At 35.1% G+C, this 115,343-nt stretch carries 104 protein-coding genes, 2 pseudogenes and 4 riboswitches (1 of these 110 running past the window's edge); of the genes and pseudogenes, 32 read left to right on the top strand and 74 right to left on the bottom strand.

All coding sequences use genetic code 11. The features are described from left to right. Positions 1-194, bottom strand: partial view of a methylated-DNA--[protein]-cysteine S-methyltransferase gene (locus JVV30_RS03610; RefSeq protein ID WP_053028846.1) — the 5' portion only. 328 nt of this gene lie to the left of the window's left edge; 194 of the gene's 522 nt are visible here — the first part of the coding sequence; the start codon lies at positions 192-194; its stop codon lies off the left edge, out of view. A gap of 91 nt (positions 195-285) precedes the next feature. Between JVV30_RS03610 and JVV30_RS03605 the strand changes: the two genes are divergently transcribed. Further along, positions 286-606, top strand: a complete 321-nt coding sequence (locus JVV30_RS03605) for a YrhK family protein (protein WP_070854751.1) — start codon at positions 286-288, stop codon at positions 604-606. 227 nt (positions 607-833) lie between these two features. Here the strand turns inward: JVV30_RS03605 and JVV30_RS03600 are convergent, their stop codons facing one another. Together JVV30_RS03600 and JVV30_RS03595 are read right to left on the bottom strand one after the other, a co-directional pair. Continuing rightward, the gene (locus JVV30_RS03600; protein ID WP_070854752.1) at positions 834-1,784 is read right to left on the bottom strand and encodes a CorA family divalent cation transporter; all 951 of its coding nucleotides are present in this window, start codon (positions 1,782-1,784) and stop codon (positions 834-836) included. Between the two features lie 161 nt (positions 1,785-1,945). After that, positions 1,946-2,416, bottom strand: coding sequence for a hypothetical protein (locus JVV30_RS03595; protein ID WP_204193412.1), 471 nt, complete (start codon positions 2,414-2,416; stop codon positions 1,946-1,948). A gap of 274 nt (positions 2,417-2,690) precedes the next feature. Between JVV30_RS03595 and JVV30_RS03590 the strand changes: the two genes are divergently transcribed. Beyond that, the gene (locus JVV30_RS03590; protein WP_053028850.1) at positions 2,691-3,239 is read left to right on the top strand and encodes a TetR/AcrR family transcriptional regulator; all 549 of its coding nucleotides are present in this window, start codon (positions 2,691-2,693) and stop codon (positions 3,237-3,239) included. A 133-nt stretch (positions 3,240-3,372) separates the two neighbouring features. Next, positions 3,373-3,822: a VOC family protein gene (locus tag JVV30_RS03585; RefSeq protein WP_053028851.1), complete on the top strand. Its 450-nt coding sequence runs from the start codon at positions 3,373-3,375 to the stop codon at positions 3,820-3,822. A 133-nt stretch (positions 3,823-3,955) separates the two neighbouring features. Here JVV30_RS03585 and pruA read toward each other — a convergent pair whose 3' ends face one another. Further along, on the bottom strand, positions 3,956-5,500 hold the full coding sequence (pruA, locus tag JVV30_RS03580) for an L-glutamate gamma-semialdehyde dehydrogenase (RefSeq protein WP_053028852.1): 1,545 nt from the start codon (positions 5,498-5,500) through the stop codon (positions 3,956-3,958). A 280-nt stretch (positions 5,501-5,780) separates the two neighbouring features. Between pruA and JVV30_RS03575 the strand changes: the two genes are divergently transcribed. Then, positions 5,781-6,731, top strand: a complete 951-nt coding sequence (locus JVV30_RS03575; RefSeq protein ID WP_204193411.1) for an NAD-dependent epimerase/dehydratase family protein — start codon at positions 5,781-5,783, stop codon at positions 6,729-6,731. A gap of 243 nt (positions 6,732-6,974) precedes the next feature. Here JVV30_RS03575 and JVV30_RS03570 read toward each other — a convergent pair. From JVV30_RS03570 to JVV30_RS03560, 3 genes and pseudogenes are all read right to left on the bottom strand, one after another. After that, positions 6,975-9,478: pseudogene (locus JVV30_RS03570) on the bottom strand (CDP-glycerol glycerophosphotransferase family protein). A 248-nt stretch (positions 9,479-9,726) separates the two neighbouring features. Beyond that, positions 9,727-10,302, bottom strand: coding sequence for a sugar O-acetyltransferase (locus tag JVV30_RS03565; protein WP_070854756.1), 576 nt, complete (start codon positions 10,300-10,302; stop codon positions 9,727-9,729). 471 nt (positions 10,303-10,773) lie between these two features. Next, on the bottom strand, positions 10,774-11,643 hold the full coding sequence (locus tag JVV30_RS03560) for an SDR family oxidoreductase (RefSeq protein ID WP_070854757.1): 870 nt from the start codon (positions 11,641-11,643) through the stop codon (positions 10,774-10,776). A 231-nt stretch (positions 11,644-11,874) separates the two neighbouring features. Here JVV30_RS03560 and JVV30_RS03555 point away from each other — a divergent pair, with 231 nt between their 5' ends. The 3 genes from JVV30_RS03555 to copZ all read left to right on the top strand — a co-directional run bounded on the left by JVV30_RS03555 (position 11,875) and on the right by copZ (position 15,016). Further along, positions 11,875-12,081, top strand: coding sequence for a hypothetical protein (locus JVV30_RS03555; RefSeq protein WP_053028857.1), 207 nt, complete (start codon positions 11,875-11,877; stop codon positions 12,079-12,081). Between the two features lie 252 nt (positions 12,082-12,333). After that, positions 12,334-14,721, top strand: a complete 2,388-nt coding sequence (locus JVV30_RS03550; RefSeq protein ID WP_070854773.1) for a heavy metal translocating P-type ATPase — start codon at positions 12,334-12,336, stop codon at positions 14,719-14,721. Between the two features lie 88 nt (positions 14,722-14,809). Then, positions 14,810-15,016, top strand: coding sequence for a copper chaperone CopZ (gene copZ, locus JVV30_RS03545; protein ID WP_053028858.1), 207 nt, complete (start codon positions 14,810-14,812; stop codon positions 15,014-15,016). 279 nt (positions 15,017-15,295) lie between these two features. Here copZ and JVV30_RS03540 read toward each other — a convergent pair whose 3' ends face one another. From JVV30_RS03540 to JVV30_RS03485, 12 genes are all read right to left on the bottom strand, one after another. Next, entirely contained in the window at positions 15,296-16,294 is a 999-nt protein-coding gene (locus JVV30_RS03540) for a D-lactate dehydrogenase (protein ID WP_070854758.1), read from the bottom strand. Between the two features lie 33 nt (positions 16,295-16,327). After that, positions 16,328-17,488, bottom strand: a complete 1,161-nt coding sequence (locus JVV30_RS03535; protein ID WP_070854759.1) for an aminotransferase class I/II-fold pyridoxal phosphate-dependent enzyme — start codon at positions 17,486-17,488, stop codon at positions 16,328-16,330. Positions 17,489-17,566: 78 nt separating this feature from the next. Then, a riboswitch (SAM riboswitch) is annotated at positions 17,567-17,674 on the bottom strand. A gap of 80 nt (positions 17,675-17,754) precedes the next feature. Then, positions 17,755-19,260, bottom strand: coding sequence for a phytoene desaturase family protein (locus JVV30_RS03530; RefSeq protein ID WP_204193409.1), 1,506 nt, complete (start codon positions 19,258-19,260; stop codon positions 17,755-17,757). A 9-nt stretch (positions 19,261-19,269) separates the two neighbouring features. Further along, positions 19,270-20,127, bottom strand: a complete 858-nt coding sequence (locus JVV30_RS03525) for a phytoene/squalene synthase family protein (RefSeq protein WP_053028862.1) — start codon at positions 20,125-20,127, stop codon at positions 19,270-19,272. Positions 20,128-20,147: 20 nt separating this feature from the next. Continuing rightward, positions 20,148-21,275 (bottom strand): glycosyltransferase family 2 protein, encoded by a 1,128-nt coding sequence (locus JVV30_RS03520; protein WP_204193406.1) that lies wholly within the window; start codon positions 21,273-21,275, stop codon positions 20,148-20,150. A 13-nt stretch (positions 21,276-21,288) separates the two neighbouring features. Further along, the gene (locus tag JVV30_RS03515) at positions 21,289-22,797 is read right to left on the bottom strand and encodes a phytoene desaturase family protein (protein WP_070854762.1); all 1,509 of its coding nucleotides are present in this window, start codon (positions 22,795-22,797) and stop codon (positions 21,289-21,291) included. Between the two features lie 2 nt (positions 22,798-22,799). Then, positions 22,800-23,306 carry a glycosyl-4,4'-diaponeurosporenoate acyltransferase CrtO family protein gene (locus tag JVV30_RS03510; RefSeq protein ID WP_239469305.1) on the bottom strand — a complete coding sequence of 169 codons (507 nt, stop codon included), beginning with the start codon at positions 23,304-23,306 and terminating at the stop codon, positions 22,800-22,802. Positions 23,307-23,451: 145 nt separating this feature from the next. Then, entirely contained in the window at positions 23,452-24,153 is a 702-nt protein-coding gene (locus JVV30_RS03505) for an aggregation-promoting factor C-terminal-like domain-containing protein (protein ID WP_053028866.1), read from the bottom strand. A gap of 435 nt (positions 24,154-24,588) precedes the next feature. Then, positions 24,589-26,016 (bottom strand): phosphate--AMP phosphotransferase, encoded by a 1,428-nt coding sequence (locus JVV30_RS03500; RefSeq protein WP_204193402.1) that lies wholly within the window; start codon positions 26,014-26,016, stop codon positions 24,589-24,591. 141 nt (positions 26,017-26,157) lie between these two features. Next, positions 26,158-27,216: a PTS sugar transporter subunit IIC gene (locus JVV30_RS03495; RefSeq protein ID WP_070854765.1), complete on the bottom strand. Its 1,059-nt coding sequence runs from the start codon at positions 27,214-27,216 to the stop codon at positions 26,158-26,160. Positions 27,217-27,525: 309 nt separating this feature from the next. Continuing rightward, positions 27,526-28,089, bottom strand: a complete 564-nt coding sequence (locus tag JVV30_RS03490) for a M23 family metallopeptidase (RefSeq protein ID WP_070854766.1) — start codon at positions 28,087-28,089, stop codon at positions 27,526-27,528. A 197-nt stretch (positions 28,090-28,286) separates the two neighbouring features. Next, positions 28,287-28,880, bottom strand: coding sequence for a TetR/AcrR family transcriptional regulator (locus JVV30_RS03485; RefSeq protein WP_053028869.1), 594 nt, complete (start codon positions 28,878-28,880; stop codon positions 28,287-28,289). Between the two features lie 136 nt (positions 28,881-29,016). Here JVV30_RS03485 and JVV30_RS03480 point away from each other — a divergent pair, with 136 nt between their 5' ends. The 8 genes from JVV30_RS03480 to JVV30_RS03450 all read left to right on the top strand — a co-directional run bounded on the left by JVV30_RS03480 (position 29,017) and on the right by JVV30_RS03450 (position 35,410). Further along, complete coding sequence (locus JVV30_RS03480; RefSeq protein WP_204193400.1) at positions 29,017-30,534, top strand: MDR family MFS transporter; 1,518 nt, start codon at positions 29,017-29,019, stop codon at positions 30,532-30,534. Then, on the top strand, positions 30,535-31,272 hold the full coding sequence (locus JVV30_RS03475) for a DUF4811 domain-containing protein (RefSeq protein ID WP_204193398.1): 738 nt from the start codon (positions 30,535-30,537) through the stop codon (positions 31,270-31,272). 83 nt (positions 31,273-31,355) lie between these two features. Continuing rightward, complete coding sequence (locus JVV30_RS03470) at positions 31,356-31,922, top strand: TetR/AcrR family transcriptional regulator (protein WP_204193396.1); 567 nt, start codon at positions 31,356-31,358, stop codon at positions 31,920-31,922. A gap of 206 nt (positions 31,923-32,128) precedes the next feature. After that, a complete protein-coding gene (locus tag JVV30_RS03465) occupies positions 32,129-33,073 on the top strand; it encodes an LLM class oxidoreductase (RefSeq protein WP_204193393.1) in 945 nt (314 codons plus the stop codon). A 12-nt stretch (positions 33,074-33,085) separates the two neighbouring features. Beyond that, positions 33,086-33,322, top strand: a complete 237-nt coding sequence (locus JVV30_RS03460; RefSeq protein WP_070854771.1) for a DUF896 domain-containing protein — start codon at positions 33,086-33,088, stop codon at positions 33,320-33,322. Between the two features lie 801 nt (positions 33,323-34,123). Beyond that, positions 34,124-34,249, top strand: a complete 126-nt coding sequence (locus tag JVV30_RS13410; protein WP_256323736.1) for a hypothetical protein — start codon at positions 34,124-34,126, stop codon at positions 34,247-34,249. After that, positions 34,240-34,548 carry an NUDIX domain-containing protein gene (locus JVV30_RS03455; RefSeq protein WP_239469304.1) on the top strand — a complete coding sequence of 103 codons (309 nt, stop codon included), beginning with the start codon at positions 34,240-34,242 and terminating at the stop codon, positions 34,546-34,548. Before JVV30_RS13410 ends, JVV30_RS03455 begins: the two co-directional genes overlap by 10 nt. Then, positions 34,541-35,410 (top strand): DMT family transporter, encoded by an 870-nt coding sequence (locus JVV30_RS03450; RefSeq protein ID WP_204193391.1) that lies wholly within the window; start codon positions 34,541-34,543, stop codon positions 35,408-35,410. Before JVV30_RS03455 ends, JVV30_RS03450 begins: the two co-directional genes overlap by 8 nt. A gap of 91 nt (positions 35,411-35,501) precedes the next feature. Here the strand turns inward: JVV30_RS03450 and JVV30_RS03445 are convergent, their stop codons facing one another. From JVV30_RS03445 to JVV30_RS03435, 3 genes are read right to left on the bottom strand one after another with little or no spacing between them, the layout of a single operon-like run. Beyond that, positions 35,502-35,879, bottom strand: a complete 378-nt coding sequence (locus tag JVV30_RS03445) for a VOC family protein (RefSeq protein ID WP_053016375.1) — start codon at positions 35,877-35,879, stop codon at positions 35,502-35,504. A 25-nt stretch (positions 35,880-35,904) separates the two neighbouring features. Further along, on the bottom strand, positions 35,905-36,723 hold the full coding sequence (locus JVV30_RS03440; RefSeq protein ID WP_070854798.1) for an NmrA/HSCARG family protein: 819 nt from the start codon (positions 36,721-36,723) through the stop codon (positions 35,905-35,907). 12 nt (positions 36,724-36,735) lie between these two features. Beyond that, entirely contained in the window at positions 36,736-37,035 is a 300-nt protein-coding gene (locus tag JVV30_RS03435; protein ID WP_053016373.1) for a DUF2316 family protein, read from the bottom strand. 123 nt (positions 37,036-37,158) lie between these two features. Here JVV30_RS03435 and JVV30_RS03430 point away from each other — a divergent pair, with 123 nt between their 5' ends. The 6 genes from JVV30_RS03430 (at position 37,159) to JVV30_RS03405 (ending at position 42,123) form a co-directional block, all read left to right on the top strand. Further along, the gene (locus tag JVV30_RS03430) at positions 37,159-37,716 is read left to right on the top strand and encodes a TetR/AcrR family transcriptional regulator (protein WP_070854795.1); all 558 of its coding nucleotides are present in this window, start codon (positions 37,159-37,161) and stop codon (positions 37,714-37,716) included. After that, a complete protein-coding gene (locus JVV30_RS03425) occupies positions 37,716-38,420 on the top strand; it encodes an SDR family NAD(P)-dependent oxidoreductase (protein ID WP_070854793.1) in 705 nt (234 codons plus the stop codon). Before JVV30_RS03430 ends, JVV30_RS03425 begins: the two co-directional genes overlap by 1 nt. Positions 38,421-38,646: 226 nt before the next feature. Beyond that, positions 38,647-39,594 (top strand): amidohydrolase family protein, encoded by a 948-nt coding sequence (locus JVV30_RS03420; RefSeq protein WP_204193389.1) that lies wholly within the window; start codon positions 38,647-38,649, stop codon positions 39,592-39,594. Between the two features lie 80 nt (positions 39,595-39,674). After that, positions 39,675-40,511, top strand: a complete 837-nt coding sequence (locus tag JVV30_RS03415; RefSeq protein WP_204193388.1) for an alpha/beta fold hydrolase — start codon at positions 39,675-39,677, stop codon at positions 40,509-40,511. A 25-nt stretch (positions 40,512-40,536) separates the two neighbouring features. Beyond that, entirely contained in the window at positions 40,537-41,169 is a 633-nt protein-coding gene (locus tag JVV30_RS03410; RefSeq protein WP_070854788.1) for a nuclear transport factor 2 family protein, read from the top strand. A gap of 6 nt (positions 41,170-41,175) precedes the next feature. After that, complete coding sequence (locus JVV30_RS03405; RefSeq protein WP_070854787.1) at positions 41,176-42,123, top strand: amidohydrolase family protein; 948 nt, start codon at positions 41,176-41,178, stop codon at positions 42,121-42,123. A gap of 50 nt (positions 42,124-42,173) precedes the next feature. On the opposite strand, the gene JVV30_RS03400 is transcribed toward JVV30_RS03405, so the two are convergent. Next, a complete protein-coding gene (locus JVV30_RS03400; RefSeq protein ID WP_204193387.1) occupies positions 42,174-43,028 on the bottom strand; it encodes a fructosamine kinase family protein in 855 nt (284 codons plus the stop codon). A 225-nt stretch (positions 43,029-43,253) separates the two neighbouring features. Between JVV30_RS03400 and JVV30_RS03395 the strand changes: the two genes are divergently transcribed. Together JVV30_RS03395 and JVV30_RS03390 are read left to right on the top strand one after the other, a co-directional pair. Then, a complete protein-coding gene (locus JVV30_RS03395) occupies positions 43,254-44,321 on the top strand; it encodes a quinone-dependent dihydroorotate dehydrogenase (RefSeq protein WP_204193386.1) in 1,068 nt (355 codons plus the stop codon). Positions 44,322-44,402: 81 nt separating this feature from the next. Continuing rightward, positions 44,403-44,693, top strand: coding sequence for a hypothetical protein (locus tag JVV30_RS03390; RefSeq protein ID WP_070854784.1), 291 nt, complete (start codon positions 44,403-44,405; stop codon positions 44,691-44,693). A 52-nt stretch (positions 44,694-44,745) separates the two neighbouring features. On the opposite strand, the gene JVV30_RS03385 is transcribed toward JVV30_RS03390, so the two are convergent. The 4 genes from JVV30_RS03385 to JVV30_RS03370 form a co-directional block, all read right to left on the bottom strand. Beyond that, positions 44,746-45,462 (bottom strand): epoxyqueuosine reductase QueH, encoded by a 717-nt coding sequence (locus JVV30_RS03385; protein ID WP_070854783.1) that lies wholly within the window; start codon positions 45,460-45,462, stop codon positions 44,746-44,748. Between the two features lie 61 nt (positions 45,463-45,523). Continuing rightward, a complete protein-coding gene (locus tag JVV30_RS03380) occupies positions 45,524-46,027 on the bottom strand; it encodes a hypothetical protein (RefSeq protein ID WP_204193385.1) in 504 nt (167 codons plus the stop codon). Next, positions 46,024-46,545 carry a hypothetical protein gene (locus JVV30_RS13195; RefSeq protein ID WP_239469303.1) on the bottom strand — a complete coding sequence of 174 codons (522 nt, stop codon included), beginning with the start codon at positions 46,543-46,545 and terminating at the stop codon, positions 46,024-46,026. The genes JVV30_RS03380 and JVV30_RS13195 overlap by 4 nt, the downstream gene beginning before the upstream one ends. Positions 46,546-47,123: 578 nt before the next feature. Next, positions 47,124-47,717 carry a TetR/AcrR family transcriptional regulator gene (locus JVV30_RS03370; protein WP_070854781.1) on the bottom strand — a complete coding sequence of 198 codons (594 nt, stop codon included), beginning with the start codon at positions 47,715-47,717 and terminating at the stop codon, positions 47,124-47,126. Between the two features lie 62 nt (positions 47,718-47,779). Between JVV30_RS03370 and JVV30_RS03365 the strand changes: the two are divergent. Then, a pseudogene (locus tag JVV30_RS03365) lies at positions 47,780-48,061 on the top strand (CocE/NonD family hydrolase C-terminal non-catalytic domain-containing protein); the annotation flags it as partial. Here the strand turns inward: JVV30_RS03365 and JVV30_RS03360 are convergent. The 3 genes from JVV30_RS03360 to alsS form a co-directional block, all read right to left on the bottom strand. Next, positions 48,025-48,960, bottom strand: a complete 936-nt coding sequence (locus JVV30_RS03360) for a zinc ribbon domain-containing protein (RefSeq protein WP_239469302.1) — start codon at positions 48,958-48,960, stop codon at positions 48,025-48,027. The pseudogene JVV30_RS03365 and the gene JVV30_RS03360 overlap by 37 nt on opposite strands. 240 nt (positions 48,961-49,200) lie before the next feature. Beyond that, the gene (gene budA / locus JVV30_RS03355; protein WP_053028893.1) at positions 49,201-49,905 is read right to left on the bottom strand and encodes an acetolactate decarboxylase; all 705 of its coding nucleotides are present in this window, start codon (positions 49,903-49,905) and stop codon (positions 49,201-49,203) included. 34 nt (positions 49,906-49,939) lie between these two features. After that, on the bottom strand, positions 49,940-51,604 hold the full coding sequence (gene alsS / locus JVV30_RS03350) for an acetolactate synthase AlsS (protein WP_204193381.1): 1,665 nt from the start codon (positions 51,602-51,604) through the stop codon (positions 49,940-49,942). Positions 51,605-52,343: 739 nt separating this feature from the next. On the opposite strand from alsS, the gene JVV30_RS03345 reads away from it, so the two are divergent. Continuing rightward, positions 52,344-53,795 carry an APC family permease gene (locus tag JVV30_RS03345; protein ID WP_204193379.1) on the top strand — a complete coding sequence of 484 codons (1,452 nt, stop codon included), beginning with the start codon at positions 52,344-52,346 and terminating at the stop codon, positions 53,793-53,795. A gap of 68 nt (positions 53,796-53,863) precedes the next feature. On the opposite strand, the gene JVV30_RS03340 is transcribed toward JVV30_RS03345, so the two are convergent. Both JVV30_RS03340 and JVV30_RS03335 read right to left on the bottom strand, forming a co-directional pair. Next, a complete protein-coding gene (locus JVV30_RS03340; RefSeq protein WP_070854777.1) occupies positions 53,864-55,201 on the bottom strand; it encodes an aspartate aminotransferase family protein in 1,338 nt (445 codons plus the stop codon). 268 nt (positions 55,202-55,469) lie between these two features. Continuing rightward, positions 55,470-56,285, bottom strand: a complete 816-nt coding sequence (locus tag JVV30_RS03335) for a MetQ/NlpA family ABC transporter substrate-binding protein (RefSeq protein WP_204193377.1) — start codon at positions 56,283-56,285, stop codon at positions 55,470-55,472. Between the two features lie 111 nt (positions 56,286-56,396). Beyond that, a riboswitch (SAM riboswitch) is annotated at positions 56,397-56,503 on the bottom strand. 141 nt (positions 56,504-56,644) lie between these two features. On the opposite strand from JVV30_RS03335, the gene JVV30_RS03330 reads away from it, so the two are divergent. Next, a complete protein-coding gene (locus JVV30_RS03330) occupies positions 56,645-57,076 on the top strand; it encodes a hypothetical protein (protein WP_204193554.1) in 432 nt (143 codons plus the stop codon). A 197-nt stretch (positions 57,077-57,273) separates the two neighbouring features. Then, a complete protein-coding gene (locus JVV30_RS03325) occupies positions 57,274-57,903 on the top strand; it encodes a cell surface protein (RefSeq protein WP_070854774.1) in 630 nt (209 codons plus the stop codon). A gap of 227 nt (positions 57,904-58,130) precedes the next feature. On the opposite strand, the gene JVV30_RS03320 is transcribed toward JVV30_RS03325, so the two are convergent. Next, a complete protein-coding gene (locus JVV30_RS03320) occupies positions 58,131-59,456 on the bottom strand; it encodes a putative glycoside hydrolase (protein ID WP_070855245.1) in 1,326 nt (441 codons plus the stop codon). A gap of 216 nt (positions 59,457-59,672) precedes the next feature. After that, on the bottom strand, positions 59,673-60,167 hold the full coding sequence (locus tag JVV30_RS03315; RefSeq protein WP_204193375.1) for a P-loop NTPase family protein: 495 nt from the start codon (positions 60,165-60,167) through the stop codon (positions 59,673-59,675). A 174-nt stretch (positions 60,168-60,341) separates the two neighbouring features. Between JVV30_RS03315 and JVV30_RS03310 the strand changes: the two genes are divergently transcribed. Further along, entirely contained in the window at positions 60,342-61,232 is an 891-nt protein-coding gene (locus tag JVV30_RS03310) for a fructose bisphosphate aldolase (RefSeq protein ID WP_011274776.1), read from the top strand. Positions 61,233-61,837: 605 nt separating this feature from the next. Here the strand turns inward: JVV30_RS03310 and JVV30_RS03305 are convergent. Together JVV30_RS03305 and JVV30_RS03300 are read right to left on the bottom strand one after the other, a co-directional pair. After that, complete coding sequence (locus JVV30_RS03305; protein WP_070855243.1) at positions 61,838-62,689, bottom strand: class I SAM-dependent methyltransferase; 852 nt, start codon at positions 62,687-62,689, stop codon at positions 61,838-61,840. A 173-nt stretch (positions 62,690-62,862) separates the two neighbouring features. Beyond that, positions 62,863-64,302: a 6-phospho-beta-glucosidase gene (locus tag JVV30_RS03300; RefSeq protein ID WP_204193373.1), complete on the bottom strand. Its 1,440-nt coding sequence runs from the start codon at positions 64,300-64,302 to the stop codon at positions 62,863-62,865. Between the two features lie 213 nt (positions 64,303-64,515). Between JVV30_RS03300 and JVV30_RS03295 the strand changes: the two genes are divergently transcribed. Further along, positions 64,516-65,220 carry a GntR family transcriptional regulator gene (locus JVV30_RS03295; RefSeq protein WP_070855241.1) on the top strand — a complete coding sequence of 235 codons (705 nt, stop codon included), beginning with the start codon at positions 64,516-64,518 and terminating at the stop codon, positions 65,218-65,220. Between the two features lie 55 nt (positions 65,221-65,275). Here the strand turns inward: JVV30_RS03295 and lqo are convergent, their stop codons facing one another. The 4 genes from lqo to JVV30_RS03275 all read right to left on the bottom strand — a co-directional run bounded on the left by lqo (position 65,276) and on the right by JVV30_RS03275 (position 71,697). Continuing rightward, a complete protein-coding gene (lqo, locus tag JVV30_RS03290) occupies positions 65,276-66,769 on the bottom strand; it encodes an L-lactate dehydrogenase (quinone) (protein ID WP_070855240.1) in 1,494 nt (497 codons plus the stop codon). A gap of 373 nt (positions 66,770-67,142) precedes the next feature. Beyond that, the gene (locus JVV30_RS03285) at positions 67,143-67,979 is read right to left on the bottom strand and encodes a pyruvate, phosphate dikinase/phosphoenolpyruvate synthase regulator (protein WP_204193371.1); all 837 of its coding nucleotides are present in this window, start codon (positions 67,977-67,979) and stop codon (positions 67,143-67,145) included. 1 nt (position 67,980) lies between these two features. Beyond that, complete coding sequence (gene ppdK / locus JVV30_RS03280) at positions 67,981-70,608, bottom strand: pyruvate, phosphate dikinase (protein WP_204193368.1); 2,628 nt, start codon at positions 70,606-70,608, stop codon at positions 67,981-67,983. A 207-nt stretch (positions 70,609-70,815) separates the two neighbouring features. Beyond that, a complete protein-coding gene (locus JVV30_RS03275; protein WP_070855238.1) occupies positions 70,816-71,697 on the bottom strand; it encodes a LysR family transcriptional regulator in 882 nt (293 codons plus the stop codon). Positions 71,698-71,825: 128 nt separating this feature from the next. Here JVV30_RS03275 and JVV30_RS03270 point away from each other — a divergent pair, with 128 nt between their 5' ends. Beyond that, complete coding sequence (locus JVV30_RS03270) at positions 71,826-72,596, top strand: SDR family NAD(P)-dependent oxidoreductase (protein ID WP_204193366.1); 771 nt, start codon at positions 71,826-71,828, stop codon at positions 72,594-72,596. Positions 72,597-72,693: 97 nt separating this feature from the next. Here JVV30_RS03270 and mbcS read toward each other — a convergent pair whose 3' ends face one another. The 9 genes from mbcS to betB form a co-directional block, all read right to left on the bottom strand. Then, positions 72,694-74,289 carry an acyl-CoA synthetase MbcS gene (mbcS, locus tag JVV30_RS03265; RefSeq protein WP_070855236.1) on the bottom strand — a complete coding sequence of 532 codons (1,596 nt, stop codon included), beginning with the start codon at positions 74,287-74,289 and terminating at the stop codon, positions 72,694-72,696. Positions 74,290-74,456: 167 nt separating this feature from the next. Then, positions 74,457-74,930 (bottom strand): antibiotic biosynthesis monooxygenase family protein, encoded by a 474-nt coding sequence (locus JVV30_RS03260; RefSeq protein ID WP_053028910.1) that lies wholly within the window; start codon positions 74,928-74,930, stop codon positions 74,457-74,459. Between the two features lie 71 nt (positions 74,931-75,001). Beyond that, positions 75,002-75,214 carry a sterile alpha motif-like domain-containing protein gene (locus JVV30_RS03255; protein ID WP_053028911.1) on the bottom strand — a complete coding sequence of 71 codons (213 nt, stop codon included), beginning with the start codon at positions 75,212-75,214 and terminating at the stop codon, positions 75,002-75,004. Between the two features lie 117 nt (positions 75,215-75,331). Continuing rightward, entirely contained in the window at positions 75,332-76,513 is a 1,182-nt protein-coding gene (locus tag JVV30_RS03250; protein ID WP_070855235.1) for an amidohydrolase, read from the bottom strand. A gap of 183 nt (positions 76,514-76,696) precedes the next feature. Continuing rightward, positions 76,697-78,082, bottom strand: coding sequence for an MFS transporter (locus JVV30_RS03245; RefSeq protein ID WP_070855234.1), 1,386 nt, complete (start codon positions 78,080-78,082; stop codon positions 76,697-76,699). A 12-nt stretch (positions 78,083-78,094) separates the two neighbouring features. After that, positions 78,095-79,270, bottom strand: coding sequence for a M20 family metallopeptidase (locus tag JVV30_RS03240; protein WP_204193364.1), 1,176 nt, complete (start codon positions 79,268-79,270; stop codon positions 78,095-78,097). 146 nt (positions 79,271-79,416) lie between these two features. After that, the gene (aryK, locus tag JVV30_RS03235; RefSeq protein ID WP_204193362.1) at positions 79,417-81,681 is read right to left on the bottom strand and encodes a transcriptional regulator AryK; all 2,265 of its coding nucleotides are present in this window, start codon (positions 81,679-81,681) and stop codon (positions 79,417-79,419) included. 217 nt (positions 81,682-81,898) lie between these two features. Beyond that, entirely contained in the window at positions 81,899-83,608 is a 1,710-nt protein-coding gene (gene betA, locus JVV30_RS03230) for a choline dehydrogenase (RefSeq protein ID WP_107629243.1), read from the bottom strand. 139 nt (positions 83,609-83,747) lie between these two features. Next, on the bottom strand, positions 83,748-85,238 hold the full coding sequence (betB, locus tag JVV30_RS03225) for a betaine-aldehyde dehydrogenase (RefSeq protein ID WP_053028916.1): 1,491 nt from the start codon (positions 85,236-85,238) through the stop codon (positions 83,748-83,750). 262 nt (positions 85,239-85,500) lie between these two features. Here betB and cudC point away from each other — a divergent pair, with 262 nt between their 5' ends. Beyond that, on the top strand, positions 85,501-86,055 hold the full coding sequence (gene cudC, locus JVV30_RS03220; protein WP_204193361.1) for a choline uptake/conversion transcriptional regulator CudC: 555 nt from the start codon (positions 85,501-85,503) through the stop codon (positions 86,053-86,055). 59 nt (positions 86,056-86,114) lie between these two features. On the opposite strand, the gene JVV30_RS03215 is transcribed toward cudC, so the two are convergent. The 22 genes from JVV30_RS03215 to JVV30_RS03110 all read right to left on the bottom strand — a co-directional run bounded on the left by JVV30_RS03215 (position 86,115) and on the right by JVV30_RS03110 (position 110,489). Continuing rightward, a complete protein-coding gene (locus tag JVV30_RS03215) occupies positions 86,115-87,737 on the bottom strand; it encodes a BCCT family transporter (protein ID WP_053028918.1) in 1,623 nt (540 codons plus the stop codon). 364 nt (positions 87,738-88,101) lie between these two features. Further along, on the bottom strand, positions 88,102-89,394 hold the full coding sequence (locus JVV30_RS03210; protein WP_053028919.1) for an anaerobic C4-dicarboxylate transporter family protein: 1,293 nt from the start codon (positions 89,392-89,394) through the stop codon (positions 88,102-88,104). A 225-nt stretch (positions 89,395-89,619) separates the two neighbouring features. Beyond that, on the bottom strand, positions 89,620-89,874 hold the full coding sequence (locus tag JVV30_RS03205; RefSeq protein ID WP_070855230.1) for a hypothetical protein: 255 nt from the start codon (positions 89,872-89,874) through the stop codon (positions 89,620-89,622). A gap of 178 nt (positions 89,875-90,052) precedes the next feature. After that, the gene (locus JVV30_RS03200) at positions 90,053-90,826 is read right to left on the bottom strand and encodes a CHAP domain-containing protein (RefSeq protein WP_053028921.1); all 774 of its coding nucleotides are present in this window, start codon (positions 90,824-90,826) and stop codon (positions 90,053-90,055) included. Positions 90,827-91,382: 556 nt separating this feature from the next. After that, positions 91,383-91,982, bottom strand: coding sequence for an adenylyl-sulfate kinase (cysC, locus tag JVV30_RS03195; protein ID WP_070855229.1), 600 nt, complete (start codon positions 91,980-91,982; stop codon positions 91,383-91,385). Between the two features lie 15 nt (positions 91,983-91,997). Further along, entirely contained in the window at positions 91,998-93,176 is a 1,179-nt protein-coding gene (sat, locus tag JVV30_RS03190; RefSeq protein ID WP_070855228.1) for a sulfate adenylyltransferase, read from the bottom strand. A 45-nt stretch (positions 93,177-93,221) separates the two neighbouring features. Next, the gene (locus JVV30_RS03185) at positions 93,222-94,097 is read right to left on the bottom strand and encodes a sulfite exporter TauE/SafE family protein (RefSeq protein WP_053028926.1); all 876 of its coding nucleotides are present in this window, start codon (positions 94,095-94,097) and stop codon (positions 93,222-93,224) included. 20 nt (positions 94,098-94,117) lie between these two features. After that, positions 94,118-94,729: an NAD(P)-binding protein gene (locus JVV30_RS03180; protein WP_070855227.1), complete on the bottom strand. Its 612-nt coding sequence runs from the start codon at positions 94,727-94,729 to the stop codon at positions 94,118-94,120. A 50-nt stretch (positions 94,730-94,779) separates the two neighbouring features. Further along, positions 94,780-95,544: a uroporphyrinogen-III C-methyltransferase gene (gene cobA, locus JVV30_RS03175; protein WP_070855226.1), complete on the bottom strand. Its 765-nt coding sequence runs from the start codon at positions 95,542-95,544 to the stop codon at positions 94,780-94,782. Positions 95,545-95,579: 35 nt separating this feature from the next. Continuing rightward, on the bottom strand, positions 95,580-97,301 hold the full coding sequence (cysI, locus tag JVV30_RS03170) for an assimilatory sulfite reductase (NADPH) hemoprotein subunit (RefSeq protein ID WP_204193360.1): 1,722 nt from the start codon (positions 97,299-97,301) through the stop codon (positions 95,580-95,582). 18 nt (positions 97,302-97,319) lie between these two features. Beyond that, complete coding sequence (locus tag JVV30_RS03165) at positions 97,320-99,188, bottom strand: assimilatory sulfite reductase (NADPH) flavoprotein subunit (RefSeq protein WP_204193359.1); 1,869 nt, start codon at positions 99,186-99,188, stop codon at positions 97,320-97,322. A 175-nt stretch (positions 99,189-99,363) separates the two neighbouring features. Then, entirely contained in the window at positions 99,364-100,095 is a 732-nt protein-coding gene (locus JVV30_RS03160) for a phosphoadenylyl-sulfate reductase (RefSeq protein ID WP_070855223.1), read from the bottom strand. 353 nt (positions 100,096-100,448) lie between these two features. Beyond that, on the bottom strand, positions 100,449-101,252 hold the full coding sequence (locus JVV30_RS03155) for a zinc-ribbon domain-containing protein (protein WP_070855222.1): 804 nt from the start codon (positions 101,250-101,252) through the stop codon (positions 100,449-100,451). A gap of 183 nt (positions 101,253-101,435) precedes the next feature. Next, positions 101,436-102,557: a 5,10-methylene-tetrahydrofolate dehydrogenase gene (locus tag JVV30_RS03150; protein ID WP_070855221.1), complete on the bottom strand. Its 1,122-nt coding sequence runs from the start codon at positions 102,555-102,557 to the stop codon at positions 101,436-101,438. Continuing rightward, complete coding sequence (locus tag JVV30_RS03145) at positions 102,554-103,753, bottom strand: 5,10-methylene-tetrahydrofolate dehydrogenase (RefSeq protein ID WP_204193358.1); 1,200 nt, start codon at positions 103,751-103,753, stop codon at positions 102,554-102,556. Before JVV30_RS03145 ends, JVV30_RS03150 begins: the two co-directional genes overlap by 4 nt. Positions 103,754-103,985: 232 nt before the next feature. Then, positions 103,986-104,086: riboswitch (TPP riboswitch) on the top strand. A 354-nt stretch (positions 104,087-104,440) separates the two neighbouring features. Further along, positions 104,441-105,364 carry a DUF4064 domain-containing protein gene (locus tag JVV30_RS03140; RefSeq protein WP_204193357.1) on the bottom strand — a complete coding sequence of 308 codons (924 nt, stop codon included), beginning with the start codon at positions 105,362-105,364 and terminating at the stop codon, positions 104,441-104,443. A 90-nt stretch (positions 105,365-105,454) separates the two neighbouring features. Continuing rightward, positions 105,455-107,446 (bottom strand): FtsX-like permease family protein, encoded by a 1,992-nt coding sequence (locus JVV30_RS03135; protein ID WP_204193354.1) that lies wholly within the window; start codon positions 107,444-107,446, stop codon positions 105,455-105,457. 1 nt (position 107,447) lies between these two features. Continuing rightward, the gene (locus tag JVV30_RS03130) at positions 107,448-108,197 is read right to left on the bottom strand and encodes an ABC transporter ATP-binding protein (protein WP_053028952.1); all 750 of its coding nucleotides are present in this window, start codon (positions 108,195-108,197) and stop codon (positions 107,448-107,450) included. A gap of 184 nt (positions 108,198-108,381) precedes the next feature. Next, positions 108,382-109,278 (bottom strand): sensor histidine kinase, encoded by an 897-nt coding sequence (locus tag JVV30_RS03125; protein ID WP_070855217.1) that lies wholly within the window; start codon positions 109,276-109,278, stop codon positions 108,382-108,384. Positions 109,279-109,280: 2 nt separating this feature from the next. Continuing rightward, on the bottom strand, positions 109,281-109,949 hold the full coding sequence (locus tag JVV30_RS03120; protein ID WP_070855216.1) for a response regulator transcription factor: 669 nt from the start codon (positions 109,947-109,949) through the stop codon (positions 109,281-109,283). Between the two features lie 28 nt (positions 109,950-109,977). Beyond that, on the bottom strand, positions 109,978-110,142 hold the full coding sequence (locus JVV30_RS03115; RefSeq protein ID WP_176747959.1) for a hypothetical protein: 165 nt from the start codon (positions 110,140-110,142) through the stop codon (positions 109,978-109,980). Between the two features lie 176 nt (positions 110,143-110,318). Next, entirely contained in the window at positions 110,319-110,489 is a 171-nt protein-coding gene (locus tag JVV30_RS03110; RefSeq protein ID WP_174841336.1) for a hypothetical protein, read from the bottom strand. A gap of 73 nt (positions 110,490-110,562) precedes the next feature. Further along, a riboswitch (SAM riboswitch) is annotated at positions 110,563-110,663 on the bottom strand. A 225-nt stretch (positions 110,664-110,888) separates the two neighbouring features. Here JVV30_RS03110 and JVV30_RS03105 point away from each other — a divergent pair. Further along, entirely contained in the window at positions 110,889-112,358 is a 1,470-nt protein-coding gene (locus tag JVV30_RS03105) for an alkaline phosphatase (protein WP_070855215.1), read from the top strand. 139 nt (positions 112,359-112,497) lie between these two features. On the opposite strand, the gene JVV30_RS03100 is transcribed toward JVV30_RS03105, so the two are convergent. Genes JVV30_RS03100 through JVV30_RS03090 form a run of 3 tightly spaced genes read right to left on the bottom strand, consistent with a single transcriptional unit; the run spans position 112,498 to position 115,118 of the window. Beyond that, positions 112,498-113,442, bottom strand: a complete 945-nt coding sequence (locus JVV30_RS03100; protein ID WP_239469300.1) for an LCP family glycopolymer transferase — start codon at positions 113,440-113,442, stop codon at positions 112,498-112,500. Then, on the bottom strand, positions 113,417-114,646 hold the full coding sequence (locus JVV30_RS13475) for an O-antigen ligase family protein (protein ID WP_070855213.1): 1,230 nt from the start codon (positions 114,644-114,646) through the stop codon (positions 113,417-113,419). The genes JVV30_RS03100 and JVV30_RS13475 overlap by 26 nt, the downstream gene beginning before the upstream one ends. Next, complete coding sequence (locus JVV30_RS03090; RefSeq protein ID WP_204193350.1) at positions 114,636-115,118, bottom strand: MATE family efflux transporter; 483 nt, start codon at positions 115,116-115,118, stop codon at positions 114,636-114,638. Before JVV30_RS03090 ends, JVV30_RS13475 begins: the two co-directional genes overlap by 11 nt. Positions 115,119-115,343 lie beyond the last annotated feature (225 nt).

Genomic DNA, 115,343 nt, shown 5'->3' with positions numbered 1-115,343 from the left:
TCAATAGTCGGACGCTGTCCATCAAAATATTGATTTAACCATTTAACTGCTTTTTTGAAGACATCTAGCTCCGGATTAGTAGGATGTGTCACTGTCGTGTCCTGATATTTATAAAGTAGATGTGTGAGTGACTTGCCATCACTAATGAGTTCTAAATTTTGCACGGGTGATTCGTAAAGCATTGAATACGCCATCAAACCCCTCCTTTCTGACCATTATGACGAAGTTTGATGCCAATGTACAACGGGAAGTATGTAACAATACTTAAATAATGGGGGTGTACCTGTGGCTGGTTTAAATAAAGATGATGTTGATTTGCATTTCAATACAAACCGATTTAATGAAGATAATCATGCTAAACAAATTTCATTCTTCTACAAAGCCCTATATCAAATCAATGATATTGTATTAGGCATTATATTCTTGATAGGAAGCTTTTTATTCTTTAGTGATCAAACTATGATTGCTGGCACAATATTATTTGTGATTGGTAGTCTTCAAATGACTGCAAGACCTGTAATTTCTTTTGTTCATGATATGAAACTATCAAGATATTACAAACGAAAGTATAGTCAACACGTTACCGAAGAGACACATAATCATTAATAAAGTGCAGTCTGGGACAAAAATAATATAATGAAGCTATTTTGCAAATTCGCAGTAGCTGACTGAACTGAGAAGGCGCTTTAATCAAGCTTTTCTCAGTTCTAGTCACCCTTTCGGGCGGGGCCCCAGCAAAGAGAATTTCATCAAGAAATTCTACAAGCAAAGCAAGCTGGGGTGGGACGACGAATTTAAAAGAATTCTGTCCCACTCCCCACGCTTTATTTGTGTTAGAACCAATCTTTCTTTTTAAAAAGTGTAATGAGTGATACAACAACTATGATCGAAATAGCGATAAAGACAAAGTAGCTATAATGCCAATTGAGTTCAGGCATATAGGAGAAATTCATGCCATACCATCCCGTTAAAAATGATAATGGAAAGAATATGGATGAAATAATCGTTAACACATTCATCACGCCATTAATTCTATTAGAACGATAAGACTCATTATTATCTTTGATATCATCTGTAATATGTTCACATGCCATTAACGTATCGTTCTGCCTTAATAACCTACTATGAATATGCTTAATCAATAACTGATACTCGTGTGATACGTTTAATGATGTTTCATCTATCATTTCATTTAGTAGTTGTTCCATTGGGATCAATATACGCTTTAATTTAATAATTTCAGAGCGAATGCGATAGACATCATCCATTAATTTACGGTTATTAACTTTATCTACATTCTGATTTTCAAAAGAAAAGACAATGTCTTCCACACGATTGACATAGTTAAAATATTCCTCTGTAAATCTATCAATCATGACGGCTACCAGTTCAGTTACAGTTATCTCTTTCGGCAACGTATTGAATGACGAAATGATGTCTGATAAAACCTTCATGGGATATTTATGTACGGTAATCATCCAATTATGCTTTACAGTTATACTTAGTGGTTCTGCTGAAAAATCATTGTGATTTATCGCATGGAGTATGAGATATAAATGTTGTTTATGCGGATGGGTACTTATTTTAGGTCTTGTTACTGTAAATTCAGACGCTTCTATGTGGTGTTTAGCAATACTGAACCGTTGCGTCAGTATTGCTTGATCATTTTGAGTTGGATTTTCGAAATCAACCCATACAAGTCTAGCATCTTCAGGTATAGCTGAAAATGTACATGCAGTATGAAAACGATGTGCTTGGTCTTGATAGTGGACACGGATTGCCATAGTATCTCCTACTTTTTATATCTTTTATTCTTCCATACCACTTTTCAGAAAATAAAAACAAAAGGCTAAGACACACAGAAAGTCGCATTAAATACATTGCTTAAATCCGTTAATGTCTTAACCTTAATTCCCAACCATATTACACGTGTAAAGTAATCACATTAGTTTTGATTAAAATTATATAATTCATAACCTTTGTCTTTAGCATATTCAATGGCTAAAATTTCTAAAACGTTAATAAATGCTGGTTCATTTTTAACATTGACATATTGGAATTTCAAATTGTAATCTTCAGCTGTAATTGATTTTATATCGTCTACATTAACCCCTTTTTGTTGAGCTAAGCCTTTTTTAAATTTAGTCGTCCCTACACCTGATTTTAAATTATATTGACCTAATTTATTAAATAAATCCTTAGTAATTAGTTGATAACCTGTAGAGTAACCACCAGTTTGTCCAACGAAAATAGGCGTTTTCTTATCAAAAATAACATAAACGCCAAATTTATCTTGAACCTTTTCACGGTCTTCTTTACTAAATGTTAGCGCGCTCTCTTTATCATATTTAAATAATTTCTTAAGTTGCTTCTTATTATCTTCTTTAATTTGATCTAATTGTTTACTGCCTTTCATAATTGAAAATCCTCCCATACAGAACTCGTTTAATATCATTCGTTAAGCAATGTTTCTATTTGCATAACATATACCCTTTCACAATGCTTTGAAACGCATCGTCTAAATCATCGTACACGATATTTCAGAATTTTCATATCAGTTTAATTTTTATACGTTATTTACATCTTTAATGTAAATACATGTTTATTTATGTATTTATATAATCTATAATTAGATATTATGTTTCTATAAAATGATTAGATTCTTCTATAGATGTTAGGGGAGAACAATTTTGAATGATAAAGACTTACGGGTAATTAAGACCAAAAAAGCATTAACAGATAGTCTATATTCGTTGCTAGAAGAAGAAGCATTTTCAACTATAACGGTAAATATGATTTGCAAAAATGCTGGTGTGCATCGCACGACGTTTTACAAACACTTTTATGATAAATTCGAATTATTAAATCAGCTATTGAAATTAACACATGATGATTATTTTGCGACTGACATTAAAGAACGTTTGAATAATCCTTTTCAAACACTAGCCAATACATTTAATAAAGAAGAAATATCTAGAATTGAACATAAACAATTCAATGATAAAGCATTTTATGAAGCGCGCAATAACTATTTGATTGAAATCATGCAGAACGACTTCAAAGCAAACATGCATCGCATTACTGTTGACGGTGTCGTTCCTAAGAGTTTAGTATTCTATGTCTTCGGTTCCGTGCTAAATGCATTTATGGATTGGAAAAAGGATGAAAATGTAGAAATCAAACCTAAGCAAATGGACCAAATTTTTCATAAACTTATCAATGTCAAAGCACACGATTAAATCAACATGAGGAAGTAGGCATCAAAGCTACTTCTTCATGTTTTTTTATAGTCGTCAATAGGTATTAATCGCTATTTATTATAAATCAATATATAATGGCATTGGTTATAAACTAATAAAAAGGGGTTAAATCATGACTGAATTATTTCCATATTTAGCATTCGAAAATGCAAAAGAGGCAATATCCTATTACGAGGACGTCTTTGGCGCTACAAACGTTAAAAGATTAGACATTAGCGAAGCACAAGCAGAACAATTTGGCATGACGAAAGAACAAGCTGCGGACGCTACTATGCACGCAGAATTCGAAGTATTAGGCGTCAAAATCTTATGTTCCGATTCATTTGGACGTGTAGAGAATATTAATAATGGTATTTCACTGCTTATCGATTTCGATGTCAATGATCATAACGATTCAGATAAAGTTCAACAATTTTACGATAAAATTAAAAATCACGACTCTGTAAACATCGAAATGCCGCTTAAAGAACAATTCTGGGGTGGAAAAATGGGTGCCTTCACTGATAAATATGGCGTACGATGGATGTTACACGGGCAAGATTACACACAACTTAATTCATAATCCACATCATTTTCTGTTTTATTTCATTAACAATGCGCTGTAATAGAATCTATAATATAAGGGAGTGGGACTGAATTCTTTTTAAATTCATCGTCCCACTCCCAGCTTTATATTTATAAAATGTTTTTTGATCTTAGAACATTTCTGAAACGACTTTTTGTTCTAAGAAGTTTAATAAGTAGTCTGGACTACCTGTTTTGGCATCTGTACCAGACATTTTGAAGCCACCAAATGGATGATAACCTACAACTGCTGCAGTACATCCACGGTTAAGGTATAAGTTACCTACATCGAATTCATTCACTGCTTTAATCCAGTTCTCACGATTATTCGTAATCACTGCACCTGTTAAACCATAGTCTGTATCATTCGCAATTTCAATTGCTTCTTCGAAATTATCAAATTTAGTAAAGCCAACCACCGGACCAAAGATTTCTTCTTGCATTACTTGGTCAGATGATTTTAATCCTGAAATAATGGTTGGTTTAATGAAGTAACCTGTTGAATCATCAGCTTCGCCGCCAATTTCAATTTTACCTTCTTTACCACCAATTTCGATATATTTTTTAATTTTGTCGAATTGTTTTTTATTAATTACAGGACCCATAAATGTATTATCTACAGTATTGCCAACTGTTAATTCTTTTGTTAATGCTACTGCTTTTTCTAAGACTTCATCATAAACTGAACTGTGTACGATAGCACGTGAACATGCTGAGCATTTTTGGCCAGAGAAGCCAAATGCTGACGTTACGATTGACTCTGCAGCTAAATCCGTATCAATATTTTCATCAACGACAATCGCATCTTTACCGCCCATTTCTGCAATAACACGTTTTAAGAATGTTTGGCCTTCTTGAACCACTGCACTACGTTCATAAATACGTGTACCAGTTGCACGAGAACCTGTGAACGTAACAAAGTGTGTATGCACAGAATCAACTAAATAGTCACCAATTTCTTTAGGATCACCAGGTACAAAGTTGACAACACCTTTAGGAAGACCTGCTTCTTCTAAAATTTCAATTAATTTATACGCAGTTAATACTGTATCTTCAGCAGGTTTCAATAGAACTGTATTACCAGCTACTACTGGTGCTAATGTTGTACCAGCCATGATCGCAAATGGGAAGTTCCAAGGTGGAATCGTTACACCTGTACCAATTGATTTATAGAAGTACTTGTTATGTTCCCCTTCACGGTCTAATACCGGTTTACCATCTGCTAATTCCATCATTGAACGTGCATAGTATTCGATAAAGTCGATACCTTCAGCCGCATCGCCTACTGCTTCATCCCAAGGTTTACCTGCTTCGTATACCATAACCGCAGAAATTTCTTCTTTACGACGACGAATAATTGCTGCTACACGTAATAATAATTCTGCACGATCTTTATGTGACCATTGACGCCACGCTTTATATGCTTTATTTGAAGATTCAAATGCTTTATCAACATCTTCCTTAGTTGCTTTAGATACTTTAGCAATTAATTCCGATGTATTAGCTGGATTAATTGAATCAAATGTATCATCTTTAGTAATGTGCTCACCGTCAATCACAATTGGAAGTGTTTGACCAAATTCACTTTTAACTTGTTCTAACGTTTTTTGAAATCTTTCTACATTTTCTTGTACTGAAAAATCAATCCCAGGTTCATTTTTGAAAGGTACTACCATTCTTAATTACCCCCTATGTATTTGTAAGAATTATAAAAATCAGTAAAACATTGACTTACTTAAAATGATAATTTGTATCATTAATTTCATTCTACTATGCTTCGGGTTATTTTTGCAATCGCTTACATACATATTATCTGAAAAGTTTTAATTATTAGTCAGATGTGGTGTTTCACTCAAAAACACATGCGAACGATATTATTATAATTTTATATTTTTATAAAAATAAAGTATAATAAATTTACACAAATTAACGACATCAAGAAAAGGAAGTACACAAATGAAAGCATTAATTACAGGCGGAGCAGGATTTATTGGCTCACATGTAGCCGAACATTTTGTTAAGCAAAATATCGAGGTACATGTTATCGATAATTTAAGTTCAGGATACTTACATAATATTCCCTTTGTTAATAAAGAACATATTTACGTTAAGGATATCACCGATTTTGAGTTTGTAACGCAATTAATACGTCAAGAGCAATTTGATTATGTTATTCATTTAGCAGCCATGGTGAGTGTTGTTGAAACAATTGAGAAGCCATCTTTATCTAATCAAATTAATATTGATGCCACAGTTCATCTTCTAGAAACCATTCGAACGTACGATAAGCAAATTAAAAAATTCATATTTGCCTCATCGGCAGCCATTTACGGTGATCTACCAAGTTTACCTAAATCCGTTTCTCACTCAAAACCATCGCCATTATCTCCATATGCAATACAGAAATACGCTGGAGAGCAGTATGCTAAGATTTATCATCATTTATATGATATGCCTTGCGCTTGTCTCAGATTCTTTAATGTTTATGGTCCAAGACAAAATCCTAACTCGGATTATTCAGGTGTCATCTCAATAATGAATCATAAATTTACGCATCAGACTGAATTTACTTACTATGGTGATGGTGAACAAACTCGTGATTTTGTTTACATTGATGATTTAATTGCCGCTATGTGGCTTGTGCTGAATACTCCAGCAACAAGTGGTTCAATATTCAATGTAGGTACGGGCATACAAACAAATCTGAAAGCAGTTTTTAAAGCGTTTGAAAAGGGCTTCAATTACAGTATCCCATACCAATTTAAAGCACCAAGACTTGGAGATATTAAACATTCTTGTGCTGACATTACACCACTTGAATCATTGGGTTATCATCCTCAATATGATATAGCTAAAGGCATTCAATCTTATTTGGCATATAACAAAGAACATAAAGTAAAATTATAAAAGCATCGACTCAGATAAATTAAAAGCATCTTGTTGCAAATGCCCTTTTAATTCAGTCAACTACTGTCAATATATTTGTAGGGAGTGGGACAGAATTCTTTTGAATTCGTCGTCCCACTCCCTTCTTATCGTTCTATTAACCCCATGAAATTATTACTTACTTTATCCCAATCATGATTGTTACACATTCAAATGCTTTTAGGATTAGGAATTTTTAAGTTCAATAGATATTGTATTTACTGATTATTTTAGAAGGTTATAGAACTCTTCTATCGCTAATTGATTGTATTCTTGAGCGTTAAACGTCTCATAATTGGGTGTTTGATGTTTGATAAAACGCTCTAAGCCGTGCTTAATATCATTGACATCATGACTCACTAACATCCCATACTTACCATTGTTTAATACATAACGATTCGCAATGATATCCGATGCCAATACATTCATACCAAGTGATAGTGCTTCAAGTAGAACCATTGATTGGCCTTCATAATAAGACGTTAACGATAAAACATCCGCTTGTTTCATAATATAGAATGGATTTTTTCGTTGTCCTAATAAAAAGACATGTTGTTCTAACTTCAACTTACGAATTTGTTGTTCTAATTTATGTCTTAATGGACCTTCTCCCATAATATATAATTTCGTATTAGGATAATGCACGATAACCTTGCCAACCGCTTCAATTAATAAATCAAACCCTTTTTCAGGTGATAAACGGCCAACCGACACAATTTTAAAATCATCCTCTTTAAAAGGTACCGACGTCACTTTCCCTTTATTCACACCGACGAGCACCGGTACATTATTTTTCTCAAATTGGTCAGCATTATCTAACATGGATTGCGATATTTTACTTAAATTAATCGTGTTTCTTGACGCTACAAATTTCTTATTTAATGCTTTTTTAGCAATATTGTGCATATTTTGTTCTTTTGATGCATCAGAAACACATACCAGTTTATCAAATTGATCATACAATGTGATCAAACCTTTTAAATTTTGATAATGCGGTTTCACACCGTTGACGATTTTCTCCATGTCCGCTTTGATATCACTATGAAGGTAGACCAATTTACGTTTAGCAGTCGTAGCTAAAATAAGATTCGCCCAAAACATAGAATACCCACTGAAATCTATCGCATAATCAAATTGACTTTCACCTAATATTTTACGCATCTCACGTTCATATACATGTTTTGGATATAAGAAACGTTCTAATGCACTTATTAGCCCTCGTTGTCTGACGAAGTCTACTTTATACGTCTCTTTTAACGACGCTGCTAATGGACCAACTCTTAAAATAATTCTTACATTTTGGTTAACATTATTCAGGTTATTCAAGATTTCTTCATTATTACTTCGATTCGTAAATAGCGTAACGTCATATTGATTGTAGTCAATATTCTCTAATAAATTGATAACAGAAGAGGTAATACCATTATTTTTCATCCCACCAGGATAAATTAATAGTCGTTTTTTAGCACATTTCTTTTTCTTTTTACGTTTATGTTTTGAGGTGAATACGCGCTCAATCACCTTGTCAGTAACATTTCCATCATCTAGATACGCATACGTATTTTTGAACGTTTGATAGTTATGTTGCACCTTACTTAATTGATATGTTTTTTGTTGTATCGCTTGCACAACATCATCAATGGTATGCACAACCGGTCCCGGTAAATCCTGAGCATTGATATACATTCCTCTTTCAAATTGATATGCTTCGTAGTCAGGTGTATAAAAGACAATGGGTTTATTTGTGACTAAATAATCAAAGAAGATACTTGAATAATCCGTTATCATTAAATCAACAAATGTTAATATTTCATTTGTATCAAAATAATCCGGAATAAGATAAGGTTTTAGTGCTTCATTTTTAATTGCTTTTTTATAAATAAATGGATGTACCTTACTAATACTTGATAATCGAGATGATGTTTTAATTTTTCAACTTCTTCGACAATATGATTTAAACTTTCCTCAGGCGTGTTGACATCATCCCCTCTCCAAGTAGGACAATATAACAATACTTTCTCATCAGTAATATCAATGTATGATCTTAATTCATTAATAAGCATTTTTGAATCACTATTCAATGTAAGATCGATTCTTGGATACCCAATTTCTAAAATTTGCCCACCATAAATATTGTCCAATCTAAATGCCCTTTCAAAAATGTCTGACGTATGGCGATTAGGACTTATGATATAATCACTCGATAAAAAGTTTTTAATAATATTTTGCGAACCACGTAAGCCATTTTCAAGATCTAGACCCATATATTTGAGTGGCGTACCATGCCATGTGTTCACATAAATTTGATCAGGCTTTTTAATGAAATAGGCTGGAAACGTTGAGTTGTTAATTAGATACTTACATTCGGTTAGTGCCCTTAAATACTCTGGAGATTCTTTAATCACGAATTCAATATTTTTATATTTCTCAAATTTCTTTTTATAAAATTCTAACGTTTCGGTAGTGTCGACGACCCATTTATGCGTATATTTACGATATTTGGGATGATGAATCAAACGTTTAAAGATAGCATATGGACTATCTGTAATACTCTTCCCATCTCTTACTTGATATAGAATATCGTGTTGTTTAACTTTATTCGCTTCATAATTGTGCGCATAACGCATTATTTTACGTGTATAAGCTGAGTTATTTCTTCTTTGTAAAGGCGTCGTTATAAATTTAAATTTACGACGACTTTGATTTTGTAAAAATGTCTTCAGTGCCATATTCATTTTCCTTTCTAAGTTGTATTTCATTCTCTTAAGTTGATGTCATAAAATGAATGTGTTGAATTACATTTTGATTCTTAAGTATGTATGGAGATGAACGCCAATATACAGTCTAAACATATTATATCATTTATTTATATTATATATTATTAAAATAATGCGTTTTGTATATTATTTTTTTAGATAGAAAAACCTTTGAGCCACTGGACGACTCAAAGGTTATCTATACCTGATTGATGCCATGACTATTTAGGGGCATCTCTTTCATCAATTTCTCTTATTACTTTAGCAGGCATGCCCGCAACTAGGCTATTCGGTGGTACATCTTTTGTCACTACACTTCCTGCTGCAATAACTGAGCCATCACCAATCGTTACACCAGGTGTAACTACAACATTGCCACCAAACCAAATGTTATTCCCAATTGTGATAGGCTGGGCCAACTCTAAACCTGCATTACGTTCTTTAGGCGTTAATGGATGATGGGCAGTATAGAAACCACAAGACGGACCTATAAATACATCATTACCAATCGTGATGCCACCTCCATCCATGAAGTAACAATTACTATTAACAAAGATGTTCTTACCTAATTTAACATTCCACCCATAATCTGTATCGAAGGGACTATTAATTGTAATATGCTCTAATTGGGCACCAAATAATTCAGTTAAGATTGCTTGTCGTTTGCTATCATCACTTGGGCGTGTGTGATTAAAGTCATAACATAAATCTTTAGCTCGTATACGTTCTGCTTCTAAATCATTATCAAAATTCGCATCATACCATTGATGTGCTAACATTTTATCTTTCTCTGTCATCGTACTCACTCACCTTCTTTCAATTATTATCATAAAGTTTAAACGAATCAAGATGCTTTTGCACTGAAATTCCCTTTCCATTAAAGAAATGCAGACTTTATGTCTAACAACCAAAAAGCCGGGAGTGAGACAACATTCTTTTTAAAAACGTCGCCAACCCCAGCTTGCTTTGCTTGTAGTATTTCTTAATGACATTCTCTTTGCTGGGGCCCCACTCCCAGCTTGCTTTGCTTGTAGTATTTCTTAAATGACATTCTCTTTGCTGGGGCCCCACTCCCAGCTTGCTTTGCTTGTAGTATTTCTTGGTGACATTCTCTTTGCTGGGGCCCAGCTAGAACTGTGAAATGCATGGCTTAAGTGTCTTTTCAGTTCAGTCAGCCATGGCGAATTTCCAAAATAGCATTATTAGATTATATATGTCCCAGACCATAACCATGACATCCTAGACATTAAATATGATAAAACTTCCATTTACGTTGTAATATAGTCGCCACCATTAACATGAATAATTTGGCCTGTGATATATGAGCTATCTGCATTTGTTGCAAGGAACACATAGGCTGGCGCAAGTTCTGCAGGTTGTCCACGTCTCCCCATTGGCGTATTGCCACCTTGATTTTCCACTTTGTCTTCATCAAAGGTAGCTGGAATTAATGGTGTATAAATCGGTCCTGGCGCTACACCATTGACGCGTATATTTTTCTCCATTAGTGTTGTAGCTAATGATCGTGTAAATGAAACAATCGCGCCTTTAGTTGAAGCGTAATCAATTAAATGACCTGAACCACGATATGCTGTTACACTTGTTGTGTTTATAATCGTATCGTCATCTCTTAAATATGGAACGGCCGCTTGTGATAAGAAGAACATACCAAATATATTAGTTTCGAATGTCTCTTTAAATTGTTCCGGCGTTATGTCCATAAAATGGTCTTGTGGATATTGAACAGCACCGTTATTTACTAGAATATTTAATCCGCCAAAGTCTTGAACCACTTGTTGCACTAAATCTTTAGATTGCTGTGCATCTTTTAAATCATGTGCATACGCTTTAGCTTTAACACCGATGTCTTTCAAACGTTGAACGGTTTCCTCAGCATCTTCATGCTCATCGTAATAACCAATTGCTACATCCGCGCCTTCTTTAGCAAATAATATCGCAACAGAACGACCAATACCTGAGTCACCACCAGTAATTAATGCAACTTTACCTTGCAGTTTACCTGCTGCTTTATAGTCATCTAGCTCTGAAATTGGTCTAGGATTCATATCTTTCTCAGTACCTGGTTGATGATCTTGAGTATAGCCTTTAATTTGCTTATGAAATTCTAATAAATTCATTCGTTACCACTCCTTATCCATTTACTTAACCGTTCCCACTAATGTCGCATTTGAAACAAAGTGATTATCTGTTTATCAACGTCCCATTTCATTACAACTTTAGAATGATGAGAAGTCAGTTCCTTGGTCTCATGCATTTTAGTACGAAACCTTATATAATTAAATTAAACTTCTATTAAAGATATAACTTAAGCCACTAACGAGAACATACAGATAAAGGAGTGCGACGCTATGCGAGGTTTATTTAAAGGTATTATTGCATTACTAATCATACTTGGTATTGTAAAGACCTTCCAAGATCATGATGTAATGAACGAAGCGAACTATTATTACAATCAAGCTAAAAATGGCGAATTAGTTCAAAATATATCCAATTTTGATTTTAATAACTATAAAGATTTAAATTTAGACCATTTTAAACCATCTGATTTTTTCTAAAATAACGATATCATCGACACAATAGAATGATATTTTGGCAATAAGAAGACATTCAAGTGCATGTTGAATTCAGTCCACGACTGCTCATATACACTTGTAGTCTAAGATATAGACTTGATATGTGTCCTTCAAAGTAGACATTGAAAAATGAACACTTTGGAGGGCACTTTTTTATTCAAAAGCAGAACAGAAGCATTGACTTGAATACCCTAAGGGGGTATATTATGTATGAATTGTAATGGAGGTGTCCTAATGAGCAATAAACAACATACTACATTGAATATTACCGGTATGACTTGTGCCGCCTGTTCTAACCGTATCGAAAAGCGATTAAACAAAATGGATAATGTTAACGCACAGGTTAATTTAACGACTGAAAAGGCGACAATCGAATATGATTCAAATGACTATGAAATCAATGACTTCGTTTCGACCGTTCAAAAGCTTGGCTATGATGTAGTCATAGATAAAGCTGAATTAGATATAAGTGGTATGACCTGTGCTGCTTGTTCAAATCGTATTGAAAAAGTATTAAATAAAACTACAGGTGTCAAACAAGCATCTGTCAATTTAACGACTGAGCAAGCCACGGTAGCTTACTATCCCGGTCAAACCGATTTAGATACTTTAATAGAACGTATTAGAAAGCTAGGTTATGATGCACAACCTAAACAAACTGAAGAAGATCAAGCTACACGCAAACAACGCGCATTGAAACATAAGCGAAACAAATTAATCATCTCAGCGATTCTGGCATTACCGTTACTCATGACAATGTTCGTTCATCTCTTTAATATGCATTTACCAGATATCTTAATGAATCCTTGGTTCCAATTTATACTTGCAACACCTATCCAATTCATCATTGGTTGGCAATTCTATGTTGGCGCTTATAAGAACTTGCGCAACGGTGGCGCTAACATGGATGTGCTTGTCGCATTAGGCACTAGCGCTGCTTACTTTTACAGTATTTATGAAATGATCAAATGGTTAGCCGGTTCGACACATATGCCTCACCTATATTTTGAGACAAGTGCTGTGCTGATCACGTTAATTCTTTTCGGAAAATACTTAGAGGCACGCGCTAAATCGCAAACAACACATGCATTAAGTGAATTACTGAATTTACAGGCAAAAGAGGCACGCCTCATTGATGACAATGGCATCGAACAAATGGTACCTCTGAATCAAGTTAATGTGAATGATATCTTGTTAATTAAACCAGGTGAAAAGATACCGGTTGATGGTCAAATCATCAAAGGTGAAACCGCTATAGATGAGTCAATGTTGACTGGTGAATCCATGCCCGTTGATAAGCAGGTTGATGATGCAGTAATCGGTTCAACGATAAATACAAATGGTGTAATTACAATTAAAGCCACTAAAGTTGGAAAGGATACTGCCCTTTCTAACATTATTAAAGTCGTTGAAGAAGCTCAAAGTTCTAAAGCACCTATTCAACGTTTAGCTGATATCATATCTGGCTATTTCGTGCCAATTGTAATTGCTATCGCATTATTAACTTTCCTCATTTGGATTACCATCGTTCATCCTGGTCAATTTGAGGATGCACTCGTTGCTGCGATATCAGTTTTAGTTATTGCTTGTCCATGCGCGCTTGGATTGGCGACACCAACGTCTATCATGGTTGGTACAGGTCGCGCTGCTGAAAATGGTATTTTATTCAAAGGTGGCGAGTATGTCGAACGCACACATCAAGTTGATACGGTTGTGTTCGATAAAACAGGCACATTGACTCATGGTAAACCAGAAGTTACTTATTTAGATGGGGATGAAGATACACTATCTTTAGTGGCCTCCGCTGAAAAGAACTCTGAACACCCTTTAGCTACTGCAATTGTTAACTATGCTGAACAACAACGTGTGCAATTGGTAGACGTCACTGACTATCAAACATTACCAGGCCACGGTATACAAGCGATGATCGATGGGACTCAGTTACTTGTCGGCAACAAAAAATTGATGCTCGCACATCACATCAACATAGATACGATGAAACAGAAGATGACACATATGGAAGCTGATGGTCAGACCGTAATGTTAATTGCATATGGTGGTAAACTTAAGGGCATGATTGCTGTTGCAGATACAGTTAAACCTTCCGCCAAAAACGCCATCCAACAACTATCAGCTATGCATATTAAAACGGTTATGCTAACTGGTGATAATGAACGAACTGCACGTGCAATTGCCAATGAAGTTGGTATTGACCAAGTCATTGCCGAAGTTCTACCACAAGATAAGGCACAACATATCACGCAGTTACAAGAGCAGCAGCATAACGTTGCTATGGTAGGTGACGGTATCAATGATGCCCCTGCACTGGTTAAAGCAGATATTGGTATTGCAATGGGAACGGGCACTGAAGTAGCGATAGAAGCTGCAGATATCACCATTCTAGGAGGCGATATTCAGTTAGTACCTAAAGCCATCCACGCGAGTCATAAGACCATTCGCAACATTAAACAAAATTTATTCTGGGCATTTGGATATAACATTGCAGGCATCCCTATTGCAGCAATGGGATTACTTGCACCATGGATAGCTGGCGCTGCAATGGCCTTAAGTTCAGTTAGTGTTGTAAGTAACGCTTTACGACTAAGACGAATGAAACTATAATTTTGAAGCATTTCTATTTTATTTCTTTGTTTATTAAAAAGGAGTAAAATATGGGTATATACTATTAAGAACGTCGGAGGTGATCATTATGATTAATAAAGTAATGAATGTTGAAGGTATGAGTTGCGACCACTGCAGAAACGCAGTGGAATCAGCACTAGCTAAATTAAATGGTGTTACTTCAGCTGAAGTAGACTTAGACAAACATCAAGTTCGCGTCGATTATGACGAAGACAGAGTATCAGTTGAACAAATGAAAGAAGCCATTGAAGATCAAGGCTACGATGTAAAATAAGGTCCGAACAAAAGCGCTTAGGATTTAGGCGAATTCGAAAAGTGAGCAAAACTGCTTCTCAAGTTTTGTCGAGCTTTGAGTTTTTCGACAAAAATCCTGCTTTTGGTAGGCCGTCAATAAGGTCCGGACAAAAGCGCTTAGGATTTAGGCGAATTCGAAAAGTGAAATAGAAGAAGTTAGGCGTGGCAAACCCCTGCAAAACGTATTTCTGAATGAAATGCTACAAGCTAATCAAGCTGGGGTTACAAAACATTCAGTGTGCCACGTCTAACTCCTTTTTTAATTCACTCTTAATTGCGTCGTCCCTGTATTCAACACGTCAAGGACTGCATCGAGTGCATCCACAATCAAGTTCTTAACTGCCGCATCAGTATAAAACGCGATATGCGGTGTTAACCAGATATCTTCTCTAGCAATTAATTCATCTAATAAATCGTCATTAATTACTTTATCACGATAATCTCCAGGGAATAATCCACGTTCATGCTCATATGTATCTAACGCAGCACCTTTAATGTGTCCGCAATCAATGGCATCTAGCAATGCTCGTGTATCTACAATTGATCCCCTAGCCGCGTTGACAAATACAGCGCCTTTTTTAAATTTAGAAAATAATGCTTCATTAAAAAGATGCGGATTATATTTTGTTGCTGGAATATGAACTGTGACAATATCAGCATCCTGCAATGCGTCTTCTAATGTTTCTTTATACGTAACATACTGTGCAACTTGCTCATTTGGAAATGGATCATAGGCAACAACACGACTACCATACCCTTTGGCAAAGATTCTTGCTGCAATGGAACCAATACGTCCAGTTCCGATAACTGCAACAGTTAAATCACTGATTGAACGTGACAAGATTGAAGGTTCCCATCTAAAATCATATGCTTGAAGTTTACGTTGAATGTCATTTTGATTTCTAACAATATTAATTGCTTGTGTCACGGCAAACTCTGCAATGGAACTTGGTGAATAAGATGGAACATTAGATATAATGATGCCGTATTGTGTAGCTAAATTTAAATCATACGTATCAAACCCAGCACTACGTTGCGCAATATGTTTAATCCCGAAACGTTGAAGTTTCGCAAATACGTCTTCAGATATTGGATGTTGTTGAGATAAAGATAACCCATCAAATCCTTGAACACTATCCACATTATCTTCCGTCAATATCTCTTTGTTTAATTCTATTTCAACCTTATGCTGTTCTGCCCATTCTTCAATATAAGGAATATCTTCATCACGTACACTCATCATTTTTATTCTAGTCATTATTTATCATCCTTTCTCATGTTCGTCTTAGTGTTATACGTTATACAAATTAGATAACGATGCGAGTCGATTCGCCGCTTCAGTCAATACATCATCCTCCAGTGCCAAAGAAATGCGCACATAATGACGCCCATTTTCTCCAAATGGAATACCTGGTGCTACTAGGATGGACTGCTCTTTTAATAAATATTGTTCGAACGATTCACTATCGTAACCCGGTGGCGTTTGAAGCCATGAATAGATACCACCCTTAGAATGCACAAATGGTAAATTTGCTTCCTTTAATCGTTTCTCAAAAGCATCACGACGTCGTTTAAATGTGTCATTTTGTTGATCCAAAAAGGCATCATAATGATTCAACGCATACGCTGCTGCATCTTGAAGGGCACCAAACATACCCGCATTCGTATGTGTCTGATATTTCTTTAGTGCTTGTATCATGTCTTTATTCCCTACCGCAAAGCCTACTCTGAAACCTGACATGTTATACCCTTTTGACAATGAAAAAATTTCAATGGCTACTTCCTTTGCATCTTTAGAAGCGAGTATACTCGGGTTCTTAGCATCGAAACCAAAAGCACTATATGCAAAGTCATGAACAATCTTTGTTTGCGTACCTTTAAATTTTTGAATTGCTTCATCAAATACCGCTTTAGTGGCCGTTGAACCTGTAGGATTATTTGGGTAAGTTAAATAAACTAATGACGTATTCGCTAATGTTTGTGCATCTACTTTGCGCCAATCTGGCAAGTAATCTGGTGGGTCCAAATTAAGTGGTACTGGATTGGCATCAGCAAGCAAGACACCAGCGAGATAATCTGTATAACCAGGATCTGGCAACAACACATTCTCTCCAGGATTAACAATACATGTCGGTAATGCCACTAAACCGTTCTTTGTACCATAAAGTATGCACACCTCGTCTTCTTTATCTAACGTGACACCGTATTGGCGTTGATAAAAATTAACAATCGCTTCTTTAAATGATGCTTTACCATGAAAGGCACCATACTTTTGATTCTCTGGAATTCGAACTGCTTCTGCAAAATGATCAACAATACCTTTAGGCGTTTCACCATCCGGTATACCCACTGCCATATTGATTAACGGCAATGGACCATGTTCAACTTTACGTCCCATTGTCTTACCAAAGTAACTATCTGGAATATGCGCTAGCTTATTTGAAATTGTCATGATTTACCCCCTTACAAAATTAAAAAGCTATATATCACGCTCAAAAGAGAGTGACATATAGCTTAGTTATAACTATGACACTTATCTTTGAGGTATACCTCTTTGGAATTAGCACAGTACTTTTATCTTTTAAGTCTGTTGCTGAAGTTTCATCGGGCCAAATCCCTTCACTTCTCTGGATAAGTCTATTGAATTAATATTCATTGTATCAGTTCAATAATGATTGTCAATATTTATAATTTTCTGATTCATTTAATTTATGGAGATTATACACCATGATTAATATCTTCAAGCATTGCTTCTGCCGTAATTTTAGCACTCGTTAGAACGATTGGTACACCAGCACCCGGATGTGTACTTGCACCTGCAAAGTATAAGTCTTTGTAGTCTCTTGAAACATTGGCTGGTCTGTAGTAATTACTTTGTGTCAGCGTTGGCATGAGTCCAAATGCTGAACCGAACTTAGCATTGTAGCGTTGCTCAAAATCAAGTGGTGTAAAAACCGTTTCAGATACGATATCTTGACGGACATCTTTAAGTGCTTCAATCGTTTCAAGTTTGTTATAGATGACGTCTTTCGCCTTCTCGACTATTGTAGGGTCATGCCAGTCAATTTGGCCTGTTTTTAATTCTGGGACTGGCATCAATACGTACATGCCTGTCTGACCCTCAGGTGCTAATGCTTCATCTTCCACAGATGGGAAGTAAAGGTATAATGATGGATCCTCTGGCATCTTTCCACTGAAGATATCATCAATATTACCTCTAAAATCTTTAGCAAATACCACGTTATGGACATGCAATTTATCACGTAATTGACGATTAATACCTGCATAAATTAAAAATGCTGAACATGAATAATCCATGTTCTCCACCTTTTCAGGAGAATAGCGCTTTAATGGCGCGTGCTGAGGCATGAGATGTTGTGCCACATATGGGAAGTCAGCTGTACATAGTACTTTATCGAAACGTCGAATATCACCATTAACGCGTAAGCCATCTGCACGCTTAAATTTAGGATCAATGATGATCTCTTGCACGTCTGCATTGAGTTCAACATTGACACCATAGTCATGACCAAGCTGTAATAAGCCTTGGGCTAAGCCATACATGCCACCTTTGATATAATGGACGCCATGAACCATCTCAATCATCGGAATAATAGAGTAAATTGATGGACCTTGTTTCGGATCAATACCGATATATAATGTCTGAAATGCAAGTAGCTTGCGTATTTTTTCATTAGATACATAATTATCTATTAATTGATTCGCATTGTTAAACGTCTTCAGTTTAAGTCCACGATATAACGTTAACGGATTATAAAATTCGCTTGGCTTACGGAACGTGCGCTCAAGGAAATATTTACGCGCTACTTCATAACGTTTATATATATCCGTTAAAAACTGCATAAACCCTTGCGTTGAGCCTGGCTCTATATCTTCTAGCGTCTGGCTTAGTTGTGCCAAATCCGTCGATACACTTACTTTATCTTTATCTGAGAAATAGATATCAAAAATATGTGTGAGTGGTTTCATATCGACATAATCTTCAAAACGTTTGCCACATTCTTCAAATACTGCTTTATAAACATCTGGAACCATCACTATGGTCGGTCCCATATCGAAGATAAAACCATCCTTCTTAAATTGACTCATACGGCCACCGACTTGTTCATTCTTTTCAAAAATGGTTACTTGATGACCTTGCGCGGCCAATCGTGCGGCAGCTGCTAAGCCGGTAACACCAGCACCTACTACTGCTATGTTCATACATCTCACCTAATCTTTATATTTTTTCTTTAAGTTGCGGTAGATTTTATGTTTTTTCCATTTAGAAACATATGCGCGTTCTTTCAATGAATATGATGATTTACGTACCTCAGTTAGTATACCGCGATAGACTTGAGCTGCTAACTCAATAATCATACGAGATTCTTCATTATAAACATCGAGATGATTCAATACCATATCGTAGTTATTATCCGCTAGTGTTGCATAGAATTCCCAAATTTTGATGTAATTGTCAGAGGGTTGATCGCGTTCCATTTCATCTGCAATTGAAACATTAAACTCATTTAAGCGTGCTTTACTAAAGTAAATACGCCCGTTTCGATAATCTTCACCAACATCACGTAGTATATTCGTTAGTTGAAGCGCCTCACCTAATTGCTTACCATACGCATAAGCTTCGTCTGACGGTGGTGTTGCCAAAATAGGAATCAGTAATACGCCAACTGTTCCTGCTACCCCATAACAATAATCGAGTAGACCACGATCTGTTTCAAACATCTCGAAGTGTTGATCGGCTTCTACGGTGTCAATTAAGTCATAGAGGGCTTGGTAATTCATTTGGAAATGTGTCGCTGCATCAGCAAAAGCCGTCATAATGCGTGCATCACTTTCAAATGTCGTTATTGTTTGATGTTCAATAGATTCAACATCACGATGAATCTTATGTAAATAATCCACGTCTTGATGTACATCGATACTATCATCAACGATTCTGCAAACAGCATAAATTGCCCATATTGCGCGTCGCTGTTGCTCAGGTAACATATCAAAAGCATATGAGAAACTCTTAGAGTAATCTTTCATAATTTGATGACAATATTGATAATTTTCTTCTAATGTGCTCATGGAGAACCCCCTGCTAAATATTATTTAATATTAAATCGTCGTCCTTTCCATTTTACCTGTTTTGTGTAATGGATGTGACGAAATGAATTGATAAAAATTAAAATAAACACTAAAAATAATATCGGATGACAAATCAAGACTAAAATCGAAAAATTACCTACTCTACGATGTAAACGGCTGAATTGTAGTGTATACAAGCCATAAGATAGTAGCGCTCGTCTAAATGACAATCCTTGTTTAAATAAACTGAGTATGAATGCACTGAATGAAGTGATACTACCTATCATCCATAACATGATTAACATCATAATATGCGGTTGTGTTGACGATGCACCTACCGCTAAGTGCTTCGTCCATCCTTCTACGAGCGTTTGAACGCCTGATTCGTACATTCTAAAATTAACGTAACCCTGACCTTCAAATTGAGTCACTGGCAACTGGCAACGTTGAAACGCTTTGCCTAAAGCAAATCCTTCAATGATTTGTGACGCAGCATTTTTATGACCTTGTGTCTTAATATAATCCGCTTTGTTCATGACGGTTACCGGGCCAAATGCCAATGCATCACCCTTTGCTTTAGCTAAAGTTGAAAATGTATTTGTACCTACAATTGTCATTAGATTAAACACTGCCGATAAGTGTTCATACGGTTTCCGCACACTGTGATACGGTTGAATACTTAGTAAACCACGATAATGTTGTTGTGCATAGGTCTGAATCATTGCTTCTAATGCATCATCATTTTGTAATGTTACATCTGCATCCATAAAAACAATGATGTCTGATGTTGTGTGGTCAACACCTTGATAACATGCATATGACTTACCAACCCATGTAGGCTCATGGCTATCATATGTCACATTATACACGTTTGCGCCCATTTTTCGCGCAATTTCAGCAGTGCTATCATTTGAATCATCATCCATGACGATACATTCAACTTGTAGTGACTGTTGTGACAAACTATGTAATAACTTTGGCAATCTTTTTGCTTCATTACGCGCTGGAATGACCACACTTATGCTTTGTCTAAAGTCTCCTATATGTGTCTTATCAAATGACAATAGATGCCGGCGATTATACATTAAATAACCACTGACTAACGATAAACCTATACTTCCATGAAGCAGTGACGCTAATTTTGTCATACTTGTATTACCTCTAATCCTTTGAATCATTCGTAAGCGCACGTTCAAGTGCATTAATTTTATCCGCGACTTGTTGACCACTTAACGTCACCATTGGCATTCCACCACCAGGATTAACGGATCCTCCGACAAAGAATAAATTATCAAAGTATTGACTTTGTTTAGGAAACTTAAATCCTTTATTTTTCTTCTTATCTGCCACTACCCCATAAATGGCACCTTTATTCGAGTGATAGGTTTGTTCAATATCATGCGGTGTCCAAATATCTTCATATACAATATGCTGGCGTAAATCTGTAAGCCCCATACGCTCTAATTTATCCAAGACACGTGCTCGAAATTCATTATATTGTTCTTCAGTGAATGGTTGCTCTTGAATGTACGGAATATGTGGTAACACTTTTAAATTTTCATACCCTTTTGGCGCTTGCGCCGGATCGGATTTATTCGAGTTTACTAAATAAATGGTTGGGTCTTGTGGTAAGACTTTGTCATGGAACACTTCTCGATAATTACGCTTTGAATCATTAGAGAAAAGGAAATTATGATGGGCCAATTGAGGATAGGTTTTGTCTACACCTAAATGCATAACATATCCGGACGCTGCGGGCTCATAAACCTTCTCTAATTGCGCTAATTGCTTATTTGAAAAGTGTAGTAAGTCACGATAAGTTGGTATGACTTCTCTATTAGAAACGATGTAATCAGCACTTACATGTGAACCATCATCTAATCTAACGCCTGTGACATGATTAAAATACGTATCTATACTACGTACATCTTTGCCAGTATGAATTGTCACACCTTCTTCAACAGCTAATCGCTCTAATGCACGTGCAAGGTGGTGAATGCCACCTTTGACATACCATAACCCTTGTTCATATTGCATATGGATTAACATTGTTAACACGGCTGGTGCGTCATAAGATGACGAACCAACATACTTAATGAAATAACCTAGCATATCTCTTAACTCTGGCTTTTCGACGTAACGATTGATGGCTTGTTGCATTGTTGAGAAGTAATCCACACCTTTGACTGAACGCAATGGACCTTGATATTTGATAATTTCCGAAACCGTATCAAGCCCAAGTGCGAAATAACCTTCTTCAGTGAAACGATGAATATGCGCTGCATAATCCATAAATTGGTACAATTGTTTGATATCCTCATTCGTGAGTTGACTGTTGTTAAGGCCCATTTGTTCTAAATCTTCATATAAATCTATAACTTTGCCATTTGTAAAGAAACTACGCCATTGTAAAGGTAAGCGTTCAATCGTAACGTAATCTTTCATTTGTTTCTTACTATAGCTGAATAATCTTTCAAATATCCATGGCATCGTTAAAATAGATGGACCCAAGTCAAAACCAAATCCGTCTGCTTCAAGTCGATTGACTTTACCACCGATGTGATCATTTTGCTCGTAAAGTGTGACATTAAAACCACTTTGTGCAAGACGAATCGCAGCTGATATACCGCCTAATCCACCGCCGATAACGATAATGTTTTTATGTGACAAGTCTATTCACTCCGTTTCACTCTGCGTTGATAGTACAATTCTAATCTTGGACGATTATAACGTTGCGTCAGTATAATCGGTAAATTAGCGCAAATAACATAACTCATATTGATAAATTGTATATATTTAGGCGCTTTTACAAAAATAATTACTGGTATCATTGATAACCAATGCACAAGTTCTGCCCGACGCATTTCTACAATCATTATATGTATGTCTTCTAATTTAAAAGAAGCTAGTCTCTTTTTATTATAAATATGATGATTGAATATAGCACCTTCAGGAATGAAGCGTTTCCACTTATTAATACGCAATAGTGTATTCCATAAAGCGCCATTCTTTTCCCACGACCATATTGTAAAAACCTTATCATATTTCACAAAGAAGGATGACGGGCATCGTAACATCAAATGAGATATTGATAATTGTGTAGTTGTCCAGAACACACTATGTATTAAGCCTAATTTCAATACTTTCCATAATGACATAACATTCAACACTTTCGACATAATAATTGTTCTAATATCTTCCCTATAAACCTCATCGGTAAACGTTATGCTACAGTGTCTATTAAAATACAAAAAAAGAGACCGACCATCATGTCGACCTCTTTCCTCGATAACTCGATGTGCTATCCAGTTATCTGAGTAAATCCTACCACCAACCGTTGTTATTACGGAATGCAATTGCTGCATCTAATGAACCGTAACGGCTGTTAGCGTAGTTAATCATACCTTTAGTTTGTTGTGCTACTGAACCAGTACCCCATGATTCCATAGTTTGACCTAAACCTCTGTAACCAGCTGGGTTAACTGCGTTAGGGTTACCACCTGATTCTGGCATTACGATAGCGTTCCAAGCAGCTTCAGTACCACCGTTAGCTAAGAATTGAGCTTTAACTGATCCACCAGTTGAAGCTGATGAAGCTGAGTATGAAGTAGTTGTTGGTGCAGAAACTGTTCTAACACTAGTGTTGCTTGATTGTTGGTTTGAGCTTACTGATTGAGATGATGCTTCGTTGCTGTAAGAAGCTGAGTAATCAGTTGATTGAGCAGCTGGAGCAGCTTGTGTAGTTGCTACTGTGTCAGCACCACCAACGTAAGTGTAATTCCAAGACCAAGATTGACCATCAGAAGTGAAGTTATATTTGAAACCATCTTTAACGAATGAGATGTTGTATGCGCCAGCTTGTACTGGGTGTGCATTTAATTCAGATGGGTTGTTTTGAGCTAAGTTAGCTAATTGTGCATAATTAGTAGTTGATTCAGATGCATGTGCACTGTTATCTGTAGTTAATGCATAACCTGTTACTCCTAAAGCTACTGCTAATGACGACGCGATTACTGTTTTTTTCATAATAAAAAATTCCTCCAAAAAAATTAGTTTATATTTTCGTTATGTTATATTCTTTAGTTATTGTGTTTTGCTCTGTGTTTAACTTTTGACAATAAGTACTATATCATAAAAAAACGCCAGTAGTATTACGCTTTTCTTACAAAAAATTACAATAGACACCTTGTTTTGTAACATTGAAATATAAATAATTCGCTTTGTAACAATTATTTTTGAACAAATGGTTTAAAATTTCATTATGAAATAAGGATTTACAATACTTTTTTAAGAAATTTACAACTGTTTTACATTATCTGTAATATTACAAATTACCGTTTTGTTACAATCCCGTAATATTTCTAACAACTCCGAACTATTCAATTTATCTATATAACTTTAAAAAAACCAAGAAACGCTATGATTTTCTAACGTTTCTTGGTTCCTATTATTTAATCATATTCATTCATAATCTTTAACGCCCCATAATACTTTTTCACATTTACGAATAATATATTTCATAATTTCTATTCTTGATGTTTTCTTATGGTCGGCGGGTACAACTAACCATGGTGCATAGGTTGTATGTGTTTTTTTAACCATGTCATGACTTGCCTCGACGTATAAATCCCATTTTTCACGATTACGCCAATCTTCATCCGTGATTTTCCATTGTTTATCGACGTTATTTTGACGATCTTTAAAACGCTTCAACTGTTCGTCTTTATCTAAAGTAAGGAAGAATTTTAAGATAATTGCACCTTTATCTGTCCACATCTTTTCAAATGCATTAATTTCCTCATAAGCACGTTGCCATTCATTGATTGTTGCAAATCCTTCAATACGCTCAACTAATACACGGCCATACCAACTTCTATCAAATAACTCGATGTGTCCGCTTCGTGGCATATCTTTTGCAAAGCGCCATAAATAATGATGTTTTAATTCAACGTCAGTAGGTGCGCTAATGCCATTGACTTCATAACCAGTTGGATCAAGCTTTTCTCTAATACGTTTGATATTACCACCTTTGCCGGCTGCATCCATGCCTTCAAACACAAGAATGAGTGGGATTTTTCGCTCATATAATGCGAATTGTATTTCTCGCATGCGTTTTTGTAATTCATTAATCAATGATTTGTATGCTTCTTTGGATACTTTATCTACTTCGATATCAAACATATTGGTACTAAAGTGCTCAGTAAAGTCACCATCACGTTCATTATCTTGCGCATGATGTTTGGCAATGGCTTGTTCTAAACGTTGTATAATGTGTTCATACATTTTTTCGATTGCTGATTGTCGTTCTGTATAATCAATAATCTGCCATTGTTGATCTTGTTTAATAAATTGATGCATATTCTCTAAATATGTTTCTGTTGATAAGACACTGCCATATTCTTGAACTTTCCAACGCATTAATGGATTTTCTTTCGTTTGCTTAATATGTTCTTGTCTTTTATCTTCATTAATTTCAATAAAGAATTTAATGATTTCATAATTATCTTTGATTAACATATCTTCAAAAGACGCAATTTGTTCTTTTAAGACATCATAGTTTTTGTATCTATCATGCTTAATTTCATTCTCTCGATAATCTAAATAATGAGAGTACCAGCTTCTAAAGTAAACATTGATATCACCCTTTTTAGGTAATGTATTCCAATATTTTTGTAAGAATTGATATCTTAAATCATCCTTTTGAGGTGACTGTGTTGCAATAAAATGTGTATATTTCGCATCAAAGTTAAGTAATAATTCATTTGATAAGCGTGTTTTTCCAGAGGCAGGGACCCCTTCAAATAAAATCATAATGGGAATACCCAAATCATGTGTTTGTCTTGTAAGTTCTGCTGTCTTTAGTGCTAGTTTTTCGATTTTATTAGCCATTAACCATTCACCCTTTTTATAACGTATCATTTCATTTTTATTGTAACACGATTTATTTCTATTTTTTCTCAATCTTTGTAAATAAAAAGAATTGATAAAATGCGATATTCAACACTTTATCAATTCCTATTTAATAGGACGTTAACCCATAAATTTATATATGTCGTTGGTATATAGACGTAATACTTTTCGGAAAATAATATCTAAAACAAATGCAGTTACTAATGGTACAACAAAGAATCCTAAAATAATGAGTAAGACACTCACTAAGGCAGAATCAATATGTAAAAATTTAAAAGCACTAATTGGACCAATCATACCAATGAAACCAAATCCTGCCGATTCCTTCGTTCCTGCAATACCAATCAAACTTCCTGCAATTCCTGATATACCAGCAGTTATAAGGATTGGTAACATGATGATTGGATATTTAACCATATTAGGCATCATCATTTTCACACCACCAAAGAATATAGAAATCGGTACTGCAACTCGATTCACTTTGCTAGTACCAATAAGCAATACTGCTTCAGTAGCTGAAATACCAATAGATGCTGAACCTGCCGCAAGACCTGTAATCCCTATTGCAATAGCTATCGCAACTGTTGATAACGGTGAAATAATAATAAAACTGAAGACCATAGAAATAAGCATACACATTAATACAGGTTGTAATTCTGTGAAGCTATTAACCATATTACCAATGCCAGTTGTAATCATGTGTACATATGGCAAAATGAATACGCCAATTGTAGCTGACAATCCACCTACAATCGTTGGATATACAATGAGCGCCATACTGCCGACACGTTTTTCAATTAATAAGATGAATAATACAGCAATCGTTGCTGTTATCATTGTATTAATCAAGTCTCCGATACCAGCAATCACCCAGGCACCATGTTTAAATTGTGCGGCTCCACTACCTACATAAGAGGCACAAGCAACCACTGCAATGGCTAATGGTGTCATGTCAAATTTCAACGCAATGAGTGCGCCGATTAAAGCTGGCACTGTAAATTGCATTGCTTGTACAACATGTAACAATGTCCCAAAAAATGGATGATGATGCATTAACGCTTTAAAGATTTCTCCCAAAATGGCATTGGGTACTAAGCCCACCACGATACCTATAGCTACGCCCGATAGCACTCTAAATGTAAAATCTTTAACGCCTATTTCTCTAAGTGTTGATGTCATGTAAAAAACCTCCTGTTGTCTGTTCTGCACACTTATTAAATTGATCAACCTACTTATGAGTTATTGCTATGATGTTTCAACATCTCCTCATGGCAATCACGTCTATAAGTAATGATAGATTTTACTATATCATAAATTCTGAATTTTCAGAATATTATTTTTGTTTTTTTCTCTAAAAAGTAACATTTAATGATAATCCTTATATCCAAACATTTACCCTTTGTGATATGACAGGCAATGTTGAAACTAAAAAAACCTGAAACACGACGTAGGCTTCAGATTTTTATACCATCCATTTCGTTTGACGTATTAAATATTAAATAAACTTTCTTCTTCTTCGGGCAGTTGCTCAATAAAAGGTTGTGGGTCTTCAGCATAATCATTGCCTATACCACCTTTCATTCTTTGAAAGTGTAAATGTGACCCTGTTGTCTGTTCACCTGTATTACCTGATAAAGCAATCACATCTCCGGCTTTAACTTGTTGACCTTGAGTTACCTCGAAATCATTTAAATGCATATACCATTGATGGTATTGCCCGTTTGATTCTGAGATTTGTAAGACCTTACCACCTAATTCATCTTCAAATAATTTGGTGACAACGCCATCTGTTGCTGCTAGCACTTCAGTATCTTCAGGTAAGTCATAATCATTACCATAATGTTTGTCATTGCCTTCAAACTCTAAACCATGATTATATGTGCCATAACCATGCGTCAAACGTCCATCACGCTTCCAATCACCAAATTGATTATCATCATTTAAAGACATTTGAGATGGTTGAATATCAATTTCACGAATTAAATAAGTTACGGATACACCGATACCTACACATATCAGTATAGTCATAACTACATTGATAAATTGTTTCAAACATCGCTCTCCTTTTTAATTCATTATTATTCTGTATATTATCAAACATCACGACAAGAAAGTGTATACTTTGCTTATAATCAGACTAATTGACTAGATAATGAACAAAATTGACTATTATAATAGTAGAAACTCGTTTCTTATAGTCGCTTTTATCCATTATTTTCAATCTTAGAGACCTGTTAAAATGTAATCATTTATTGTTTTAATCGCTCAATATCCTCTTTCTTCAAATCTAACGCATTAAAAATACCACCTTTATATACTTCGACAATAAATTGCGCTATTTCATCAACATTGATTTCATTTTTATGTTTTGACCAATATTCAAAGGTATTTACAATGATCGTTATTAAATATTCTTTACCTAATTCTCTTTTAAGATTCGAGCCCTGTGAAATATGATTTATAAATTCGAAACGCTTAGACACTACATTTCTAATTTTCATTTTGAAACTTAGAATACCTTCATTCGTCAACAATACCTTTAATACTTCTGAATACGGATCAATCGCTTTGAATAAGTTTGCGATGCTACCCACATCTAAAATATCTTCATTTTCTACATTAAATTCTCTTTGTGTTTTAATAAAGTTTAAAACATCATCTTCAATTTCCGATAACAATTCATATTTATCATCATAATATCTATAAAATGTACTTCTTGTTACATACGCTTCTTGAGTAATTTCATTAATTGTAATTGCTTCAAAATGCTTGTGATTTAATAAATTGATTAGTGCTTCTCTAAGTAGACGTTGCGTCAATTGTGTTTTGTTACTATAAGCCATCTCATCACCCTTTCGCATCGTATTATAATACATTTTGATACATAGTGTATTATTTTAAACATTATATTTTATTTTGTTCTCCTTTTTCGCTTCGAAAGTTGTTACATTAAGTTCGTACTTTTAAAGGAGGCTTATTATGTCAGAGAATATAAATACTACATTTGACTTAGATGAACATGGCAAACCTTATAATAAATTGATGATTATGGTTGTCATTTTACTTGCAACATTTGCAGGCGCCTTAATGCAAACATCATTAGGCACAGCACTACCTACATTAATGAAAGATTTTAATATTGATTTTAGTACTGCACAACAAGCAACTACGTGGTTTCTATTAGCTAACGGCATAATGGTTCCATTATCTGCCTACTTAGCTACTCGTTTTTCAACGAAATGGTTACACGTTATTGCATATGCCATTTTATTAATTGGTTTAATACTAACTGCAATGGCACCGTCGAATAGTGATAGTTGGATTATTTTCTTAATTGGTCGAATTGTTACCGCAATCGCTGTTGGTTTAATGATGCCTTTGATGCAAATCATCATCATTAACATGTTTCCACCAAACAAACGTGGTACTGCGATGGGGTTGAGTGGTTTAGCCGTTGGATTAGCGCCAGCACTTGGACCAACATTTGCTGGTTGGATATTAAATAAAGATCATATCATTCTTGGTCTAACAATCAGTGATTCTTGGCGCAATATTTTTGTGATTCCAATTATCATAGTTGTCATTGCTTTCTTATTAAGTTTTATTTTTATGAAAGATGTCATACCAAATAGAAAGATTAAACTAGATATTTGGTCACTTATTTTATCCAGTTTAGGATTTGGTTTATTTTTATGGAGCTTTTCAAATGTTTCTAGCGAGGGTTGGGGAAGTATTAGTTATGTCATACTACCGCTTATCATTAGCGTCCTTCTTATCGGATGGTTCTGTATGCGTCAGTTTAAATTAGATGACCCGTTCTTAGATTTATGTGTATTTAAATCCAAAGGCTTTGTCATTGCAACGATTGGCCTTATCGTTGTGACAATGGCTATGTATGGTGTGGAAATGATGCTACCTACTTATTTACAAAATATTCATGGTTTTTCACCATTTGAGTCTGGTTTAACCTTACTTGCAGGTGCTTTAATGTTAGGGTTTATTTCGCCTATTTCTGGTGCACTTTATAATAAAATTGGCATCAAACGACTCGCTTTTGTTGGATTCTTAATTTTATCATTAGCTTCATTACCGTTTGGCTTTTTAACGGATACGACATCACCGTCGCTTATCTTAGTTTTATATTCAATACGGATGTTTGGTGTGGCTTTAATTATGATGCCTTTAACAACAAATGCGATGGATGCCTTGCCAACTAAAATGGGTACACACGGTACAGCAGCAAACAACACTGCTAGACAAGTTGCATCTTCTATAGCCGTCGCATTGCTAACATCTATTACGCAAAATATGATTAACAACCATATGCCAGCTAAAAATTTAAAAGATGCAAATCCATTACTTTATGCCGAACATGCCCAACACGCATCTATTGATGGTTTTAATACTGCGTTTTTAATTGGCGTAGCATTTGCAGTCATTGGATTAATCATCGTTCCTTTCTTGAAAATGAATCATTCAGAAAGCGAGGAGAATTAAATGATTATACTTATTATTCTAACTATTGCCGTATTTGCATCATGGACACTGATTCCACATCGCCTAACACGTTATGTTACCGGTTCATTATTCACCGTTCTATTTACAGCATTAATCATTGGCATTGTTGCAAACATGACGCATCATTTTGGTATGGAGAAAGAAACAATCACTGAACCCGAAAAACAAATTTATTCTGCTGGCTCAACAAAATCTCCTACAAACATGTTAATTGCGAATGAAATAGGTAACAATTCTTATAATTATGTCATGGTTTATAAAGAAAATAAAAATGATGACAAACCATCAGCACATTTTAAACCTAGTACTAGTAAAGAAGATTTATCAGATTCAATAAAGAAACACGCTTTCTATAGAACAGCAGATGTAGACCAAGCGACAGTTAAAACAACTAAAACATATTGGACTTGGAAAAACGACTTCTACCGTTATTTGTTTGATTTTGGAAACAATAAAAAAGAACTTATCAAACAAACATCGATTGTTACAGTACCTAATGATACATGGGTCGTACTAGATGCAAAACAAGCAAAGCAACTTCAAAAAAATCAAATGGCATCATCAAAATCACAAAATAGAATTAAAAAAGAACTGCAAAATAAAATGATAGCGTATAAACAATCACATCCTAAAGCGTCTGAGAAACAACTTGAAAATTATATTAACGATCAAAAACAACGACTTGCTACAAAACAAATTAAAGAAATGCTTAAATAACCAACAAGCGTGAACTTTGACAACCCTCTCTTTTCGACAGATAATTTAATGTAAGTAATAAGTCAATAAGGGAGGTGCCTATAATGACTACGACTAAGGTAGACCCGCGTATTATTAGAACAAAGAAACTACTGGTAGACGCGTTTCAAGAGGTTTCCCGTGAGAAAAAGATGTCACAAATAACGGTTAAAGATATTACTGAACGTGCTACAGTCAACCGTGCTACTTTCTACGCACATTTTACAGATAAATATGATATTCTCGATTACACTTTATCTGAAACGATTCTGAAAGATCTAAATGACACGTTAGCTATTTCTGATATGATTAATGAAGCCGTCATTACTAATCTATTTATATCTATTGCCAATTATATGGTTGAAGTACAAGATTCATGCAAGATGAATAGTGAAACGTTCTGTAACCAAGCCCATCAACGTATCAATAATGAATTAGAGGATATTTTTACCATTATGCTTCGCAATAGCTATCCTGAACAGGATATTGACATACTCGTTAACAGTGCGAGCTTTCTAGCTTCAGGATTATGTGGTCTCGCCCGACATTGGCTCGATACAAGTTCACTTTCAGCTGAAGCTTTTATAGATAAAAATTTACCTTTCTTAATTCATCATATAACACACTTATAATTCAACTTCTGAGGCATAGCCTTGGAAGTTTTTTATGGAAAAAGCTAATCTAATCAACAAATACTGAGCATTGTTGTCTAAACAACATGTTTCATAAGCATGTATGTTGCATGTTAATCAAATAGGGCGTATATTACATTTATGCAACAAGTGTTAGTTAAGTAATACATGTTGTTTTAATATTAATTGCGTTAGGAGGGGAAGACATGTCAGATATCGATGAACATAAGGGATTTAAACGAACGTTCAAAAATAATAAATTGACGCTAGGTTTATCCATACCATTTGATAATAAACAACAAAATAATATAGATTTTGATGCGCAAGTGAGACTCGCTCAAAAAGCGGAGTCTTTGGGGTTTACAAGTTTATCTGTGAGAGATAATCCACTGTACAGTCCTCATTTAGGTAAGGTTACAACGAATTATGATCCGTTCGTCTTTTTAACCTATCTGAGTGCCTCTACCTCTAAGATTGCACTAGGTACGGGTAGTACCGTAGCAACCTTACGACATCCTATTCACCTTGCTAAATCAGCAGCCTCACTTGATCTCATTTCCAATCAACGTTTATTACTCGGTATGGCTACCGGCGATCGTTCTTTCGAATTCCCTGCATTTAAAGTAGATGAAAGTGAATTAACAGAACGTTATCAAACAACCATTCAATCATTAAGAGCACTTTGGCAATCACATTCTCCCAATATTTCAAATTCAATTTTTGAATTATATGAGGATTCAGGGTTACAAGCATTGCCAAAACATCATACAATTCCAATGTTTGGTACCGGATATTCAAAACACTCAATGGCTTGGCTTCAAGAAAATATGGATGGCTGGTTATTTTACGCCCAACCTTTTCAAGATCAAAAGAAATTAGTTGAAGCTTGGCACAGTGGTACTGACCGCTTCAAACCATTTATGAATATCTTAATGATTAATTTATCCCGAAATCCAAATGAAACCGTTAAACCGATCAAAGGTGGTTTCCGTACTGGACGTAAAAATTTATTACAAATATTAAAAGCTTATGAATCAATTAATACAAATCATATTATCTTAAGATTTACAAATGATGATCGTGATATCGAAGAACTCATAGAAGAAGTTGGGACGTATATTGTACCCCACTTCCCAGCACATACAAATTAGGAGGAATAAATAATGAGAGAATTACTAGATAGAATTAATCAATTAGCAAATAAAGAAAAAGTTGAAAGTTTGAGCGTTGAAGAAAAACAAGAACAACATCAATTAAGACAAGAATATTTAGGTATGATAAGAGGTCAAGTACTTCATACTTTCTCTACGATGAAAGTTTTAGACCCACTTGGACAAGACGTTACACCAGATAAAGTATATGACTTAAGGGAAGAATATGGCAATATTGAAGAAAAATAAAATATCATCAACAAGATTTAGGAGTTCGGGACATAAATAATATAATGCAGCTATTTTGCAAATTCGCAGTAGCTGACTGAACTGAGAGGGCGCTTTAACAAAGCTTTTCTCAGTTCTAGTCACCCTTGCGGGGGTGGGACGACGAATTTAAATGAATTCTGTCCCACTCCCCTTTTTTTCTGTACATAGTTCTTGTAGGAAAATTTTAAACTTGGAATATTATAGAGACGTTCTTAGATAAATATTCACTCACTTAAGTTGCTTCGCGTTCCTGGGGTGCTGTCTCTAAAGCGGCTCTTGGATGGATAATATTCTTTGGTTGCGACGCTTGCCTAGGGGGCTGGGACGAACCGCGGTCTTGTAAAGTAGTTCTTAGATAGATATTCACTCGTTTAAGTTGTTTCGCTTTCCTGTGGGAAAGGCTCGTGCCTGTAGTCACTCGACACTTTCTTTTCCACTAGGAGTCTACACAACTACACTTCGTCATCTATCTTAGAACTATTTACGTAAGTGTGTGAGCACTTACGTTCATCAATCGTTCTAACTCCCTCAGTCGCTAAACTACGTTTCATTATCTCTCGAATAACTACTTATTTAACTCGTTTACTTTCACATATTGCTAGTATATTTACATAAATATGTCTATATATAGATCGAATTGTCACAACTCTTTATTTTAGAAAAGTTTCATTCTCAATGAAAAAGGATTATAATTAATTTTATTATTATATAAATATAAAATAATATTTATCCATTGATTAGTGTGAGTTATAGATTACTTTATAAAGGAGGTTCAAGAAAATGAACATAGACCAAATCAATCTTCAATTTAATAAGACAGTTACAAAATATGATTCTGTTTTAATTGTTTTAACCTATCAAGGACATCTTGTTTTTGTTAAAAATAAAAAAAGAGCATGGGATTAACAGGAGGTAAGGTAAACCATAATGAAACGATGAATGAGACAGCTATCAGAGAAGCTTATGAAGAGTCTGGCGCTGTCATCACTGAAAATGATATAGACTATTTAGGTTACTATATACTACCAAATGGCCATACCACTACAATTACAAAAGCTGAAGTAAGCTATTTTAAAGATATACCGAAATATTCAGAAACTACTGAAAGAATACTTACGAAAGAACCATTAGACAAAAATTTATTATCATTTCAAGATGGATTATATGAAGAAATCTTTAAATACTTAGGAGCATACCATGAATAAGGTAAAAAAAGGGTATTTATTTAATATTATTTCCGTAGCAATCATGTCTTTAACCCCAATATTAAACAAATTTTCACTCACTGATTTATCACCTATTCAAGCAAGTTTTTTTAATGCTTTGTTTTCAACTTTAATATTATTAATCACTGTATTATTCGATAAAAGTAAAATAAAAATCTATCATAACAAATCTATATGGCTCTTAGGTATTACTAATACAACAGGTATTTTACTCCAATATGTAAGTTTAAGTTTGTTAGATCCAGTTAGTGTTGGATTATTAGGAAGATTTTATATTATATTTGCGTTGTTTCTTTCAGTTCTCTTTCTAAATGAAACGTTGTGCAAACACGATACCCTTCCTATAATTTTTGCTGTTATAGGTTCATTCTTGATTACTCATTTTTCAGGTGATTTTAACAGTATATTAGGTGTGATTGCCGCCCTATCTTATACATTCTTTTTTGCGCTAACGAATATGTTAGCTAAAAAGACCGTTAAAGACATTGATTCTAAAACCATCTTACTATACAATCAGGCGACTTCTACTTTGTTGCTAGGTATCATATTAATTGTGACTAATCATTTACATACCATACATATAGGCATAGGTTTGTTCTCTATTTTACTTTCTGCTTTGTGCAGTGGTGTAATAGGACTTTTATTATTTTATGAAGGCTTGAAATACATTTCGTTTCGTGAAGCGAATATTATAAGAACCCTCAATCCTATATTTGTGTTTATATTTTCTTTCCCGTTTTTCCCTTTACCATTAACACCTAAATTCATAACCGGTGCGATTTTAATCATTATTTCTATCATTTATATGAATCTATATAAAGATAAAAAAACGTCTTCATGATCACTTTTTCATTAAAAATGCGCCCCAACATTAGATCTCATTCTAACTTTGGGGCGTATATTAATTAGCGTATTTTATAAAATTAATTGAACTAACAAACTAAGAAATTATATTTATGTCCATCTGGGTCTGCAAAAGTTGCACCGTAATATCCTTGATAAGTCCCAGGCTCATCAATCACTTTACCGCCTAGCACTTCCACTTTATGCATTAACTCATCCACTTCATCAGTCGTTTTTACACCTAAAGATATGATGACTTCATTAGGTTGTTTTGAAACTGATTCATGCGTCACTTTTTCAAAATGGTTATTTTCAATTAAAATCATAATCGTTTGTCCGATTTTAATACCAACCATTTTGTCTAGCATATCTGGATTTTTATTAATCTCAAACCCTAAATTTTTGTAAAATTGCTCGCTACGTTCTAAATCTTCGACATGTAAATTAAACCACATTGACTGAGTCATAGTCTCCCCCCTCATTTTAAAAAAATTAAAAGTTCACTTCATTAATCCATTGTTCTAACGTTAAACGACCGGGATTGATCTCATCCATTTGATTAAAATCAATCACATACCCTTTTTCTTCTAGCCAACCACGTTCAGCCGTGCCACTTGAAAATGACCCTTTAATTTCTGTAGGTTTACCTGTCACCGTAGCAAATGTTTTTACAACTTCTTTTAATGTAAGTTCATCAGAAGCGATTTCAATCGCTTGGTGGTTATATTTGTCAGTATTCGTAAACACATTGGCAGCAATTTTAGCGATATCGATTGAAGAAATCATCGCAAATTTAACATCTCTATCGATAAATTCAGGAATTACAATTTCGCCATTCTCTACTTTAGTAATTCTTAAGAAGTTATCCATAAAGAACGAAGGCTTGATGATAGTGTAATTCAATGTACTGTCTTTAAGTTCATTTTCAATATCAGCCAAGGCTTCGAAATGTGGACCTGTACGATCACGATTGACACCACCCGCAGTACTATAAACAACATATTCGATATTTTGTTGTTCCGCCGTTTTAATTATCATCTTACCTTGTCGTAATTCTTCTTCTACATTGTCTACAATAATAGGTTGAACACTATAAACACCATATTGACCTTCCATAGCCTTTGTTAAGCTATCTTGATGACTTAAATCGCCTTCAAATATCTCTAAATGGTCATTACCGATTGAAGTCAACGTTTCATTATGTTGATTACGTGTAAAAGCACGAACATGCCAACCATCTTCTAATAATTGTTTTACCACAGCATTACCTTGTTTTCCTGTAGCACCAATAACTAATATACTTTTACTCATTATTTATCTCTCCTATTGTAAAAACCAATAATCTTCTTTTTCACCTTTTAAATACGTATAATCTTCAGGTTGAGCACCGTTTTGTCTAATGTTGTCATTGATTAAATCACGAACATCCCACACTAAGTGTATAAATGTTTGCAATTTATTGCCAAAGAAACCATTTGGGGCATCCATGTCTAATACCCTTTCCACTTCTTCAATAGAAATATTCATTTCTTGAGCAATATTTTCAATACTTAATGTTGATTCATGGAAATGTGCTTTCAACTCTTCACTCGTCACGTGTCTTTGATGTTTATTTAATGACATATTTACCCCTCTTTTCAAAAAATAAATTAATTAACCCTTTATATTTGTATTCATCATTAACAAGATTTATAATAAACGGACAGTTATCCGTTTGTCAACGAAATCTATTTAAGAGGTGATATGATGCGTAAGGATGCATTAAAGAATCGACAACGTATTGAAGACAAAGCACTAGAATTATTTAATTCCGAAGGCGTTGAATATGTAAGTATGAATAGAATTTCTAAGGAATTGAATATTGGTATGGGTACACTCTATCGTCACTTCAAAGATAAAAGTGACCTATGCTATCGCATTATCGAACATGACTTCGATGACATTATGACACAAATGCTAGAAATCAAATCACACTATGCATCTAAAACTGATATCATGGCCCATTCGCTGGATATATTTTTAAAATTTAAAACGGATAATAGTGGTTTATTACATTGTATTGAAGGTAAAGATAATGCCCAGTTGTTCCGTGAAAGTGACTTCTTCAAACATTTGAATCAATATTACTTTGATTTATTTAATGATTATACAGACGAATCTTGGGCAATATTTAAAACAGATATGCTATTAAAATCTTTAACAACTGAGACCTTTGAATTTCAAAAAAACGAACGACAACTTTCTAATGAAACATTTAGAAATAATTTAATCAAACTATATTTACCTACAGAGGTGACGAAATAATGGAAAGAATCACGTTAATCACTGGCGGCAACAAAGGGTTAGGCTTTGAAACTGCGAAAGCACTAAAGGAACAAGGACATAAAGTTTATATTGGTTCTCGTGATGAAGCACGCGGTCAAAAAGCTGCTGAAGCACTTGGCATAGATTATGTGCAACTAGATGTTACCGATGACGCTTCAGTTCAAAATGCTTATAAAACCATTGAAAATAAAGAAGGTCGTTTAGACGTATTAGTCAATAATGCAGGCATCTCTGGTGGTTTCGCTAAACCTGCTGATTTAACTGTTGAAGACGTGGAGAAAGTGTATAACACAAACGTCTTTAGTATCGTACGTATGATGAACACCTTCATACCACTTCTTGAACAATCTGAACAACCTGTTGTAGTCAATGTAAGTAGTGGTTTAGGTTCATTCGGCATGGTAACAAACCCTGATACACAAGAATCTAAAGTGAATTCATTAGCTTATTGTTCATCAAAATCTGCCGTAACGATGTTGACCGTACAATATGCGAAGGGATTACCGCATATGCAAATCAATGCTGCAGATCCAGGTTCAACCAACACGGATTTAGTTGGAGATTTTAGTAACAATTCTAAACCTGCATCTGAAGGCATCATCCCTATTGTTCAACTTGCAACTATTGATACAGATGGCCCTACAGGTACCTTTATTGATGGCAATGGCACTATGCCTTGGTAATTTTGAATAATTATTTAAATTTTAGGAGCAGTTTGGGACATAAATAATATAATAATGCTATTTAGCAAATTCGCAGTAGCTGACTGAACTGAGAAGGCGCTTAAATCAAGCTTTTCTCAGTTCTAGTCACCCTTGCGGGGGTCGGACAACGAATTCAAAAGAATTCTGTCCCACTCCCATTAACTTTGAAGAACATTATGTTGTAGAAGAAATTCAAAAGGAAACAATGAAACATATGTCCGCTGACCCTAAGGGCGTGCCAATGAAAACAATGCTTGAAGGTCTTGAACAAAAATCTGGTTTCACAGATGCAGATGAAATATCACACCACGACAAACGTATTGAATTTATGGATAAACATGATGTTGAAATGCAAGTATTATCCTATGGTAATGGTGCGCCATCAAACTTAGAAGGACAACGCGCAATTGATTTATGTAAAAAAACGAATGATACATTAGCAGAATATATTGAAAAATATCCAGATCGATTTGTTGGGTTTGCGACGTTACCAATTAATGAACCAGAGGCAACAGTTGAAGAATTTAAACGTTGTATCAATGACTTAGGGTTCAAAGGTGCCTTAATTATGGGACACCCTAAAAACGGTTTCCTTGATCAAGATGCATACGAACCATTATTCGCCGCCGCGGAAGCATTAAACGCGCCGATCTATTTACATCCATCTCCAGTACAAAGTGACGTGTATCAAGCGTACTACAAAGGGAACTATCCAGATGTAACAGCAGCTACATTCGCTTGTTTCGGTTATGGTTGGCATGTTGATGTAGGTATTCATGCAATTCATTTAGTACTTTCAGGTATATTTGATCGTCATCCAAACTTAAATATTATTATTGGACACTGGGGCGAATTTGTACCATTCTTCTTAGAACGAATGGATGCCATTTTATTTGCAGATCACCTACAACATCCAATTAGTCATTATTTCAAAAATAATTTCTACATTACACCAAGTGGTATGTTAACGAAACCACAATTTGATTTAGTCAAAGCAGAAGTCGGTATTGATAGAATCTTATATTCAGCGGATTATCCATATGTAGAGCCAGAGCAACTAGGAACATTCTTAAGCGAACTAGGTTTAACTGAAGAAGAACAAGAGAAAATAAGTTATACCAATGGTGCTAAATTATTAGGCTTAGATAAATAATTGGGTTAATACAATCTAAGCTTAAATCATATCGATTCAATATTTTATCTTAAAATTAATTTTTATCGGAGGTTTTATAAATGGAAACATTAGAATTACAAGGCGCTAAATTACGTTATCACAAAGTGGGCAATGGTCCTGTTATCATCTTCATCCCTGGTGCAAACGGAACTGGAGATATCTTCATGCCACTTGCACAACAATTAAAAGATAAATTCACAGTTGTCGCTGTAGATCGCCGCGGCTATGGTCAAAGTGAATTAACTGAACCACTTCCTGAAGAAGCAATTAATCCAGATAGTCGTTACCGTGTTAAACGTGACGCACAAGATATCGCTGAATTAGCGAAATCACTAAGTGATGAACCCGTTTACGTATTAGGTTCAAGTTCAGGTTCAATCGTAGCAATGCACGTTTTAAAAGAACATCCTGATGTCGAAAAAAAAATCGCATTCCACGAACCACCAATTAACACATTTTTACCAGATGCGACATATTGGCAAGATAAAAACGCTGAAATCATTGATATAGCGATTAATGAAGGTATGCCTCAAGCAATGAAATTATTTGGCGAAACATTACAAATAAGTAAATTAGATCAACAATACATGTCAAAACCAGCTCAAGCTGAAAATGATGCTGACAGTAAAAAACGTTTCGATGAAATGTTAGGTTGGTTCAAATATGAAATTCGTCAATATACAGAATCTGATATTTCAATTGATGATTTCAAAAAACATAAAGACATCATTACTTTATTAAATGGTACAGCTTCAAAAGGTTCATTCCCTCAAGAAGTTAACTTCTTCATTTCTGAAGAAACTGGTATCAACATCATCGACATTCCAGGGGGTCACTTAGGATACGTTCAAGAACCTGAAGGTTTCGCTAACGTATTACTTGAAATGTGGGATTAATTTGAATTAAAGGAGTGTCATTTTAGTGCTTTTCACGAGAAATAAACCTTATACGAATGAAACGTTACTAGCTAAAGAAGATATTCTTGAGCTCATTCAATTTGAACGTTTCTGTCGTGATAATGCCCTATGGGAAAGCATGGAAACATGTTTCGCAAATAATTCTTATATCAATATTTCATGGTTTAAAGGTAATGGTAGTGAGTTTGTCGCTTCATCTAAAGCAATGAATCGCTATGCCCCTCATCAAATCCATAATTCCCAAGTTTGGATTAATGACACACGTGCTGTAGCAATTATGCAAGCGACCATTCAAACACGCCTTTCTATTCAAAATGTTGAAATGGAATTACAATCAGATGCCAAATTAGTATATTGTCTCGAACAAGATAAACAAGGCGTTTGGTATATTACACGTCTTGAATGTATATACGAGAAAGATAGCTTAACACCGGTTAAACCAACGACGATTAATTTGCCAAAGGGTGACTTTGCAGATTATCGTCCAAGCTATGCTTGCTTATCTTATGCATTAAATGCCATTGGCTATGATGTGAATAGTGAGCTACAAGGTATTGATAGACCGAACGAAGTCAATGCCTATTATGCTGAAATTGATGATTGGCTAACTTTTAAAGAAAAAGAGAAAGAAGCGTAATAAAATATGAAGAAAATTGATTTACATGCACATTATATATCACCTGGATTCTCGAAATTTCTAGATGATTATTTCGACGGCAAAGGTGATGGCGTAGCAACACCGAAGTTCTCACCTGAAGGTTATTTAGCATTAATGACACGTATGGACATTGAATATGGTGTGCTATCTATTTCGAGCCCACATATCAGTGTGGCGCCAGATGAAGAAATGATTGACTTAGCTAAAGAAGTCAATGCGTATGCATCTGAATTTACACACAAATATCCAGAGCAATTAGGTTTCTTTGCGACGTTACCACTACCATTGGTTGAAGAAAGTATCGCCACGATTGATACCGCATTAGATCAACAAGGTGCTTTAGGTTTCACCTTGCCTACAAATGCACGAGGTATTTATATTGGTGATGACCGCCTAGATAAAGTCTTAGCTAAATTAGATGAGCGTCATGCCGTTGTTGCACTTCATCCGAATGAACCTAAGCCGAATATCGAAGCAATGAGCGACGTTGTTCCTGCACCATTAATGGAATTCATCTTTGATACCACACGCACAGTCATTTATATGAGCCAAAATAATGTGTTTAGCAAATATCCAAATATTAAGTGGATTATTCCACATTGTGGTGCATTACTTCCTGTCATTGCGCAACGTGTTGCAATGGGTAATAAGATGTTTGGAAGTGAGCGTCAACCTGATGATTTAGAACAAGTTATGAAAGAGTTATACTTTGATTTAGCTGGAAAAGTCTTACCTTATCAGCTTCCAAATATTGCTCAAAGTGTAGATATGAATAAAATTGTATATGGTTCAGATGCTCCGTATACAACAGATCAAGTCGTTACAATATTAGCAGATGAATTGGAAACAACTGAATTCATCTCACGACATGAACTTGAAAAAATGTTATATGATAACGGCAAACAATTATTAAAAACAATTAAAGAAGATTAAAAATTACGGAGGCACAGGTACATTGATACCTATGCCTCCATAATTTTTTTCTATGCTAATATTTCATCCATTGATCGGTTCACGCTACTTGCGTACATTCCACCAAATTTAAGTAAATGAACCATAAATAAATATAATCTATAAAATTCTAAACGTTTACGTGCACCTTTTCCCAAAGGATAATGTTTCTCATATTCATCATAGAATGCTTGGGTAAAGCCACCGAATACCGTCGTAATACCTAAATCAAACTCTCTATCTCCATAGAACGGAGCCGGGTCGAATAGCGCTGGACGTCCATCCGTTAAAAACATGTAATTGCCACCCCATAAATCTCCATGTAACAACGATGGTTTGCTGTGATGATCCTCTAATTCATTTACCATCACAGTACGGACTTGTTCATATACTTTATTATCTTCGGCATTCCATAACCCTTTACGCATCAGTTCATCTCTCAAGTGATCCATACGACGTTCGACAAAGATTTCAACCCATGACTCTGACCATGAATTATCAAATGAAATATCTCCACCCTCATGTGGTAAATCGAATCCAAATTGACCATCTTGTTGTTGCTGGCTATGCATTTTTGCTACTAATTGTCCTAATTCACGTTGGCTACCATTTGTTCCTTCATCTAAATAACTTAATATCAAGAAAGCATCCCCATTGATTTCACCACTATCAATGACACGTGGTGCCGTTATACCTGCGTGTTCAAATGCATTGAGTCCAGCAATTTCAGCTGCATAGAATGTCTTATCTCGATTACGCTGAACTAACAAGAAATACACATCATCTGTAGTCGTTACTTTGAATGCCTCATTGACATCTCCACCACTGACTGGTGAAATATCACTGATTTGGTCTAATGGTAGCTGTGCTTGCCAATCTTTCTTCATGATGAATCCTCCTTCGCATACATCTTCTTACTATATTATATTTCCTGAAAATGTGTTAACTAATCGTATGTCCTTATATCGATTTTAGTTAAGGCAAATTTTCAAACAGTCTTTAAATTAACTATGCAATTATTGTTGAACATGCTAGTCTTAGAGAGGAATGTTTTTTCAATGATATTAAATGAGGATAGTAAGCCTCAAATACAATGAAATAGGAGCATTATTATGTATAAACTAATTAAACCACTATTATTTAAATTTGACCCTGAAAAAGCACACGGTATGACGATCGACGCTTTGAAACTCGCACAGAAGCGTGCTTTCTTATTACCTGTGATGCATAAACTATTTAATTATGAAGACCCATCATTAACGCAAACAATCAAAGGTATTACATTTAATAATCCAATCGGCTTAGCTGCAGGCTTTGACAAATCTTGTGAAGTCCCTAAAGCACTTGAAAATGTTGGCTTCGGTGCACTTGAATTAGGTGGTATTACTCCAAAACCTCAAGATGGCAATCCGAAACCACGTATGTATCGTCTAGTAGAAGATAATGCCTTAATTAACCGTATGGGCTTTAACAATATTGGTATGAACCGTGCGTTATGGAATTTACGTCGCCATTCATACACAATTCCTGTTGGCTTAAACGTTGGTGTAAACAAAACGACGCCATACAACGATCGCTATCAAGATTACATTAAAGTGATTGATACGTTTAAAGCAGATGTATCCTTCTTTACAGTTAATATTAGTTCACCAAACACTGAGAACTTACAAAGTTTCCATGATAAAGATGAGTTTTCAATGTTATGCAAAGCATTAAAAGATTTCAAAGCGCATACAGAAGTAAATGTCCCTATTTTCTTAAAATTAACTTCTGATTTAGAGCTTGATGGATTTAAAACGATTTTACCAGCGATTACTGAAACATTTGATGGTATGATTCTAGCGAATACAACACGACAACGTGATGGTTTAACATCTGCGAATAAAGTAGAAGACGGTGGCTTAAGTGGGCGTCCCCTTTTCAAAAGAAATTTAGAATTAGTGAAATGGGCATACCAACAAACTAAAGGTGAATTCTTAATTATCGGCACAGGCGGTATATTTAGTGCTAAAGATGCCATTCAAATGATGCGAAATGGTGCCTCTCTCGTTCAAATTTATTCGTCATTAGTTATCGAAGGTCCTGGATTAACTAAGAAGATTAATAAAGACATCGCTGCATATTTAAAACAACATCGATACAACAATGTAAGTGAAATCATTGGTTTAGATGCCAAATAATAATGGTGATATAGCTTTACTTAATTTTAAAAAGTACTATACTAAAGCCAAAGATAACTAGTTTACCGGAGGGGTATGCGTATGACTGCAGAAGATAAAGATACTAAACACAATGCAGACCAAGCGTCTAAAAACCAAACGCAATCATCTAAACCGAATCATCAATCATCAAATGATGATAATAGCATTGGCTATAATGGCGAAAAGAAGACCGCACTTGATCTTGAAATCGAACGCGAGTTGCTTGAAATGATGGAAAATGAAGATCCAGAACCTGAGAAACAAAAAAAAGGATTAAAAATTGCAGGTTTGCTTTCTGCATTTGTGATTGCCGTCTTAGCTATTATACGGTTTATTAATCGAACATTATAAAACAAGACTCCTAATTTGAAATGCTTCAACTTCAAATTAGGAGTCATTTTAATTAAAATTGTTGTAAAAAATCTTTCGCTTCTTGATTGATTTGTTTGAAATCTATCCCTTGTGCCATCGCAGCAAAGACACATCCACAATAGCATTGTCTAAAAATGTGATAGTCATTACACATTTCTATTGAACGTTCATATCCTTTATTCTTTTTAAAGTCACTTGGTAAATAGTTCACATCATATAAATGTTGCACTTCCATCCCTAACTCGTTAATTAATTGCGCATTCTTTTTAGGGGATAATGTAAGGGCACTACCAAAGTAATCATAGCCGTATTTCACAGCAGCTTCAGCAACAAGCTCTAAACGCATCTCAAAACATGCAGTACAACGTAAGCCACCTTCTGGTTCTTCAGTAAGTCCACGCGATTTCGCCATTTTCATAAATTCATGCGGCTTATATTCCGCTTCAATATATTTCACTTGCTTTCCAGTCTTCTCATTAAAATCTTTAACGAATTGTTCTTGAACCTTAGCACGTCTTAAATATTCATTTTTAGGATGGATGTTAGGATTAGCAAAGTAAATCGCCACATCAGCATACTCTGTTAAATATTCTAACGTGTATGTGCTACATGGCGCACAACAACTATGTAGCAATATTTTAGGTCTCAATCCTTCCCTTTCCCATTGAAGAATTAATTTTTTCAGTACTCGATCATAGTTGATTTTTTGATTTTTCATTTTAGCAATAATTGGATCCGCGTTTAACATAAAATGACTCCTTAAATATTATATAAATTTATTATATAATACTTAAGGAGCCGAATCATCGTTAATATTCTTTTTTCAACATCATCATGTAATAAATAAACATGACACCTCCGAATAGCACGCCAGAGATGACACATCGGATGAATTGCGCTTTAAAGTCAAACCCGTCATTAAAAATATACGGAAAGATAACGCCAGTAATAATAAACATCATCACTGCAAAATAAACAACTAAAAACGCGCATTTTAATGCAAGTTTCTTCACCCAATATTTATACGCTTCTGCAGAAGTCGCTTTTAACTCATCTAAACGATTTTTTCTATTAATCCATAGAGAGGCAAATGTTAAAATAACACTTAATACTAATAAGCACACCGTTCCGAAGCTTACTGTTTCTCTCATCATATCTATAATCAAACTAACTGTACCTAAAATAACTATTAATATATAGGTTATTAAAAACATAACCGCTAATTTATGTTCAAGGACACCTTGTTCACGCTCATCTCGACCTGTAGGATTTTGTGTAAACCAATTGAATAACGCATTACTAAATTTATTCATTCTTTATACGCCCCTTCATTGTATGCCTTAACAATTTTACGCTTACCAGCAAAATAACTGACTAAACCGAAAATTAAAGATGCCATCAAATTAATCGTTATAAAAAATCCTAATTCAATCTTTTGATCAGAAAAATATAATCGCATTAAATTAAGTAAACTCATAATGACACCGAACATGATACCACCGAGTAAACAACTTAACTTATGCTTTTTTAACACCCTTTGATAGGCTTCTTTAGTATAAACTCGATTTTCATCTAAATGATGTTTTCGAATACCTATCGATAAGACTATATTCACAATAAAGAACAAAATGAATACACCAATGGTTGGTATATTAACATGCTGCACAACATAATCATTGATTAAACTAATGAAAGCTAATATAAGCAAGCCAAAATAAGTAATAACAAAAGTTGTCGTAACATGTGTGTATAGCATTTCTTTTTCTCGCTCATCACGTTCAGTCATTACGCCGATGAGTCGATTAATCGTTTTATCTCGAAAATTGGTCATCTTTGATCACCTCAAGATTATTAATTACGGTATATGTAAAATATAAACGACATTTCTGCATATGTCAAATATAGACGACACAAAGATTCTATTTAGATTGCTTAACATCAAGTGTTATGCTACAATAATTGTAATAAAAAACACCTAGATCGTTTGAGATTTGGAACTAGGTGTAAAAATAAAGGACATATTACTGACTTATAGGTAAGCCAATATGTATCTCCAATTTCTATTATTGGGCTAACGTTTTCTTAATTGTGACTTAAGAAAACGTTATTTTTTATACTTTATTTCAAATATTAAAATAATTATATAACCCAAGATACATAGAATGTCATTTAATGGGAGATGAACCGTTATATCTATTGTCATCATGCTCTCCCCCTCTCTCCCAATTGGATTTATAGAGTTAGAGATACATAACAACGTAATAGGTTCCCTCATTTTTATGCGTTTCATTATACATCGTATGCTATGATATAAAACTCAATAATATATGTTTAATTCAACAATCTATAAAAATCTTTTTAAATTGAAAAAGCTCCTAATCACTAATATCAGTAATTAGAAGCCATACATTATTTATTAATCTCTCTTTGTATTATTGTAGCTGGACCATTATTAACAATATCGTAAAAATATTGAATTAAATCTTCTTTAGGGATACGGTTACCATCCTCAACCCAATGTCTTAAGAATGATAGTCCTGCACCTGATACATAACTCATAAAATAAGAAAATGGAATACCACTAATATCACCCTGTGTATTTGTAAAACTATTTAAATAGTTCGTTAGCAAGCCATATAATTTTTCATGCAATTTAGACGCTGTCCCTATTTTGAACATTAATTGATAAAATGCTATATTATCCTCAATATGTGCAATCAGAAATTCCATGATGTGTCTTAAATCCTCTGTTGAGAACTTCCCGCCACTACTTTGTTTGCTTTCTTTAATAAACGTACGCACTACATCTACGTGTTCGTCTTCCATTTTGTCTAGCAAATCGTATTTATCTAAGTAATGCGTATAAAACGTACCGCGATTAATATCAGCTAAATCAGTAATTTGTTGTACAGTAACGTCATTGAAATCATACTTATGTAATAAATTGATAAATGCCTTTTTAATCGCTTGTTGTGATTTCCTAATTCTACGATCTTGAGTCATTTTATAGACCTCACTTTACATGTTTGTTTTTGTACAATTATACCGACTTTGTTGGTTTTCGTACAATTACCCAACCATGGCATACACATGAACACGAACAAAAAGTTAACCCAAATGAAATCGTGCCAGTTGAAATAGAATTATTACCATCAGGAACATTATTTAAAAAAGGTGAATCTTTAGTAGTTGTTGTTAAAGGTAACGAAGTTATCAAAGATAATAGCACACCTTTACCTAATATGAAAACACGCTATGAACATGAAGATACAGTAAACAAAGGTCGTCATCTTGTATATACTGGCGACAATTATGATTCACACTTAATCATTCCTGTAATTGAATAATTATTTAAAGTAAAACAAACATTAAATACATTCCCTATCTCAATACCTAAATCATCATAATGATGAACAAGCGTTGATCCGAACAAATGCATGGCGAAGGCTATAATGACAAAGAAAATCATGATGCCATAAAAACTCGCTATACGCAGTGTATGATTCACACTATATTTCGAAATTAAGTATATTGATGATGTTATAAGTAAAATCGTAGAGAACGCAATCAATATACCACTGAAAATATAGAACTCAAGGAAAAACACAACAAGTCCTAAAAATAGCACACTGACTGACAGTGTATTGATCAATATATAATCTGATAATACCTTTTTAAATAAAATACGTTCTACGATCATTAAGCGAATAACGCCAAATGTTACGACAAGTAAAAACACAAGCGCTAACAGGATTGTTAATACGTATTTCAAGATAATTGTTGCAGTATCAACAAAATAACCATCAAATAAACTTGCTGAAAATATGTGTAAAAACATTCCCAATATAATCAAACCAATAACGACTAATGAAGCAAGTAACGTATGGCTAAATGAATGTTCCCCTTTAATTACAGCATCATGAGCAGTAAATGCTTGTTTAAAAAATGACTTACTTTCATTAAATGTTGTTTTCACTTTCAGTGTGAATGGACCTTCAGCATAACGGTGTTCATAAGACATATATCTATGTGCAAATTCACCATGTTCATACGCATTATCACGTTGTGTTTCATTGAAACCTTCTTGTTTAACTGTTTTAGAATGCGTTGCAGATTGAATCTCCGAATTGACTGATTCTGTTGTTGATTGCGTTGATTGGAGCGTTGAATCATTTAATTTCTTACCACAACTACCGCAATATTGATCTCCTGGTTGATATGTCTGACCACAATTTGGACATTGCATTAGGGCTACCTCCATAAATATAAAATTCTAAGTCATTATACCATTATTTTATATTGTGTCATATATTATATTTTATAAATTAAAAAGGGAGCGGGACAGAATTCNNCACCCCCGCAAGGATGACTAGAACTGAAAAAAGCTTGATTTAAGCGCATTTTCAGTTCAGTCAGCTACTGCGAATTTGCAAAATAGCTTCATTATATTATTTCTGTCCCGGACTCTTTTAGGTATGATTATTAGTTACTCAGCTTCTCTAATTTCTGCATCAACATCCGCATAATCAATTTCTGTTTCTGTAAATGTTTTATTATTGATTGGGAAGTGTTGTTCAAATGTTTCAAAGTTTTGAATTTCCACTGTGACATCATCCACTTCAAAATCTAATACATGGCCGCCAAAGTTGCGATCATCATTAGCGAAATGAATATGAAAACCAGCAGACCCAATACCATGGAATAACTCAGGTGTGAAGAAACCAATGATTGTTCCCTTAATATCTTCACGTGTTTCCTCTGGTTGTCTACGTGCTGAATCAATCAATCTAGTATACGGTGGCTCTTGTTTAGGCATCATACGTACATGCATTTTTTTAAATGTGCCACTTATTTTCACTGCAGAAAATAGATTATCACTTAACATATGTTCCTTAACTTCATTTAATACGTTTTCAGAATCCTTATCTGAGGTTTGATAAGATTGGTCTGCTTCAAAACGTGTAATCGTTGCGTATGGTGTCATTTCATCGCCATTCAATTTCTTAAATTCTTTATGTTCATTGGCATGAAATGCTTCACCATTTAAAAAGATAACCTCACCATTAGAACCAGTTAATGTCGCTAGCCCTGAATCACCATGTTCTAATAGTTCATTGATAGATGCAGTTCCTTCTAATAGACCTGCCATTAATGTACCTAACGTACCATGTTGATATAATACGTGACTCATTGAATATTCACTCCTAAGTTTGTTTATCTAAAAATTAATTTAAAGAATCTGGTAATACATTTGTTGATAACTTGATATTATCTTTATAATTAACTGGAATATCAATTAATACTGGGCCATCAGTTTCATAGCCTTCTTTTAATGCTGCTTCTAATTCTGCTTGGCTAGTAACACGTAACCCTTTAGCACCAAATGATTCAGCATATTTCACATAATCAACTGGTCCAAATTCAACACCAGCTGAACGTTTATATTTCATTTCTTCTTGGAATTCTACCATATTATATTTACCATCATTCCAAATTAATTGGATGATGTTTAATTTTTTACGTACGGCTGTTTCTAAATCTTGACCTGAGAATAAGAAACCTCCATCTCCTGCTACTGACACAACTTGAGTATTTGGACGTACTAGCGCAGCTGCAATTGCCCAAGGTAAAGCAACACCAAGTGTTTGCATACCATTACTAAATAATAAGTGTCTTGGGTTATAACTTCTAAATTTACGTGCCATCCAAATATAATGACTACCCACATCAACAGTAACTGTAGTATCGTCAGTTAATGTGTTTTGCATTGTTTCAATAATTTCTAATGGATGCATCACACCATCTTCATGAGTGTATTTAATACCTGTTGCTTCAATAACATCTGCTCTTAAACGTTCTAAGTCATCTAAACGACTTTGATTAATGATTGGTTCATGCACATTCTCAGATAATAATTGAATCGTACCTGCAATATTACCAATTAATTCTTTTTTAGGACGTAAGAAGTTTGTAATTTCGGCTTGTACTTCATCAATAACAATGATTTCTGTTTCAAGTTCTTTGTTCCAGTTACTTGCTTCATATTCAATTGGATCATAGCCTATTGTAACGACTAAATCAGCTTTTCTTAATAATTCGTCACCCACTTGGTTACGGAATAATCCTACACGTCCGAAGAAGTGATTTTCTAACTCACGGTTAAGCACACCTGCACCTTGGAATGTTTCAACAACTGGTAAATTTGTTTTCGCAACTAATTGACGAATGGCTTCTGTTTCTTTCTCACTTGAACTTCTCATACCTACTAGCAACACTGGGAATTTAGCATGTTTTATCGCTTTAATTACATCTTGAATGTCTTCTAAATTTGGAACACCTAATTGTGGTTGTTCACATAAATCAATTGCTTTAGATGTTACAGGTGATTCGATAACATCTTGCGGAATACTGATAAAACTTGCACCATTTTTACCTGAAGTCGCTGTACGGATAGCGTTTGTCATTACTTCAGAAAGAGACTCAGGATCTTGTACTTCTGCGCTATATTTTGTAGATGATCTTAAAAGAGAAGCATTATCTACTGCTTGATGTGTCATACGTAATAAGTCATTACGTTTAACTTGGCCACCGATAGCCAACACTGGATCTCCTTCTGATGTAGCAGTTAATAATCCAGTTGTTAAGTTACTCACGCCTGGGCCACTTGTAACTAATGCCACACCTGGTTTACCAGTTAAACGTCCGATTCCTTGCGCCATCATAGCAGCATTTTGTTCATGGCGTGTCACAATAAGTTCTGGACCATCATCTTCAAGTGCGTTAAAGAGATAATCGATTTTTGCTCCCGGAATACCAAATACATAATCCACATTATTATTTTTTAAAGTATCAATGACCATATCTGCAGCAGAGTAGTTTTCTTTAGTCATCTAAATTCATATCCTTTCAAAGTCCAATTATTTTTTAATATTAAAAAGAAGCCACATACATGTCTATTTTTAAGGGAAAAAGAGGGAAAGACTTAGTTACATGAGTTGTGGCTTCTTTATATTTAAAGTTACTTCATTATTTCATTGTTGCTAGTAATCTCAGTTAGGGATGCATATTCAAATGCGAGATGGGAGTCTTCTATTTATGTCAAGAGGTGTAACAAATCATAAAGTTCAACACTTAAGCGTTGATACAATATAAGGGGATGGATTTATTACACATAATAGAAGCATTTGAATATGATGTAACTTTATTACATGACTCATTATAGTATGTGCGTAACTATTAATAAAATACATATTTTCGATAGAACCTATTCCATAATGGAATAGGTCAACAAAGTTTAATTTTTTAGTAAAAAGCAGCTAAAAATAGGTCTAATTACTTGACTTATTCTAAGTTTTTAGCATAATATTCTCAGCTAAAAGACCACTTTTTATATTTTAAGTATAATTTTACTCTTTTTAGTTGTTTTTATTTCTTTTTAATCTGTTATAATCAAATCTATCATTTAAAATTTCCTTGTTATACTCTGTCATTTTATGAGAAGTAAGAAAACTTAAAATTTTCAGAAATTTTAGACAAAAATATAAAGTTTTATGCTAAGATAATAAATATTCTAGAGCTAACAAGCTAATCTTATAACTCATTTTATTAAGTAAGTGGAGGTTCATGATTATGGCCAGTTTTTTCAAAAATTTAACTCGAAAAGAAGATCCCACAATCTATCAAAATAAAGATGGGCACTTGAAACGTACATTACGTGTTCGAGATTTTCTTGCATTAGGTGTTGGTACAATTGTATCAACTGCAATATTCACATTACCTGGTGTTGTTGCAGCTGAACATGCAGGTCCTGCCGTTGCGTTATCATTCTTATTAGCAGCAATTGTAGCAGGTTTAGTTGCCTTCTCATATGCTGAAATGGCATCAACTATGCCTTTCGCTGGTTCTGCGTATTCTTGGATTAACGTTTTATTTGGCGAATTTTCAGGTTGGGTAGCAGGTTGGGCACTTTTAGCTGAGTACTTTATTGCCGTTGCCTTTGTAGCATCCGGATTCTCAGCAAATTTAAGAGGACTTATTTCCCCTTTAGGTATTGTATTGCCTAAAGCATTATCCAATCCGTTTGGCGCTGATGGTGGCGTCATAGACATTATCGCGGCTGTAGTTATCATTATTACTGCAATTATTTTATCACGTGGTATGACTGAGACTGCACGTATTGAGAACATCTTAGTTATCTTAAAAGTATTAGCAATTGTATTATTCATTATCGTAGGTTTAACAGCCATTCAAGCATCCAATTATGTACCATTTATCCCAGAACATAAAGTCACTGAAAATGGTGATTTCGGTGGTTGGCAAGGTATTTATGCTGGGGTTTCAATGATATTTTTAGCTTATATCGGCTTTGACTCTATTGCAGCTAACGCTGCAGAAGCAATCAATCCGCAAAGAACCATGCCACGTGGTATTCTTGGTTCATTAGCTGTAGCACTTGTGTTATTCGTAGGTGTAGCATTAGTATTAGTAGGTATGTTCCATTACTCTAAATATGCTGGCAATGCAGAGCCTGTAGGTTGGGCACTTCGTCAAAGTGGTCATGGCATTATCGCGGCTGTCATTCAAGCAATTTCAGTAATAGGTATGTTCACCGCTTTAATTGGTATGATGTTAGCAGGATCACGTTTACTTTATTCATTCGGTCGTGATGGTTTATTACCATCATGGTTATCTAAATTAAACCATAAGCACTTACCAAACAGAGCACTTTTAATACTTACTATTATTGGTGTATTAATTGGTTCAATGTTCCCATTCGCATTCTTAGCACAACTTATTTCTGCCGGAACATTAGTTGCATTCATGTTTGTATCTCTTGCAATGTATCGACTAAGAAAACGTGAAGGTAAAGATTTACCCGTACCGTCATTTAAAGTACCGTTCTTCCCAGTACTACCAATTATTACATTCATTTTAGTATTACTTGTATTCTGGGGATTAAGCTTCGACGCTAAACTATATACTTTAATTTGGTTTGTCGTTGGTATCATCATCTATTTAAGTTATGGTGTTCGACATTCTAAGAAAAATGAAGAAGAAGAGTACATCGTACCGAAAGATTAATATCATCAAATAAATTGAAAAGGTAGCGAGACAATGATGCCATTGTCTCGCTACCTTTTCTTGATGTATTACCATCCTTGTCCATCTATATTATAGTTGTCTAATTGTCCATCTTGTAATGCTTGTAACGCATCTTCTATCGTATCTAACGCATAGTCTAATTGTTCATACGTAATGACTAATGGTGGCTGGAAACGAAGCACATTGCCAGCTACTGCAATCAGTACAAGACCATGATCAAAGCAATAATTACATATCTTTAGCGCTTCTTCTGAGGCTCTCGTTTTCATTTGTTTATCTGACACTATATCAACGCCAATAGATAAACCTTTACCACGTACATCTCCGACAAATTGATAGTTATCAACCCATTTGTCCATTCGGTTGCGTACATAGGCGCCTTTTTCCGAGCTAGCAGTTAGTAATGCCTCATCTTCAATCATTTTCAATGTTGCTAAAGCCGCTTCACAACTTACAGGATTGGCACCAGTGGTAAATAGATGCGCCGGTGCTTCAAGCGTTTCAATGATTTCTTTGCGACCAACAATCGCAGACATCGGTAACCCACCAGCTAATGATTTGCCAAATGTGATTAAATCCGGTGTGAAATTAAAGTGATCAATTGAACTCCATGTACCTGTGCGCCCTAGTCCTTGTTGGATATCATCTACAGCAATTAAAATGCCATGTTCACGACATAATGATTCTAACGCCTCAAAGTAACCCTCTACTGGCTCTAGCAAACCACCATCACCTTGAATCGTTTCTACGACAATACATGCAACTTCTTCTGCTGGCACATATTTGGCGAACATTTCTTTAAGTGGTGCAAGATACGCTTCTACTGTATTAGGATTAGGTTGTTCATACATACCTCTATACTTATCTGGAAACGGAATATGATAAAAGCCATTTAATAAAGGACCATAATGCTTGCGCATATTTAAGCTAATGGCTGACATCGATAGTGACCCAAATGTTGAACCATGATAGGCATTCGTAAAACTAATGATATACGGTCTACCAGTATACGCTCTCGCAAATTTAATAATGCCATCATTGGCGTCAGATCCACTCAATCCAAACGTCACACGTTTTTCATAATCACCTGGCGCAATATCACATAGTTTCTTAGATAATTTCACTGCTGGTTCATGATACATATATGCAGGTGTATAATGAATCAATTTCTCAGCTTGTTTCTGAATCGCTTCAATTACCGGTTTAGGTGCATGCCCTACATTTTGCGAGCTCGCGCTTGCTAATAAATCAATGTATTCTTTACCATCCACATCTACGAGTGTCGCACCATAACCATGATCAATGGCTAATGGGTAATATTTAATTCTTCCTGATGCCGCAAAGTACTTCCCATCTTCTTGTATTAATTCCTCTGCTTTACTCATATTGACTCATCCTCCCATAGTCGACCATCCCTTTTACATCCCTCTCTTTGAAAAGTCTCCGGCCATCTTAATAAACAATGTTTCATTGATAATATTCAATATCTTACTAATAATTATCAGATTTGTAAATATTTTCTGAATAATCAAAATAATTATAATTTGCTATTTTTAGTATTTTTGATGATAAATATTTATTAAAAAAAATGAGGGAGCGGAACAGAATTCTTTTAAATTCGTCGTCCGCTCCCATTTTGCTTTGCTTGTAGGATTATTTACTTTCGTAAGGAATGACATCGTCTCCATATTCTTTTTGAATATAGTCTTTAATTTCTTTAGATTGCATGACTTTTAATAATTCTTGGAACTTCTTATCATTTTTATGTCCTTCTTGAACTGCGATAATGTTGGCAAATGGTGATGATTTACCTTCCATTACAATTGCATCTTTAGACGGTTTTAAACCATTATCAATAGCATAGTTAGAATTCATAATGACTGCTGCACCTTCACCGTTTTTATATGTTTTAGGTAAAAACTCAGCACCTTGTTGATGATTAAATTTTAAATTCTTTTTGTTTTCTGCAATATCTTCAAACTTGGCGTCTTCAATTTTGACACCTTTTTTCAACTTAATCAGACCTTCATCTACAAAGAAAGATAAAAATCGTCCTTCCTCTGCAGGGTTATTTGAAACATAGATCGTTGATCCTTCAGGAATGTTTTTCAAATGTTTATATTTTTTACTATAGACACCCATTGGCGTTGTGAATACTTTACCTAATTCTTCTATTTTATAGCCATGACTTTTCTTCTCAGCTTTTAGATACGGTACGTGTTGGAAGAAGTTAGCATCTACATCGCCTTTATCTAATAATTTATTTGGTACTTTATAATCATTAACCTCTTTAACTTCTAGATCATAACCTTTTTTCTTTAATTGTTCTTTAGCTTTCTTCAATACATCTCCATGGGGTGCAGGTGAAGCAGCAACTGTGATTGTCTTATCATCCTCTTTATCTTTGCCACATCCTGCTAACACGATAATTAAAACTAAAATACTGATCATACTTAACCATTTTCTCATGTATATCGACACCTCTTTTTTAAAATGATTCAACTACACTTCAACTCTTAAATAGTTAGAAGACATAAAAAAATACTTTCTATTATTTAAGAGAAAGTATCGATACACTTTCTCTTATCTCTTAAAGTATTGTCTACTTTATGTGAATTAGCACCATTTCGTTACACGACGGTTGCTGGGCTTCTCAGGGCACATCCCTCCACCACTCTTGATAAGAGTTAACAAGTTTTATTGAATTGATATTATATTAGCATTGGATCAAGCTTGGGTCAATATCATTTTTTAAATATTCTAAATTTTTAAAATGTGTAAGTTGTTTTACTGTAGGGAATAGCTTGTTAAACACATTCGAAGGGTTGATGATTATGTTACGTTACAGCTATCACTTACTTAGTGCATTGTTCATTAGTATTTTATTATTACTTATCATGTTTGTCATGGATGTGGTGATGCATACGACACACCTTACTTTGCTATTAATCAACATTGATTTCATCGCAGATCCTAATAAGACACCACTTATTTTAGAACTTTCAATTCATATCATTATTGGATTTTGTATTTACATAACGTTTCTAATCATTTATCTGTTATTCAAACCTTTATACAAATTAAGTTATCTCTTATTAATGATTATTTTTCTAATCTTATACCCATTACTTATTACGTTAGCTGAACGTACACTGTTCCAATTTAATTGGGTAGAGTATGCCTTATGGATGATCGCACACTTGATATTCACTTTATTGATGGTATGGTCGATTCCTTATTTTTCTAAAAAGAAATGGTAAGTTGATAACTATGCATGTTATATAAACAATCGCTTATAGTCATTAAAACATTACTATTGTAAATTTAACTTTACAAATACGCCGTTCTTTAAGCTAATTTAAAGTTTCAATATGGTTTACTTTAATCCCCTATTTTAATTAAATCTGAGTGTTACACTAATGTTGTAAAAGATAAATAATGAAATGGGGTTTTCATTGTGGTGAAGGTTTCTCTATTTGCGTCAACACTTTTAACAAGTACGGTAATATTATCTGCGTTTAACGGACAACATGCACTCGCAGCTGATGTAGTGACGAAGGGCAATGCACAAGAAATTGCTTCGGAAGCATTATCAAATAGTGGTGGTAATCCAGATTTACAAAACTTTGACAAAGCAATTGATAAAGGGGACTATTTCAAAATTGAAAGCCACAATAAGGCAAATGCTGGTATAGGTGTCTATAAAGTTTATAAAAATGGCCAAGTCGAATATAAAAATGATAGATACAGTAACTTCAATCGACTTCAAAGTGGAGAAACATATGTTGAACACGGTATTGCGAATGCCGCTGAATTAGATGACCGACAAGAAGCAGCGACAAAAGTCAATTCCGTAGATTGTGCACGTGAATTAAATACTTACTATGTTGGTAACGTTAAATCTAATGAAGTACCATCGTCTCAATCAGATCAAAAGCAAGAAAACCATCATAGTACAGATGATCAATCTTCATTACCTGAAACTGGTCATTCAGACAGTGAACAATCCACTCAATTATTAGGTAGCATTTTCTTATTACTAGGCGGTGCGTTAATAGCTAAACAATCTCATAAAAAAATCTCATAGAAAAAACACGGGAGTGGGACAGAATTCTTTTAAATTCGTCGTAACCCCAACTTGCTTTGCTTGTAAAATCACTTTCGTGATTTTTTGTGTTGGGGCCCGGCCCACCTCCGCAAGGATGACTAGAACTGAAAAAAGCTTGATTTAAGCGCATTTTCAGTTCAGTCAGCTACTGCGAATTTGCAAAATAGCATCATCATATTATTTATGTCCCAGGCTCGCTTTTTTTATTATTGATTGCTGTTCCCATTCTCTTCATTAGTATCTGTTTTATTGTCGTCTTTATTGTCTTGCTGTTTTGTATCTTGTTCTACACCCTCAGGGTCACGTTCTTTCGCGCTACCTTTTTTAGGATTATAGTTCGCATCTTCAGTGTATTCGTTGCCGGCATTCCATAGTAAGAACTCATTTACACCATTATCTTTTAATGCCTGAACTTGTTCAGATACAGCTTTCGCATCATAATCAATATAATTACCATCGCCTAAGTATGATGCTGTGAAATCTTGAATCCATGGACGTGAAATTGGTTTTTTCTTACCAAGTGAATCTAATAAGTTATTTTCTTTTTGAATATATCGATTCACTGTTTTATATGGTTCTGTATCTGGCGCTTGTAAACCAAAGTCACCATTGCTCCAATGTGATGGATAAATCATTGATGAAATTGCGTCTACATTTTCAGATATTTTAGGGAAACTTTGACCAATACCAGGTGCATTTTTAACTAATGCAGAATAGCCAAATACGTCCGCAGATATATTAACACCCATCGGTTTCAACTCTTTATTAGCGTGTTCTAAGAATTTCGTAATGGTATCCACACGTTGATCGCCAGAACTTAACTTGCTATTTTTATAGTCACCTTTACTATAAGTTAGACTGTCTGCTTCATTTTCAAAGCCTTCTGGGAAACGCACGTAGTCAAATTGAATATCTTGGAAACCGGCTTTAGCTGCCGCTTTGGCTACATCAATGTCGTAATCCCAAACTTCTTTCATAAATGGGTTAACGAAGCTATCACCTTTACCATTTGTCCAAACTGAACCATCACTTTCTTTAAATGACCACTCCGGATGTTCTTTCGCTAGTTTAGAATCTTTAAATGTAACAATACGCGCAATTGGATAAATGTTGTTATCATGCAATTTTTTCAGTAATTTCTTACCATCAACAATGTCTAATGTGTTTTTATCCACTTGCTTGTTGCCAGTGTTAAGATTCATTGTTATGTTACCTTCATCATCTTTAACATCGATAACCATAGTATTTAAATTGGAATCTTTAATAAATTTGATTAACTCATCGATTTTATCGCCTTGTGTTGAATTACTTGTTACATAAATTCCTTTGACACCATCCTTAGGATAGTCAACCTTATTCTCATTGTTGTTCTTATCATTATTCTGTTTTAATTTTTCACTTTGACTGTTTGTCTGTTCGTTCTTCTGGCTGTCCCCTTTTTGTCCGCTACTAGATGAATGATCTCCATTACTGCACGCAGCGAGTAACAAAGCACTTGTTGTTAATACAGCAAATAATTTGTTCTTTTTCATTCCCTTAGCCTCCGAATATACTTTATATGTATAATTAGGTTCTCATTATTTAGAATAGTAAGCGATTTAAAAAGTTTCATTATCCTAAATAAGAGAACCTAACTTTCCTTTAGAATAGCATATTTTTAACAAAAATATTCACTAAGACAAAATTTTATAAATTAAATTATCTAATATTTGTATGTTTTTAAATGAATTTTAAATTAAATCTCGTAATCATAGGTTTAATTTTGAATAAATTGATTGCTTATTTCCAATAATCCATTGCGTATGATGTTGCGTTTGTTGATAATAGGCGTCTACTTTATCGTAATTATTTTTAGGGAAATCCCAAACATATTTGAGAAAGGCTAAACTTATTGTCTTAGGATTGCCACCTACTGTTGGCTTTCTAAATACAGTCATTAGATAACGCTTGATGACACGGTATATACACTTCCACCTCGATTCTTTAATCCAAATCACTGTCGTTGTGCGTTCTAGTCTCATGAGTAATGTATTTGAATAATGACCATCAATAATCCAAGATGGCGTCGCTACAATTTCTTTCAACTGAGCGTGCAAGGATTCCGGCGTTACAGTCGCTTGATCGCTAAGCCATTGTATTTTATCGATGTGATACAAAGGTATCTTATAATTCTGTTGTAAACGCATTGCTAACGTTGATTTTCCTGAACCTGGGCTACCAATAATCAAGATACGATGTTCCATGTTTTTTACCTCGCATATTTTTTGAAAATGAGTCATACAACAAAATAAGTACAATTTATGAAACTATAAACTCTAAAATAAGAATTTTCAATAAATATAAGTTTTATAACTTGAGAATGTACTTTATTTTTATCATAATGAATATGAAAGTTAATTAAAGGAGTGGAAAGAGTAATGAATAAAGAACAATTAGAAAAAATGACAAATGGGAAAGGTTTTATCGCAGCATTAGACCAAAGTGGCGGTAGTACTCCTAAAGCATTAAAAGAATATGGTGTAAACGAGGACGAATATAGTAATGATGATGAAATGTTCCAACTTGTACACGATATGCGTACTAGAGTTGTAACTTCACCTTCATTCTCTCCAGACAAAATTTTAGGTGCTATCCTTTTCGAACAAACAATGGATCGTGAAGTTGAAGGCAAATACACTGGCGACTACTTAGCTGACAAAGGTGTTGTTCCTTTCTTAAAAGTCGACAAAGGCTTAGCTGAACAACAAAATGGTGTTCAATTAATGAAACCTATCGATGATTTAGACGATACATTAGACCGTGCGGTTGAACGTCACATCTTCGGTACTAAAATGCGTTCTAATATCTTAGAATTAAACGAACAAGGTATTAAAGACGTTGTTGAACAACAATTTGAATTCGCTAAAAAAATAATTGCTAAAGGTTTAGTACCAATTATTGAACCTGAAGTTAACATTAACGCTAAAGACAAAGCTGAAATCGAAGAAGTATTAAAAGCTGAACTTAAAAAAGGCTTAGACGCTTTAAATGATGATCAATTAGTGATGTTAAAATTAACTATCCCAACTAAAGCTAACTTATACAAAGAATTAGCAGATCATCCAAATGTTGTACGCGTGGTTGTATTATCAGGTGGTTACAGCAGAGACGAAGCAAACAAATTATTGAAAGACAACGATGAATTAATCGCAAGCTTCTCACGTGCATTAGCAAGTGACTTACGCGCTAGCCAATCACAAGAAGAATTCGATAAAGCATTAGGCGACGCAGTAGATTCAATCTACGACGCATCAGTAAACAAAAACTAAAACTAGGTGCGTAAGTGAGCGCTTAGGTTTTGAGCAGAATCGAAAAGTGAGCAAAACTGTTTCTCAAGTTTTGTCGAGCTTTGAGTATTTCTGCCGAAAAACCTGCTCACTGTAGCCCGTTTATCACTAGGTGCGAAGAAAAGCGTTTAGGTCGCGAGCAATAACGAGCTATGAGCAAAAATCGTTCTTTGATTTTAGCGATTAGCGTATTATTGCCGAACGACCTGCTTTTCGTAGCCCATTCATCACTAGGTGCGTAAGTGAGCGCTTAGGTTGCGAGCAATTACTAGCATCAAGCGAAAACTGTTCTTTAGTTTTAGCGCGATGCGTATAATTGTTGAGCAATCTGCTCACTGTAGCCCTCTCATCACTCCGGTGAAGTTCTCTATAACTTCACTCGAATGATTCAAAGCCGACTGGTTATTTCGACCAGCCGGCTTTTTTAATATCTATTATTTGTAGAATTGTTCCAATTTTTGTTTTGTTTCTTCAATAGAAGCATTTAATTCTTGTTGTTTTTTCTCATCTTGTAATGCACTTTGACTTGCTTTCATAAATCCGTGTGTTCAAATTTTACGATATAGTACGCCATTTTATACACCGCTTTAGACATGAATCAATACTTTACCAAATTTACCACCAGTAATGACAGGTATCGTATCACCATATTGATCTTGTAAATAGCGTTTCACACTTGCAAGTTGTTGCGTATCTAGTTCCACTTCAACTTCTTTTAACCATTGAGGTAGTTGCTGTATAACATCATCTAGCGTTCTATCATTATGTTGTGTATGTCGTTCGATTAACGTCTCATACGTGTAATCATTGACATATAATAACTGCAATAAGTAATACATATCTGCTGTCATAGTCTGACTTTTTTCATCTAAAAATGCCACAACTTCATCAACAATGGAATTCTCTTTAGGACCAGCAATTAAACTAACATATACATATTTTTGTGCGATATCAATAGCTTTATTAACCGCTTCCCACGTCGTAACTGCTGGACACATAGACGCAAATACTAAATCATGATGTCCTAATTCTTCCTTTCGAGCATCTTCAAACGATTGATGAATGGTTTCTAGCGTTACACCATAATGGTGGGCATTTTCCTGTAACATCTCATGTAATATGGGTGATGGCTCTAACGCTGTAACGGTTGCGCCTTCTTTAGCGAATGGCACACTAAAGACACCAGAGGCTGCCCCGACATCTAATATACTCAAATTGCTAAATGCACCTGTTTGTCTTTCAATCCAATCCATAATACGTTTCGTACGTTGTTGGCTTTCTTCAGTAAATGAATGTTTATTAAAGTTTTCTGCCCACTTTTCAAATCCAGGTGCAGATGGATCACCTAAGCCGGCACGTTTCATTCTTTTGTCTTGTGTATTAGGGTCGTCTTCCCACGCTTTCTCCCAATATTGATTACTAAATATATCTTTTCGCATAAAGAAACTCCCTTGTCTGATAGTTATAGTCTCATCTTACCCCTTCACATATAATCAATAAACTGATTCGCTTAATACTAAAAAAGCTCTCAATCACTCTATAGTATAAAGACAACACGCTAGAGTAATTGAAAGCTTATTATTATTCTATACTCAATAATACATCTTAAATGTTATAATGTTTCTCCGTTTGATTCGATTACTTTACGATACCAACCAAATGAGTCTTTCTTCGTACGTTCTAATGAACCATGACCTTCATTATCACGATCGACGTGAATTAAACCGTAGCGTTTTTTCATTTCACCAGTTGTAAATGAAACAATATCAATAATACCCCATGGTGTATAACCCATTAAGTCTACACCATCTTTATCTACTGCATCGATAGCAGCATTAATATGTTCACGTAAATATTCAATTCGATAATCATCATGGACTTGTCCATTTTCATCAAATTCATCTACAGCACCAAAGCCATTTTCAACAATAAATAATGGAATTTGGTAACGGTTATATAGGGCATTTAATGTGTAACGTAAACCGACTGGGTCAATCGCCCAACCCCAATCACTCTTCTTAATATAAGGATTATCAACTGAGTTTGGTAAACCACCATTAACAACGTTATCTTCTACACTTGATTCATTATCATGTTTTACAACTGTAGACATATAATAACTGAATCCAATGTAATCCACCGTACCCTCACGTAAAATAACGTCATCACCCTCTTGCCAACCAATGTCGAAGCCTTCACGTTCAAACATCTTCGTCGCATAACCTGGGTAATAACCACGAACATGTACATCTGGGAAGAAGAAACGCATACGACTTGCCACTTCTGCTTCCATAATATCTTCTGGATTACAGCTATAAGGATAAATTGGCACGTGTGAAATCATCGCCCCGATTTCAAAGTCAGGATTGATTGCTTTACCAATTTTAACCGCTTTGGCACTCGCGATTAATTCATTATGCGACACTTGATACAATACTTCCTCTTTATTATCGTCATCTGATAATGAAACACCAGAATTCGTCCATAAGAAGATTGGGTTATTGATATCCATTTGGTTGTTTATTTCGTTAAATGTCATCCAATATTTCACTTTATCTTTGTAACGTTTAAATACCGTTTCCGCAAAATGCGCAAAGAAGTCTGCCACTTTACGATTTCTGAAACCACCATATTCACGCGCTAAATGTAATGGCATTTCAAAATGTGAAAGTGTAATCACAGGTTGAATGTTATATTTCAATAATTCATCAAATAAGTCATCATAGAATTGTAATCCTTCTTCATTCGGCTCAACTTCGTCCCCTTGTGGGAATATTCTTGTCCATGCAATTGACGTTCTTAAGCACTTCAAACCCATCTCACTAAACATTTTCACATCGTCTTTATAACGATTATAGAAGTCAATACCTACATGATTGGGATAGTATTTGCCTGGTTCTACATCTTGTGTAATTTCACGTGCTTTACCGTGTGCGCCAGCTGTCATCACATCAATCACACTTAATCCTTTACCACCTTGATCATAACCACCTTCGAATTGATTGGCCGCTAATGCGCCACCCCATAAGAAATCATTTGGTAATTTAGACATATTTAAAACTCCTTTTCCAAATTATTAATCATTCGCTTTTATTTCTTAACAACTGTCATATTTTTTATTAAAATACAAACCCTTTCACAACTCATTATAATTATACCGGTACAATTTGTAAATGATTTATTCCGAATTATACCGGTACAATTTACAAATTGGTATTAAAATTTGCTATACTATATTTGAATTACAAATAAAGGGAGTAAAATGATGTTAAAGTACGAACGAATTGCACAAGAAATTACAAATGCTATTTCAAATAACGAGTATAAAGTTGGCGATAAACTTCCTAGTGTAGAACAATTAAAATCTCAATATCAAGTCAGTAAAAGTACCATCATTAAAGCATTAGGCATGCTACAAAAAGATGGCATGATTTACCAAACACAAGGTAGTGGTATTTATGTCCGAAACAAAAACAAATCAGGTTATATTAACTTGTTAAAAACAAAAGGGTTCTCAGACAATCTACAAGGCCATCAAGTCACAAGCAAAGTCTTAACTTTTAAATCTATCACACCAAATGATGAAGTGAGAGAACATTTACGCTTAAATGACGAAGATACTGACGTTTATTATGTCGAACGGATTCGCTATTTGGACCACAACCCGCTATGTATTGAAACATCCTACTTCAATCAATCATTAGTTACGCATCTTGACCTTGCCAGTGCAGAGCGTTCAATATTCGACTACCTTCAGTCGCAGCTTAAGATCAATATTGGTTTCTCGGATATCTATTTTTATATCGACTTTCTCTCTGAACAAGAAGCACAGCATTTAAATCTCAATCAAAACGATCCATGTATGCGTCATGATTTGACCTTTTATACCACTAAAGGCATACCTTTCGATTATTCAAATATTGTCTATCATTACAAATATGCCAACTTTTTTATTCCTATAGAAAGCTAAAAAAAAGCGTCTCCTGAGATTCAAAATCTCAGGAGACGCTTTGCTTAACTTCTATTTATTTCGCGTCTTCGTAATAACCTAATTCAAGGTCTTTAGACGTTTGACGACGTATTTTTCTCATTAACTCAACATCTTCGATTAATGATTTACCATATGAAGGAATCATTTTTGAAATTTTAGCATTCCATTCACCGATGTGTTCTGGGAAGTTCTTTTCAAGTACTTCTAAAGCTACAGATACTGATGTTGATGCCCCTGGTGATTCACCAAGTAAAGCAATTACTGAATGGTCTTCAGAGTTAACCACTTCTGTACCGAATTGGATAAATCCTTTACCTTCTTTTTCAGTATCTTTAATAACTTGAACACGTTTACCTGCTGTGTATAATTCCCAATCTTCATCACGTGCTTCAGGGTAGAATGTACGTAAGTGGTTCATACAACCTTCTTTAGTCATGATGATTTGATCAAATGAATATTTAATCAATGGTAAGTTTTTAACTGCAGCAGCTAACATTGTTGTAATGTTATATGGTTTGATAGATTTGAATAAATCTAAGTTTGAGCCATTTTTAAGGAACTTAGGTCCAACATTAGCAAATGGTCCAAATAATAACGTACGTTTACCTTCGATGTAACGTGCATCAAGGTGAGGTACTGTCATTGGTGGTGTACCTGGTGGTTCTTTACCATATACTTTCGCATCGTGTGCTTCAATTACTTGTGGATTTGTACATGCTAAGAATTGACCAGTAATTGGGAATCCACCTAAATGTTTACTTTCAGGGATACCTGTTTTTTGTAGTAATGGAATTGCTGCACCACCGGCACCAATAAATACATAGTCAGTAACTTCTTCAAATACGTTACCAGATTTAAGGTCTTTGATTTTAACTTGCCATTTACCATTAGATAAACGTTCAAAATCAAGCACTTGATGACTATATTTAACTTCAACATGCTCGTCTAATTCTAAGTGACGTGCCATTTTACGAGTTAATTCACCGAAGTTTACGTCTGTACCTTCGTCGATTTTACTAGCAGCCATTTTGCCGTCATCAACGCGGCCTTGCATCATTAATGGAATCCATTTTCTCATTACTTCAATGTCTTCAGTATATTCAATGTTATCGAACATTGGAGATTGTTTCATTGCTTCGTAACGTTTTTTCAAGAATTCTTTATTATTAACGCCTCTAACAAAACTAATGTGTGGAAGAGGATTAATAAATTCTCTAGGGTTCTCAATATGTCCTGATTTCACTAAGTGACCCCAGAATTGTTTTGAGATTTCAAATTCTTCGTTGATTTCTTTTGCTTTTTCAATGTCAATCGAACCATCTGGTTGTTGAACTGTATAGTTCAATTCACAAAGTGCAGCGTGACCAGTACCAGCATTGTGGCGTTCATTAGAACTTTCAAGACCTGGTCGATCCATACGTTCGTAAAGCTTGATATTCCAATTAGGCTCAAGCTCATTTAACATAGAACCAAATGTTGTACTTAAGACACCAGCACCAATTAAAATGACATCTTTTGATTCTGCCATGGTTGTACACCTCTCCAATTTTATTAGTTAACAACTAAAAAGCTATTACTTACTACTCTTTCTCCCTAACCATCAAGTAATATCTTTTTATATTAAGATTGTTAAGCCTTTCATTTCTATGTTAAAACAAATATGGTAAATTGTAAATTGGAGAAACTTAATTAAAAATATTTTTTTATACAAAATCGAATGAATCCACACTAAGTGTTTTTTCTCATCATTAAGCAACTTAAAATGAAAGCCTTTCAAGGGCAATTATTATCATAAAATACGATGAGGGGAGCGGAACAGAAACAAATTTCGGAAAATTTTATTTCTGTCCTGCTCCCCTTAATTTCCATCATTCTAACTAGACTGTTAAATTGATTGTACCTTATGATTGCAATTTAGGTTGTAAGAACTTTTCAATATAAAATGCTGACTCTTCAATTGATTTATATTCTGTATTGATGACAGTCGCATTCAATTTCTTAAAGACTTCTTCAGCATAAATCAGTTCTTTCTTGATGCGCTCTAAGTTATTGTAACGAGATTCACTAGACAAACCTAGTGTCTCAGCACGATTCTTTCGAATATTGGCGATATATTGTGGACTTGCAGTCAAGCCAAATACTTTTAGCCCCTTTTGCTTATACACGTTATCAGGTATTTCAATTTCTGGCACCAATGGTATATTAGCGATTTTGTAGCCTTTATTAGCTAAATACATACTTAATGGCGTCTTAGAAGTTCTTGATACACCTACAATGAGTGCATCCGCTTCGCCAATATCAGTAAAATGCTTGCCATCATCATATTTAACTGAGTATTCAATGGCTTCAATCCGTTTGAAGTATTCATCATTTAATTTACGTAAAGCGCCACTTTCCATTAACGGATGACTGTGTGTCGTCTTTTCAATAATTCCAATTAAATCAGACATATAGTCGACGTAAGGAATATCATGCTCTCGTGCAAATTCATGACCCAGTGCATTAAATGATTCACTCACTAATGTTGTTGCAACAATCGCATGCTGTTCACGCGCCAAATTTAAAATATTTAAGAATTCCTCTTCATCCTTAATATATGGGAATTTCTTAATTTCTGCATTATGCAAATTTGGAAACTGCGTTAATGTGGCATGAATCATTCTTTGGGCTGTCTCACCAATGGAATCTGATACAATAAATAACTTTAACATTTGTTCGTTTGAATTCGTTTCTTTCACGTTATTGCTCGCTTTCCTCCGCTTGACTCTGAGCTGTTGCTAAAATTGCACCTGGAACTCGGAATGGTGAGCATGACACGTAGTCTATCGCTAGCTGATTGAAGCGACGAATAGACTTAGCATCTCCGCCTAATTCACCACAAACACCGATTTTAATGTTAGGATTCACTTTCTTAGCTTGTTCAACTGCAATTTCAATCAATTTTCCGACACCATCTCTATCTAACGTTTGGAATGGGTCAAGCTTCAATATATTACTTTCAGTATACACATTTATAAATTTACCTGCATCATCTCTAGAGAAACCATATGTCAATTGTGTTAAATCGTTTGTACCAAAGCTAAAGAAATCACAATGTTGCGCTAACGTATCTGCAATTAGACATGCACGCGGTGTTTCAATCATTGTACCGATTAAATATGGTACGCTGTCCCCTTGTTCTTTCTCTAGTTTATGAATCGTCTCAACAAGTTTGTCTTTAAGTGTAGTAAATTCTTCTACAGTTGAAACGAGTGGAATCATGATTTCAGGTTTACATGTTATACCCTCTTTTTTAAGTTTTAATACGCTTCCCATGATGGCTTCAACTTGCATTTCATATAATTCAGGATACGTGATTGCAAGTCTACAACCACGATGTCCCAACATTGGATTCACTTCGTGTAAGTCAACAATACGTTTATTTAACACGTCTTTAGGAATATTTAATTGTTGTGCTACATGTTCAACATCTTCATCTGAATTAGGCAAGAATTCATGTAATGGTGGATCTAGAAGACGCACAATCGTCGGACGTTCACCTGACAGTCTAAAGATAGCTTCAAAATCTTCTACTTGGTACTTTCGAATATTATTTAACGCTTCAACACGTTGTTCATAGGATGAAGATAATATGAAGCGACGCATTTCAACTAAACGCTCTGCTCCGAAGAACATATGCTCAGTTCTAACTAAACCAATACCTTTCGAATCGAACTCATAACCCGCTTTAATATCTTGCGGTGTTTCTGCATTCATGCGCACATTTAGTCGTGCAATATCTTCGGACCATGACATAAATTGATTGAATTCTTCACTATGTTCAGCACTAACTGTTTTGATTTCACCAATATAGATGGCCCCTTTTAAACCATCTACAGAGATGGTATCGCCTTCGTGAAGTTCTCCGCCTTCGTAATACACCGTTTTGGCTATTGTATTAATTTCCAAATCTGAACATCCTGTCACACAACATTTACCCATACCACGTGCAACGACAGCCGCATGAGATGTCATACCACCATGTGTCGTCACAATTGCTTCACTTGCAATCATACCTTCAATATCTTCTGGAGATGTTTCAGGGCGCATTAAGATGACTTTATGTCCTGATGCTGCTTGCACTTTCGCATCCTCAGCTGAAAATACAATTCGTCCTGTCGCTGCACCTGGACTTGCAGGTAAACCAATTTTTGAAATCTCAGTAGCTTCTTTTAACGCTTTGTCATCAAAATTAGGATGTAATAATTGATCTATTGATTTCACGTCAACATTTAACATTGCTTCTTCTTTCTTAATCACACCTTCAGCGACTAAATCTACTGCAATTTTAATTGCTGCACGTGCCGTACGTTTACCATTACGCGTTTGTAATAAATAAAGTTTGCCATTTTCAATTGTAAATTCGATGTCTTGCATATCTTTATAATGTTGTTCCAGTTGCTTTGTTACATCTACAAATTCTTGATGTACATCAGGCATTTGGTCATGGAGTGTCGAAATATCTTTAGGTGTACGAATACCAGCTACAACATCCTCACCTTGTGCATTTAATAAGTACTCACCAAACAATTTATTTTCGCCACTAACCGGGTTACGTGTAAAGGCAACACCTGTACCACTATTGTCCCCACTATTACCGAAGACCATTTCTTGAATATTCACGGCTGTACCAATGTCATGAGGAATATCATTTAAATCACGGTATATACGCGCACGATCATTATCCCAAGACTTAAAGACTGCTTCGATTGCTTCTTCTAATTGTTTTAAAGGTTCTTGTGGGAATGGTTTATACACTTCCTCGACATAAATCTCTTTAAATCGTTCACAAATCTCTTGTAAACCTTCAGCTGTAATGGCAGCATCATTTTCAAAGTTATGACGTGCTTTATAATCCTCAAAGTATGTATCAAATGATTGCATTGGCACGTTATATACCACTTCACCAAACATTTGAAGTAAACGACGATAGCAATCATATGCAAAGCGTGCATCGCCTGTTTTATCAGCTAATTTTTTAACATTATCATCATTCAATCCTAAGTTCAGAATGGTATCCATCATACCAGGCATCGAAATTTTAGCACCACTTCGCACAGACACAAGTAATAAATTGGCATCAGATGAGAAACTTTTACCAGTTCTCTCTGAAAATGCAGCAAGATGATCAATTAATTGTGTTTTCACTTCTGTTGATAATGATTTGCCTTGACGTAAATACTCAATACAAGCAGCAGTCGTAATCGTAAAGCCATCAGGTACAGGTAAACCTAATCGTTTCATTTCAGAAAGGTTGGCACCTTTACCACCAAGCAAATCCTTCATCGATTTTTGTCCTTCATCAAAAGCATAAATATATTTAGTCATTATAATGTCACCTCAATTAATTATTATGTCATACTAATTAATATTGAGTATGTCATATAATATAAATAAATACAATTAAAAACATCATATTTATGTTAAAGGTTTATAAAAAAGACACAATTAAAGCGTTACATAGACATTTGAATACATACCATTATGCCTATTTCACACGTTTTAATTGTGTCATACTATTTATATAGTTATAGATTATTGGATATCATTTTGAAAATAATGCGTTACAAACGTCTTAAATGATGCCGCTACTTCTGTAAAATAATGGGCTTTTTTATATGCCAAACCAATCATGCGGTAACAAAGGGCATTATCAATGGGTATCGCTACAATTTGCTCATCAAGTCCTCTTAAAGCTTGCTTAGGCGTAAATGAAACGCCAATATTCATCGCGACTAATTTTAAAATTGCACTCGAATCTTCAACTTCGATTTGATAATTTGGAACAATCCCTTCTTGTTCTAAGATGTAATCTATCCTATCCCGAAAACCATAACCTTCTATTTGACCGATTAATCGTTCGTCTTTAATCTGTTGTAAATTAATAGTGTCATATTGAGCAAACGGATGATCTTTACTAATTGTTAAATAAATGTCATCTTGAATGATAGGTTCCCAAATCACGTCTTTATGTTCAATTTCAGATGACGCTATTGCAAAATCCACGTCATTATTTAATATTAATTGCGTAGCGCGTTCAGACACAGCTTGATACTGTTTTAACTTGATATTCGGATGTAGTGCCACATAGCTTTGAATGAGCGATGGCATTACATGTGGAAAGGTAATGGCAAACGAAACTTGACCACTTTCAACACCGATTAATTCTTTAATGATACGTTCACCTTCATTAAGCTCCCTAACTGCACTATTCACATAATTCAGCATTAATTCACCATAACGATTTAAATAGATTTGTCGTCCTTTTCGATCAAATAATGCTACACCCAATTCATCCTCAATTGAAGCTATCGCTTTACTTAAGGCCGGTTGTGAAATATTTAATTGCTTAGCCGCTTCAGTCATATTATTCATTTTAGCCACAACTTTAAAATAGTTCAGTTTAGTCATTTCCATATCTTACACCTCTTTTCATAACTTTAAGTTATAAAAATATAATTATTATGAATTATACATTATTTATTGCGGGTGCTACCATTAAATCGTAATGGCAATTATTTCAGCTTTGAAAAAGGGGGATCATTATGAGATTAGAAAATAAAGTTGCTTTAATTACTGGTTCTGGTGGTGGTATGGGCTTTGAAACAGCTAAACGTTTCGCCGAAGAAGGTGCAACAGTCATTATTTCAGACCTTAAGGAAGACATCGTTAATCAAGCCGTCGACACATTATCTAAAACGACAGATCAACATGTCTATGGTTATGTTTTAGATGTTTCTAAAGAAGCGAGTGTCGAAGCAACCTTTAAACACATTAAACAGGACATTGGTAAATTAGATATACTTATCAATTGCGCTGGTATTACTGGTGCAGATAAAACGACGGACCAACTCACAGAGGAAGAATGGGATCAAGTATTTGCTGTTGATGTAAAAGGCGTATTCTTCTGTACAAAACATGCAGTGCCTTTATTACGTGACAATGGTGGCGGTTCTATCGTCAACTTCTCATCTATTTTAGGATTAGTTGGTACTGATGAATTAACACCTTATGCAGCAGCAAAAGGTGCAGTGACAAACATGACACGTCAAGATGCCATCAGCTTCGGTAAAGATCATATTCGTGTTAACTCTGTACATCCAGGTACAATTTTAACACCTTTAGTGAAGAAATTAGGAGCTGAAACAGAAGGTGGCTTAGACGCTTATACTGCTAAAATGTCTGAACGTCATCCAATTGGTTATTTAGGTGAACCTATAGATGTCGCTAATGCTGTATTATTCTTAGCAAGTGACGAAGCACGCTTTATTACAGGTGCAGTATTAACGGTCGATGGTGGTTATACAGCGAGATAATCATTGCGACCTATAATGCAAAATGTAGACGGGAGTGGGACAACGAATTTAAAAAAATTCTGTCCCACTCCCGTCTTTTCATTCATTAAATATTCTATTATTTAAAGCCGTTTGCTTTATTATATTTCTCACGCTCTGCATCGCGTAATTCAACACGACGGATTTTACCTGAATTTGTTTTAGGTAGTGACGTTACAAATTCAATTGCACGTGGATATTTATACGGTGCAACTTCATTCTTCGCAAAGGTTTGTAATTCTTTAACTAGTTCATCATTGCCTTGATAGTTATCTTGTAAAATAACGAAAGCTTTAACGATATTACCTCGAATTTCATGAGGACTCGCAACAACAGCACATTCTTTTACTGCTGGGTGATTAGTTAGAGCATCTTCAACTTCAAATGGTCCAATTGTGTAGCCTGAACTAATGATAATATCATCTCGACGACCTTCAAACCAGAAATAGCCATCTTCATCAATATGTGCTAAATCTCCAGTAATATAATAGTCACCTGCTTGAGCTGCTTTTGTACGTTCTTCATCTTTATAATAGCCTTTAAATAAACCTGGGAAATCAAGCGGTAATGCAATATTACCTTTAACATTTGTTTCCACCTTTTGGCCTTCATCATCAACGATCGTAACACGACTGCCCGGAATTTCTTTCCCCATAGACCCTGGTCGTGATGTAGTGTCTTTCAAGAAACCAATCAATAATGTACTTTCAGTTTGACCATAACCATCACGTACTGTTAAATCAAAGTTATTGCGGAATTGTTCTACCACTTCACGGTTTAATGGTTCTCCTGCTGATACTGCACTATGTAAGTGGTCTAAATTATAATCTTGTAAATGATCCAATTTCGCCATCATACGATATTCTGTTGGCGTACAACATAAGACGTTAATTTTAAAGTCTTGTAATAATTCAAGATAGCGTGAAGGGTTAAATTTACCGTTATAAACAAATGCTGTAGCACCTGATCCCATAATTGATAAGAATGGACTCCAAACCCATTTTTGCCAACCTGGCGCAGCAGTTGCCCACACTAAATCATCTTCTCTAATGCATAACCAGTGTTCTGGCGCCATTTTCATATGTGCATAGCCCCAACCATGAGAATGTGTAACAGCTTTAGGATTACCTGTTGTTCCAGACGTATAAGATAGAATTGCTAGATCGTCTCTTGATGTACGCGTTATATCAAGTACATCACTTTGAGATGCTTTTTCGTCTTCGATGCTTGTCCAACCCGCTTCATGGCCATCAACAATAAATTTTGTTAATGTGTCATACTCTTTAATACCTTTAAATTCTTCGATGAAGTCTGATTTGGCAATCACGGCTTTAATTTCACCATGTGTAATACGGTATTGTAAGTCTTTTGTTCTTAACATTTCAGAACTAGGTATAATCGCGATACCTAATTTTAGAGCAGCAAGATAAAGTTCATATGTCATGATTGCGCGTGGCATCATAATTAATACTTTATCGCCTTTTTGAAGTCCATGATTTAATAATACATGTCCCACTTTATTTGCATTTTTGATTAGTTCTGAATATGTCACTGTAATTGGTTCATCTACCCCATTTTCATAAATGAGGGCTTTCTTAGATGTATTAGAAGCATGTTTCTCAATTTCAGAAACAATATTGTAAGTCTCTGGTGCCAATAAACTTGAATTATCCATTACTATACTCCCTTTCAGTTCGACCTTATTTATTATCTTATCAAACGCTTTAGTCCGATGAAATCAAAAGCCTTTATGTAAACGTTTTAATCCTACGTTGAAAAATGAAAAAGATTAAGCACAGATGCCGAAAAATGACGGCAAATGGCTTAATCTTTACATCTATATTAAAAAATATTACTTAAATTTAATTTTGATTCTAAACCTGCTAACTCAATTCGCACATTATATGATAAATCACGATTCACTATGTCACGATCAACACCTTTATCAGTGCCTCTATGTTTATGCGTTTGACTATATTCATTGGAATTTTGCCAATCATAAAATGCCTGACGTTCTTCCCATAAAGTTAAAATAATATAGTGTCGTCCTGCTACTTGCGGACGTAAAAATCTTAAAGCTTTAAATCCTGGTACATTTTGTAAATATTTAGGACGTTCTAAGAATTTCTTCTCAAATGCATCCTCCATACCTTCATTGACGTACAAATGATTTAAAACACAAAAAGAATCATTAGATAAATCATCAATTACCTCTAATACATCGTATTGATGTTCATCGTTATTTTTCTTTATTGAAATGATGTTGTCGCCCTTTTCTTCTACTACATATGTTTTATAACTGTCTTTTAAAATCATGATTCTTATCCTTCATTTCTAAACTAGCATTGAGCTACGATTTAATTTGTATATCTATATTCATTCGGTCATTATAATTGGCTTTGTTCATAAAGCGAGATAGATCGCTTCACGATTTCTAAAAATTCATGGTCCAATGTTGCAATTGTCGTAAAATAGCTAAGTATATTGTCAGAGATACGCTCATACTTAGGAAAATGTTGATCTTGACTAATCCAATGTGCAAGTTCTCCCAAAGGGGTTTGGTCACCAATAAATCCTTGCATAAACTCGTAAAAACTCATTATCTCACCCCAGCGTTTAGATATACGCTTATACTATCATGATACGTAGTATTACACTAGTACTGAAAAGCCAACACTTTTTTAAGCTTTGTTGGCTAAAGTGAAATAAAATTGGATTTATTTAGAAGTCAAATAATCTAACACAACTGCACCTACAGCTTCTGCCGCGACTAACATACTTTTCTCATCAATATTAAATTTAGGGTGATGATGCGGGTACACTTTACCATCTTGTGGCGCAGCACCTGAGTAAATAAATGTACTTGGTAATGTTTTAGCATAAAATGCAAAATCTTCTGATGGGGGTTGTGCTTCACATTCTTCTACCCCTTTTACGTCATCTAAATCAGCATTTTTAATTGTTTCTGCTACATAATTCGTGAATTCAGGGTCATTATAGAGTGCAGGATAATCTTTACTGAACTCAAAGTCACATTTAACACCAAATGTGGCTTCAAGACCTTCAACCATGCGTTGTAATTCTTCAGCAATGCGATCACGTGTAGCATCTGTTAGCGCTCGAACATCACCTTCAAGTTCAATTTTATCTTTAATCACATTAAATTGACCTTTCCCATCAAATGAACCAATCGTTACAACGCCTGTTTCAAATGGGTTAAGTCGACGGGAAACAATCGTTTGCGCAGTTGTAACAAAGTTTGCACCAGCAACAATCGCATCATTTGCAGTATGTGGTGATGAGCCATGACCTCCTTCACCTTGAATCGTTAATTTAAAGTATGAACGACCTGTTTGCACATTTTCAGGGCGGTAGAACACTTTACCAGGTTCCATATTAGTCATCACATGTGTACCAAGCACATGATTGACACCATCTAACACGCCATCTTCAATCATACCTTTGGCGCCACCTGGAGGCATTTCTTCAGCAGGTTGATGGATCACAATCACTTTACCATTTAATTGATCTTTCATTTCAATTAATGTTTCTGCCAAGATTAACATGTACGCTGTATGCGCATCATGTCCACATGCATGCATAACGCCGTCATTTTTAGACGCAAATGATAAGCCCGTATCTTCTTGAATTGGTAAAGCATCAAAATCTGCTCGAATCGCAATCGTTTTTCCTGGTTTGCCGCTATCGATTGTCACTTTCACACCATTTTGACCGACATTCGTTTCTACTTCACAATCTTTATCTTTATAAAATTCGGCGATATATTTCGGTGTTTCTGACTCTTGGAATGATAATTCTGGATGTTCATGTAAGTGTCTACGTATTTCAATCATCTTTTCCTCTTTATCTTGTAGACGTTTTACTAAATCTTTCGTCATGCTATCCACTCCTTTTTTCTCATTATATGCCTTTCTCTATTTTCAATGTTGCGCTACGGTTTCTTATAACTTAAACCATTTTTTAATTTCACATCTCTGTATGGTCTTCTCTTCCCGAAAAAAAGAAGCATATGCAAGTTCCAAAGAATTCTTGCATACGCTTCTATTTCATTAAATATCACTCTATGATTTAGATTGTTGTTTAGGAACACCTATGAGTATGACAATAAATGAAATGATTGCCATTAAAATGTTCAACCACAATCCTAACATGGCACCAAAATTAATATTAACCATGGTTGCACCTATACCATATATCGTACCTGATAATGCGATACCAAACGCACCACCAAGTGAAGATGCCATTTTATAAATACCTGATGCTACACCCACTTTATCTTCAGGAGAATTTGAAATGGCAGTGTCTGTTGAAGGTGTCGCATAGAAACCAAGGCCTAAACCGTATAATAAATAACCAATGACACAAACGACTACATACATTTGTGAAGATAGGAATGTAAATGAGATTAACAATATACCTACCATATTGAGTGCAGTACCTAGTAACATAGGTTTTCTTGCACCAACTTTTTGAAGGATTTTTTCACCGACACGAATCATCAATAATACTGTAATAAGATACGTAATTGAAAGTAATCCTGTATGGAATGTTGAAAAACCTAAACCTTGTTGTACAAATGTGTTCGCAACGATTAACGTACCAGCAACACCATTAAGCATAAAGTTAGAAATTGTAGCACTTGTATACGCTTTATTATTAAATAATTTAAAATCAATTAATGGGTGATGCATTTTCATTTCTACACGTACAAAGATAATCGTTGAAATAATAAATACTGCAATTAACGCTAAAATGATTGGTGAGAATAACCCTAATTTAGCACTTTGTGTAATCACCACATTAATACTTAACATCATAATGACAAACAATGTTAAACCTAAAAAGTCGAATCTTGTATTTGTTGTTTGATTCGATTTTGTTTCAGGTGTTCCTTTAATTAGAAGAATCGCTACAATCGCTACAATGATAGAAATAATATAAATCCAACGCCAACCAATTGCCGTTTCAATCATACCGCCAAATAAAGAAGCAAACCCTGAACCACCCCATGAACCAATCGACCAGAAACTTAACGCGCGTTGTCGATCTGAACCTTGATAATACGTTTTAATAATCGCTAAAGTAGAAGGCATAATCGCCGCCGCTGATAACCCTTGAATGATACGTCCAAGAATTAACATTGAAGTAAATGGTGTCGCAATAATTAATAATGACCCAATAATACTCAATACTAAGCCAATATATGTCATTTTTACTCGGCCTAATTTATCAGCGAAACTACCCGCACCAACGACAAACATCCCACTAAATAATGCCGTAATACTTATCGCAATACTCGTTGTACCAATACTGCTTGAAAACGAATGTTGTATGGTTGGTACTAAGTTAAGTAGTGATTGCGCAAATAACCAAAATGTAATTACTCCAAGTACAATACCTAATAAAAGTTTATTATTTCCAGTGAATTGTTGTTGTCTCATTTCCATAATGCTCTCTCCTTAACTTAAGTAGTCTAACACGACTGTCCCTACTGCCTCTGCAGCTACTAACATTGATGACTCATCAATTGTAAATTTTGGGTGGTGATGTGGATAAATTTTACCATCTTTTGGTGCAGCACCTGAATAAATAAATGTACTTGGTAATGTTGCTGCATAGAAAGCGAAGTCTTCTGATGGTGGTTGAGGTTCACAAACTTCAATACCTTTGATATCATCTGCATCCGCGTTTTGAATTGTTTGTGCAACATATTGTGTAAATTCAGGGTCGTTATATAATGCTGGATAATCTTTTTTAAATTCGAAATCACACGTTACGCCAAATGTTGCTTCAAGACCTTCAACTAAACGTTTTAATTCTTTTTCAATTGTGTCACGTGTGTCATCGGTTAACGCTCTAACATCACCTTCAAGTTCTACTGCATCTTTAATCACGTTAAATTGACCTTTGCCGTCAAATGAACCGATTGTAATCACGCCTGTTTCAAATGGGCTTAGTCGTCGAGATACAATCGTTTGTACTTCCGTAACAAATTGAGCGCCTGCTACAATCGCATCATTAGCCATATGTGGTGAAGAGCCATGACCACCTGAACCTTGTACGTTTAATTTGAAGTAGGCACGTCCAGTTTGAACAAATCCTTCTCTATAGAAGACTTTACCGGCTTCCATCGTACTCATCACATGCGCACCTAAAACGTGATCTACACCATCAAGTACGCCATCTTTAATCATGCCTTGTGCGCCACCTGGAGGCATTTCTTCTGCTGGTTGATGAATAATAATCACTTTACCTTTAAATTGATCTTTCATTTCTATTAATGTTTCACCTAGAATTAACATGTAAGCTGTGTGCGCATCATGACCACAAGCGTGCATCACGCCTTCATTTTTTGATGCGAATGGTAAACCTGTAGCTTCTTTAATTGGTAAAGCATCAAAATCTGCTCGAATCGCAATCGTTTTACCAGGTTTGCCACTATCTATCGTCACTTTAACACCATTAGGCCCTACATTCGTTTCTACTTCACAATCTTTATCTTTGTAGAAATCCGCGATATATTTTGGTGTTTCTTCTTCTTTAAATGATAACTCAGGATGTTCATGTAAATATCTTCTTATTTCAATCATACGTGCTTCTTTTTCTTGTAAAGTGTTAATTAATTGTTTATTCATAATTCATCTCTCCTCACCTATAATTGTATCGTTTATCTCTCAATTTAATAGTTAATCTATGTCCTCTTAGACACCAAATTGTTTAATTTTTTAATTTAAAAAGGAGAATGACAAAAATTAATGATACATTTTTGTCATTCTCCTAATTATACGTATTTATTTATTTCTATGATATGGATGGAGTTCGTCATTACTTTTAAATGATACGTTAGTGTTTCCGCTACTTCTAGTTCTGAAATATCTAATCTAGGGTATGAAATACGGTTCACGTAATCAATCGTTTCTTGGTCCATACCATACGTTGTATTATGTTGTTGCCATACACGATATAACGCGCCATTCTCTTTATCTAACGTATAGTGTTTAACTTTATATAGGCCACTTTGAAGGTCTTTAATTTCAAGTTTAAAGTTCCGTTTCTCCATTACATTAGGCTGTTCTGAAATAGTGTAATATGGATTATAATGATCAGCATCCCACACAACGATTTGAAGATGCGTATCATCACCCACAACCATACATTCCTCATTGCGGAATCTCACATGAGATTGCAACATTCTAAAGAAATTACTTGTAAAGAATGCAGGTCGCTTGCCATCAAATTGATGATATAAATCAATTCCCATCAGACGATGTTCATTCATGACACCATACTTTTGATGTAATTCGTAGTTCAACCAGTAGCCTACTGTGCACACTTTCTCATTGATATCTAATAACTGTTTAAATATAATACCCGCTCTAAAATACTCGCCATTTGTCAAATTAGAATTGCCGGTTAAAGTATTCCAATTCAGCAACATAAGTGGAATCGCTTTATGATTGGCTGGAAGCCATTCGAGTAAGGCTTCTACTGTTTCGTTAATATGATTTTTCGCATATTGATACTGTATATCTTCAGACACTTCTAAATTAACGACGTCATTCTGATTGGCTTCGAACGCTAACATATGCACCTTTTCAGCGTGATCTTTAAATAATTGTTTCAAATTATCCTTATTATCACTAACGTCTTGGTCATGCACAATAAATTTCACGTTAGAAATATAATGTTTAAATACATCATATAATTGTACATATTGTTTCAACGCAATGGCATCTATAATCACTGATAGTTGCATGCTACTACTGTGTGTGGTCATATTTATAAAATGTTTAAGAATCTCTATCCAATGCGCACAATACGATTGAAATGCTGGAGCGCTACGTGGCGGTCTCAGACGAATACTCAAATGTATTTGGTGATTCATAAGGAATAATAAACATTCATCTAACGTCATATATTGATGGCTATGCGGAATAATTTCATCTGATGCGACAACATGCTCTTTCCAAGCGTTATCGTTAACTAAATCTTGTACAAGAACCGTATCTAATCCAATTCTATCTTTTACTTCTAATAACTGTTCTCTATAGCGATGTACCCGCAAATTAACAATACTTCCTATTTGAACGATATGGTTATATTTATTTAAGTGCCCAAGACTGTCATCTAACTGGATGTCAATTTCCTTTTGAGGTTCTGCTGATTGAATGACGACATCCATTTGATTATTCACAAACGACGATAAATATTGAATATACCGTCTGATACTTTGCTTATTCATTGGTTTGATATCCGATTGGTGGCTATCTTCAACATGATATTGTTTACGATAGTCACTTGGCGTCATGTGATACCATAATTTAAAGTTTTTAGCTAAGGATGTCGAATTGGAGAATCCATTCCCCAAAGCAACATCGGTAATTGAAATATCAGTATATTTTAAATCATGTTCAGCATTTCTCGTTCTAACTTTATTAAGATAGCTATTAAACGACGTTCCTAATTTCTTTGTGAATAAACGTGACGTATATGAACTAGATAAATTGATATAGTCTGCTAAGTCATCTAAACCGATATGTTCCATGTAATGTTGATTAATAAATTCTGAGGCAAGACTAGCAAAAACGTCATCTTTATTTTGCTCATGTATCATTTCTTGTCTTGACTGATACGGAATAAATTTCACTAGCATCTCGATTAATTGAATCATCATTTGATCCATATGCAATTGATGAAACTTCCCTTTCCTTAAATAGGTAATGCCTATTTTAGCCAATAACGTTTTAATGTCATTATGTATTTTCTGAGATACCTCTTCAAAGTGAAAATAAATATTCTTATCTTCAATATAATGAGAGAAATACTTATTTGACAGTCGTAGTGACATATAGCTAACATCTGTATCATCTAGAATCAAAAAATTTTGATAGCTATTAATTAAAATTAAATCGCCAACGTGATATTGTCTATTTTGATTCTCACTTTGACAAGTGACATTGCCTTTTAATATTAAGTTCAATGATAAATAATCAGAAGCGACATCTTCTTTTTTCGTGTCGAACGTGATTTCATAATTTGTATTCAAGAGGTCTTCATCCACCCTTCTAAACCACTTCTTCTTAACTATCATATCAAAATTCAATGACTATGAAGATTGAAAACATGAGATACAATACTGAACGGATTAAATAAGGTATTAAAAAGCAAATTGGGAGCGGAACAGAATTCATTTTGAATTCAGCGTCCCGCTCCCTAAGTTATCTTCTTTTTCTATTTTTTAGTATTAATATACTGTTTTACAATTAGTGTTGATAATATGGATCAAATTCCATTGCACCAGCATTCTCATCACTCACACCATGTTTATAATAATCAACATATTGTGGTTCTAATGGTTTTCTACCACGGATGATATCTGCTGCTTTTTCAGCAAGCATTAATACAGGTGCATGAATATTACCATTTGTTGTACGAGGCATTGCTGATGCATCAACAACACGTAAATTTTCCATACCATGAACTTTCATAGTTAATGGGTCTACAACTGCCATTGGATCTGATGCAGGTCCCATTTTAGCACTACATGATGGATGCAATGCTGTTTCACCATCTTTACGTACCCAATCTAAGATTTCTTCATCTGTTTGTACGGATGGTCCTGGTGAAATTTCACCACCATTGAATGGATCCATTGCTTTTTGCGCTAAGATATTTCTAGCTACTCGAATTGCTTCAACCCACTCTTGCTCGTCTTCTTTTGTTGAAAGGTAATTAAAGACAATACTTGGTTTTTCAAATGGGTCTTTTGATTTAATTTTTAAGCTACCACGTGAGTTTGAATACATTGGTCCTACGTGCACTTGATAACCATGTGCTACTGGTGCTTTTTGTCCGTCATATCTTACAGCAATCGGTAAGAAGTGGAACATTAAGTTTGGATAAGCAACTTGGTTGTTAGATCTTACGAAAGCACCACCTTCAAAGTGGTTTGATGCAGCAGCACCTTTACGTGCAAATATCCATTGTAAACCAATCCATGGCATACGTTTAACATCTAAGCTTGGTTGTAATGACACTGGTTCTTTACATTCATGTTGAATATATACTTCTAAATGGTCTTCGAAGTTTTCTCCGACGCCTGGTAAATGCATACGTGGTTCGATTCCTTTAGATTTCAAGAATTCTGCGTCACCAATACCTGATAATTGTAATAATTGAGGTGTATTGAACGCACCACCAGATAATATAACTTCACCTGCATCAACCGTATGGTATCTACCATTACGTTTAAATGTTACACCTGTTGCTTTGTTACCATCGAAATGGATTTTAGTGACAAATGCACGTGTTTTAACAGTTAAATTTTTACGTTTCATTGCTGGGTGTAAGTAGGCTCTTGATGCTGATACACGACGTCCGTTATGCACTTGGCTATCGAAAGGTCCAAATCCTTCTTGTCTATAACCGTTAACGTCTTTTGTTTTGTGGTATCCTGCTTCTACACCTGCATCAAAGAATGATTTAAATAATGGATTAGTTGCTGGACCACGTTTCAATTTAATTGGACCGTGATGACCTCTAAATTGGTCAAATGGTGTAGCACCGTATGTTTTCTCTAGACGTTTAAAGTATGGTAAGCAATGTGCATAGTCCCATGATTCCATACCTTCTGGTTCAGCCCAACCTTCATAGTCCATTGGGTTACCTCTTTGGTAAATCATACCGTTTATTGAACTAGAGCCACCAAGAACTTTACCACGTGCATGGTCTACTTTACGTCCCATATGTGGTTCTTCTTCTGTTTGATAAATCCAATCGTAGAAACGATTACCTGATGGGAACATTAACGCTGCTGGCATTTGAATGAATAAATCCCAAGGATAGTCACTACGTCCTGCCTCTAACACTAATACATCTTTATCTTTATCTTCTGTTAAACGATTACCTAATACTGAACCGGCACTACCGCCACCAATAATGACGTAATCATATGATTTCTTTTTACTCATTATAAATTCGTCCTCCCTTAAATTGATTATGATGTCTTTATATTTCATGCTTTTAAGTTCGATACGTACAACTTTATAACTCAAATAAATAGAGTCGCATAGCTGATTTATATTACGACTCTATCGCTCTTGCATGGATTTGTTATTTGCTAAAGAAGTTCACTGGCTCAGGATTTGTATTCGTTAAAATATGTTTACTAGTTAAATATTCTTCTAATCCTTCTTTACCTAGTTCACGTCCAATACCTGATTGTTTATAACCACCCCATGGTGCTTGTGCGAAGTATGGATGGAAATCATTAATCCAAACTGTACCAAGTTTTAATTTATTGGCTACACGTTGTGCTTTACCGATATCTTTAGTGAAGACTGCACCTGCTAAACCATAAATAGAGTCATTAGCTAATTTAATTGCTTCTTCTTCACTATCAAATCCTTCAACAGTCACAACTGGACCAAATACTTCTTCTTGAACGATACGCATTGACGTATCACAATCAGTGATTACTGTTGGTTCAAAGAATAAGCCAGCTTGTAAATCTTCTCGTTCTGGGCGTTTACCGCCAATTGCGATTGTAGCGCCGTCTTCTTTTGCAATTTCCATGTAGTTTTCAATCTTACTACGGTGTTCTGTAGAAATTACAGGTCCCATTTCAGTATCATCATCGAAACCATTACCAAGTTTGATTTTACCTACACGATCAATTAACGCCTTCTCAAAGTCGTCTTTAATGTTGTTGTGTACTAAAATGCGTGACCCTGCTGAACATACTTGACCTGCGTGGAAGTAACCACCATTCAAGGCTTGATCCACTGCAACTTCAAAGTCAGCATCATCAAAAATAATATTAGGATTCTTACCACCAAGTTCTAATGCAATGTTAGTAACATGATTAGCAGCATTCTTCATGATATGTTTACCTGTTTCAATGCCACCTGTGAATGAAACTAAATCTACTTCTTCATGACCTGATAGTGTATCTCCGATTTCTTCACCACTACTTAATACTAAGTTGATAACACCTTTAGGGAAGCCAACTTCTTCCATCAATTCGAATACACGAATTGTAGTTAACGGTGTGATTTCACTTGGCTTCATAACAAGTGAGCATCCTGTTGCTAATGCTGGTGCAATCTTCCATGAAGCTTGAAGTAATGGATAATTCCAAGGCGTGATTTGTGTTACGACACCAACAGGTTCCTTAACGACCTTACTTTCAGTGTTTGGAATTGGTGAATTGATGATTTCGCCACCATCTTTATCTGCTAATCCAGCGAAATAAGTAAATACATTGGCGATATCATCCATATCTGCATATGATTCTCCTAATGTTTTACCAGTATCTAATGTTTCTAATTTAGCTAATTCATCACGATGCTCTGTAATTTTATCTGCAATCGCTCTTACTTTTTTACCTCTGACTTCACTTGTTTCTAATGACCACTCGGCATCTTCAAATGCGCGACGTGCTGCAAGTATTGCTCTTTCTGCATCTTCAGCAGTACCTTCTGCAACCGTAAAGATAACTTCTTGGTTATAAGGATTAATAATATCTCTTGTATTTTTATTTGAACTTTCTACCCATTCACCATCGATATACTGACGGTTAGACAATTTCTCTACAAGTTCCATCAAACGACCTCCGTTAAGTTTGTTAAATTTTTATTTAACGAATTTTACAGAACTAGGTTATCATACTTTTCATAGCCTTGCAAACGATATAAAACGACACAACTTTTGAGATAGACTTGAAAATATAGTGTCAAAAGTGCTAATAATAAATATGCGATTTTGAAACTTTTCACCAAACACTTTATAATGATTTAGAATTGAAAAATGAACGTCTTCGTTTATTTCTCTTTAAAAAACTAATAAGTAACAATGGAGGTGCACCATGGCACGTTCAACGAATTATGACCAAAAAATTGAAGAAGCAAAAGATCTTGTTATCAATTCAATCGGTGAAACAATGGATTTGTATGGTACAAACCGTAGCGTCGGTAATCTATACGGCACAATGGTCTTTGAAGGCAGTATGACGCTTGATGAGATGCGTGAACATTTGCAAATGAGCAAGCCGAGCATGAGTGCTGGTGTCAAAAAACTACAAGAATTTGATATCGTGAAACAGCAATTCACTCGTGGCAGCAGAAAGCAACACTTCATTGCAGAGAAGAACTTCTTCCATTTTTTCCGTAACTTCTTTACACAAAAATGGGAACGTGAAGTTGACACGAACTTAGAGGCCGTTGAAAAAGCGCAATTATTGTTAGATGAAACCTTAAAAAACGCTGACTTAGACGAAGCATCTAAAGCAGAAGTTGATAAAATCCAAGCACAATTAGATCATACAAAGCAATATTGTAAATGGCTTGAAAACTTAAGTAACACGATTGAAAGTGGCCAAATCTTCGAACATTACCCAATTCCAGAAAAAGAAGATATTTAAAAAAAGCTAGAAGATTTTCGAAAGTATGACACTTCGAAAATCTTCTAGCTTTTTATTATTTATAAGTTATCATCATGTGGTTCTTCTTTAACTTGAACAATACGTAATGAACGTCGTTCAATTTCTTTATGCTTATCTGCCCTTGTTTCCAGTTTAATCCGGTCTCTATTAAGCGTAATAATAAATGAAATCATCATAAAGATAAATATCACAATTAATGGCACACTCGCTAAGATAGATGCAGTTTTCAATACCTCAAGTGCACGTTCTCCTCCAACTAACATCAGTGAGAAAGGTAATAAACATAACGCAAATGCCCAAAATAGACGGTTAGCTTTTAATGGTTCGCCAACAACTTTTTTCTGTGATGCAGCAGCTAAAATATATGAACCTGAATCAAATGTTGTTGCTAAGAATAAGAAAGCAGAAATCAAGAATAATACAACAATCAATGTTGAGAATGGCAATTGATGCATTACTTGAATAATCGTCGCTTCAGTACCATGCGTATTTAAAAAGTTAATCACATTAAATTCGCCTGTAATCTGTAAGTACACTGCATAGTTACCAAAGATACCAAAGAACAATAGACAACCTAATGTACCATAAATAATCGTACCTAAAATAACTTCTTTAAGGCGTCGTCCTTTTGAAATACGCGCTATAAACAGACCGATAAATGGTGCATATACTAACCACCATGACCAATAGAATATTGTCCAATCTTGTGGGAAGTTAGTTTCTTTGCGTCCTTCAATTCCACCGAAAGGTTCCATCCAAGTAGCCATATGGAAGAAGTCTCTTAGCATATTACCAAAACTTGTAATTGTCGTTTCCATTATGAAAATGGTAGGACCCACGATAAACACAAAGCCTAGTAATAAGAATGATAACCATACGTTAACATCACTTAATTTTTGAATTCCCTTTTTCAGACCAGAATAAGAACTTACTGCAAACACAACTGTGATCGTCAATAAGATAATTGAACGTACAACCATATTTTCGCCATCGATACCTGTCAATTTCTCAATACCTGCAGAAATCATAGGAACACCGAGCGCAAGTGATGTTGCAGCCCCGCCAAGTAGTCCGAAAATGAATAATATATCTACTAATTTACCTAAAAATTTATCTGTTTGTCCTTTAAGAACTGGACGACATGCTTGACTAATTTTGTAAATAGGTTGTTTCTTAACGAATACTAAATAACCAATAGGTAGTGCTGGTAAGACATAAATCGCCCATGCGATTGGTCCCCAATGGAACATACCATATTGCGTGGCATATGTAAGTGCTTCATCTGACATCGCTTTTGCACCATTTGGTGGGACTTGATAATAGAACGCCCACTCAATGACACCCCAATATAATATGTCTGATCCAATACCTGCACAGAATAACATAGACGCCCAACTGAAGTTATTAAATTCAGGTCTATCCGTTGCTTTTCCAAGCGTCACATTACCGTAGCGACCGAACGCAATATATAATACAAAGAATAAAACGGCTAATCCCATAAATAAATACACTGATCCAATTGAATTGGATATCGCACTGTTGATATCAGTAATTACTTTTTCACTGGCTTCCGGAAAAATCATCATCGGTGTAACAGCCACAAGTAATACGACTACCGTCCCTATAAAAGTCGGCCAATCCATAATTTTTTCTCGTTTCAATTATGTTCCTCCTCAAAATAGTTGTTTCGATAAAAATTAAAAAACCACTTTCTTGTCACGGTTTATTCACATATTGACGATATCTAAAATTAAATAAAAATGCAAATTACATTCAAATTATACTTTTCAGTTTATTGAATAAATATATATTTCAGACATATTTCAAAGCTTTAGAAATTGCTATAACAACAGTGTTAAATTTAAACTTAACGTATTTAACAAATTTTATTTTGTATTATTTTTGCATAATCATACCCTTATAATGAATTTATATTTATTTAACATTTTTTAAATTTCTCATTTCACTCCTAAAAAAGACTACAAATCATCGAGCATGTCGCCCCAAAATTTGTAGTCTCTATATCTAAAATCCTAATATCGATTTTATTAAGAATCCAACTATAATCGATACGCCAATCGCAAAGAATCCTGGAATAATGAAACTTGTCGCTCGTGTACGTCCAGTCTCATCTAAATTAACCGCAAATAATAGCGTTGGTTGTGCAGGAATAACGAAGTTGACATTGAGCGTTTGCACCATTGCAATAAAGTACATTGGTGGAATGCCCATACTCATAACAATTGGCACCATAATCGATGCGGTTGCAGTTTGAGAGATGACGATCATCGCCACTACAGCAACTAAGACAATGACTAACCAAGGTATAGATTGGATTGTTTGTCCGATATCCTCTTGAATAATTTTTAAGTTTTGAGGTGCGTTAAATACAGTTGCACCTAACCAGCCAGGTCCGAGTACTGCAAAGAGTGCACCAATAGCGGATTGTGCAATATTGGAAGACAAGATATCACTCGTATTAATCTTCATCATTAATAGATTAATCGCAACACTCAAATACATAAAGAACTGTACAATTTCTGTCATTGTTACGTTAACTTGTTCACCATCGACGTTAAAGGCTGGCATTAAATTTGGAAAGATACCAAATGTTAATATTGCTGACACACACAGTAAAAAGCTAACTACACCTAATTTAGTTTTAGTTGAAAATGATTGTTTAACAGATACTTCAGGTGTATGCGCCATTTCACTCGGCGTAACTGATGTCTTTCGACCGACAAACGTACAAAAGACACTTAACATTAGCATTGTAATAATCGCTGTAGGTAATACAATACTTAAATATTGTCCCATCGATATATGATAACCCGCCATTACCGAAATAATGTAGGCTGTTGCTGATGCTGCCGGACTACATAATAAAGCTAAATTAGCAGTCAATACAGAAGCAGTAAGCGGTCGCTTAGGTTGTATATTAGCCTTAACCGCAGTTTTGGCAATAATAGGTTCTAAGGATAACGCAATATTTGCTGTACCTACGCCAAACACAAATAAAAAGACAATCATTGGCGCTATAAAAATAATCGATCTTGGAAAGCGTTCGATAACTTTGGAAGCGAGAAAGACTAAATAGTCAATACCTCCTGTAGCTTGCAAGGTACCACCAGCGATACCAATGGATAAAATAATTAATACTGCAGTAACAGGCGCTGAACCTGGGGGCAATTGAAAGCCAAAGATCATTATGAGTTGTGCCACAATGGCGAAGATACCACACCCTAATGCACCAGCCGCACGAAGCCCTAATAATATAGCTAGTATCATTATGATGATTTCTACTACAAACAGTAGCATGATGAAAGCTCCTAACTTTTCTGAAAATTATTGTGATTTTTTTAACATAAATAGTTTATCACTTGAAGATGTCAAAAGTATAGAATTGTAGATAATTTAAAATATTAAATGTAAATAAAATGTGAACTCACATTCTGACATATTCATTCCAATTAACTATTATCCCACTCTAAAAAACCTTGAAAGTATGCTGCTTCTAGCATCTTTCAAGGTCGATATTATCCATTATTTTGAATGGTCATCTTTGAGTGTTCCTTTTTTAATTGGGGCCGCTTCGTAATCACCCTCGATTTCTTTATCTTCAGTATGACCTTTAGCCATTTCTACATTTTTCTCAGTTTCTTTACGCTTTTCTTTTTTTGAACGCTTATCATACGCACGTTCTTCTAGTAATGATCCCCAAATAAGGCCACATATCACCGCAATCGTTACGATGATAATTAATGCTAATATAATCCATTTGATTACATCAAACGTCATCTTTAGTCACCCTCCTTTACGATTCACATATACAATCTAATATTAATTTCACTTATTATTGTGTTTCCCGTTATACCTCCGCTTCAATCACACGATGCGCTATCTCGACATGCCCTTTTCCAAAAAGAAAAAACCACGACGCCGTTAGATTAGGCATCGTGGTTAAAATGATTTCAAATTATGAAATGTAGTTATATGAACCAGCTTGGCTAGCTGAGATTGTACGTGATGATACGACACCAGGTCCACCGTTATAGTTCATTTCTGAAACTTTAACTGAACCGTCAGCGTTAACACTTTCAACGTATGCAACGTGACCGTATGCACCTTGAGACGTTTGCATTACTGCACCTGCTTTAGGTGTGTTGTTAACTGTATAGCCATCTGCAGCAGCTGCAGTTGCCCAGTTATTTGCGTTGCCCCAAGTGCTACCAATTTTACCGCCTACTTTGTCATATACATAATACGTACATTGACCAGCAGTGTATAGGTTTGCACCGCCACTTGATTTACCTGATAATGCTGCACTACTTGAGCTTGTTGATTGAGTAGTTGGTGCGTTTTGAGTTGTTACTTTAACGTTACGATCTGAAGTTGAATAGTTAGCACCTAAACCGCCACCAGCATTATTGTTTGCTGTGTAAGATTGTGTATTTTGGCTAGATTGATTGTTATTGTAGTTGTAATTGTAGTTATTGTATGATTGTGTATTGTTTACTGCTTGGTTGCCAGTGTATTGTTGACCACTTTGTTGCGCTTGAGCTGGGCTCCAGTTACCTTGCCATTGATAATGGTAATTACCTTGTTGGTCAATTGTGTATGTGTAACTGTATGAATATGGGTCATTAGGGTTATATCCATTATTATTTTCCGCTGCGTCTGCATCCTGATGTGCTAATCCAAATGTTGCAATACCTGCTGTTGCGATTGTAGCTGTAGCGATCTTTTTCATAATTAAATATCCTCCTAGAATGTTTAAAGCTTTTTATCTCGTGGCTACCTGCAATTGACATATTAGAAATTTTAAATCATTCAATTCAAAATGTTTTTAAGTAATTTTTTCTTCGTTAATTAACGACAAGACATACTCTAACAGACACATAAGGGTTTGTGTGGAATGTTAAGGCTTTGTAAATGAATCATAATAATTTTACTTCGCATGTAATAAACATAGACTTATATTACAACTTGTAAAATACGCCTGTGCCAAGACTTATAGCACGTTAATCAACAGTGTATTCACATGCTTTGTAATTTATCTGATTATTTTAGACATGTTTTATTTCATGAAAAGTGGGAAGTATAAAGCGTTTTCTCATAATAGAGGGAAGTCATTTTAGAGTGGATGATATGTAATCATAAGCATTAGAACAGCCTATAACCGACAAGTAGGCATTGTAAAAGAGGGTCATACCACGATATAGTTTTGAAATTTGTAATGCTCTCAACATTGACAATTAAAAAGCGTATTGCCAATTTCAAAATAACTGACAATACGCTTGCTTTCATTAAATATATTGCTTTTCTTTCAAGTATTCAATAATTGTATTAACTGATGCTTCTACACTTTGATGTTCAGTATCAATTGTAATTTCTGGTTGATGTGGTGCTTCATATGGTGCACTAATACCTGTAAATTCTTTGATTTCGCCAGCGCGTGCCTTTTTATAAAGGCCTTTAGGATCACGTTGTTCACATGCTTCAACGCTGCATGCTGTATATACTTCAATGAATTCGCCATCCTCTAAAATGGCACGAACGTCATCACGGTCGGCTCTGTACGGCGAGATAAAAGCTGTAATAGCAATTGTACCTGCATCTACAAGCAATTTACTCACTTCACCGATACGTCGAATATTTTCCTTACGATCTTCTGGACTGAAGCCTAAGTTGTTATTTAAACCGTGACGGACGTTATCTCCGTCTAAGCGATAGGAATGCTTCCCTAATTGGAACAATGCTTTTTCAAGTGCAACGGATACAGTTGATTTCCCAGAGCCTGATAATCCTGTAAACCATATCACTACACTTTTATGACCATTTTGTTGTTGTCTATCTGACTTGGTAACTTCAGAATCGTGCCATGTAATATTCGTTGATTGACTCATGTTAACCCCTCCGAATTAATTTTGTTTTAAACCTTTAATTAAGACTTCCGCTACTTCAGGTCTAGAGAATTTAGTAGGTAATGATTCACCGTTTCTTAATTTTTCTCTTACTTTCGTACCACTTAAGTGCACATGTTCTGATGCATCGTGTGGGCAAGTTTTGGCTGTAGCCATGTTACCGCATTTTTCACAATAAAAGGCATGCTCAAATTTCAATATTTGAATATCTAATTCATCTTCAAACTGAGAAATTAATTCTTGTGCTTCATATGTGCCGTAATAATCGCCTACACCTGCATGGTCACGACCCACAATGAAGTGTGTGCAACCATAGTTCTTACGTACGGTCGCATGTAGAATCGCTTCTCGTGGTCCAGCGTAACGCATTGCTGCTGGATAAATGACTAAACGCGCTCTATCTTGAGGGAAATAGTTCTTTAAAATAGCTTGATAACTTTCCATACGAACATCTGCTGGAATATCGTCTGCTTTCGTTTCTCCTACTAACGGGTTAAGTAACAGACCATCTACAATTTCTAATGCAGATTTTTGGATATATTCATGTGCACGATGAACAGGATTTCTTGTTTGGAAACCTACGACAGTCTTCCATCCTAAATCATGGAATAATTGACGTGTTTCTGCTGGATCTAAATGGAAATTAGAGAATTCATCATGTTTAGGTCGATTGATTAATTGAATTGGACCTGCTAGATACACATTACCTTTGTCATACACTTTTTTAACACCTGGATGGGCGTCATCTGTTGTACCGTAGACATTTTGCGCTTCTTTAGTCTTATCATACGTATATTTTTCTTCTAATTTCAATGTGCCATATAATTCGCCATCTTCGCCATATAAAGCGATGTCATCGCCAATAGCTAATTTATCCGCTTCTTCTTCAGTAACTGGTAATGTAATCGGAATACTCCACACTAATCCATTTTCAAGATGTGTTGTTTCAACTACTTTAGTATAATCCGCTTCGCCCATAAACCCTGTTAATGGACTAAAACCACCAATGCCGATTAATTCTAAGTCAGAAATTGACCAAGGATTCAACGTAATCACTTTATAAGATTGTGCTGCTTCAAGAAGATGTGCTCTTTCTTCGCCTTCTACTACACGGTTAATTAACTCGCCACCATGTGGTTTAATCGTATAATTAATAATCTGTTCATGTGTTGCCATTATTGATAACCCCTTTTCCAATTAATTAGATTAGTTTACTCGGTTTTATTTATAAGAAAAAGACAATTTTTTGTTGCGAATGACAGTGATAATAACAAGTATCACAATCGCACAAACAATTGCGAATCTTACAACATTTGTAATTGTGTCATCATGTACAAAATACGTCATTAATGCGTTGCTATTGGTAAAGATGATTAATCCACCCACACAAATGGCTAAAATATTAATAGGTAATATCTTAGTTAAGTAAGCTGAAATAGGTGCCGCCACCATGCCACCAACACTTAATGCAATCACAAACCACCAATTAATTTGTGTAATACCTAAGAAGATGATGAAACTTAATGACGTTGATAATGTTACAAAAAACTCACTCGCGGATACTGTACCAATCGCATACCGTGGTTGTATCTTGTGACTCGCTAATAACAAAGGTGTATTAACGGGTCCCCAACCGCCGCCACCAATTGCATCTAAGAATCCAGCGATGGCACCTTGAGGTACTAGCTTAAAGCTACTTAACTTACCAACATGCGTATGGATTTCTTTATTTCTTTTAAATAAAAATTGATACAAAATATATAACCCCATTGAAAGTAAGAACAATGCGATATATGGTTTAATATAATTTCCATGTATTTGTGTCAGCAGACCTGCACCAATAAAGCCACTGATGGCACCTGGAATCGCTAACTTTAACATCGTTGGCTTATGCACATTCTCGAATTTCCAATGTGATGTTCCGGATGCAGCAGTCGTCGCTATTTCTGAAAAGTGCACCGTCGCCGATACAATTGCTGGTGCAATACCATAAGTTAATAATATGGAAGATGATGAGGCACCGAATCCCATTCCTAGTGATCCATCAACAAGTTGGGCTAAAAAACCAGCTAATGCAAATATAAATAATTTCCTCATATATCACATGCCCCCTGACATTAAACTTGTGATTGAAGCCATCGCATGAATTCAATTTGTTTCTCCTCATCCAAATAGTCCTCAGACAATACATGTTGTAATAATGCTTGCTTTCTAGATGGCTCTATCGTTGACGCTTTAATACGTTGTCTACTTTCATATAAAAAATCGATATAGTTTTCATATCGTTCATCATAAGTATCTTGCAATGTCGATATAATTTGTCGTCCTAATTTAGGACTTGCACCATCAGTCGATACACTAATGGTTAATTTGCCACGTTTCAGCACACTAGGAAACGTCACATCGCCAGCAGAAGCATCAGCCGCATGATTTAATAGCATACCTTCTGGCAAACTATCTTTAACGTATTGATTTACTTCTGGTTGATCAGTCGCAATAATGACTAGATATGCGTGACTTATATCTTGTGGTTCAAAACCTTTTTCAGACCACGTGACACGTTGTTGCTGCAGTAATGTATGTAATTCTGTGGTGATTGAAGGACTAACAATATGAACATGGGCACCGTATTCTACTAAAGATGTTGCTCGTCTCGTTGCTACTTTCCCACCACCAACAATGACAATCTTTTTATCTTGTAAATCAATCATAAGTGGCATACTGCTCATATTGCTTCCTCCTTGAACATTAATTATGTTTCATATTTTATTTATTAAAATTAAGGTAACGTCATTTCTAAATCTGAAGTTTGTTCTTTAAACCAGCTGATTTTGTGTCGCATTTGGACAACATCACCAATAATAATCATAGCTGGATTTTGAATTTCTGAAGCGCGTTCTACGATGTTCCCTAATGTACCATCGATGGTCTTTTGAGACGATGTCGTACCTAAATGTACGAGCGCCACAGGAGTGTCTATGGATTTACCATGATTTATAAGTAAATGACAAATTTCAGGTAAGCGTTTGACGCCCATATACACACACAGTGTTTCTGGGCCATGTGCTAAATGTGCCCAATAATCATCTTTAGACATACCTGGTTTATTCACCGCCGTTACAAATGCAACTGACGAACTATAATCTCTATGCGTGACAGGAATACCTGCATAAGCCGGTGCAGCAATACCGGATGTAATACCTGGCACGATTTCAAATGGAATTTGATGATGTGCCAAGATCTCCGCTTCTTCACCACCACGCCCAAAGACGAATGGGTCACCACCTTTTAAACGAGTGATAACATGACCTTTTTTCGCTAAATTGACCAACATACGATTGGTTTCTTCCTGTGGCAAGGAATGTTTATTTGGATCTTTACCACAATAGAAGAACTTCGTCCCAGGTTTAGCTAATTCTAAAATATCTTTATTAACTAAGCGATCATATAAAATGACATCTGACGTTTGAATGGCTTTCATACCTTTAATCGTTAGTAACTCAGGATCGCCAGGTCCTGCACCTACTAGATAAACTTTCCCCATGTTGTCACCCCGTTTAAAACAACTTATCTCAAACTTTAACTATGGAAATCTTGTCCGCCATGAACTTTGGCTACAACACCTGAGCGAATAACAAAGTCACCGAAGTGTTCACCTTCAAGACGTTCTTTACCATAGTCCATTAGAATTGGACGTAAACTTTCAAGAATTTCTTGTTCTCCAATATTCTCTTTATACAATTTATTTAAGCGTTCACCTTTGAAGCCACCGCCTAAATACATATTATATTTACCTGGTGCTTTACCAATAAATGCAATTTCTGCAAGTGCTGGTCTTGCACAACCATTTGGACAACCTGTCATACGGATTGTGATTTCTTCATCATTCACACCCGCTTCATCTAATAAATCTTCAATCTTAGAAATTAATGATGGTAAATAACGTTCTGACTCAGCCATAGCTAAACCGCATGTTGGGAATGCAACGCATGCCATAGAGTTTCGTCTTAGTCCTGTATAATTTTTACCATCTGTAAGACCATATTGATCGATGAGATTTTGAATTTCTTCTTTTTTCTCAGGAGTTACATTCGCAATAATTAAATTTTGATTTGGAGATAATCTGAAGTCGCCCGTATGTGTTTCTGCAATTTTTCGTAATGCCGTTTTTAATTGATAATCTTCTGTATCTTTCACACGTCCATTTTGAATGAATAACGTATAATTCCAAACACCTTCGTCACCTTCTATCCAACCTAGACGGTCACCATTGTGCTCGAATTCAAAGTCGCGCGCATCTTCAATGTCCCAACCCAAACGCGTATTCAATTCTTCGACAACCTTATCTACGCCTAAGCGGTCAACTGTATATTTAAAACGTGCGTTCTTACGGTTCTCACGATTACCATAATCACGTTGAATGGTTAAGATCTTCTCACAAACATCAACGACTTTATCTTTAGGAACAAAGCCAGCTAAACGACCAACTTGTGGGTACGTATCGGTATTTCCGTGTGTCATACCCATACCGCCACCAATTGTGACATTGAATCCGATAAGTGTTCCATCTTCAACAATACCGATAAGCCCGATATCTTGAGAATACACGTCAATATCATTAGATGGCGGTAGTGCGATACCAATTTTAAATTTACGTGGTAAATATTTCTTACCATACATTGGTTCGATTTCTTCTGAAGAATCTAATACTTTTTCGCCGTCTAACCAAATTTCATGATAGGTATTCGTCTTAGGTAATAGATGGTCACTGATTTGAGTTGCATAATCGTTAATTTCTTTATGAATATGTGATTGATATGGATTAGGATTACACATTGTATTACGATTCACGTCCCCGCATGCCGCAATCGTATCAAGTACTGATTCGTTAATTTTCTTCATAGATGTTTTTAAATTTCTTTTTAAAATGCCGTGAAATTGGAACGTCTGACGTGTCGTTAATTTCAATGTATGATTTGCGTAGTTGTTTGAAATGTCATCCATGGCAATCCATTGTTCAGGTGTCGCAGTCCCACCAGGTAGACGTACACGAATCATAAAGCTATAGGCTGGTTCTAACTTCTGTTTACGACGTTCATCGCGTAAATCTCTATCATCTTGTTGATAACTACCATGGAATTTCAATAGTTTAGTGTCATCATCTGAAATGGCACCAGTAAGTGGGTCTGCTAAGCCTTGCTCAATTGTCCCACGCAAATAATTACTTTCGTCTTTTAAATATTCTAAAGCATCTAGCTTCTTATCCAGTTCATCTGACATCTGCTTATTTGTCTTAGCCATTAAGTACCACCCTTTCTATTAGTACACATCGCGTTGATAACGTTTGTCCTTCTTCATTTGTTTAAGATATGCTTCAGCATCCGCTTCAGATAAGTGTTGTTCTTTCACTAGAACGCTGCGGATAGCTTCATGTACATCTTTCGCCATGTGTTTTTCATCACCACAAATGTAAATTGAAGCACCATTTTGAAGCCATTCATTAAATTCTTTACTATGTTCAGCAATACGATGTTGGACGTATACTTTTTCATCTGTATCACGTGAGAAGGCCACATCCATCTTACCTAGCACGCCGTCTTTCAACCATTCTTGCCATTCTGTTTGGTATAAGAAATCCGTAGTGAAATGCTGGTCTCCGAAGAATAACCACGTATTACCTTTAAAGCCATGTTCTTCACGTTCTTGCATGTAAGCTCTAAATGGTGCAACACCTGTACCAGGACCAATCATGATTACTGGTGTATCGCCCTCTTTAGGGAACTTAAAGTTTGGATTACGTTTTAAGTAAATCGGTACTGTGTCACCTGGTTGAATACGTTCAGCAAATTGAACGGAACATACACCTGAGCGGTCACGACCATGCGCGTTATATCTGACAGCACCAACTGTAATATGCACTTCATCTGGTAGCGCTTCGTAGCTACTTGAAATTGAATATTCTCTAGGTGGTAATTTTCTTAATAATTGATATAAATTTTCAGGTTGCAATTCTGTTGTCGCAAAGTCATTTAATAAATCAATTAAGTCACGACCTGCAATATAATTTTGAACCCATTCATTATCATTGACTTTTTCTTTAAGTTCATCATTTTCGAAGAATGCTGCCGCATTGATTAGAAGCGGTTTCGTTAACTTCGTAATTTCAAAATGAGACGTTAGCGCTTCTTCCAAGCTTAGTGTGTCACCTTCATCCGAAATTTGAACTTGATCATTCGGGTCCCAACCTAATGTGCTTATTAGTAAATCAACTAATGCCGGATCGTTTTGAGGTAGCACGACTAAACAGTCACCAACTTCATAATCTTCACCGAAGTTATCTAATAGAAACTCAATATGACGCGTTTCTTTATTAGATCCTTGGCCGTTAAGATTAATGTTTTCTAAGACCTCTGCTTGATACGGATTAGCTTTAGAGAATTTCTTCTCTTTCGCTGATTTAATAGACTCACTCACAATTTGCTCATTTTGAGTGCCTTCCGGTGCGGTATCAATTGCATTGATAACGTTAGCCATCCACTTTTCAGCGTCTTCTTCATAATCTACGTCACAATCAACACGATCATAAATACGTTCTGCCCCTAATTCATCTAACTTTCTATCAAAGTCGCGACCTGTTTGACAGAAGTATTCATACGTTTGGTCACCTAAAGCAAGCACTGAGAAGCGTACGCCTTCAAGCTTAGGTGCCTTACGACCATGAATAAACTCATGTAATTCTGCTGCGTTGTCAGGCGGATCTCCTTCACCTTGCGTAGACGTAATTATGAATAAATCTTCAACATTTTTAAGATGCTTAGGTTTGAAATCATCCATCGCTTTCAATGTCACGTTATGACCGATATTTGATAGTCGCTCTTCAAATATTTCAGCTAAACCTTGTGCATTACCTGTTTCTGAACCATATAAGAGTGTGATTGCTCTTTTTTCTGGTGTAAGCACAGGTTCATTTTGTTTGAGCATTGTCTCTGTACCTTCCGTTAACCCGTCTTGATTAACTGACTGTGAAGCAGTTTGTGATGGTATCGCTCCATTTGATGTTAATTGTTGGTTAGCTACTAAATATCCACTTAACCATACTTTTTGTTCAGGCGTAAGTGTTTGTAATAGTTCATTAATTTGTGCCGCTTGCCCTTCTGTAAAAGGACTATTTGTAACACTTAAATTCAATTGCATCCACCTCTTATTCCGTAAAATAACAATGATTTGATAATAGCTTTATACTACTTTTATTATGTAAGAAATATGCCCATCTGTACACTATTACCAGGCATAATTTGTCACCCTAAATATAAAACATATCAGAATACTATGTTTTATATTCAAAAAATTTTACCCATACGTATTATGGTTTATCAGCAACATGCAAGCCACATTCTGTTTTATCAAAATTAGACCATCGTCCGGCCCTAGAATCATCCGAATTAAATACAGGCGACGTACATGGAATACAACCAATACTAGGATAATGTTGATCATGTAATGCATTGTAAGGTAACTCATGCTTCTTGATATAATCCCAAACTTCATCTTCTGTCCAATAAATTAATGGACACACTTTAACTGATTTGAAACGCTCATCTTTATTAATGAAATTGGTATGTGCACGTGTTGGCGATTGATCGCGTCTCAAACCTGAAACCCAAGCCACAGCTCCACCTAACACCTCTTCTAAAGGTTTAATCTTTCTAATGTAACAACATTGATTAGGATTATTCTTCCACAATGCAGGATTATACTTATCAGCTTGCTCCTCAAGGGTTAAATCGGGCTTCTTCATTTCAATTCGAAGCTTTGGAAAACGTGCTTTCACATTATCGATTAAGTCATACGTTTCTTGAAAATGTAAATCCGTATCTAGAAAAACAATTTGTGCATCAGGCTTAATCTGATAAATTAAATCAATTAACACCATACTTTCCGCTCCAAAACTACATGAATAAACAATGGAATCACCATATGTGCGATACGCCCATTCTAATATTTGATACGCGCCTTTCGTAGCGTCATCAGTAGACATCGTATCAATGAAAGGGTCACCTTCAAAATGTTCATATGTAATTGCCGGTACTGACATAAACTTATGGTCCCCCCTAAAATTTCACAAATTTATTAATCTAATACCTATCAGAATTGTCAGAATAATATGTTACTACTTTATCGAGTTTCGGCTATAAAGTCAAGGTGCTGGAGAGAAATATAAAAAGAAGTAGGGAGTGGAACAGAATTCTCTTTAAATTCGTCGCCCACGCCCAACTCTTTGCTTGTATAATTTTTTGATGAAGTTCTATTTGGTGGGGCTCCGCCCGCCACCTTAAGGATGACTAGTTTTGAAAAAAGATTGATTTAAGCGTATTTTCAAATCAGTCAGCTACTGCAAATTTGCAAAATAGCGTTATTATATTATCTAACTCTTGTTGTAATTTTTCTCTAGTCATGATTTTCAGGTATACATTGTATAAGTGCAATTTTACCGTTATCTGTGTCTACTAAAATTTCAAAGCCATTATTTTTCACAGTATTATAAATATAAACTCCCGCATCACTGTTTTCTTCATAATCGCTGTATTTACTAATAAATGTACGTTCGTCAACATTTGAAGGTGAAACGCCAATTTCTCTTACTACTTCAGTATTACCTTTCAATTTATAGGCCACTGCTAAGTTCCCATAAATGGTATAAAGATAATCCATTCCTATTTTATGAAAGACACGATTTGAAATTCCATATCGTTTCTCTACTTCTGCTCTAGTCATGCCTAGTTTAATGCCCATATAAGCATCCCTTGTATCCTTTTGCATAAATGATCTATGGAAATCTTCACTCATGACATCAATTTTAGGGCCTTGTAATTGCGTCGTATCTGTCACTTTGTGCTTTTCATCTTCTTTTTGTTTGGCTTTTTGCTTTTCAGCTTTAACAGGATCGTTAGACACTTTATCTTCATCCGTTGTCGCTTTCTCTTTCTTCACATGCGTCGTCGTAGTCGCAGTCTGTTTTGGATGTTCTGTTTCCTTTAAAAAGAAATGATAATACGCAAAACAACAACTGACGATAATGCCAATAACGACCAACCCAATTAATACAAATGGCCAAATCCTTGTTTTATGAGTAGACGGTTCATATTGCACGCTTTCTGAAATATCTTCAAATAGATGTAAATCATAGCCACATCTATTACAAAAATGTTGCTCGTTTATCAGCTTGTTACCACACTTAGGACAAAATCTCATGATATTACCTTCTTTCACTTCATGCTGTTAAATCTAGATGTTGGGTGTGAGATTAGGTCTTTTATCTATGTCGACATCCACGTTATAGTTCATTTTAAAGTAAGCAACCGTGATTTTCTATCATTTTTTAATCGTGTCTAAAAAAATAAAGCCGATAAACGCATTGCGCTTCTCGACTTCAATTTAATCATTCTCGTTCTGATTTCTGTCATCATATCGCATTTGTTGTCGGTAACCATACGTACTTTCTTTAATTAATTGGTCATTCAATAGTCCAGCACCAATAGCACCTGCAACAGTCGAAATAGATGCTGCGAACCATGGAATGCTAAGATATAAATCGATGCCAGCCGGCCCTTTCAAACCAACCTGTTGTCCTAGAAAATCAGCTGGTAATAATACCAATTCAGCAATTAAAAATAACATGTAGAGAATAAAATAATAAATAATAATCGCTACAAATAGTGTCATCACAGTAGTTAAATTATATAACCATGTAATGCGTTTATTACGACTTTGTTTTACTGACTCCCACAAATCATGGGACATCATAATCCAAAGCAACATACCTAACACTGCAATCACTGAGATACCAAAGAGGCGCCACATTGAGAATTCCATGCTCATCTGCCACATAGTGGTAAATATTAAGCCGAATGCGCCTGTAGTGAAAGCAATTGCCACAATATTACTTAAGCTGGCCATCATGTTAAGCGGGTTATTCGCAAAGGTCATACCACTAACGAGACGAATCATTCCCATTGACCGTGTGTTAGATAAATAGCGTAAATGATCATTGCCTGTTTCATCTAGACGCACTTCAGTTTTTTCAATTTTAGAAAATGGGAATTGTTTGTTAACTGCGTATGCGACCTCATTATGGCTATCATAGTCACTGTTTTCCGCTTCAGAATGATGCACTTCATTAATAATTGCTATAATCGCATTCTTGAAACGTTGCTTAACCGGGCGCCAACCAAATGCAGGATACGAGAATACAGCCGCGCCGTTCTTCTTGTTGATATCCAATGCTAACACACGTTCATTATGAAACATAGGTAAATCTGTGATAGCTACAACATAATCCCATTGGCGCTGATCATGATAGTCTTGTATTTTTTTGAAAATTTTCCCTACCGATTCAGCATAACCAGTCAGAGGATCAACCACAAGGTCCACTTTCCACTCGTGTTGGTTGTTATTCTGGTGAGACAGGATATTCGGAATATCGTCCATTAAACTTTCAGCAAGTTTCTCTGTCACACCCGGTGCTACAACTAAACCGATTGTTTTCGCTTCATTCATGCGTCATCCTCCTCTCTATGGTCTTGTTTCTTACCTTCATAGGATTCATCATCATTGCTTTCATTGTTTGATGAAGACTGTTCAACTTCACGATGTGATACGTCTTGTGATTGTTGTGCTTCTTTCTCTTTTTCTTCTTGTTGCGCTTCTTTATAACGATGATACTGACGATACGAATACGTAATGCGACGAATCTTCTCTTCATTCTCTACAGTGGAACCCATTGCCCCGGCTAATAACCCAAGTGAGGATACAAACCATAATAATTTTAAATAATTCACAAATGTAAAGTCAGGGTTCGCACTTGTCCAATTATTAAATAAACTCACAGGTACGAATAATGAGACACTGATGGAAAGTAATACATATAAAACAATATAATTCATCAATGTAATCATGACTAAAGTGAGTAATGTCGTTGCATTATAGGTATAACGATACACACGTTGTGATTTCGCCGTCTTTTCTTCAAATAGTTGATGCGCATATAATAGCCATCCAGCCATCCCTAATATAGAAATAATCATGAGAACAATAAATCTGATGGTTGAATATTGAACACTTAATTCCCATGGCATCGAGAAGATGGATACATAAGTCCCAGTGGCAAACGCAACCGAAATAATCTTCTTGAAATTAAACAAGTTCTTCCATGGCTCATTTGCGCGTGTCAAACCTAAAATAAGTTGAATCCAGCCTAATATTAAGAACCGATTAATATACCGTCTCTTTGGACTATCATCTTCTCTAGGGTCAACTGCTTTAGGCTGAATAAGCGGATGCACTTTCGGACGTTCTTTCGTATTATTGTGATATAACTGTTCGACGAGCGTTGTCATACTTTTCACTAACTTACGTTCTAGATCGATCCAACCTAGCGCAGGTAATGAGAGCATTGACACACGTTTCTCACTATTAAAGTCACTAATCACGACTTTATTACCGGAGATACTTGGTAAATCCGTAATACAGATGACGACATCCCATTGATGTTTTTCCTTCAACTCAGCAGCTTTATCAATACTTTCATGCACATCTTCAGCAGAACCTATTAACAAATCTACTTTACGCTCGAAGTGCCAGTCATCCACTTCATCAATACGTTCATGCAACTGCTGTTTGATTTTAGGTATCGCATGTTCCACTAGCTTATGTGCTACACCTGGCGATGGCACTAACCCAATCGTATAGGTCATGTTGAACCTCCTTCCATTTACGATGTATTCGTTTAACGATGTCTTATTTTGAAAAGTGATTATTTCACGATGATCAAAATGATGCAATGTTCATTTTATGATAATAAGAATACTTTTTCCAATAAAATTAGTTAATATTATTATATTAATTTATCACGCTATAATCACAACGCATCATTGTATAGCCTTGACTTCTAGATTTAAAACTACTAAATTAAATATATAGTATAAATATATGCACTAGGGGTGTTTTAAACTGAGATGGAGTATGACTCCAAACCCTTTGAACCTGAACTAGGTCGTACTAGCGTAGGAAAGTGTGGACGGAATTGTAGATCATATTTAAGGTTTAGATAACTATGCCTTATTTCATATAAGCTTACATCTATCATTTACGTGACTTTCCTATGTGTGAAGGTTGCGTATTTTTTACTTTAAACAGCGTAATAGAGGTGACTGCCAGACAACTTGATTATTGTAGCATGTGTGCCATAGTGATGTAGGTCGTGTCTGAGAGAAACTCAGACTAGTAGCATTATAGAAAATTCATTTTATTTATCCAATTCATTTATCCGTATAATAGAAATTAACGTAACGTCGGTGATGCTAACTTAGGAGCGTCGCCGACTTCTTTATTGCAATTAAAAAGAGCGAGACATTCGTCTCACTCTTTAAACGACTCAACTTTTAATATTTGTAAGGATCGTTATCTTTTTTATCTTTCAATTTGTCCGCTTCTTCACGTACAAAATCTTGATCTTTATGATTGTCTTGTGATTGTTCAAAATCACTTACATCCTTATGCGCTTCATCTTGATATCTATCGCTACGAGAACCATATTGCGTATGGTTGTTATGTTCATCTCGGTCATGGTCCACATTATGTTCAGAATCATGACGCGTATTTACGTAACGATTGTTATCATCACTATGATTTAAATGTTGATGGCTACCATTGCGCACATCCTCATTAGAATGTTGCTGACGATCATGATGCACATCATCATTTGAATAATGTTCTTTAATTGCGCTTTGTTCTTTTGCTTTATCTTCTTCATCTAAAATAAAGGCATTATTTTTAGCGTTAACCGCTTTATCGTCATGACGGTTATCATAGTCATGGTTACGGTTATTGTTGTCGTAGTAACCATTGTCATAAGTGTCTTTCTTCTTACCTTTTCTTACTAATAACATGATACCTGCTACAATCCAAAGGATAGCACTAATCCAGTTAGACATGATGGCAACTAGTGCTGCAATAATTAATAAGATACCTGCGATTTTAGGTTTCTTACTAATAAGAATACCACCGATGATTGCTAATACCAATGTAATCACGGCACCCCAAGTTAAGAAACTGAAGAAGCTACCTAAGGCATCGAAACCTTGGTTCATTTCAGATGCAGAGAGTGTATTACCTTGATTTTGAGACTCTCTAATCATTTGATCTTTGAAACTATCATTACTCATTAATGGTTTAAGAACTAAGAACATGATTGCAATTAATGCTTGTAATGCAACCCCTAACCAAGTAAGAATATGTTCTACTGTGCGTTTAATTTTGTTGTTTTGCGTTTGATGCGATGTATAATCGTTTGTTTGATTAGCCATTTTTACGCCTCCTTTTCTTGTTCTATACCCTTGCGCGGACTAGGTTACACTTATTTTCCAAAAAGTATAACAAATTTCTAACGCAAATATTTAATGGTATCGATTAACAATCATGTAGTAAATGCGTGAGGTAATCCAATACATTAAGGCGTAAATCACAACAATCGATATGATGACACCGACATAGCTGGTCACAAACACACCAATGCGGTTCACATTGAGAATGCCTAAAACATTAAATATAATCTTGGAGGCAAAGATCACATGCATCGTTGCCACAATAATCGGTAATGCAAATATCCAGATAATTTGTTTATTAATGGTAGCTTTAATACGCGCTTTTTCAATTCCCACTTGCTGCATAATTTGATAATTTTTACGATCCTCATAACCTTCTGCAACATTTTTATAATACATCATTAAGAATGTACCTATGAATAGAATGATAGACACTACCGTTCCAATAAAGATAAGCCCACCATTGATTTCATATAATGTGCCTGCCACTTCTCTTTTATCATCAATACTCACTTTATAGCGTTGCATTAGTTTATTTTTCACTTTATCAAAGTCAGATGTGTGCTTTGTCATGATATTAAAATGCATAAATGTGTTTTGAACTTTCTGCGTGCCATGATGGTCGTTCTTATCAGCATTGACATAATAATTGGTTAATTGTTGGAATGTCTTATCATCTGGAGTAATAATAGTTAACGATCCTGGAACTGGATAGGAATAGTTATGACCATCTATTTGTTTAATATTAAATTGGTCTCCCATCATTGTTGCCGTGCTTAATTTTTTAAAAGGTTGATTTAAACTTTCAAATCCTAATTCACCATGTTTCAACTTAACCTTCTTCGTGTTTAGCTCATTATAATCGTGCTGTGTCATAATCACGAGATAGGCACTATTAATCGTCATATTATAATCTTTATTATTACGATGTTTAAATAATCCTGGTTGTTTGTAATCCACCGCAATGAGTGAAACTGCATTCTTTTTAAAGAAATCAACTTTAGCATGTGCTTGAATATCACGTTCTAAATGACGCACCTTCTCCTGGGTCTTCGGATTATTATGAATATTACCATTGATTGAAACTCTATATTGATCTGAGATAATGGCATCCACTTGATTCGATATGCCACGATACGTTGAAATCGTCATGCCAACAGTGACAATTAAAAAGGTACATAACATCGTAATACTCGCGAGCCCAATGGCATTCGAATTCATCCTAGATTGTAAACCTGAAATCGTAAAGAAATATTTCGGATTATAATACAAACTTGGAATACGCTTTAACCAATCTAATAGTAAAACGCCTAACGATAAATATAAGCAATACGTCCCAATCATGACCAACCCAATGGCACCGAACAAATTATATAGCGAGCGCAAGATCATTTGATTAGAAAGGGCAATATGATAACTGCTAAATAACGTAATGATGCCAATAACGAGCAAGATATACAACACAAATTGTGGTAGCTTTCTTTCAGACCTCTGACGTTGAGAAATTAATTTGATAGGACTTTGGAACATGATTTTCACGTTATTAATGAAGAATAGCAATAACATCACTGCTGCTAGTAAGGCTAATGTAATAAGCATTGCGTTCACATTAAACGGATAATCCATGACTGACATACCCGTTTGATGCATCAGTTTGTTCATCAGCATAAAGATTAACACACCAAAGAGATAGCCACCGATAATACTGATGAGTGCAATGAAGATATACTGATATAACATTTCAATCAGCATAATCAATCGGAAATGTTTCTTCTCCATGCCCAGTATCATATTCATCGCAAGTTCTTGCTGACGACGTTTCATTATGAAGCGGTTCGCATATAAGATAAATATGAACCCCAAGACACTCATAAAGAAATTGCCAATGCCAATAAATATCGGCAATAGCTGACTACGTTGTTGCACATATGTATTCATATTAAGTGACAGTAGAATAAATTCAGCTGCGAACATGATACCCAGTGCCAGTATGAAGGGCATAATGACATGTCGTTGCATTTTGAAATTCTGAGCAATCATTTTCCATAACAAGTGTATGGTCATATTAGTCCCCTCTTTCATTTAGAATGGCCAAACTATCAGCGATACGTTTCTGAAATGCTTGTTGCGATTCCTCTCCTCGATAGATTTCATGATACAAACGGCCATCTTTAATAAACAATACGCGTTGCGCATAAGCGGCATCAATGGTTGAATGAGTGACCATGAGTATCGTTTGTGCATGATCATTAATATCACGAAACAACGTCATAATTTGTTTAGATGTCTTTGAATCGAGCGCACCCGTTGGCTCATCTGCAAGTAATAAATCCGGTTCATTGATTAAGGCACGACCAATCGCAATACGTTGTTGTTCACCACCCGAAATTTGATATGGATATTTATTAAGCAATGTCTCAACACCTAGCTTAGCGCTCAACGATTTAATCCGTTCCGCCATCACTTTATGCGAACGATTCGCAAGAACGAGGGGCATTAACATATTATCTTGATTGGTCATCGTTGGCAGCACGTTGAAATCTTGAAAGACGAAACCAAGGTTATCACGACGGAAATGTGCAATTTGTTTATTACGTAACTTGCGAATATCTTGATGATTAATTGTGATCTGACCCTCAGACACTTTATCAAACGTGGCAATTAAGTTTAGTAACGTAGATTTACCTGAACCCGATTCACCCATAATCGCTACAAACTCACCCTTATTAACGGTGAACGAAATACCATTCAGCGCTGTCGTCGCATTCAGTCCTCTACCAAACGTTTTCTTTACATTCTTAACGTCTAATAACATCGTCTTACCCTCACTTTCTTAAAAGTTCTGTTATCTAAAGTAGTCTTATTCAAGATGGCATCCTATGCTTTGTGCTAAGACTACTTCAAGTGCTTTATTGTTATCTCTATCATAAAACAAAAAAAGACCAACAACATTGATAATTTCTTACAAATGTTGTTGGCTAGCTTACAATATTGAAAGTTTAATTATTTTTCGGGAAATAAATACTAAATGCGGTACCTTGATTAAGTTCAGACTGAACATCTACGTGATGATGTAAATGTCGCGCTATATGTTTAACGATAAACAAGCCGATACCAGATGATTTGTCATTCAACCGACCGTTATAACCTGAATAGCCCTTATCAAAGATCTTCGGTAAGTCCGCTCGACTAATGCCGATACCATTATCACGAATGGTTAAGACGCGTTGTTGTTGATCAAACGTAATCCAAATATCCTTCCCTCGAGCATACTTCAACGCATTATTCAATAGTTGTTCAATCATGATTGAACACCATTGTGCATCTGTGAGCACCTCATCTTCGCACCGTTCATAATGAATCTTAGTCTTCTGGTCAATAAATTGAATCGAATATTTCATAATTAATGGCCGCACTAAATCATTAATGGATACCTTTGAAAAGGACATGTCCGTTTCCTGGTTCATTAGTTTCAAATAACTTAAGGCTAAGCTTGTATAATTATCAATTTGAATAATTTCTTGGCGTACACGATTGACGACATTCTCTTCGTTACGTTCTAATAATAATTTAGATGCTGTAATAGGCGTCTTCATCTGATGCACCCAAGTTAAGAAGTAGTTCTCCACACTCTCTTGATACGCAGTTTGATTACTCTTAACATGTTGCAGTTCATATTCAAGTTCATGAATCAAATCTTCCTTCTTAACTTCCGCTTTAAAGCCACTTAACTGTACTAACCAGTAGATAACCATGATAAACAGTATAATTCCTGCACCCAATACATAGGCACTCAGTGGCAAATTAAAGAGAAAGAAGATAAGTAAAAACAATAGCAGAAACATCACGACAATAATGATTTCATTTAAAATCGATTTTAAAAATGCTTTCACCATCATTACGACACCTTATATCCAACATTCTTCTTCGTTTCAATTAAATCTACAATACCGATTGATTGTAATTTCTTACGCAAACGCGTCATATTTACTGCTAACGTATTGTCATCGATAAAATTCTCAGATTCCCAACACTTTTCAATTAGAGCTGTACGACTGACATACTTACCTTCATTACGAAACAGCATATTCAAAATTTGTAATTCGGTAAAAGATAATTGAACGGATTCATCATTGTGGTAAAGCGTTGCTTCGTCTACAACAAGCTTGCAATCTTTGACCGTAACTTCATTATTAGAGACTGCTAAATCATACGTTCTACGTAGTAATGCTTGAATCTTAGTCACAGTCAGCGATAGATTAAATGGTTTCTCAATAAAATCATCGCCGCCCATTTGGATTGCCATAATTTGATCCATATTATCCGTTCTTGAACTAATAAACATGATTGGCACATTAGATGTCTTACGAATTTCTTGACACCAATGATAACCATTATATGTTGGTAAATTGATATCGAGCAACACAAGTTGTGGTTGATGTGTTTGAAACTCATCAAGAATATTATCAAATTGTTTGGCCACAATGACATCGTAATGCCACTGCGCTAACGCTTGCTCTAAACTTTCCGCAATGACAAAGTCATCTTCCACGATTAATACTTTCATATTGCTCACCTTTCATTACACGTTAATTTTATGCTTTATCATTATCATCATAGTCAGGATTTGAAATTTTGTTCTTTTCCTTTTCTAATTCTGCATCTTTATGTTCAGTTCGTTTTTTACGCTTACGTTCTTCCATGATTGATAATGCGATAAATCCAATGATAAGTAGTGGTGATAACATAATTAATATCATCGATTGAACACCTCTATTTCTTATAGTCGATAGCTACATCGTCTTCGTCTTCATTTTACAACTTTACTTATAAAATGAACATCATAAAACAGAAGCGATACCAAAATCATAACGATTTCAACGTACCGCTTCTTATACTATAATGTCTAATCATTTATGCCGATGAAAATCCATTATTACTTTTTATTTAAGATGTACGTTCTAATATCCTCAATAGAAACACTATCGTATATTTGCTTTTTAGTTTCTCCTATCTTAGCCACTTTCATCATACTTCCACCATAACGCTTTGGTGAATACTGCTTCCAATAATCTAATTGTTCAAATAGCTCTTGCAATGTTGCCATATGTTTTACCACCTTTTTATAAATTTGGGTAAATAAAATAGCCCTCCTTAAATAAGAAGCGCTCACCGACATCTTCTTATCTTTCAGGAATCCCTGTTGGATTTAGCACCTCACGTCAAACGCAGTTGCTGGAGCTTCATAGGGCCAATTCCCTCCACTCACTCTTAATAAGACAAACTATTTTATTTATACGTATTATAGCTTATTAAAGAACAATGTAAAAGTATAAAGCTTGCAATATTTGATAAAACTAAATATAAAATAAATTCTATACATTAATAATTGTTTACAATTACTTAACTTAAAAATAACTTTATACTAACTGAAAATCAAATAAAATTTCTTAATATAAAGAGTGTAACAACTACACACTATACATATTAGGGGGCTTTTTTTAAAATGAGTTTCATCAACAAATTTGGTAAGACAACGCTAGCGAGTTCAATCTTAGCTGCATCCGTGTTAGGGACGACACACGTGTCATATGCATCAGGTTCTGGCGAAGGTAATCAAGGCCAACAAGGACAAGATGAAGATTACATGGCAATAGGTAATACGAAGAATCCTAAAAACGTTATCTTCATGGTCGGTGATGGTATGGGTAAATCACACACATCTGCATACCGTCACTTTGCAGATAATCCTGATACTAAAGAAGTTGAAAAAACATCATTCGACAAATACTTAATAGGTGCACACCAAACACATAACGATGATGAAAAAGAAAACATCACAGACTCAGCAGCTGCCGGTACAGCATTAAGCACTGGACATAAATCGTATAACGGTGCAATCGGTGTAGACACAAACAAAAACAAATTAAAAACCGTGTTAGAACAAGCTAAAGAAAACGGCAAAGCAACTGGCTTAGTGTCAACAGCTGAAATTACTGACGCAACACCTGCCGTTTATGCTGCGCACGTTGACGATCGCGGTAAGAAAGATGAAATCGCACAACAATTCTATAATGATAAAATTAATGGTCAACATAAAGTAGACGTCTTATTAGGTGGTGGCGCTAAATACTTCGGTAAAGACAATGGTAACCTAACAGATAAATTCCAAAAAGACGGTTATGATTACGTTACAAACAAAGATGAACTTGCAAATTCACAAAGTGATCAAGTCTTAGGTTTATTCTCTGAAAAAGATATGCCATTACAAATTGACGCATCAGCTGATGAACCAAAATTAGCTGATATGCAAGACGCAGCATTAGACAAATTAGAGAAAAATGAAAATGGATTCTTCTTAATGGTTGAAGGTGCATCAATCGATAAAGCCGCACATCCAAACGATATCACAGGCGTTATGTCTGAAATGTCTAGCTTCGATCAATCATTCCAAAAAGCAATGGAATACGCTGAGAATCATAAAGATACATTAGTCGTTGCAACAGCCGACCATGCTACTGGTGGTTTATCAATGGGCTCAGGCGATGAATATGTATGGAAACCTGAAGCCATTCGTAATATGAAACATTCAGGTTCATACATGACAAAGCAAATTGTAGACGGTAAAGACCCTGAAAAAGTAATCAACGAAGGCTATGGCATCGAATTCCCTTCTAAACAAATGGATAAAGTGAAAGATGCGACTAAAGCACTTAAAGACACACAAGACAAAGCAAAAAGCGATGACGATGAAAACGTAGCAAAAGCAACAACGACATTACAAGATGCGATTCAAAAACCAATCAACGAAGCATCACATACAGGTTGGACAACTTACGGTCATACCGGTGAAGATGTAGACATTTATACACAAGGCCCAGGTTCAGAAAAATTCCGTGGCAATATCGATAATACAGATAACGCTAAAAACATCTTTGATTTCTTTAGCGATGATGTCACTTCAAATCAAAATTAATAAGAAATAAACATGATCACTTAGTTTAAAAGTAGTTATTTGTCTTTTGTATGATATGTATTTGAAAGTATATGAAGTGATCATAGTGATTAAAAAAGCACTTTGTCAATGATTAAAGTCATCGACAAAGTGCTTTCATTTAGTTAAGATTTAAGTTTTCTTTTAATTTCTGTTTTACTTCATTTAAGCTATTTTTATCAGGATAGAAGTAATACAAGTTGTCATCGCCAAGCGCATTTTGACCATTGATTGTTAAACGTTCAACATTGTCTTGTGCTTTGTCATAATCAGATTTGAAGCGATTTAACTGCACGAAACTTAAGTCCGTTTTCAAGTTATCTTGAGCAGCTTTAAAAATACCATTCAATTTTGTTACTGAGTTAACAGAGAATGCTTCTCTTGCAACTGCAGTAATCACTTGTTGTTGACGTAATTGACGACCTTCATCTCCGCCAGCACCATCTTCCTTACGACTACGCATGTATGCTAAAGCTTCTTTACCGTCCATTTTGTATTCTTTCCCTTTAGTGAACTGATAAGTATTACTAGAATCTCTAGTTGTGAAAGAGCCATTACTCGTAAGTGTAACTCCACCAATCTCATCGACTACCGTTTTTACGCCATCCATATTAATAGATATATAATGATCGACAGGCACTCCCATTAAATGTTCAAGCGATTTAACAGCCATATCTGGGCCACCATAAGCGTAAGCATGATTTATTTTTTCAGTAGTTCCATGTCCAACGATTTTAGCACGTGTATCACGGGGCACACTTACCATTACAGTTTTTTTCTCATCAGGATTAATTGACATCAATACGATAGAGTCACTACGCTGCCCAGAATTTTCTTTTGCACGCTGTGAATCACTATCTATACCGTATAAAACAACCGTCATAGGATCTCCTTCTTTAGTAGAAGTTTTTCTTAGTTCAGAATGAGACCTATTTAGAGGCGTATTAACACTATCATTTAATGATTTAAGTTTTATAAATAAATAACCTACAACAACCGCAACCAATATAAGCAAGAAAATTAGTAATCCTACAATAATTTTAAATACTGGCGACTTCTTTTTCATTACTAATTTCCTCACTTTCTTTTTTAACGTCATAATTTTTCAGAGTCATTCCTGCACCAGTTGCTATTACAACCCATTGAAATAATCCGATTGACAATTGATTCTGCACTAAAGTTATTTCGAATAATTGGTGAGCCAAAATTGCTATAAAGCCAGCTGCTGATAATCTAACCAATTTATTTTGACCTCTATAAACATATTTCATGAAAATAGTAAATAATATAAAAATAAAGATTATCAAACCTAAATATCCAGTTTGAAGTGCCATATTTATATATAAATTATGCGAAGATGCATTTCGGCCAATAACATCTGTGGCAACAGTATTAGGACCAAAACCAAACGTTGGTCTTAAATCAATAAGGTTACTTAATCTGCCCCAGATATCAGCACGTCCAGACATTATACTTTTACCTGTATGCTCTAACATCCAAGACTCCAGCTTCCCATATTGACTCCACCTTGGTAATTTGGGGTATAAAAAGACAATTGATCCAAATCCAATAACTATTATCAAAAATGTTATAATACTCCCTATTTTGTACTTTATAATTTTATTCCAAAACATATAAATGATTATACCTACTACAATTGATAATAGAACTGATCTAGTATCACTTGCTATTAAGAGTATGGAGGCAATAAATAGAAATATATACGGAGTAAATCTTTTTCTAGTTGTAAATATTCTCATTAAGATGAAATACATCGCTAAGAACATAAATGGTCCTAATATATTTGAATTAGGATAAATACTTGAGAATTGACGCCCTAATCCTTGAGCTATCCAAACTAAAAAGTGTAGTGAAACAAAAATTATACTTATTCTATAAATACTATGTATTACTTTTTCATTCCAATCACTGCTTGAGAAATACAAATATACACCAATACATGCAACGAACTCAAATGTATTTGTTAATCCTTTGTTACCCAAACCAATTTGAGATGAGATCAGTGAAATAATAATATAAATAATAGTCAATAATAAAATAATAGCATCAGATAATTTTATTTGTCGTCTATAAATTACTCTAAGAAAATAGAACACATTTGTAAAAGCTACAACTATACCTAATGATAAAATTCCAATTTCACTGCCATTTGCGTTTAATGAACCTATAAAAAGCAAAATAATAAGAAGGCTAATTATTACATTATTAATTATTAAATTTCTTGACTTTACTTCTTTATTATTTTTCACTTTTACTCATTCCTTTCTTTAAGGCAGTTATTCTAAATACTATTAAGTTCGTAACAATCAATTTAATTAACATAGCAATAATTGTGGCCCAACAGAAACCTTGCAAGCCATATAAATTACTACCAATAAAAGCTATCACTAAATAAATAACTCCATATCCAATTTGAATAAAGAAAATAATTCTTGAATGAATCATTCTCATTGCAAAAGGATGGAATATACTATTGAATATTTGTAAAATGCATATAATTACGACCAAATTTATTATCGCTGTTACTTTACTTATATAAGTATTATAAAGTACAAATACAACTAATAGCGAAGAATATTTTACAATGAAAAACATAGGGATACTTGCAATAATAACTCCTATATTAATTTGGACAAATCTTTTTAAATTATCATGACTATCTTTAATACTTAAGTATGAAAGTATGACATTATTCATTGGCGTAGTTACAAGACCTATCATTTTACTAGCTGTTGAGGCGATAAAGTATACATTCACTAATACTGGCCCTATTATAGGTAGTAATATAAATCGGTCTAAGTAGTTCAATATATTTATAATCACATTGATTAATGTAAAATTAACGTAGTCTTGAAGTATTCGTTTAACTTTTAATTTATTTATTATCGAACCACCCTTGATATATGATAAGAAATTTGTTTTTTTATATGTTGAGTTGTCAATTTA

This window comes from Staphylococcus sp. GDY8P47P (genome assembly GCF_016892225.1).
Lineage (GTDB): Bacteria > Bacillota > Bacilli > Staphylococcales > Staphylococcaceae > Staphylococcus > Staphylococcus borealis.
Note: the sequence above shows the minus strand (reverse complement) of the source record. Positions and strands in the feature narration are given on the sequence as shown.

Coding starts and splice junctions, on each gene's coding strand:
- JVV30_RS03600 (WP_070854752.1), bottom strand. CDS start 1,784: ATGGCAATCCGTGTCCACTATCAAGACCAAGCACATCGTTTTCATACT.
- JVV30_RS03595 (WP_204193412.1), bottom strand. CDS start 2,416: ATGAAAGGCAGTAAACAATTAGATCAAATTAAAGAAGATAATAAGAAG.
- JVV30_RS03585 (WP_053028851.1), top strand. CDS start 3,373: ATGACTGAATTATTTCCATATTTAGCATTCGAAAATGCAAAAGAGGCA.
- pruA (WP_053028852.1), bottom strand. CDS start 5,500: ATGGTAGTACCTTTCAAAAATGAACCTGGGATTGATTTTTCAGTACAA.
- JVV30_RS03575 (WP_204193411.1), top strand. CDS start 5,781: ATGAAAGCATTAATTACAGGCGGAGCAGGATTTATTGGCTCACATGTA.
- JVV30_RS03565 (WP_070854756.1), bottom strand. CDS start 10,302: ATGACAGAGAAAGATAAAATGTTAGCACATCAATGGTATGATGCGAAT.
- JVV30_RS03560 (WP_070854757.1), bottom strand. CDS start 11,643: ATGAATTTATTAGAATTTCATAAGCAAATTAAAGGCTATACTCAAGAT.
- JVV30_RS03555 (WP_053028857.1), top strand. CDS start 11,875: ATGCGAGGTTTATTTAAAGGTATTATTGCATTACTAATCATACTTGGT.
- JVV30_RS03550 (WP_070854773.1), top strand. CDS start 12,334: ATGAGCAATAAACAACATACTACATTGAATATTACCGGTATGACTTGT.
- copZ (WP_053028858.1), top strand. CDS start 14,810: ATGATTAATAAAGTAATGAATGTTGAAGGTATGAGTTGCGACCACTGC.
- JVV30_RS03540 (WP_070854758.1), bottom strand. CDS start 16,294: ATGACTAGAATAAAAATGATGAGTGTACGTGATGAAGATATTCCTTAT.
- JVV30_RS03535 (WP_070854759.1), bottom strand. CDS start 17,488: ATGACAATTTCAAATAAGCTAGCGCATATTCCAGATAGTTACTTTGGT.
- JVV30_RS03530 (WP_204193409.1), bottom strand. CDS start 19,260: ATGAACATAGCAGTAGTAGGTGCTGGTGTTACCGGCTTAGCAGCTGCC.
- JVV30_RS03525 (WP_053028862.1), bottom strand. CDS start 20,127: ATGAGCACATTAGAAGAAAATTATCAATATTGTCATCAAATTATGAAA.
- JVV30_RS03520 (WP_204193406.1), bottom strand. CDS start 21,275: ATGACAAAATTAGCGTCACTGCTTCATGGAAGTATAGGTTTATCGTTA.
- JVV30_RS03510 (WP_239469305.1), bottom strand. CDS start 23,306: ATGTCGAAAGTGTTGAATGTTATGTCATTATGGAAAGTATTGAAATTA.
- JVV30_RS03505 (WP_053028866.1), bottom strand. CDS start 24,153: ATGAAAAAAACAGTAATCGCGTCGTCATTAGCAGTAGCTTTAGGAGTA.
- JVV30_RS03500 (WP_204193402.1), bottom strand. CDS start 26,016: ATGGCTAATAAAATCGAAAAACTAGCACTAAAGACAGCAGAACTTACA.
- JVV30_RS03495 (WP_070854765.1), bottom strand. CDS start 27,216: ATGACATCAACACTTAGAGAAATAGGCGTTAAAGATTTTACATTTAGA.
- JVV30_RS03485 (WP_053028869.1), bottom strand. CDS start 28,880: ATGGCTTATAGTAACAAAACACAATTGACGCAACGTCTACTTAGAGAA.
- JVV30_RS03480 (WP_204193400.1), top strand. CDS start 29,017: ATGTCAGAGAATATAAATACTACATTTGACTTAGATGAACATGGCAAA.
- JVV30_RS03475 (WP_204193398.1), top strand. CDS start 30,535: ATGATTATACTTATTATTCTAACTATTGCCGTATTTGCATCATGGACA.
- JVV30_RS03470 (WP_204193396.1), top strand. CDS start 31,356: ATGACTACGACTAAGGTAGACCCGCGTATTATTAGAACAAAGAAACTA.
- JVV30_RS03465 (WP_204193393.1), top strand. CDS start 32,129: ATGTCAGATATCGATGAACATAAGGGATTTAAACGAACGTTCAAAAAT.
- JVV30_RS03460 (WP_070854771.1), top strand. CDS start 33,086: ATGAGAGAATTACTAGATAGAATTAATCAATTAGCAAATAAAGAAAAA.
- JVV30_RS13410 (WP_256323736.1), top strand. CDS start 34,124: ATGAACATAGACCAAATCAATCTTCAATTTAATAAGACAGTTACAAAA.
- JVV30_RS03455 (WP_239469304.1), top strand. CDS start 34,240: ATGGGATTAACAGGAGGTAAGGTAAACCATAATGAAACGATGAATGAG.
- JVV30_RS03450 (WP_204193391.1), top strand. CDS start 34,541: ATGAATAAGGTAAAAAAAGGGTATTTATTTAATATTATTTCCGTAGCA.
- JVV30_RS03445 (WP_053016375.1), bottom strand. CDS start 35,879: ATGACTCAGTCAATGTGGTTTAATTTACATGTCGAAGATTTAGAACGT.
- JVV30_RS03440 (WP_070854798.1), bottom strand. CDS start 36,723: ATGAGTAAAAGTATATTAGTTATTGGTGCTACAGGAAAACAAGGTAAT.
- JVV30_RS03435 (WP_053016373.1), bottom strand. CDS start 37,035: ATGTCATTAAATAAACATCAAAGACACGTGACGAGTGAAGAGTTGAAA.
- JVV30_RS03430 (WP_070854795.1), top strand. CDS start 37,159: ATGCGTAAGGATGCATTAAAGAATCGACAACGTATTGAAGACAAAGCA.
- JVV30_RS03425 (WP_070854793.1), top strand. CDS start 37,716: ATGGAAAGAATCACGTTAATCACTGGCGGCAACAAAGGGTTAGGCTTT.
- JVV30_RS03420 (WP_204193389.1), top strand. CDS start 38,647: ATGAAACATATGTCCGCTGACCCTAAGGGCGTGCCAATGAAAACAATG.
- JVV30_RS03415 (WP_204193388.1), top strand. CDS start 39,675: ATGGAAACATTAGAATTACAAGGCGCTAAATTACGTTATCACAAAGTG.
- JVV30_RS03405 (WP_070854787.1), top strand. CDS start 41,176: ATGAAGAAAATTGATTTACATGCACATTATATATCACCTGGATTCTCG.
- JVV30_RS03400 (WP_204193387.1), bottom strand. CDS start 43,028: ATGAAGAAAGATTGGCAAGCACAGCTACCATTAGACCAAATCAGTGAT.
- JVV30_RS03395 (WP_204193386.1), top strand. CDS start 43,254: ATGTATAAACTAATTAAACCACTATTATTTAAATTTGACCCTGAAAAA.
- JVV30_RS03390 (WP_070854784.1), top strand. CDS start 44,403: ATGACTGCAGAAGATAAAGATACTAAACACAATGCAGACCAAGCGTCT.
- JVV30_RS03385 (WP_070854783.1), bottom strand. CDS start 45,462: ATGTTAAACGCGGATCCAATTATTGCTAAAATGAAAAATCAAAAAATC.
- JVV30_RS03380 (WP_204193385.1), bottom strand. CDS start 46,027: ATGAATAAATTTAGTAATGCGTTATTCAATTGGTTTACACAAAATCCT.
- JVV30_RS13195 (WP_239469303.1), bottom strand. CDS start 46,545: ATGACCAATTTTCGAGATAAAACGATTAATCGACTCATCGGCGTAATG.
- JVV30_RS03370 (WP_070854781.1), bottom strand. CDS start 47,717: ATGACTCAAGATCGTAGAATTAGGAAATCACAACAAGCGATTAAAAAG.
- JVV30_RS03360 (WP_239469302.1), bottom strand. CDS start 48,960: ATGCAATGTCCAAATTGTGGTCAGACATATCAACCAGGAGATCAATAT.
- budA (WP_053028893.1), bottom strand. CDS start 49,905: ATGAGTCACGTATTATATCAACATGGTACGTTAGGTACATTAATGGCA.
- alsS (WP_204193381.1), bottom strand. CDS start 51,604: ATGACTAAAGAAAACTACTCTGCTGCAGATATGGTCATTGATACTTTA.
- JVV30_RS03345 (WP_204193379.1), top strand. CDS start 52,344: ATGGCCAGTTTTTTCAAAAATTTAACTCGAAAAGAAGATCCCACAATC.
- JVV30_RS03340 (WP_070854777.1), bottom strand. CDS start 55,201: ATGAGTAAAGCAGAGGAATTAATACAAGAAGATGGGAAGTACTTTGCG.
- JVV30_RS03335 (WP_204193377.1), bottom strand. CDS start 56,285: ATGAGAAAATGGTTAAGTATGATCAGTATTTTAGTTTTAATTATCGTG.
- JVV30_RS03330 (WP_204193554.1), top strand. CDS start 56,645: ATGATTATGTTACGTTACAGCTATCACTTACTTAGTGCATTGTTCATT.
- JVV30_RS03320 (WP_070855245.1), bottom strand. CDS start 59,456: ATGAAAAAGAACAAATTATTTGCTGTATTAACAACAAGTGCTTTGTTA.
- JVV30_RS03315 (WP_204193375.1), bottom strand. CDS start 60,167: ATGGAACATCGTATCTTGATTATTGGTAGCCCAGGTTCAGGAAAATCA.
- JVV30_RS03310 (WP_011274776.1), top strand. CDS start 60,342: ATGAATAAAGAACAATTAGAAAAAATGACAAATGGGAAAGGTTTTATC.
- JVV30_RS03305 (WP_070855243.1), bottom strand. CDS start 62,689: ATGCGAAAAGATATATTTAGTAATCAATATTGGGAGAAAGCGTGGGAA.
- JVV30_RS03300 (WP_204193373.1), bottom strand. CDS start 64,302: ATGTCTAAATTACCAAATGATTTCTTATGGGGTGGCGCATTAGCGGCC.
- JVV30_RS03295 (WP_070855241.1), top strand. CDS start 64,516: ATGTTAAAGTACGAACGAATTGCACAAGAAATTACAAATGCTATTTCA.
- lqo (WP_070855240.1), bottom strand. CDS start 66,769: ATGGCAGAATCAAAAGATGTCATTTTAATTGGTGCTGGTGTCTTAAGT.
- ppdK (WP_204193368.1), bottom strand. CDS start 70,608: ATGACTAAATATATTTATGCTTTTGATGAAGGACAAAAATCGATGAAG.
- JVV30_RS03275 (WP_070855238.1), bottom strand. CDS start 71,697: ATGGAAATGACTAAACTGAACTATTTTAAAGTTGTGGCTAAAATGAAT.
- JVV30_RS03270 (WP_204193366.1), top strand. CDS start 71,826: ATGAGATTAGAAAATAAAGTTGCTTTAATTACTGGTTCTGGTGGTGGT.
- mbcS (WP_070855236.1), bottom strand. CDS start 74,289: ATGGATAATTCAAGTTTATTGGCACCAGAGACTTACAATATTGTTTCT.
- JVV30_RS03260 (WP_053028910.1), bottom strand. CDS start 74,930: ATGATTTTAAAAGACAGTTATAAAACATATGTAGTAGAAGAAAAGGGC.
- JVV30_RS03255 (WP_053028911.1), bottom strand. CDS start 75,214: ATGAGTTTTTACGAGTTTATGCAAGGATTTATTGGTGACCAAACCCCT.
- JVV30_RS03250 (WP_070855235.1), bottom strand. CDS start 76,513: ATGACGAAAGATTTAGTAAAACGTCTACAAGATAAAGAGGAAAAGATG.
- JVV30_RS03245 (WP_070855234.1), bottom strand. CDS start 78,082: ATGGAAATGAGACAACAACAATTCACTGGAAATAATAAACTTTTATTA.
- JVV30_RS03240 (WP_204193364.1), bottom strand. CDS start 79,270: ATGAATAAACAATTAATTAACACTTTACAAGAAAAAGAAGCACGTATG.
- betB (WP_053028916.1), bottom strand. CDS start 85,238: ATGGAACTTGTAGAGAAATTGTCTAACCGTCAGTATATCGATGGTGAA.
- cudC (WP_204193361.1), top strand. CDS start 85,501: ATGGCACGTTCAACGAATTATGACCAAAAAATTGAAGAAGCAAAAGAT.
- JVV30_RS03210 (WP_053028919.1), bottom strand. CDS start 89,394: ATGCTACTGTTTGTAGTAGAAATCATCATAATGATACTAGCTATATTA.
- JVV30_RS03205 (WP_070855230.1), bottom strand. CDS start 89,874: ATGACGTTTGATGTAATCAAATGGATTATATTAGCATTAATTATCATC.
- JVV30_RS03200 (WP_053028921.1), bottom strand. CDS start 90,826: ATGAAAAAGATCGCTACAGCTACAATCGCAACAGCAGGTATTGCAACA.
- cysC (WP_070855229.1), bottom strand. CDS start 91,982: ATGAGTCAATCAACGAATATTACATGGCACGATTCTGAAGTTACCAAG.
- sat (WP_070855228.1), bottom strand. CDS start 93,176: ATGGCAACACATGAACAGATTATTAATTATACGATTAAACCACATGGT.
- JVV30_RS03185 (WP_053028926.1), bottom strand. CDS start 94,097: ATGAGGAAATTATTTATATTTGCATTAGCTGGTTTTTTAGCCCAACTT.
- JVV30_RS03180 (WP_070855227.1), bottom strand. CDS start 94,729: ATGAGCAGTATGCCACTTATGATTGATTTACAAGATAAAAAGATTGTC.
- cobA (WP_070855226.1), bottom strand. CDS start 95,544: ATGGGGAAAGTTTATCTAGTAGGTGCAGGACCTGGCGATCCTGAGTTA.
- cysI (WP_204193360.1), bottom strand. CDS start 97,301: ATGGCTAAGACAAATAAGCAGATGTCAGATGAACTGGATAAGAAGCTA.
- JVV30_RS03160 (WP_070855223.1), bottom strand. CDS start 100,095: ATGTCAGTACCGGCAATTACATATGAACATTTTGAAGGTGACCCTTTC.
- JVV30_RS03155 (WP_070855222.1), bottom strand. CDS start 101,252: ATGAGATTTTGTCCTAAGTGTGGTAACAAGCTGATAAACGAGCAACAT.
- JVV30_RS03150 (WP_070855221.1), bottom strand. CDS start 102,557: ATGAATGAAGCGAAAACAATCGGTTTAGTTGTAGCACCGGGTGTGACA.
- JVV30_RS03145 (WP_204193358.1), bottom strand. CDS start 103,753: ATGACCTATACGATTGGGTTAGTGCCATCGCCAGGTGTAGCACATAAG.
- JVV30_RS03140 (WP_204193357.1), bottom strand. CDS start 105,364: ATGGCTAATCAAACAAACGATTATACATCGCATCAAACGCAAAACAAC.
- JVV30_RS03135 (WP_204193354.1), bottom strand. CDS start 107,446: ATGACCATACACTTGTTATGGAAAATGATTGCTCAGAATTTCAAAATG.
- JVV30_RS03130 (WP_053028952.1), bottom strand. CDS start 108,197: ATGTTATTAGACGTTAAGAATGTAAAGAAAACGTTTGGTAGAGGACTG.
- JVV30_RS03125 (WP_070855217.1), bottom strand. CDS start 109,278: ATGGTGAAAGCATTTTTAAAATCGATTTTAAATGAAATCATTATTGTC.
- JVV30_RS03120 (WP_070855216.1), bottom strand. CDS start 109,949: ATGAAAGTATTAATCGTGGAAGATGACTTTGTCATTGCGGAAAGTTTA.
- JVV30_RS03115 (WP_176747959.1), bottom strand. CDS start 110,142: ATGATATTAATTATGTTATCACCACTACTTATCATTGGATTTATCGCA.
- JVV30_RS03110 (WP_174841336.1), bottom strand. CDS start 110,489: ATGGCAACATTGCAAGAGCTATTTGAACAATTAGATTATTGGAAGCAG.
- JVV30_RS03105 (WP_070855215.1), top strand. CDS start 110,889: ATGAGTTTCATCAACAAATTTGGTAAGACAACGCTAGCGAGTTCAATC.
- JVV30_RS03100 (WP_239469300.1), bottom strand. CDS start 113,442: ATGAAAAAGAAGTCGCCAGTATTTAAAATTATTGTAGGATTACTAATT.
- JVV30_RS03090 (WP_204193350.1), bottom strand. CDS start 115,118: ATGATAGGTCTTGTAACTACGCCAATGAATAATGTCATACTTTCATAC.